The sequence below is a fragment of the Thalassospira profundimaris genome (genome assembly GCF_003326675.1).
In the GTDB taxonomy this organism is placed as follows: Bacteria; Pseudomonadota; Alphaproteobacteria; order Rhodospirillales; family Thalassospiraceae; genus Thalassospira; species Thalassospira aquimaris.
The window spans coordinates 1-115,343 of the sequence record NZ_JPWF01000008.1; the positions used below are offsets into that span (position 1 = coordinate 1).

The following is a 115,343-nucleotide window of genomic DNA, read 5'->3' on the forward strand; positions in this document are numbered from 1 at the left end:
TGACAACGTATTTCAGGACGAGACACAAAAACAATAAAGGGCGCCGGAAATGGCGCCCTTTATTGTTTTTAGCCGGATCGGAAGTAACGAACGGCCTCGTCACGTTCAAACAGATACAGCAACAACCGCAATGCTTCCCCGCGGTTTTTTTGAAGATCCGGGTCGCGATCAACGATCAAACGTGAATCATCGCGTGCTATTGCCAACAGTTCGCCATGGAGTTCAAGATTGGCCAACCGGTATTCCTGAAGGCCGCTTTGCCGGGTGCCCAGAACTTCACCTGCACCACGCAGTTTCAAGTCTTCCTCGGCAATTACAAAACCGTCTTCAGTTTCACGCATGATCTTAAGGCGGGCCTTGGATACCTGTCCAAGCGGGCTGCCATACAGCAACAAACAAGTGGATGCTGCATCACCACGACCAATGCGACCACGCAACTGATGAAGTTGCGCCAAGCCAAACCGTTCGGAATGCTCGATCACCATGATGGTGGCTTCTGGCACGTTAACGCCGACTTCGATCACAGTTGTGGCGACAAGAATAGACGTATCACCATGGGCAAAGCGTTCCATGACTTCGTCTTTTTCCTTGCCCTTCATCTTGCCGTGAACAAGCCCGACACGGGCTTTTCCAAACAGTTCGACCAGAACCCGGTAACGTTCTTCTGCCGCCTGAAGGTCAAGAACTTCGGAATCCTCTACCAGCGGACAGACCCAATAAATCTTGGTGCCGGTGCGCATGGCGCGACCGATACCGGAAATCACATCATCAACCTTGTCGATGGGCAACACGCGGGTATCAACGGGTTTGCGCCCGGGCGGCTTTTCATCAAGCCGAGAAACTTCCATATCCCCAAACGCCGTCAGGGTCAGGGTGCGCGGAATTGGTGTCGCCGTCATCACCAGAACATCAACAGCCTGACCCTTACCCGCCAGCATCAAACGTTGATGCACACCAAACCGGTGCTGTTCATCAACCACGGCAAAGGCAAGGTCCTTAAACACGACGTCATCCTGAAACAGGGCGTGCGTTCCAACCGCGATCTGGACTTCACCATTGGCAAATCCTTCGAGTGATGCCTTGCGCGATTTGCCCTTGTCTCGTCCGGTCAGGATGGCACAGGTCACCCCGATCTTTTCAAGCAACGGGCCGATCGTTTCAAAATGTTGCCGTGCCAGGATTTCGGTTGGTGCCATCAGGGCCGCCTGACGTCCACATTCAACCGCATTAAGCATCGCCATCAGGGCAACAACCGTTTTGCCCGAACCCACATCCCCTTGCAAAAGCCGCAACATGCGGCCTTCACCCGACATATCGGCATAGATATCCTTCAATGCGCGTTGCTGTGCGCCTGTCATGGCAAAGGGCAGGTGCGACGCCAATCCGTTGCGAAGCTTGCCGTCGCCCTGCGTCACCCGACCACCAAGCTTGCGCATCTTGGCTCGGATAAGGGCAAGGGCAAGCTGGTTGGCCAACAATTCGTCATAGGCCAGCCGTTTACGCGCCGGATGATCTGGCGAAAGATCGGCCTCGTCCTGGGGATTGTGCACCGTATGAAGGGCGGATTTGATATCCGGCCATTTATGGCGCGCAACCAATGCCGGATCATGCCATTCCGGCAAGTCGGGCAGGGTCGCCAGCGCCGCACGAGCCGCCTTGGTCAAGGTCTTGCCGGTGACACCAGCCGACATTGGATAGACCGGCTCAACAGTTTGAATTTCAGCACGTTCAGCCTCGGTCCCGATCCGGTCCGGATGGGTGATCTGATACTCGCCGCGATAATGATCAATCTTGCCTGAAACAATGCGCTTTTCACCAATCGGCAATACATCATTCAGATACTTTGCCCGCGCATTGAAAAAGGCAAGAACAAGGGTTCCGCTTTGGGTCTTGCAGATCACACGATAGGGGCGCCGGCGGTTCGGTGACGGATCATGCCGTTCGACCCAGACATCCATCGTCACAACCGAACCATCAATGGTTTCCGACAGATCCGGGGAAAAACGTCGATCAATAATCCCGGACGGCAGGTGCCAAAGTAAATCCGCAACATGTTCCCCACCAATCAATCGCGCAACCAACGGCTTTAACCGCGGGCCAATGCCAGTCAGCGTGTCAATTTCAGCAAAAAGAGGGAACAGAATTTCCGGGCGCATGTCGGTTTTGGTTGCAACTTTGAATGAGAACGTTAATAGAACAAGTGCGTTTATGGCATGGGTATACAACAAAATTATCGCGGGACAACATGCAAGTCACCAATTGATGCAAATTCGTCCCATCACAGCATGGACCAAAACGGCATTTTAACGTACAAACCAAGCCACAGAATTGCAGGCAGATGCCCACCCGCCGGGCGCTGCAAAGAGTAAAATTCAGGAGATCGATCATGACTGACACCATTTCGGAACTCGAAATGCGTCGCAAAAAGCTGTTGTTCCGCGGGGGCCATCGCGGCACCAAGGAAAACGATATCCTGATGGGCCGGTTCATGGACAAGCATCTTGCCACCCTGACCGAAGAACAGCTTGATACGTTCGAAGCATTGATCAATGAGGTCCCGGATGCGGATTTCTTCAAATGGGCAACGGGCAAGGAACAGGCACCGGCACAGTATGATACTGACGTTCTGCGTATGATCCGCGAACTTAGCAACGCCTGATAAAGCATTGAGCAAAATCAAAGAAATCATATCGACCAAAGGTCGGAAGCGGGTTGGCGGCGTTCCGGAAGGAGCCGACGCGCTGATCTTGCGCGAATTGCTAGAAACCGCCGGAACCAACCAGACGGTCTTGCATATCGCGCGCGATGACAAGCGCATGTCACAGCTTGCCGAAGCACTGCGCTTCTTTGCCGGTGAAGTGGAGGTTCTGACACTTCCGGCATGGGATTGCTTGCCCTACGACCGCGTTTCGCCGATTGCCGAAGTCACGGCACGCCGGATCGAAACCCTGACGACATTGTCAGAAGGAAAGGCACCAGATGCCGGGTTTGGACGCATTGTTCTGACAACCGCGGCGGCCGCCATTCAGCGCGTCCCGTGTGTTGATGTCATGCGCAAAGGCAAGCTCGCCTTCAAGGCCGGTACGGAATATGACCGGGCCGATCTGACCGCCTATTTCGAGCGGATGGGTTATAACCGCGCCGAACAGGTTATGGAGCCGGGTGATTACGCCGTCCGTGGCGACATTGTCGATATTTATGCACCGGGCATGAAAGAACCGGTGCGCCTTGATTTCTTTGGTGATGAGATTGAAAGCATCCGTCGATTTGACGTTGAAACGCAGCGTACGGTTGGCAAGGTCAAGGAAATCGCACTTTTGCCGGTGGGCGAGGTATTTCTGGACCCTGACAGCATTTCACGGTTCCGAAGCAACTATCGCGAACTTTTTGGCGCGGTTTCGCAAACCGATCCGCTGTATGAATCAATTTCAAACGGCTTGAAATACGGTGGCATGGAACATTGGCTTCCGCTGTTCCATGACGGGCTGGATACAATATTTGCCTATTTGCCCGACACCATCGTCACACTGGATTACCAGTATGGCGAGGTCATCGAAAACCGTCTTGAAATGATTGATGATTATTATCAAGCCCGCCTGAACATCAAGGGCGGCGGTCTTTCGGGTGATAATGTCTATAAGCCGGTTCCGACAGAACGGCTTTATCTTGATCAGGCCGAGTTTGACCGCATGCTGGCCGATCGCGTTGTTCTGGAATATTCACCATATTACGACGATGAAAACCCGGAACGCGGAATCTTTGATCTTGGCGCACGGGCAGGGCGCGACTTTGGTGATGTGCGCGCGCGGGCAGACACCAATCTTTATGACGAATTGCGTGATTTCATCACAACCCAGCGCGGTAAGGAAAATCAGGTTGTTATCGCAGCCTATTCCGATGGTTCACGTGATCGCATGGTGTCACTTCTGCGCGAACATGGTGTGGGCAAGGTCGTCACATGTGAATGCTGGGAAGATGTCACGGACGATCTGACCCACGAACATGTGGCGGTTGTCATCCTTGATATCGAACGCGGTTTCCGTCGTCAGGGCCTGTGGTTTGTCACTGAACAGGATATCTTGGGCGACCGTATGAGCCGTCCGGGCGGGCGTCGCCGCAAGGCAGACAACTTCCTACGCGAAGCATCCGAAATTTCCGAAGGCGATCTTGTCGTTCATCTGGAACACGGCATCGGGCGGTATCTTGGCCTTAAAACCGTGACAGCCGGCGGTGCGCCACATGATTGTCTTGAGCTTGAATATGACGGCGGCGACAAACTGTTTGTCCCGGTTGAAAATATCGAGGTCCTGTCGCGATACGGCTCGGACGAGGGGATTTCAATCCTTGATAAGCTGGGCGGTGTCGCCTGGCAGGCCCGCAAGGCCAAATTGCGCGAACGTATCCGCGATATGGCTGGCAAACTGATCAAGGTCGCCGCCGAACGTCATCTGCGCAAAGGGGCACAGTTGCAGGCACCTGAAGGCAGTTATGACGAATTCTGTGCAAGCTTCCCGTTTGCTGAAACCGAGGATCAGGCGCGCGCCATCCGCGACACTCTTGATGATCTTGCCGCAGGCAAACCGATGGATCGTCTTGTCTGTGGTGATGTCGGCTTTGGCAAGACCGAGGTCGCCATGCGCGCAGCCTTTGCAGCCGTCATGTCGGGCAAGCAGGTCGCCATTGTTGCGCCGACGACGCTGCTGTGTCGTCAGCATTACCTGAATTTCAAGCAACGCTTTGACGGACTTCCGGTCCGGGTCGAACAGCTTTCACGTCTGGTCACCGGCAAAAATGCCAAGCTGGTCAAAGACAACCTTGAAAGCGGTCATGTTGATATCGTCTGTGGCACCCATGCGCTTTTGGGCAACGGTGTGCATTTCAAAGACCTTGGACTTCTGATTATTGACGAAGAACAGCATTTCGGCGTGAAACACAAAGAACGCCTGAAAGAACTGAAATCCGACGTTCATGTGCTGACACTGACCGCAACACCGATCCCGCGAACCTTGCAACTTGCACTGACCGGGGTTAAGGAATTGTCGATCATCGCAACACCACCGGTCGACCGGTTGGCAGTACGGACCTATATCACGCCCTATGATCCGGTTGTGGTACGAGAAGCAATCTTGCGCGAACGTCACCGTGGCGGTCAGATTTTCTATGTCTGTCCGCGCGTGAACGAACTCGGCCGAGTTGCCAAGGAACTTGAAAACCTTGTTCCTGAAATCAAGTTTGATGTTGCCCACGGCCAAATGGGGGCACGTGATCTTGAACAGGTGATGACCGATTTCACCGACCGCAAGTTTGATCTGTTGCTTGCGACCAACATCATTGAATCGGGAATCGACGTTCCGAACGCCAATACCATGATTATTCACCGGGCGGATATGTTCGGCCTAGCACAGCTTTATCAGTTGCGTGGCCGTATTGGCCGTTCCAAGCAACGTGCCTATGCCTATCTTACACTTCCGAATGGCAAAAAGCTGACGGCAACGGCGCTTAAGCGTCTTGAGGTCATGCAAACTCTCGACAGTTTGGGGGCCGGTTTCAACCTTGCCAGTCATGACCTTGATATTCGCGGGGCAGGGAACCTGCTGGGCGAAGAACAATCGGGTCACATCAAGGAAGTCGGGATCGAGCTGTATCAACAGATGATCGAAGAAGCCGTGGCCGAGGCCAAAGGCGAAATTGATGCGTCCGAAGATGCAGGCTTTGTTCCGCAGATTAATATCGGCATGCCGGTTCTGATCCCGGATCGTTATGTGCCCGATCTCGGCGTGCGACTTGGATTGTATCGCCGGATTTCTGAACTGAGATCACGCGAAGAAGTCGATCAATTCGCAGCCGAGATGATTGACCGATTTGGCAAACTGCCCAAGGAAGTCGAAAACCTTCTGGACGTTGTCACCATCAAACAATGGTGCCGCGTTGCCAATATCGAAAAGCTCGATGCCGGGCCCAAGGGGGCGTTGATCACGCTGCGCAATAACGAGTTCCCGAACCCGGGCGGCCTGATCGGATTTATTCAACAACAGGTCGGCGTCGCACGCCTGCGACCGGATCACAAGATCGTCTACGCGGCGGGTTGGGACGGCCCGACAGACCGCCTGGAAGGCCTGAAACGATTGATGAAACGGCTGTCGGACATCGCAGTCGCCACATAAAGAAAAGGCGGGTAACATCATGTTATCCCGCCGTTTTTCTTTTAATCAATATCTGAACCTATGCAGGCATTTGTTCCTGGCGTGCCAGACGGATCATGCGTTGCAAAATGTCCGGTTCCTGTGCGCCCGATAGTGCATGACGGCTGTTAAACAGGAAGCACGGAACACCGGTAACACCCATTTGATGGGCGACCCTGTTTTCCTGACCGACATATTCCCGGTCCATATCACCTGTCAGGTATTCATGGATTTCCGAACGATCTTCGCCGTGACGCACTGCGATATCAATCAACAGATCAAGATCACCGATATCCTGACCTTCAAGGAAATAGGCGACGAACAAGTCTTCAACCAGATCATTACCGACGGCAGGGCGTTCTGCGCAGACCTTGTAAATCAGGCGGTGAGAATCAGTTGAATCCGGTGTGACCTTGATCTGGTCAAACTTGAAATCAATACCAACCGCGGCCCCGGCATCCTCGATGGCCTTATAGACCCGCGACGCACTTTCAGATCCGCCGAATTTTGCCGACAGATAAAGTTTGCGGTCAATGCCACCACTAGGCATATCCGGGTTAAGCAGGAATGGGCGCCAGTGAATGATCAGATTATCAAGCTTTTCGCGCGCCAGCGCCTTTTCCAGGCGCTTCTTGCCGATATAGCACCACGGACAAATCGTATCGACAATCGCCTCGATCCGGATCGGCGACATCGATGGTTCACTTTGTCCGACTTGCCAGTTCATAACGTCATCCATTCAAAAATGATGTACCGGTCGCAAGTGGTGCAATCCCAAGATGATCCGCCACTGTTTGTCCGATATCGGCAAATGTATCACGCATTCCAAATGGACCGGGTGCGATGGCCGGGCCAAAGGCCATTATCGGCACAAATTCACGTGTATGGTCGTTGCCGCGCCAGGTTGGATCACATCCATGATCGGCCGTGATAATCACCAGATCACCGGGCTTAAGTGCCGCACGCAATTCGGGAATTCGTTTATCGAATTCTTCAAGTGCATTGGCATAGCCCGGAACATCACGACGGTGACCGAATTCCATGTCGAAGTCCACCAGGTTGGTGAACACAATGCTGTTATCAGGCGCCTCGGCAATCTCGGTCATCATGGCATCGAAAAGCGCCATGTTGCCGGATGCCTTGACCTTCTTGGCAATGCCGCGATGGGCATAGATATCAGCAATCTTGCCAACCGAAATCACCTTACCACCGGTTGAACTGAACTGATCGAGCAAGGTTGGTTTATGCGGGGGAACGGCAATGTCGCGACGGTTTGACGTCCGTTTGAAATCTGCCGGACTTTCACCGACAAACGGGCGGGCAATCACGCGACCAATGTTATAGGGCTCGACCAGCTTGAAGGCGATTTCGCAAACTTCGTACAAACGATCAAGGCCGAAATGTTCCTCGTGGGCGGCAATCTGAAACACGCTGTCGGCCGATGTATAGCAAATCGGCTTTCCGGTCTTGATATGTTCTTCGCCAAGTTCGGCAATGATGGTCGTTCCCGATGCGTGACAGTTACCAAGAATACCCGGCAGTTTTGCCTGTTCAATCAGAGCATCCGTCAACTCGGCCGGGAAGGTCGGAACGGTCAGCGGAAAGTAGCCCCAGTCAAAGTCAACAGGCACGCCGGCAATTTCCCAATGACCACTTGGGGTATCCTTGCCGCGCGATAGTTCCTTGGCATGCCCGAACGCACCAATCATGGCGCCACCATGATCAAGTCCCGGTGGCACACGACCAGTTGCATCGCGTGCCGCTTCGCCAAGACCCAGGGCGACCATATTTGGCACATTTAGCAGACCACTGCGCTGATCATTATCTGCCAGCCCCTTGGCGCAATATTCGGCGATATGACCAAGGGTATCAGAGCCCTGATCACCGAACTTGGCTGCATCGGGTGCCGCGCCAATTCCAAAACTGTCTGCCACGATGATGATGGCACGTGCCATTGATCTATTCCTTCAAACCGGATCGAACGGGATATCTGTCTCGCAGATAGTCACATATCTTAGTAGTTGCCAGTCGCAGCGGGCGCATCCGACGTTTTTGCCCCGCAAGTTTCCAGCAAGGCCGTCAAAACGCCACTGGCCCCAAAACGGAACGTTTCCGGTTTTGCCCAGCCATCCCCCATGATGAGATCGGCGATTGCAATGTAAAGGGCTGCATCCTCGGTGGTTTTAACCCCACCAGACGCCTTGAAACCTGCGTCAAGACCATCTTCTTCTTTTGCATCTCGAATGGCGGTCAACATGGCCACTGCGGCTTCGGGCGTTGCACCAACCGGGACTTTACCGGTCGAGGTTTTGACGAAATTCGCACCGTGTTTGATCGCCAGACGCGCCGCGTCATACACCTTGCCAAGATCATCAAATTCGCCGCTTTCCAAGATGACCTTCATGGTGGTCATGGAACCGCAGGCCATGCGCGTGGCATCGACCACATCCTTGGCAATTTCAAGGTCGCCATCAATGAAGGCCTTATACGGAAACACCAGATCGACCTCGTCGGCACCCTTGGCGACGCAATCGGCTGTTTCATCGCCAATGCGCTGGGCATTGGTGCCACCGGCCGGGAAGTTGACGACGGTCGCTGTCTTGACACCGGACTGACCAAGTGCCCGCCAGGACGTTTCGATAAATGGCGCATAGACGCAAACCGCTGCTGTGTTGCCCACAGGCGTTTGCGCACGTTGGCAAAGAGCCTTGATCACCTCGGGCGTGTCATCGTCATTCAGACTGGTCAAATCCAGAACAGAAATGGCGCGACGTGCAGTATCGGCATCAGCAACGGCCTTTGCCTTGGCAGCGGCAATCACGTCAGAAACGGTTTTCGGGTCAAACATCAGAACATCCTTGCAACGCGCCAAGCGCGGTTGGTCATTTCCGGCATTGCACCGTGTCCTTGTTGTAACCGGTGCGGCTGCCTGATCAGGTCTTAAAGATAAAGACGGATCAATCAATCGCCAACAAAGTACCCAACCTTGATTTGGCAATCAATCGATCCGTCTTGAAACACAGTTTCAATCAGAACCGGGGAAACAGTTCCGATATGTTGTGAAGGCGGTTATTTGGAAAGCAAAAGCTGTCCTTCGCGACCCGGCAACGGTTCTGCACCTGCCACAGAACACAGATAACCACCCGGCACCACAAGACGGGTGCCCAGACGCGAATAAAGAACACCATCAGTTCGACTGGAGAACGGCGTCTTTTCACCTGTCTCACAATCAAGAACATAGCCAAGTTCTTGGCCAGCCTTGACCATGGCACCAGCTTCAACCCCGAACACAACCATCCCGCCATGAAGCGCGGAAACGCGGTCAACACCCGAAAGCGGGGTTGCATCGCATTTTGCTTCGGGAAGCGGGCCGGGATCGCCGGCAATCATTCCACGACGCTGTAGGAATTTGAACATATTCAAGGCATCAGGAATGGCGAAGGTGTCATAAACGTCACGGTCACCGCGCAGCTCAATGGTGGTTGCAAGCGTTGCCATCGGGATCGGGAACTTGTCGCCATATGTCCGGCGCAGTTCGACCCATGGGCGGCTAAACGCTTCATCAAACGGGTTGTCGCCGCTGATTTCGGCAATCAGGGAACACTCCGAACCGATTTGCGCGGAAAGGTCGGCTGCATCGGGCCAGTTATGGTCACTGATGTAAAGATGCATCGGAGCTTCCCAGTCGCAATGCAGATCAAGAACATAGTCTGCATCAATGGCCAGTTCCGCCAGTGTAAGGCGCAAGTCCTGCAAATCGGTCAGCGGACTGATATCCTTGCGATGCTGTACAATCAGACGGCGCAACTCGGCCCGGATCAGTTTGACGTTTTCATCGGCATCCTGACCCAATTTTCCATCGACGGCGGCGATTAACGCCGCGCTCAGATCCGGGTAATAACGATTGAAGTTCTGGCCACTGCGCAGTTCAAACCGGCCAAGCGGCTTCATATCAACATATTGGGTGAAGCCAATCGGGTTAGCGAACGGAACGACAACAATCTCGCCGGTAATTTCGCCCTTTGCGTCAGCTTCTTTCAGAAGCGTTTCCAGATGATGCAGCGTCAGGACACCGGGCAGTTCATCGGCATGTAAAGCCGCCTGGAAATAGGCCTTTGGCCCGTTGCCCGGTTTGCCATATCGGCGAACTGTCAGGGCGCGGGACGTTCCCATTTGCGGGCGCACGAGTGCAATGCGTTCTTCTTGCATTTTGATTTCCTGGAATATGGTGGCGTGGGGCAAAACAGCCCGGTGAAATTATGATCATCCGGGCTGTATATGGGTATTCTTCAGATAGAAGCTGTTTTGGGCCCGACCGGTTGCTTGTCTTTGCGACGTTCATTGCGGCGCAAATAGCGTTCAACACCCTTAAAGCCGAATGTCAGCACATAAACAATGATCAGATAGACCACACCGGCCGAAATAAACGCCTCATAGGGAAGGGCGGTTCGTGCCACGATCTTTCGTGCTGCACCGGTCAATTCCATCATGGTTACAGTCGATGCCAGCGACGTTGCCTTAAGCGTAAAGACCACGTCGTTGGTGTAGGCAGGCCAGATCATCTGCCACATGCGCGGGAAAATGATACGGCGATAGGTCGTCCAGGGTGTCATCCCGCACGCGCGTGCGGCTTCCAGCTCGCCACTTGGCACGTTTTGAATGCCACCGCGCATAATTTCCGCGACATAAGCCGATGTGTTCAGAACAAAGGTCAGCAGGCAGTACCAGTAGGGATTGCGCAGATACGTCCAGCTCCAGTGATCTTGAATGCCATCGATGTTGGAAATTAACTGCCCGACGCCATAATACATCATGAACAATTGCCCGATCAGTGGCGTTCCACGAAATACATAGATAAAGGCAAAGGGCAGGGCCTGGACCCAGACCTTTTTGGAAACACGCGCCACCGCCAGCGGAATGGCAAGGAGCGTTCCAAAGGTAACTGAGATCACCAACAGCTCCATCGTCAGCAAAAAGCCGCGCCAAAGCCAGGTATCGTATTTGCCAAGAACGTAAATCAGATCTTCAAACATACCCTATGCCCTCGCGATACCGCGGGCAGCCCGCTTTTCAAGATAGTTGAAGGCAACAAGCGAAACCGTTGTAAATGAAAGAAACATCAGCATCGCAACAAGGTAAAACGTAAAGGGTGCCTTGTCGGTTCCAGCACCAATCGCCGCCTTGCGCATAATCTCTTCAACACCGACAACCGAAATAAGGGCGGTATCCTTGATCAGCACCTGAAACAGGTTATTCAAGCCGGGAAGGGCGAAACGCCACAGTTGCGGCAGTTTGATGCGCAGGAAAATCTGTTTAGGTGTCATACCGCATGCGGTCGCAGCCTCAATCTGTCCGACCGGAATGGACTGCATGGCCGCACGAAACACTTCGGAGGCGAATGCTCCCTGAACAAGTGCAAGCGCAGCAACACCAGACCAGAAAGCCGGAATATCAACACGCGTTTCTTCGCCTGAAATCATTTCGGCGATGTTCTGGACGGCGATCGTGCCGCCGAAATAAATCAATAAAATAACAAGAAGCTCGGGAATGCCGCGAATAAGGACCGTATAGCTTTCCCCGATAATACGAAGAGAACGATAACGCGACAGTTTCGCAGATGCGCCCAGCAAACCGATAATGATCATGAAAGGCAGAACGGTAAGGCAAAGCTGAACTGTAACCAGTCCCCCTTCAAGCATCTGCCAACCGCGGCCGTATAAATCGAGCATGGTTTCTCCAGCTTTCCTTGATGCCGAATGTGCTCCATTCCCCTTCAATGAAACACGAAACAACAATAAGGGCGGGGCGGCAAATGAATGCCGCCCCGGAACAGTGTGCAGATCAATTCGGGTGCAGGTTGATCGCTGGGAAATACTTTTTGTTCAGTTCAGCATAGGAACCGTTTGCAAGCATTTCATCCATCGCCTTGTTCAGGATTTCTTTCAGATCCTGGTCTTCCTGACGGATGCCGATACCAGCGCCGTCACCGAACCATTCGCGCGGTGCGAACTGGTTGGAAACAAAGCCGTAACCTTTGCCTGCGTCGGATTTCAGCCAGTCTTCCAGCGTACCGGAATCAGCAAGGGTTGCGTCAACGCGACCTGCGGTCAGGTCAAGCAAAGCTTCGTCTTGGCTGCCATACATACGAATTTCGATGCTCGGGAAGTTGTCTTCCAGGAAGTTTGCATGGGTGGTCGAGCGCTGTACGCCGATAACCAGACCATCAAGCGCGTCTTCCATGACTTCGCCGTCTTTGTAGGCTTCGATCTTCATACCGTCTTTGCCAACGAAGACAGCAGGGGTGCTGCTGTAATAATTGGTGAAGTCGATGGAACGTTTGCGTTCTTCGGTGATCGACATCTGTGCGATGATCGCATCATATTTCTTGGCCAGAAGACCCGGGATCATGCCATCCCAGTCCTGGGCAACGATTTCACATTCGATTTTCGCGGTTTCGCAAAGCTTGTTCGCGAAATCAACGTCAAAACCAATGAGTTTGCCATTCTCGTCAACCATGTTGAACGGAGGGTAGGCACCCTCGGTTGCGACAACAACCTTCTCCCACGCCGCATTTGCTGCCGATGCGCTAAGAGCAATTGCAATAGCGGTAGCCGAAGCAACCTTGATCCAGTTTTTCATTCAAATTCTCCCTTGTAAATTGGAATGGCGTACAATCCCTTGCACCCATTCACGCGACTGCCGCCTCTTCTGCGACAGTCTGCCAAATCAGAAATCACGCTGAAGGAATTGCTTCATGCGTTCCGATTTGGGATTCTCAAACACATCAGTCGGATTGCCAAATTCCTCAACCCGACCCTGGTGCAAATACATCACGTGGCTGGAAACCCCTTTTGCAAACCCCATTTCATGGGTCACAACCAGCATCGTGCGGCCTTCTTCGGCCAAATCCGTCATGACTTTCAGCACTTCCCCGACCAGTTCCGGGTCAAGGGCCGATGTCGGCTCGTCAAACAGAAGAACTTCCGGCTCAATCGCCAATGCGCGTGCAATCGCAGCGCGCTGTTGCTGACCACCGGAAACATGTCCCGGATAATAGTCGCGCCGCTCATACATCCCGACCTTCTGCAAAAGGGCATCGGCACGTTCGATGGCTTCCTTTTTCGGAACGCCAAGAACGTGAACCGGTGCTTCGATCACATTTTCAAGAATGGTCAGGTGGCTCCACAGGTTGAAGCTTTGAAACACCATCGCAAGCTTGGTACGGATACGTTGGAGTTGCCTTTTGTCTGCAGCTTCCTGCGAACCGTCCTTCAATGTCTTCATGCGAATAAGTTCGCCGTGGACATGGACTTTGCCCGCATTCGGGGTTTCAAGCAGATTGATGCACCGCAGGAACGTACTTTTGCCCGAACCAGAGGAACCGACAATCGAAATCACGTCCCCGGTATGCGCCGTCAGGTCAATTCCTTTAAGGACTTCGTGATCCCCAAAGTTTTTGATCATCCCTTCGACCTGTAGGGCGGGTATGTTTTTGCTCATAGCGCCTGAAAAGCTTCCCTGTTGAGAGTCTGAATTTTGTTTGTCTTAGCATCCTTGCCCGGATGCTCCCCCACAAGACACGCCTTTGATGCGCCTCTCATGGCACCAATAATTGCCTATGGCCGCTGCGTATTTCCACTGATTTTTTGCATTTTTATGAATAAACCATAAGTTTCAAATGGTTATCGATATCACCTCGCAATCGTGACGCAAAAATATGCCAAGTCTACGTACTGTCACGCAATTAAACGCCAAGCGATTTTTGGAAAAACGACGACATCGACAGACTCTTGTGCAAAAACCACGCAGCAAACCATCATTGCACCGATAAGGTGCAATGATGGTTATGAAAACAAGGGCAGGGGTGAAAATGGTGTATTTTCAGTCGTTCTCGCGGACCGACTTCAGGAAGCCCAGAACCTCTTCACGCAGTTGCTGGGCAAGTTGACGCATTTCACGTGATGACACCAAAAGAGAATTGGCTTCTTCACTAACCATATTCGATGCATCCGAAACGGCCGAAACGTTCTGCGATACATCCTGTGTACCGGACGCAGCACGCTGAACACTGTCGGCGATTTCACGTGTCGCTGCACCTTGTTGCTCGACCGCCGCTGCAATGGCATTGCAGAACTCGTTGATCCGTTCGATGGTACTCGAAATGGATCCGATTTCTGAAACGGACCTGTTGGAAGACCCCTGAATACCATCAATCTGCGTCTGAATATCGCCAGTGGCCTTGTCAGTCTGGTTGGCCAATGATTTGACTTCGCCAGCAACCACAGCAAATCCTTTACCGGCATCGCCGGCACGCGCGGCCTCAATGGTGGCATTAAGAGCCAGAAGATTTGTTTGTCCGGCAATGTCCTGAATAAGCCCGACCACTTGTCCGATCCGTTCTGCTGCCGCGGCCAGCTCGGTCACAGTCGCCGTTGTGCTGTTGATACCATTGACCGCTTCTGTCGCCACATCAATGGACTGGGTAACCTGGGCACCGATTTCCCGAATGGCCGCCGACAGTTCCTCGGTCGCGGATGCCACGGCCTGAACGTTTTCAGTTGTGATGTTCGCGGCATTTGAAACGGCGGCCGCCCGGGCAGTTGATTCCTCGGCATTGGCCGAAAGCTGGGTTGCGACCGATTGGGTTCGTTCTGCCGCGTCTGCGACTGTTTCAACAATCGAAAGGACGCTCCTTTCAAAATTGTCCGCCATCTTATCCAGCGTTCTTTTGCGTTCTTGGGCTGCACGCTGGGTTGCCTGTTCGTTTTCGCGCGCCAACCGGTCAACTTCGGCTGCGTTATTCTTAAAGACAAGAACCGCGGCTGCCATTGCACCGATTTCGTCCTTAAGTTCGGTGCCCGGTACTTCAATGTCTTTGTCCCCGCGGGCCAGCCGGGTCATTACGGACGTCATGCCAAGAACCGGACGCGAAACCCAACTGCGGACCAGAATGCCCATCAACCCCATGATCGCAAGCACAGCAATGATCGCAGTTATGACTGCTGTAAAACGAAACTCTGTCAAAGACGCATATGCCGCATCGCGATCAATCGCGAAGCCAAGATACCAGTTAACCGAAGGCAATCCATTAACCTTGAAGAAGGTGAAAAGCATGTCCCCCTGATCATCCACGATGCTTTGCATGCCTTCTGCCACCGTCGGAGTATTTTCCGGGAAGACTTCTGAAATTGGCTTTAAGGTAAATCCGGCATCAGGATGAATAAGGACGGTTCCCTGATCATTAACCAGAAAACCGTAACCAATCCCGCCAAGATCAATACTGCGGACCAGATCGCCAAGGATGGTGATGTTTATGTCACCGCCAACAACACCAAGCAGTTTCGATCCGTCAAAAACCGGGGTTGTTGCCGTCACAATTAACTGGCCGGTTGAGGCATCTGTGTAGGGTTCGGTAAGGGTACTATCACCAATCGCAACAGCATCTCCGTACCAAGGACGCTTGCGCGGATCATAGTCCGGCGGCAGGTCATCTGGCGGATACATGGTCATCACGCCGTCCGCACTTCCGAAATAGGAATAAATGAACGATTCAACCAGCGCCTGACCACTGGCAATCTTGCTGACAGCAGCAGGGGAGCTGTCTCGCGCAATGTTGTTTGCAAGGCTTTCGACCAATAACCTTCTGCCATCAAGCCAGTTTGAAATCCCGGCAGTCGCCAAAGACCCGCTTTCGCTAAGCTTTGATTGCAAAGCGCTCTGGATGGATGTTCGCTGTTGATAATCAAAATACAGGATAAAGGCGGCAAATGTCGCGACAACGATCATTGCTGCCGCAAGAAGAATCCTACTGCCGATATTCAAAGACATTGCGCCGCACTCCGAATAAGGAAAACCTTTTATGACGTTGTAACGTTCCCGTGCGATTACAAGCGCTTGAAGCAAGTGTTCGTGCGTTACATCAATAAAAAATGATTTAGAGGTGCACTGCAGCCTTCACCGCAAGGTTCGACCAAAGTCGCATATGACGTGAGACCAACATCACTTTCCAAATCCCTTGTTTTAGTGATTGATTATGGAACGCGTTGTCTTCAACCTTTAGCTTCCCCATATGTGGAACTGTCTTGGAGCGCCTTGGGGGCAACGTCAGATAAACACCGATTAAAACGGAGGAAATAGATGAAGCGCGCATTTATTGCAGGGATGGCGGTCGCGTTTGCGTTTGGGAGTACCGCAGCCGTGGCACAGGACCGCACCGGCTGGCCGGAAAGCTTTACTGTCGGAACGGCATCACAGGGTGGTACGTTCTTTGCCTATGGTTCAGGCTGGGCAAACCTTGTTGCTGAAGAACTTGGCATTTCCGGTGGCGGCGAAGTTACCGGTGGCCCGATGCAGAACATGGCACTGGTTCATACCGGCGAAGCAGCATTTGGCATGACCACCATGGGACCGGCAGCGGAATCGCTTGCTGGTACCAACCCGATTGCCCCGGGCGTTCAGATGACCAACGCCTGTGCAATGTTCCCGATGTATCAGACGCCGTTCTCTATCACGGCTTTGTCTTCGTCGGGCATCTCATCGGTTGCCGATATCCCGGAAGGTGCGAAAATCGGTTTTGGTCCGGCTGGTTCAACCTCCGACACCTATTTCCCGCGGATGCTGGAAGAACTTGGTGTCAAGTTTGAACGCCGCAACGGTGGCTGGGCCGACCTTGGTGGTCAGCTTCAGGACGGACTGCTTGACGTTATCGCATTCGCCGCTGGCGTTCCGGTTCCGGCTGTTAGCCAGCTCGAAGTTCAGACTAAAGTGAACATTATCGAGTTCACCGAAGCAGAACAGAAACAGATCATGGATGCCTTCCCGGTATCCGAATTCAATATCGCCGCAGACACTTACACGACACTGACGGCACCGGCACGCTCGGTATCGATGTGGAACTTTGCGATTGCCAATTGTGATCTTCCGGAAAGCTTTGTCTATGCCGCAACTGACGTTGTGATGTCGGATAACGCCCGCATGGTTTCGATCCACCGTGCAGCACGTTCGACCGTTCCGGAAAACTGGGACAAGAACAAAGTCATGAAATGGCATCCGGGTGCCGCCAAATGGTTCAATGAACATGGCGCGTCCATTCCGGCTGACATGATCCACTAAGTCAGTCACATATGATCTCGCAGGGCGGGCCACCAGACAAGGTGGCCCGCCTTTGCTCAATCGCCGCCAAGAAGCTTGCCAAAAACAATTGCCCAAAGAGTGTGGGGAAACCAATGACCGAACCAAACAATCAGGACAACGAACATCTTATTGCTGATGGTGTGGACGAAGAGCCGATTGAACATAACCGACGCCTTTTTGAAGGGCGCGGGCTCAGTTTCATTACCATTGCTGCTGCGATTTACGCTGCCTTCCATATGCTAGCGCTCAATGGCGTATCGCTGTCGGCGATGACTGGCGGGTTGGTCAATCTGGATTTCCTGCCTGCTTTTCCGCTGGAAACCTGGAATTTCCGCATCGTTCACGTTGCCGGCGCGTTGGCTATCGGTTTTCTTTGGTACTCTGCCAACAAATTTGTAGATGAGCCAACCGGCCAGACACCATTGCTCGGCTATCTGTCCTATGTCCTCCTTGTTCCTGCCTTTGTTGCTGTTGGTACTGCAATCAGCTTTGCCTTCGAAATCAGTAACGGCGCGATGTGGAACGGCATTGATGCACGGATCAAATTCAATGAAACATGGGTCTTTGGTGCGCCGCTTATGGCTGCGACCGTTGGCGGTATTGTTCTTTCCTGGTTTAACAAAACCGGCAGAAACCGTTATTCGCCACCTGATTTTGTCCTGACTGTCTGTGGTCTTGCCGTTGCGATCTATCTGATCACGATTTACGGAACCCTGATGCGCAACTCGACCGGGACGCCATTTGCACCGATCGGGATTTCCATTGCCGCGATTTCCGGTACGCTTTTGATCATGGAACTCACACGTCGCGTTGCTGGTCTTGCGCTTGTGATCATTGCGACGATCTTCCTTGTTTATGTCTTTGTCGGCGAGTTTCTGCCGGGCTTCCTGCAGTCACCGGCCATCACCTGGCAGCGCTTCTTTAGCCAGGTTTATACCGATGCCGGTATCCTTGGTCCGACGACGGCTGTTTCTTCGACCTACATCATCCTGTTTATCATCTTCGCAGCCTTCCTTCAGGCTTCCAAAGTTGGCGATTACTTCGTGAACTTTGCGTTCTCGGTCGCAGGTCGTGCACGTGGTGGCCCTGCCAAGGTGGCAATCTTTGCATCCGGCCTGATGGGGATGATCAACGGTACGTCTGCGGGTAACGTTGTGGCAACCGGTTCCCTGACCATTCCATTGATGAAGAAGGTCGGCTATCACAAAAAGACTGCTGGTGCGATTGAAGCAGCTGCGTCAACCGGCGGGCAGATCATGCCGCCAATCATGGGGGCAGGTGCCTTCATCATGGCCGAGATTACCGGTATTCCTTATACCGATATTGCCATTGCGGCGGTTATTCCGGCGATCCTGTACTTCGTATCGATCTATTTCATGGTCGATTTCGAAGCCGCCAAACTTGGCATGCGCGGCATGAAGGAAGATGAACTGCCGCGCTTTAACACGATGGTCAAACAGGTTTACCTGTTCTTGCCGATCATCATTCTGATTGTGGCACTGTTCCTTGGTTATTCGGTTATCCGTGCCGGAACGCTGGCAACGGTTGCTGCTGTGGTCGTAAGCTGGTTAACACCGAACCGGGTTGGCGTTCGATCCGTTGCCAAGGCCTTCGAGCTTGCTGGCGGCATGTCGATCCAGATCATTGCCGTTTGTGCCTGTGCTGGCATCATTGTCGGGGTAATTGCCCTTACCGGGGTTGGTGCACGTTTCTCCAACCTGCTGCTTGGTCTGGCAGAAGCATCGCAGCTTCTTGCACTGATCTTTGCAATGTTGATCGCCATCCTGCTTGGAATGGGGATGCCTACAACCGCGGCATATGCTGTGGCGGCTTCTGTCGTTGCACCAGGCCTGATCGAACTTGGTATTGAACCGCTGACCGCGCACTTTTTTGTGTTCTACTTTGCCGTGGTTTCCGCGATCACGCCGCCGGTTGCCTTGGCATCCTATGCGGCGGCTGGTATTTCGGGGGCCAACCCGATGGAAACATCCGTTGCCTCGTTCAAGATCGGCATTGCGGCGTTTATCGTGCCGTTCATGTTCTTCTATAACTCGGCCATCCTGATGGATGGGACATATCTGCAAATCGCACAGGCACTGGTTACGGCGGTTGCCGGTGTGTTCCTGTTGTCTGCGGGCGTTCAGGGCTGGTTCCTTGGCCGCAATGCGGTTTGGTTCCTGCGCATTGCCTTGGTCATAGCAGCGCTCTTTATGATTTCAGGTGGCATTGTGACGGACCTTATCGGGGTCGGCATGGCCGCGGCGATCTGGTTTGTTCAACGCGTGCTTAAACCGAAACCGGGCGCAACATTCCGGACCGGCAGCGCCGACTAACCTTATATCTCAGGCTTATTGAAATAGAAAAGCGCACCAGAATATGGTGCGCTTTTCTTTTGGGATCATTGGGCCGGAAAATCAGTCGGCGACTTTTTTCACAAATTCCGATTTCAACCCCATCTGGCCGATACCGGGAATTTTGCAATCAATGTCATGATCGCCATCAACAAGGCGAATGCCTTTGACTTTGGTTCCGACTTTGACAACAGCAGATGAACCTTTAACCTTAAGGTCCTTGATAACGCTGACTGTATCACCGTCAGCAAGCGGCGTTCCGTTGGAATCTCTGACAACCTTGTCAGAAGACGCATCACCTGATGCGGACCATTCATGCGCGCATTCCGGACAAATCAAAAGCTCACCATCTTCATAGGTGTAGGGCGATTGACATTTGGGGCAGGGCGCTAACTCACTCATATCAAGGACTTTCTTTACAACGTTTTCAGTGTACTTCAGACGTAGGCAACATTTCGCAGAACAGGGTTAGCTGCGTCAAGACAAACAGTAGCTGTGCAATCGTGATTTGCTGGCGAAGAATACGAAACGCTTGTTGAAATCCACAAATATCAATTCCAACGGGGCACTTTAAGATAAATACCAAATTCGGACGCACTGTTATGTGTGCTGCTGCTTGTAGCGTCGAACGCTGGTAAAACCGTTTAGCATATCCTTTCTGAGTTGCCTTCGCCAAACCCAACGATGTCTACCAATACACTACCAGTTTTAGTTACATATCTGCGTTGCAGAATAAGAACTGTGCGTGTGGCTATGGATCAAGCCATAACGCATAAAGCCAATGCACAAGAGAGTCTTTAATATGGATTGGGTCCCAATAGTTTTTGGTACTTTCAAGGTTGTCGCACTGATCACCGCCATGTTCTTCGCCATCAAGTGGCATTACGATCAAGGCGAGAAGGGAGACCGGCAAGCGCTATTGCGCTCTGGCGCGAAGGTCGCCACAGGTTTCGCAATCGCCTTATTTGGCGTCGGTCTTCTGGCCTTCACGCTTAGCAGAATGCTTGGCTTGGAACTGAGCTACTAATCACCTCGCAAGAGCGGCGCACCGAAAAGACACCAGTGATCTTCATCGCCGCTCGTTTGCACAGTCGATTTACCAAGTGTTGTGTCCAAACAGGCGCGACAACACGGAAATTCGACTGCGTTCTATAGAAAAATGATGTCTGGGGAAATGGCGGAGAGGGTGGGATTCGAACCCACGGTACCCGTAAAGGCACGACGGTTTTCAAGACCGTTGCATTCAACCACTCTGCCACCTCTCCGCAAAAATGGTCGGAGCATTTCGCTCTGGGCGCTTTCAATAAATTGGGTGTGCCGCCCTGTCAATAGGCCAATCATCGATTGTCGCCAATACTGGCGAAATAATGTGTTTTCAGGGTGCTATGGCAACCAAAGAGTGAAGCAGTCTCAGATCATGTTTCATGCGATCTGAATTGCAGACCAAAGCCCAGACATGCGTGCAATCCTGATGAATAAACTTGCCAAATTCCGGGCTGGTGCTGGTTTCAAACATCGGTAAAAGGTTGCCAGACACGAGTGGCGATTCGCACTGTCCGGCACAAACCAATCTCCGTCGCACACATGAACAACACATATTCAGAAGACGCTAATTTAGAACGGGACCGCTTCCGTGGGCGCTTAACGACATGATAAAAACATCTTTATTTCAGAATAATACGCCAATTACCTGATGTCGGGCTTTCAAACATTTCGCCCTGATGCTCAAGCTGTCGCTTCATTCCCGGCAGGTGTTTCACATCTGCGACTATCCATTTAGCAAGTCTTAACGTCTGAGGCGGTATCAAATTCCTAAGCCGTGGTTTGCGCAAACAGGATCGTGAGGTCCAATGTCGCAACAAAATGGCGATCGAATGACTGGATGCACGGCCCGACGGTGGCCTGATCCGATAATCACGACCCTGAATGAGGCCTTTGATGAAATTCTGGAAATTGCTGACCGCCGCCTCTGTGCTTTCTGTTTTGGTTGCAAATGCACCTGCCTATGCACAGACCGATGAAAAACTTCCAGAATTCACGACCGAGGGGTTCGATGAATGGCTTGTCGACTTTAAAAAAGAAGCAGTGACCAAGGGCATTTCCCAGTCAACGCTTGATGTAGCCTTTGCCAATACCAAGCCGATCCCCAAAGTGATTGAGTATGATCGCAGCCAACCCGAATTCAAGCTGACCTTTGAACAGTATATTCAGCGTGTTGTGCCGCAATCGCGCGTCAATGAAGGCCGCAAGAAATATGCTGAAAACCGCGCTGTCATTGATGCTGCTGCGAAGAAATACGGCGTTCCGGGTCAATATCTGACAGCATTCTGGGGTATCGAAACCGGCTTTGGACGTCATACTGGCGGATATTCGGTTGTTGATTCACTTGCGACCTTGGCATTCGAAGGCCGTCGCGCCGAGTATTTCCGCAAGGAACTGCTGAATGCGCTGACCATCATCGATGCTGGTCATATTGCACCGGAAAACATGTCGGGTTCCTGGGCCGGCGCAATGGGGCAGGCACAGTTTATGCCTTCCACCTTCCTGAATTATGCCCGCGATGGGAATGGGGATGGCAAGATCGACCTTTGGGGCGCCAAGGAAGACGTTTTTGCCTCGGCTGCGAACTATCTTTCCACGGTCGGCTGGAAAGGGGATGAACGCTGGGGCCGTAAAGTCAGTATTCCGGAAACCCTTGATAAATCACTGATCGGTCGTGACATTCGCAAACCGATTGCCGAATGGCAGAAGCTCGGTGTCCGGATGCCGAATGGTACCGACCTTCCCAAAGCAGATATGGAAGCATCGATTGTTACCGTAAATGACGGTGAAGGTCCGGCATATATGGTTTATAACAACTTCCACACCATCATGCATTGGAACCGGTCGACCTATTTCGCAATCGCCGTGGGCACACTGGCAGATGCAATCGCAGGCCAATAACGTTTCAATGTCTGAAGACAGGGAATTTTCCCCGTCACTGACAAGACCAGAGCATCTTAAAGCGGGGACACCTTGATGCCCAAACCAACAAAAAGTGCATTTGCACGTCTGCGAACGAATGGCCGCCTCGGATTGTCAGTGGTTGCCCTCGGGATGCTTTTGGCTGGATGTGCAGAGACACAGCTTGCGGTTCATGGTGTTAAACGCCTTGGGGGCGTGCAATCACAACCAACCCAGGTCGGCAACTACAAGATCGGCAATCCCTATGAGATTGCCGGACAATGGTATTATCCGGCCGTCGATTACGAATATAGCGAAACCGGTATCGCGTCCTGGTATGGTCCGAAATTCCACGGCAAGAAAACCGCCAATGGCGAAGTTTTTGATCAGTATGAAATTTCTGCAGCCCACCGGACATTGCCTTTGCCAAGCATTGTCCGGGTTACCAACCTTGAAAACGGCAAATCGCTGAAAGTGCGCGTTAACGATCGTGGTCCCTTTGCCCATGGGCGTATCATTGATATGTCGCGCCGGGCGGCACAGTTGCTTGGCTTTGAAAAGCAGGGTACGGCAAAGGTCATGGTCGAAGTCATTGAAAGCGACAGCCGTCAAATTGCCGCTATTGCGCAGGGCAAAGCAGCCCCGACCGTAACCGTTGCCGAACAGAATACCGTCACAGCAGCCCCTCGGGATGTGGTCGAAACGGTACGTCTTGACGATGGTCCCATTACCGAAACGGGCCAGCCGACCACGTCAAAGATCAAACTGACACCGCCCGAAACGCAGACCACTGTGTCGTCATCTCCGCTAGAAGGCACGGTTGAGGAAGCCGCGATCGTCAATGTCGAACCGATTACAAGTTCAGCCATTTATGTTCAGGCGGGTGCCTTTTCGATCTATGACAATGCGCTAAACCTTCGTAACCGGCTTTATGATCTTGCCCCAAGCAAGATCGAACCGATTGATGTTAAAGGCACAACCTTTTACCGGGTGCGTCTTGGTCCGTTAAACACTGTGCCAGAGGCAGATATCCTTCTGGAACGTGTTATCGCAACCGGCCAGAACGGTGCAAAAGTAGTTGTTGAATGTGCAGATGGCGGCGCGGCCAAGTCGGGATGTTGATTGCTGAAACTGGCTATGCTACCGCTTTTTCTAATATCGGCTTTGCCGTTTTCTCTTAACTTCGCTTAATTTGTAAGAGAATACGCTTGGTGTTGCACATTTTTGCCGAATTTGCGACGTAAGCAGCAAGGCCAACGTACCGGAACACCGGTCAAACAGATTTTATTATACAGGGTTAAGACGCTATGACTTTCATGCCGCCAGTTCCGTTCAAAAACAGTCTGAACCGGGTAGTGGCCGGGGCCGCGATATTGGGCTCCGTCATGGCAATGTCGATGACCAGTGCGCGGGCAATCGAGACGACCGCGCGCGAAGCCTATATCATGGATTTTGACACCGGCACGGTGCTGCTGAACAAGGATGGCGACACGCTGACCGAACCGGCATCCATGACCAAGATGATGACTGTCCATATGTTGTTCAAGCATATCAAGGACGGCAGCGTGTCTATGGATGATACCTTCCACGTAAGTGAAAAGGCCTGGCGCAAAGGCGGGTCCAAGATGTTCGTCGAGGTAAATTCCGACGTATCTGTTTCCGATCTTTTGCACGGCATCATCGTTCAATCGGGTAACGATGCAGCAATCGTTGTGGCCGAAGGTCTTTCTGGCACAGAAGAAGCCTTCGCCGACGAAATGACCCAGGAAGCCCGCAATATCGGCATGACCCAGTCGGTCTTTAAAAATGCGACCGGTTGGCCTGCAGAAGGGCATCTTGTGACCGTTCACGACCTTGCCACACTTGCCCGTGATACCATTCGCAATTTCCCGGACCTTTATGAGCTCTATTCCGTCAAGGAATTCACCTATAACGGCATTCGTCAGCCGAACCGCAACCCGCTTTTGGGTACCAGCGCGGGCGTTGATGGCCTTAAAACCGGTCACACAGAAACAGCTGGTTATGGCTTGACGGCTTCGGCAGAGCGTGATGGCCGTCGCTTGATTATCGTTGTGAACGGGCTGAATTCGGTACGTGAACGCCGCACGGAATCCCAAAAGCTTCTGGATTGGGGCTTCCGTGAATTTGACAATTACGACCTGTTTTCAAAGGACGAGGCGGTTAGTTCCGCCAATGTCTGGCTTGGTGCGGAAACCAAAGTCGATCTGGTTGCAGACCAGGACATTCTTCTGACCCTGCCGCGCAGTGCAAGTCGCGATATGAAAGTGTCAGTCGTCTATGAAGGTCCGATTCCGGCACCGATCAGCAAAGGCGACCAGATCGCGACCCTGAAGGTCGAAGTTCCGGATCAGGAAGCACGCGAGTTCCCGCTTTACGCTGCACATGACGTTGGACGTCTTGGCTTCCTTGGCCGCATTGGCGCAGCCTTCAAGTATCTCCTTTGGGGGGCAAACGGGTGATCGAAAAGCCCGGTTTGTTCATCAGCTTCGAAGGCGGTGAGGGCAGCGGCAAATCAACTCAAATTCGCCGTCTCGAAGAATGGTTTCGCAATCAGGGGCGCGACATTGTTGTCACTCGCGAACCCGGTGGATCATCGGGTGCAGAAGAAATCCGCACTCTATTGCTGACCGGTGATCCCGGTCGCTGGGATGCGGTGACCGAAGCCCTTTTGATGTTTGCATCCCGCCGCGATCATGTTGAACGCACCATCCGCCCGGCGCTTGCAGACGGAAAAGTTGTTCTTTGTGACCGCTTTGCCGACTCATCTGTTGCCTATCAGGGTTATGGTCACGGTCTTGGACCGGACTACATCCGCAATCTTTGGGAACTGGCAATTGACGGTTTCAAACCTGATCTGACCTTGATGTTTGATTTGCCGGTTGAAGTTGGCCTTGCGCGTGCCGGGGCACGCTTTGCCAATGTCAGCGCCGCCGAAGACCGGTTCGAGCGGATGGGACTTGAATTCCATCAGCGTCTGCGTAACGGCTTTCGCGAAATTGCCGATGCTGAACCGCAGAGATGTCGCATCATTGATGCCGATGGCGATATTGAAACGGTTTCGGAACGCGTGATTTCGACGGTCGAGGCGTTTATTGCCGGGCAGGGGGCTTGATCGCGAATGGCTGGCAGCATTGACCTTCCGGACGAAGAAAACCCTTTTGCGCCGCGCCGCAACGATGCCCTGCTTGGGCATGAAGAGGCCGAGAAAACCATTCTAGAAGCCTGGAACAGCAAACGTATGCATCATGCGTGGCTTTTGTGCGGGCCACGCGGCATTGGCAAAGCAACGCTTGCCTATCGCATTGCACGTTTCATCCTTTCCGGTGGAGGCGAAAATGGCGGTGCTGGTTTGTTCGGGGATCAATCCGATGGTCTCTATGTCGATCCGGAAGACCCGGTTGCGCGTCGTATTGCCGGCGGCGGGCACGGTGACCTTAAAATCATCGAACGCCAGTATGATGAAAAGAAAAAGCGGCTTCAGGGCGAAATCACCGTTGCCAATGTTCGTACTGTCGGCAACTTCATGTCAAAGACATCGGCCGAAGGTGGATGGCGGATTGTCATTGTTGACGCAGCTGACGAGTTAAACCGCAATGCAGCCAACGCCATTCTGAAGGTTCTGGAAGAACCACCGGCAAATGCGATGATGATTTTGATCGCCCATCACCCGGGACGTTTGCTTCCAACCATTCGATCACGGTGCCGTCGTTTAAATCTTGGTGCACTGGAAGACCATCAGGTTGTCGATCTTTTGGGGCGCTATTGTCCCGAAATGGATCTTGGTGATCGTGATGCGCTGTCCGGTTTGGCCGAGGGCAGCATTGGTCGCGCGCTTCAGCTTCATGAAGTCGGCGGGCTTGAGCTTTATACCGAGATGGTCAGTCTGATCGCCTCGTTGCCCGATGCCGATGTCGCGGCCCAGCACAAATTTGCCGAACGTTTTTCCCCGGTGGACAAGGACGCGGCCTTTGCCACAGTGACCGAACTTTTGCATTGGTGGCTGGCGCGCATGATCCGTTTTGCAGCCACCGGCCAGCCCCCTCGTGAAGTCGTAGAGGGCGAATTGCCGGCCATGCAACGCATGGCTGCTGCGCAACCGCTTGATCAATGGCTGGAGGTATGGGAAAAGATCAACGAATTGATGGGCGCGACCCGTGGTTTGCATCTTGATCGCAAGCAGGCCTTGCTGAATGCATTCTTCATGCTTGAAGAAACCATGCGAACCTGACATCACTGCCCAGTAACCGAAATTTTGACCATCACGGCCCATTTCGGGCCGTTTTGTTTCACGACTTGCGCGAAGGATTTGCGACCATGACCGGGCACAAACAGCCCTATTACATCACAACCCCGATCTATTACGTCAACGACAAGCCCCATATTGGCCATGCCTATACGACGCTTGCCTGTGACGTTCTGGCACGCTTCAAGCGCCTGGACGGGTATGACGTGATGTTCCTGACGGGAACCGACGAACATGGTCAGAAAGTCGACAAGTCGGCTGCTGCCAAGGGTATCGACCCGCAAACCTTTACCGATCAGGTCTCGCAGAACTTCCGCGATCTGGCCGTGCATATGAACTATTCAAACGATGACTTCATTCGCACAACCGAAGAACGCCATAAAAAGGCCTGTCAGGCGCTTTGGAATACGCTGCTTGAAAAGGGCGAGATTTATCTCGGTTCCTATGATGGCTGGTACTCAGTTCGCGACGAAGCATTCTATGCGGAAAAAGAACTGATCACCAAAGACGGTGAGAAACTGGCACCAACCGGCGCGCCGGTTGAATGGGTGTCTGAGCCCAGCTATTTCTTCAAGCTGTCGGCTTGGGGCGATCGTCTGCTTGAGTTCTATGAACAGAACCCGGACTTCATCGCACCGCAGTCGCGCCGTAACGAAGTCCTCAGCTTTGTGAAGGGCGGGATGCATGACCTTTCGGTATCGCGCACCAGCTTCAAATGGGGTGTACCGGTTCCGGGCGATGAAGATCATGTCATGTATGTCTGGCTTGACGCACTAACCAACTATCTGACCGCTGTCGGCTACCCGGATGCCGATCCGGCCAAGCTTGAGAAATACTGGCCGGCAGACCTGCACATGGTCGGCAAGGATATCCTGCGTTTCCATGCTGTTTACTGGCCCGCATTCCTGCTTGCTGCTGGTATCACGCCGCCCAAGCGCGTTTTTGCCCATGGCTGGTGGACCAATGAAGGTCAGAAGATTTCAAAATCGATCGGTAATGTCATTGATCCGTATGATCTGACCCAGAAATATGGCCTTGATCAGACCCGCTATTTCCTGATGCGTGAAGTACCGTTCGGCAATGATGGTGATTTTTCCCATCGTTCCATGGTCAACCGCATGAACAGCGAACTGGCAAACGATCTTGGCAATATGTGCCAGCGTGTTCTGTCGATGATTCACAAGAACTGTAACGCTGCAATCCCGACACCGGGTGCATTGACCGATGCCGACAATGCCATTCTCGGCAAGGCCCATGGTATGCTTGAAACCGTACGCGCCCTCTTTGACGAGCAGGCATTTAACAAGGGGCTTGAGGCAATCTGGAGCCTGGTTGGCGATGCCAACCGCTATGTCGATGAAATGGCGCCTTGGGGCCTGAAAAAGACCGATCCGGAACGTATGGAAACGGTTCTTTATGTTCTGGCCGAAATCATTCGCCATGTCGGCATTCTGGTACAGCCGATCATGCCGGATTCCGCATCGAAGATCCTCGATCTTCTGGTTCTTGGCGACGACAACCGCGGCTTTGAGATGCTCGGCGCTGAGCATGCGCTTGTTCCGGGAACTGAGATCCCGAAACCGGCCGGTGTGTTCCCGCGCTATGTCGAAGAAGACGAAGGAGAGAAGGCATGAATGTCGCCCTTGTCGACAGCCACTGCCATCTGGATTATCCGCAGTTTTCCGAAGACTTTGCCGGAACCATCGCACGCGCCAAGAATGCCGGCGTTGGTATGATGGTCAGCATCGGCGTGAAACTGACGACATTCGATCAGGTGCGCGCCATTGCCGAGAAGTCCGATCATATCTATTGCACGATCGGCGTTCATCCGCACGAAGCAGGCGAAGAGGGGCTTGCAAGCCCCGAACCGCTGCTGGCCAGGACATCCGACCCTAAAATCATCGGGATCGGTGAAAGCGGGCTGGACTATTTCTATGACAATGCCCCGCGTGAAGCCCAGCAACAAAGCTTTCGTGCACATATTGCCGCATGTCGTGAAACCGGACTGCCTTTGATCGTTCATACCCGCGATGCGGATGATGATACGATGGACATTCTTGAAGAAGAATACGAGAAGGGGCCGTTTACCGGCGTAATTCACTGCTTTTCTAGTTCGGCAGCTCTTGCACAGCGGGCTTTGAAAATCGGTTTTTATATCTCGTGTTCGGGGATTATTACCTTTAATTCGGCCAAGGAAATCCGCGCAGCCCTTGAAGATGTGCCGCTTGATCGTCTGCTTGTTGAAACCGATGCGCCGTATCTGGCCCCGGTTCCCAAACGTGGCAAACCGAACGAACCATCCTATGTTGCGCATACGGCGGCAAAGCTTGCCGAAATCAAAGATGTAAGCCTCGAAGAAATCACCCGCATCACCACGGACAATTTCTTCCGGTTGTTTACCCGGGCTGACCGTAAGAACCTTTTGCTGTCCGGAGAAGCCGCGCAGTGACAAAAGTAACCATCCTTGGCTGTGGATCATCAAATGGTGTGCCATCTGTTGGCCTTGGATGGGGAAAGTGCGACCCGAGCAACCCGAAAAACCGGCGTTTACGCAGCTCTATCCTTATTGAAGAAGCGGGCAAGAAGATTCTTGTCGATGTAACGCCGGATTTTCGCGAACAGGCCCTAAGCCATAATATCGATCATCTTGATGCGATCCTGTTTACGCATTCCCATGCCGATCACGTGCACGGGATTGATGATTTGCGCTGGCTGAACGTCGCAATGAACAGTCCAATTGATATCTATGCCAACGCGCAAACGATTTCTGACATCGATCAGCGGTTCAACTATGTCTTTACACCGCTGCCTGATGGCGTTGAGTATTATTTCAAACCGGTTCTGGTGCCGCATGTGATCACAGGGGCACTGAATGCAGCAGGGGTCCCGATAACCGTTTTTTCGCAAGATCACGGCTACGGGGAAAGTTTGGGCTTCAAGATTGGCAAGTTTGCCTATTGCACGGATGTCGTCGAGTTCCCAGAGGAATCTAAGCAACATCTGTATGACCTGGATGTCTGGATTGTTGATTGCCTGCGTCACAGACCACACAACACACACGCACATCTTGAAAAAGTTCTTGGCTGGGTTGAAGAATTCAAACCCAAGCAGGTTTACATGACCCATATGAGCATCAAGTTCGATTACGCACAGGCGATGGCCGATACACCGGATCATGTCGAACCGGCGTATGACGGGCTGGTGATCGAGGTAAACTAGATACAGGACGCCTTAAGAACAGCTAAATTCCAGACGTGGGGCAACCTGATACCCGCGTCATTTCTCCACATCAATAAGTTCTATAATATATATTATGACAAAACCAACTCATTTATATCTGTTGCGTTTATCTGGACATTCCAGCGCTACGCCCCACATGTGAGGCTTGTGTAGCGTAGCGGAACAAGGCTCACATGTGGGGCGCGTCCGCCTTCCGGAGAAGGTTTACTGAACGATGCCGACTATCGTTATCAATAGCCCACATCTCCCGAACCACTTACTTGGCGCATTATCAGCTGATACCGATGGTGTGCCTAGATACTGGATAATTGTTTGGCTCGACAGTTTAAAACCCAAATTGGCAAAAAGTACCCGCAGACGATATTGTCGCCATCTCAATACTTTCTACGACTACAGCGAAGAACTTTACGGTAGACGCACGTTCGATCGGGCAATCTCCGATTTAGACTTTGATCAGATTGAAACGATACTAAGTGGGTATCTCTACCGCCTCAGAAACCTTCAAAAGCACGAATCTTCTGGCAACCATGCTCATGACATTTGGAACACCTGCACTGCTTTCTTATTTGATTTGTTGAACTATCTCGTACCGCAGTCATATGACAATAAGGTTGGTGAGTTGTTTGAGAGACTCAAGCATCGGGTAAATCTATATGATCAGTTGACCCTCAGCGCCCATGCACGACCTACTTCAGCAAAGGTGCTTCCTGCCGCCGTCCTGACCGAGTTGTGTGAGATATTCAACCCGAACTCCTCCTCAAACCCTTTCCGTACGGAGAAGCAAAGGTGGAGAAACTATCTTATTTTTCATCTTCTGACTTCACTAGGTGTACGCCGAAGCGAACTTTTACTACTCACCACCACTTCGGTTAAACAAGATACCTTTTATGGCAGCAATGGCTGTCAAACAAAGACATGGATTTCCATAGAACCACCAAATGTCAAAATTCGTGACCCTCGACATACTGAACCGTCACTAAAAACTTCTTTCTCCGCTCGTAACATTCCAGTCAATTCCGAGCTAACAGCTATCCACGATACTTATTTGCGCAACTTCCGAACAAGGTCACCCTACCCCTACCTTCTAACATCTCGAAATGGACTTCCATTATCCACAGCTCGGGTAAATAGTGTTTTCGCTAGGGCAAAAGAGAACCTCTCTAACAATGCGCTTAACTGTATTGCGAACGGGACACCTCTCTCTCCCCACGCCCTACGCCATACCGCAGCAGTCTACAGAATTCGAAAACACATCGATCAAGGCGATTCTTTGGAAATTGCTGTTGAAAAATTGCGTGTTTTTTTTGGTTGGGCACCGACCTCACAAATGCCACGGCTGTATGCCAGGGCCTATTTTGAATCTTCGCATCAGGACGTTTGGTCGGAGAACTTTGATCGATTTATTCACGGACTTAGGTTGACTTTGGGAGGCCGTTCCCATGAGCAAACCAGAGTATGATTTTGACGGTTTGATTGCATTCATCCAGCAGAACATTAACCGCTGGCCACCTCTTCCTGTACTAGCGCGTTATTATGACGACTACGCGGAATGTTATAACACACTAATTAATATCCGGACCGAAGATCGATGGCGCACTGAAATAGATGGAAGAGTTGAATACTTTGATTTTCGGCGGATTCCCGAAGGAGCCCGCGATTTATTCAAGCACTGGGTTATAAGTAAGATAACCACCGGTTTGAAATGTCGAGTGGTTCATGCTTATTTGCAGCGAGTTGTGCTTTGGTGCTCACGTTACTCAATTAATAAATTATTATTAGTGATAATTTCGGGACCTGACGAAATACAACATTCTTGGCAGAGTTTAGTAATATCCACAGACATCAAAAAAGATACAGCAACGGCTATCAAAAGCTTATTAAGCTTCATCTGCGAGAAAAATTTAGGTGCATGGCACCCATCTTATATGCAGAGAATTTCTGCTCTACCCACCCCAAAACTGGATTTGTACAAACGCATTAAATCAGGTGACTGCTTTATCTCTAGCAAAGATCAAACTTCTTTCGTGGAAAGGATAGATGCTACGGTTAAGGTTCTGAACAACAATAGCTCTAAAGAATCTCTATTTGAGATACAGTCGTATTGCATGCTCGTGCTCTGCTTTCAATATGGTTTGAGAGCAGGGCAAATAGCTCGCATATCTGTAAGTGATGTACGCTGTTTTGACACTGGTGCTGTTCATATATCTTTCCCTCGTACAAAGCAGAGAAAGTCACATTTACGTGCTATGCGGCGCATCAAGCGTGAATGGTGCCCACTTTTTACAAGCTACCTTCAAACAAGAAAGCCCTCTTCTGACAAACTCTTTCACCTCAAACCTAATGAAGTAACAAAGCGTATCAAAGATTTCACAGAGGATATATGTGGCACGCCATATACGCCGGGACATTTTCGGCATACAGCCAGTCAAAGATTGGTGGATGCTGGGGCATCATCTGTGTCCGTAGCGGAGTTCTTGGAGCATTCAACGCTGAATGCGGGGACTGTGTATTACGATACATCAGCTAATCAGGCCGAATTGATTAACCAAGCGCTATCCATTTCCCCAATTTATTCAAGGATCGCCGAAGTCGCTCGTACAAAAACAATCACGAAGAGAGCACTTGGCGAGGCCCCCAGTGACACCATAGTAGCAGGTATGCCACATGGTATTCCTGTATCTGGAATTGGAAAATGCACTGTTGGTCAACCAAACTGCCAAAAACACCCCGTATTTTCTTGTTATAATTGTCGTCACTTTCTCGCGCTGAAGGACGAAGAAATACACAAACGGACGCTGACAGATTTTCGGCAGGTCGCACGTGAGTTTTACAACGCTGAACGCATCAGTGAAGTTTCTCCAGCATTTCTCCAGTTAAAAGATACAATTGCGGCTGTGCAACGAACTCTCCAAGGCATTCAGGAGATGGATCGAGAGGGTTAAACCAATGGGAATCTCTGAATGTAAAACTCTAATTGCCAATGCTCAGCAACTGGCACGACAACGTGAGCTTAAATGGGACACGCCTATCGACGAAGAAGGAAACATTTTTAAGGAACACAGATGGAATTTAAACGCACTCATCGGAACTCCACCTCCTCCTCTAATTTGGTTAGGGACCACTAGAATTACGGCAAATGCCGAAAAATCACTAAGGGAGATGTGTCTACAAAGAGATGTCCCCTGCCCTCAGCGATTATTCTTGGACGGGCACTGGTTAGACTTTTACAAAGCCATCATTATCAATGAGCTATTAGTAAAGAAGAACAAGCTTAGCCACGTAAATTCGAATATTGCCAAAATCATCCGGATCATTGGTGTCGTAAATCAAGCGCATCAACCTTGGGAAATCACCGCCGACGATGTTCGGCATTCTTACAACGTCGCACTTGGCGTAGGCAGTTCGGGCAAGATTGCCGCGAATTTTGAAATGGTAGTGCGCCTTGTTTTTGACGGAATGCAAATAGCGGATACTCGTCCCCTTGCACAGTATTGCTTACCCTACCGAGATCGACAGAATGCTCAGAATAAAGTAGATGAACGGCGCATTCATGAACGTACATTTCGTCAAACAGAAGGTGTTCGGACCAAACTGTCGGAGCGCAAATCGAGTAAATCTTTGCCGGACAAGCGGGCTTTCTGGGAGCTCGTTGAAATCATCTTTACAGAACCACCCAAAACTTTTGCCGACTTCATTCGCTTTAGAATACTCCAGCTATGTATTATTACAGGACTTAGAATAGGTGAAGTCGTTTCGTTACCGGCCGATTGTTTGAGATGGCGGAGTTACGCAACAAAGGATGGACAACCTGCAGAGAAGGAACACGGGATTTCGCAATCCCTTACATTGAAGTATTTCGCCGAAAAGACTCTTACTCAGCACCATAAATCTTCTGTGATACTTTCAGAAAACATCCAGCATGTCCCTCCCCTATACGCAGAAGTTGTTGAAGATCTAGTGCAAAGTACGTTGGCAGCTACGTCCGTTATGCGCAGTAATCTCGAACAGCAAATCAAACGAAATAGCCTGTTTCCAGATATTGACCAGTCGGCATTAATTCCCGCTTATGAGGCTTATGCCAGAGTTACAGGAAACATTACGGTTAGTTCTCGACCTGTTAACCAGGAACTTATTGCTTTATATCGCGCGCATTATCAAGAAAGCGCACTACGGGACATCTATCGCGAGCAAGAAGATAACATCGCCGCCCGCGGCATAGACGTCACTCCCCAAATTCGTTCATTGCACACTCGCTGGCGAGAACACGTGGATGTATTTGACTGTCACGGAGTAAAAGTTGAGGGGAGAGTGTCTTGGTCAAATGCCTACTTTAAGGTCTATCAAATTGAAGCCTTTCTCAGAAAATACCGGCGAGACAAAATGCCTGATTGGATACCCGGCACACTGCATAATGGCTCTCCGATCTATCCATATCAGCATCTATTCCTAATGCCTGTTCGAGCGTTAGGTGAAGGCCGAAATGGTGGGATAACTGACCTTCTCCACTATTACGCAATAGGAAAATCCTCAGCGTCCGACATCATGCTAATGCTGGACGGAAAACGTAAAGACAGCATATTTGCGCGATATCGCCCAAGCATTGCTGAGGATCTAGCAATTAAAACGCACTCATTTCGACATTTGCAAAATACCGAACTCATGCGCCTTGGCGTCGCTGACACGGTCATATCCAAGCGCTTCAGAAAAGATGTACGTCATTCTGCTTCATATGACCATCGGAGTCTTTTTGAGGAACTACAACATATTGAAATCGAAGACGAACTTGTAAACGAGCTTAGTGAGCGCAGTCAGATCCTGTTTAAGATGATCAAGGAAAAGCAAATTGCTGGCCCAATAGTAAGCGAATTCTATAAACTTCAGGATACCGTGGGGTTCGATGACGCAATTACCTATCTGCAAACCGAGGCAGATGGCTTCCATGTTACCCCCTACGGGGTGTGCTTGAATGCTTTTACAGTTGATACATGCCCAAACCACCTTGAGTGCTTCAATAACTGTAAACACCTAGCCCGGACGAAAGTTAAGTCGGAAGAAGACAACCTTAGAAAACTCAAAAGACGGTTATCCAGTTGGATTGATCAAATTGAGAGACAACCTATCGATGTTCGGCCACTCGGTTGGGAAAACCAGTTAACGCACGCTCAAACGCGATTAGACGCAGTGCAGAGAGCTCTCGATACCAAGCCGGGACAAAAAGTCTCACCAAATGGGGATGACCTATATGATGGTGGCTCCCTCTCTAACGCTTCCATCTTAGATGGCTGATGTAGTTCTTTAACGCAAAGAACCTGCAGAGAGAAAAGACAATGACCCTATCTCAGCAAGACTTGTTGGCGTTCGAAAGGCAGCTGAAGCAAATGTTAGCTGAAGATATCGACCTTTCTGCTCGTTCATGTGTTCGGCGTGGTTTAGTCAAAAACCCTTCAGATATTACTCGCATACCGGCTCGCCGAGATATTCTTGAAAAATATAGAAACTTTCAGAGAGAACGGCGAAGCAAAAATGATGACCGGCGTAAAGTCAAACAGCTAAAGAAAGAACTGGAGGGTGCGAGAAAAGAGATAAAAGAACTAGGTGAGCAACAACAAATGCTAATTGCATCCCACCGAGCGATGATTGCGATAATTGGAGAATACGGCGGGATGGCAGCTTGGAGAAGCTTCTTCGGTGAGTATGAAAAAGCGCTAACCTTCTTGGAAACCGCCTCCGGCCTTAGGCATGCTTCTGATCCAGCAAAAAGAAAGAGCGCGACAAAAGTCCAACGTCTTTCTGCGGAGCATGACTAAACGAGTTAAATGTCTAATATTTAAGGATTTATTTTCACCCTAAACAACTGAAAACCGCCGGTTGAACGATCTAACCGCGACAAAAGTCCACTATCAAAGGTTCTTTTCATCCGATCAATTGGATCGACGATCTACTCCCTTGGATCATCGACATCCAATCCTGATTTCCTCTCGGAAACTGGTATTGAGGTAGCCGTGACGCACCCTTTACTTCCGCCAATCAGACAAGCGCGAACCTCGCCCGGTAACCATTTGGCGGAGCGTCAGTTTCACAGCCTGAGGCAACTTGTCGAAACAAAAACTTGCTACCAACTCATGTCGCGGTTTGGCCGATGATATTGAAGAGAGGAGGCTTGTTTTCAGTGCGGTCGTGGTGGAAGCGCCAAAATGCGATCTGAGCAGTTGTTCATCATCCAAAAGTCAAGACCATCAATTCTTACGAATTGGGTGTTGACCTCGTATGGGGGGAAGCGCATCCACCAATAAATTTCTTTGCTTATGTACAATTCGTCAATGGATATCTGCCTAGTGGTAGGCGCTGGCCATTTCAGAAGCTCACGCAACCGCTCCATGTTTGTTGAGAGAAAAGCCCTGCGCCTCTCGATCTTGGCAAACTGCCCCCTGTCAGGGGAAATCCCAAAAATCCGCTCGCGCAATCGTCTTGCATCCTTTGGGCAAAAGGGAGGTTGGTTGTACTTACATTCGCCAACTAGCCACTTTCCCTCTTGCGGCCAGTAAGCGAGGACGTCGAAGTCACCAACATCGTCAAATTTTTCCTCCGGAAAACGGCGATTAAAGTCGATGCCTTTAACGGAGAACGAGGTGTAACTCGAGACGATTTCGAAAGCCAAGTGCTCTAGCCCCTTTTCATGAGCTTGCTTAATCGTCCGGACCTGCTTCTGGATCGATGGCCAATCATAGTCAGCCGGTAGGTAGCCACTCATGACGTTTCCCGCCCAAATTTTTTGTGCGTTCTGCGCAGATGCTGCGCCCCAAATTAGGATATCTTGGTCTAGGGGAACTAGTGGCTTGATTGTATATCGTCCGCCGCGTTTTTTATGCTCCCAAATGGGGACATCCCCTTCGTCGACATCCTTCCCGATCAGCCTCCGAATCTCGGTCGGGCGCAGGCTAAGGAATTGAACGATGCTATCCGCCTCATCTGCGCTTATTCCGTCAATGAACGAGCAGAGCGCCTGCACAATGTTGCTCTTTGTTTCACGGTAGGAAAGTTGGAAACTCGATCTCCCATGAAGTGTTTCCCACTGCATCAAGACTGACAGAGCGTCCATCATGTGGCTGAAGCTGAACTGAGTATCTCTGAGGAAAGCTGCATCAAAATCCTCTTTGTATCCATTATCGGCATTCTGCGGCATTGTATCAGCGCTGGAATCGAGGTCGATACCTAGGCTGTAGCTCGCCTGTTCTCGTTTGAACGCCTCTTCCTGGGCCACCTGTTGGTCGGAATAAAAGACGTTCGGCACCAATTCCTCGCTGATTTCGATCCCTCCGGTAGCGATTCCGTTGTGAAGCGCGTCGCTGGCGCTGTAAAGGACCAGAAGCCAGTCGACATGCGCTAGAAGTTGTAGGATGTCGTCATCAGACGGCATAACGTCCTGTGTCGACGGCAGGCTGAGGGAGCTCTCCAACAGAAAGCGGAGATTGCGACTTTCTGTTACGAGGTCGTGAAGGGCATCAGCAAAAGCTTGTTCTCGATCATAACTGACTTCGTGCCTAAGACTTTGTTCCAGGCGATCTCGTGTTCGCTGAAATTTTACAGACCACGCGTCATGTTGGGCGACGCAGTACGACAGCACCCGATTCTTGTTGAAGCGACCAATTTGCTTGTGAAGTTGATCACGAAAGGCATTGCGTGCCAAATCGATCAACCTTTTTGCCTCATCGAGCTCAAATCGGCCGGGCTTGATACCGTGCTCTTTAAAGATGATCGCAATGGCTTTACGAGCAAGCTTGAACATATCTGGTCGTGGTTTTTGCGGATCAACGAAGTCTGGGACATCGACGATTCGCGAGGATCGTGAGAGCATGAACCGTGGTTTGCCCGGCGCCACCGACCGCACCTTCTGCATCAGCATTGCGTCCATGGGCTCTCCGAGAAATGCTGCCATTCCTTCCAAGATGGAACAGGCGCAACTGACCTCGAAGCTGTTGTCGACCGGATCTTCAAAGTGGGCCAGAGCAGATGAAAGATTTATGGAAACACCGACTCTTATGGATGTGTCGTCGCTACCGTCGTCGATCTGCTCCCATCCTTGAAGTAAGGGTATATCGTCACCTTCAACCTGTGGTCCAGACGCAAGCATTTCCGCGTTAGCCCTGAGTTCGACAATGATCCGATGCCGGTGAAACATCTCGGCGGCCTCGAAATCACCCCGCATGCGGTAAATGGCGTCGGCAACACAGTGCGTGAAGAGTTCTAATACTCTGATGTCCAAGTTATCAAGCTCAAGTTGAATGTGGTGGACGAGAAGCAATGTGCATCCTGACACCGTCATTGCCCAAGCCTGCGTGGGCTGTGCCTTCGAGGTCATATCCAGAATTCCATCCTCGCCAGGCTCAATGACCCAACTCCTTGGCTCATCGTTTGGGAAACATGCCGGTGCTATGCTCCAGAATTTGGTTAACTCCTCGTATCGCCAGTTCGATCCACTGTGCGGATCGATCATGACGAGGTTCGGTTCAATCGCTCCATCTATCAGGACGCCATGGGAATAGCGAAACGCTGCAAATTTGTCCGTGAGGCTAAGGAGGCCCAGGTGGAGGGCGCCTTGATTTGCCTTGATATAAGCCCAAAACCGATCGAACTCAGACAGGTCCTTAATTGAGTCGAAAATCGACACCAAATCAGCAATTGGAAGAATCTGAGCAGATTTCGTTTCGGGAGGTATAAAGTTGCTTCCCTCAGTAGATTCCTGCGGTAAGGCGGCCAGAATCACGATCTCGTCCGGCTTTATGGCGTTGCCATCGACGCCCGAAAATTGGAGACCTTGGCTTGTGCCGTCAATCTGGATCCCCCAGTCCTGGCGAGTTACCAGATCTAGAAGCTCGGCCTCGATCGCGGGAAGGCGCTCTAAATCGCCCTTGCTCAAGATGACGACGAAATAAAAGCAGCTATCACCCCGTAAGAAAGCGGCGAAAAGCGTCGGTATAATTCTATTCTCGTCACGAACCCAGAATGGTCCCCTGATAATCGTACCGTCAGCTATTCTGCTAGCGAGAAATTCGCTGACCTGTTGCGTGAAATTGTAATGCCCCCTGAAAGGTAAGGCTTCCGCCCGATGCCCCCAAAAGTCGACGATGTTGGTTACAGCGCATCTTGGTGCTACCGGGAATAGAAGCTCACCGATCTTAACAAAAAGAGCTGGGAGCAGTTTGCCGGTCATCAAGGCATCCCCAAAGCCGAAGAAGCTCTTTGGAAAGTCCGATTTTCCAAGCTCCACAACCAATTCCGAGCTGAATTGCCCGGGTCTTGTGAAACTGGTTCCAACAGAAAGAAGTGTCGCCCGGCACACTTGCCAAAATGGTTCCGGGGGAATCTCGATATGCCCCGGAGAAATGCCGTCTATGTCACCGACGAGCGATTTATCGATGGAAGTTAAAATGCTATCTTGCAGAAGGACCCCGGCAAACATGTCGTCCAAAGCGGCCTGCTTATCTGCATTCGTGAGGCGAAAGGCTTCGATGTAATCCGGAACGCGCTCAAGCGAGGTGCCATAAAACAGGCGCAGTGCTCGCCCCTGCCAGTAACTCTTGACTTCGCCCCAATCTGCTTCGGGAACATAGTCCTCAAGCATAGGAAACGACGGAAGCAGTTCGTGGATGTGTGTTAAAGCCTCACAAAATGTTTTATAGTCCTTCACTCTGGATTCAGACTTAAATCGATTTGGTGAAATTGCAGCAAAAATGCCGAACGCAAACAGGTGTTTGATCTGGCTTGAAATATTCGGAAGCCAAAGATCTGAAACGCCGAGTGTCAGAATGACGTCTTCAGCGGAATACGCTGTGAATAGCGCCTCCAACGAGGACCGCACTTTATTAAATTGCAGGTCGTGAGGATCGTCGGCGGGCGAAGACGAGCCTATCATGCCAAGAACCTGGTGGAGATTAGGAGGCGTCGGTTCCTCAAAACCGGACCGTAAGCAGCATTTTTTATATTTCTTGCCGCTCCCACAGGGGCACGGATCATTCCGACCAATTTTGCTCACACTGTTCCTCCGGTCATTAGTAGTTATGATTGTACGCTCATCAAGCCTAGAGCATTGGTCGGCATCCTCCTAAAGCGGTGTTACTGATTTTGTTCATTAAAGTTCCTTAACGGACAAATTCACAGCCGAAACAATTGCTGTAATCTCGGTAATATAGCCAGCATGCACTTTCACGAACCAATATAGGGTTTGGTCCCGTTGTTTAGCGCGGCAAGGGCTTTCTGCTCTTCCGCTACTTTGTCTGATGCATAGATCAGAAACTGTTGGATGTCCGGCCAAACATCGCCGATCCCCTGCCCAATGGATTTGATCACGGCACTAAAACGCGCGCGGCTCTCAGGATGGGCCAAGACAAAGATCACCCCAACCAACAGCAACAGCTTCATCCAGTCAGGCATTCGTGCGGCCATATCGCGAAAAAACAGCATGACTTTTCTCAGGACCGAAAGGCTTATGTTGGAAATAACAACACCGCCAACTTTGATCGAAACTGAATAGCTTGCTGACCGGGCATAGGCGCGGATTGTCATCACCAGTTTTCGTTCAAGCCTAGTACCACCAAGCGCATCAATATCTTTATCGTTGCTTAAAATGCCTAGCGCGGATATGGCGTTTTGTAGTTGCACATAAGGTGCATACTTGGGGTCCAAACTCTTTGTCGTGACCTCCTGCGCTTGATCAAATCGCGCGTCAAATATGATAGCCGCCTTATAGCTTTTCCAACTGGATCGCAAAGCCTCCTGCGATATTTTCTTTTTTTGCGATACCTGCGGAATGGTGCTTGTAAGCATCTCAGTTTCAAGCCAGCTCGGCGCGCAAAGCCTTACGACACCTGATTTAACGACCTCCTGAAGGGCGGTTTGTTCGAGGTGAGGGTTTTGATGCTTGTGCAGCAAGTCGCCAATAGCGATGTTTGCATCAAGCACGATATCGAACCTTGGTAGCTGCCCTGTCGCTTGCTCAAGAGCAGGATGTAAATCAATAAGCTGGCGCAAAGAACTCAGAATGGCTGAGTCGAGATAATTCGCCGGTTGATATGATTGCGAATCAAGCATTGCGCCGCTCCCTTTCTATCCACTGGCCCATAGTGCATCCTGAAAGCACTAGGTATCCGTCAAGTGTAAAACGCCAAAAAGCCTAACAGCACATTTCGATATTTTCTTTGGGTTTTCTGATGCTTGGGCCTGCTCTCGATGAATTCATGTCCCTGACATTACCACAATCACATCTGAATTATAGGTTGTATCTCCCTGGGTATGCCTCTCTTTTTGCTTTCATGGAGGGCATTCAATGCAGAACCAAATTGATCTGGAGACACTTCTCAAGTAGGCGCTTAAACAGGCCATGAGAGATCGCAGATACTTCTATGTTTCGTGCTATCTCAAACCTGCTATTGAAACACTCCAAGAGTAAAAAGAAGTGAAAAAAGCGTTCTGATATCAAGTTGTAACATTGAGCAAACACAGACTGCCCGGCACGTTGCCGGGTAGGTTCTTGAGAGGGTGATATCGTCAAACACTAACGCATCAATTTTGACGTATTAACCGGTATTTTCGACGTTAACGTATCATTTTTGCGACATTATCTCAGGCACCTAATAGCAGTCATTATCAGTAGCGCACCTGTTTGGCTGATTCGCGAACACCCTCAGCACTCAGACTCGGCTTACTAGCATTTAGTCATCATCGAATACCGGCGCAGTATCATCGAAACCTGTCCAAACTGGCACCTCACTTTTGCTCCGAACACGCTGGCGATCTGCAATTGGCCGAGCACGACGTGGCGCAAACGGGCTGTCACGTGGTTCCGGAATATAGGCGGCCATTGCCTCGACCAGGTTCATCGCTTTGAGAACGCGCAGGAATGTATCGAGTGTGGCGCCCTTGCCATTGAGCAAGCGGCTGAGAGTTGGAACAGATATACCGGCTTCATCGGCGAGTTCCTGCTGGGTAAGTTCAAGATGAATCCGGTATCGATTCAGTCGCTGCGCAATATCCTGATGGATCTGGTGGGTGGAAGCGATCTGATAGTCGAGTTTAGACATGATCCGGTTTCCTGCGACAGTTTGCATCAGGCCGAGCTGAGCTTGCAGAGCTGCTCACTGTGGTTGTTCTAATTCAATTGATGAGTTTCTTTCACGTTGAATTGGTTATCAAAACTCACCAAATCCGTTCCGTGACCAGCCATAAGTAAACGCTGCTCCCGCCCCACTAGTGCGGCGGGAACCGTGGTTACCATATTAATGGCGCTTGCCATGGGCACACCAACTTTTTGAACCATAAACTTCAACCCAGCCTGTATGCTAGAGTTCGCTCCACCTATCGTTCCTGTTTTCGTAACTAGTGAGTCTGTTTTATCCAGCATGACGTCTTCCAAACAATCGATGCCATCCGTGACTATCGCGTCTGACGGCATAATATCACTTACGAGAAATACTTGATCGGGCCAGCAAGCCCGCTTGAGGACTTGGATTGTTTCACGTTGGAGGTGGCGTCCATCTGCTATTATCGAGGCCATTCGCGATCGATTGCCAATCAACCAACCAAGCGCATGAGGCATCCTTGATGAAAGCGGAGGCATTCCATTGAATAAGTGGGTGCAACCGTGTATTGCGGGCGGAGATGACTTTACCCAAGAACAATCTGTGTGGCCTGCTAAAACAGTCACATTGGACATCGATAACAAATCCTGCAACTCGTTGTATGGTATAATCTCCGGTGCCACGGTTGCGATTACAGGGCAGTATAAAGAAACCGCCCGCACGAACTCCACATGAGCTTCACTAGAAGCCTTGATACGTTCGCTTGGGTGGCCCCCCTTAAAGTCCGGATTTATCCACGGACCTTCAACATGAACACCGCTAAATCCAAATTTCCCCACTGTCGTTTGAACTACATGCTTGATTTGGTTGAATTTTGTTGATGGAACCGATGTCAAAGCTCCAAACCAACTAGTAGTTCCTTGTTGTCGAAGGAGCGTTCCGATCTCTTCGATACCGTCTCCGTTCGTGACATTTTCAAACAATGTGTTGCCGATCCCATTGACCTGTAGGTCCATCCAGCCTGCTGAAAGGTTATGGTTTGTGATGTCGATCAGTTCCTCATGATCGGATAAATCGACCTGATCCATCCTACCAATCGTTTCGATCTTGCCATTCACGGTATCAATGTATCCGTGAGGGATTACTTGTTCGTGCGTGTAAATATCTGCATTGATGAAAATCTTGCGCAATTAAGTTCTCCCTACCAATTCTCTTCGTCATTCCATCCTTCTAAGGGATTCCGTTCAATCTTTTGAATCGGACGGCAGGGACTGCCAAATGCCAGAACGCCAGATGGCACGCTATGAAACACCAATGATCCGGCTCCAATGAATGCCTTATCACCGATACTAACTCCCGCCGTAACCACGCAAGCTGCACTAATGATAACTCCAGATCCAATGATAACCTCTTTGAACTCTTCTCCAGTATTTCGGAGTGGCCCTTGGTCAGAGCGAATGTGCTCTTGACTTCCGACAAATGTAAGAGGTCCGATTGCCGTAGATTCACCAATATTCACGTCGCCATGACCATATATGACTGTATTTTCGCCAATACTCACACGGTTGCCTAAAGTTATCTTCCCACCATATGATACTAACCTAACACCAGCCTTGATATTGCAGCCGTTCCCAATTTCAATAACGCCAGTGCGCCCCGCGTTAAGTGAAGCCCGACCGCTTATTTGGGTCGAACTGCCTATGCCAACCGAGCCTATTTTTTCAAAACCTAGTGACATGATCAGGAAATCTCTGGCGGCGGACGCTGTGTGCGCTGCTCCGTCCACGGGCAGCAAATATCGTTCCGTGTAAATTCAACCCATTCGAGATTTTCCCAAGGCCTTTCAAAATATCCACCACCAACGATGGGCTCTCTGCCTCGCAAGACATTCCACATGAGAACCAATGTAGATCGTGTTCCTACGAAAACACATTGCTCACCCTCTTGCTCAAGGTATGATAGAAAATGCTGTCCGTTTTTATAAAATTCGCTAGGTTCAGTAGCGTTAGGAATTTTAAGCATTTGAATTTCGTCCAAGCCCCTCCGCCACCGATCCATCGCCAATGCATGAGCCGGGAACCGTTCTCTTGCTTCGGTGCGGGACAGGCCATCTAGTATCCCCAAATTGTATGGAGGCAGCAGCTCGGTGACCTCAGGCTCAACATTAATATCGGCACATATAATAGACGCAGTCTCTAAACACTGAGGTTTGGGTATCACTAAAACTCGGCTAATCTTACCGAAGTAATCTCGCAAGTCTGATGCAAATGTTTTAGCTTGAGTTCGTCCTTTTTCAGTTAGTTGAGATCCACTTCCCCCATGCCGATCCTGAACATTTTTTTCAGCCTGTGCATGCCGTACTAGGACTATCCTTCTCATAATCAGATCGTGAGGTATGGGTATTTTTTTAAGTACAGGTCTGCGATAACAAACATCTTGTAGTAGTAGGGGTCTACTCGCGGGATGAAGTCTTCCGGAGAAATTTCTTTAGAAATATGGCTCCAGTCTCCAGAACGATTTTTTTCAATGCCTGTAACTTCGATAGAAGGTAACTTTCCAGTAAAGAGATCTAACCCCTTGGCGATCGGCAAAGAGATCATTCCGTCTAACTCAACTTTATCGAGAACAAGATCCTCAATTTTGGGTGCATTTGGATAGAGAAAGACATGTGCAAATTGCCTATTAATAATCTCGCCAGCTTTAGCTACATCATGCTTAACACCCAAACTAATAAGATCTTCGAACGCAACCCGAATTCCAACCTCCTCTTCGATCTCACGCACACCGTCACTGACTTTTTCGCCAGCAGAAAGATGACCCGCTGCTGAGATATCCAAGTAGTCCGGAAACAAGGCTTTGTCGGCGGCGCGTTTCTGGACTAGCATGCTTGGCTCTCCGGATAAGCTCAACATCCAACAGTGGAACGAATGGACCCATAATCCATTGGCTCGAGTCACGCTTTTTGGCGCAGTGCCAAGCGATCTATAGTTCTCGTCGAAATAGTCAAATTGTTCTTCAGCCATTTGGCACCTCACAGTTTATCAAGTAATTCGTAGGGTACAGGAGTTTCTTGGATCATTTCGTTTGCTTGGGCTTTGTATGCAACCGCGGCCTCAGGATCTTCTTTAAGCTCCGCGATCTTCGCTAATCCATTCAAATTGCGGATAATTTCGTCTCTCCGACCGACGCTCTGTGCCTCCCTAAGCCCTCTATGGAATACTGCTTCAGCCTCGCCGCGGCTCGTCGAGTCGCCGATTCTCAAAAGAATTTTGCCTCGAAGCGCGTATGATCTTACGGATCTAGTGACATCCCCGTTTTGATCACGAATATCCGCAGACTCTTGAGCAAACTTTAGAGCCTCTTCATATTTTCCTTCAAACAAGAGAGCGACGGCAGTCGCATATTTTATCCCACCTAGCATTTCGGCTTTCTGCTTATCGTCATCGATCTCATCAGCGGCTAATTCCGATTTTTGCAGAGCTTCATACACCTCCTTGAAACGCCTATCGATCGTCGCAATGCCGGCTAGATGCCGATGCGCCTTAGAGACCCAGTAGGGGCTTCCAACGCGCTCCGCGATCTTTAGTCCGAGCTCGATCTTTTCTTTAGCTAAGGTGCGTTTTTCCATAGCCACCAGCGTCCAGCCAAGATCATCAATTAAAGCCGCTATTTGCTTATGATCATCGCCCAAACGTGCGGCCGCATTTGCGGCAGCGTCACCAACCGCAATTCTTGCTCGCAATAGTCCCTCCACCCACAAATGGCGGGACAGTGTATCTCTAAGCCTAAGTACATGCCGATCACGCCCTTTTTCGGAAAGCGATGATATGTATAAAGAAATCCCTTCAATGAACGATGCTTCGGGGGACACGGGCACCATACCATTCCTTAGCTCGGTGAGTTCACTTTGTACCTGGCTGAGATTGGACCTTAATTGATCTCGCTCCGGTTCCAGCTCCAAATGAGCCCTGCGCAACACAAAAACCCACTGTGCCGAGACAAATAACAAACCGATAAAAACAACCTTTGCCAGCAAAGTGGCTCCAACATTTTCATCGAACCAAGTCCGAAAGTCATCCCAACTATAGAAAGCAAGAAAACCAAAGACGATCGGAATCAGTCTTGAAAATCCCGCAATCCAAGTGTCCGATAAAAGAAATTTGATAGCTTTCTTGACCAAACCCAACCGCCTAAGTTTCTATTGCGACATGTAAAATGCTACTTTTAGGGGAAGAAAGTCAAGCTGCGGCGAAGCCGGACCGACAATTAGGGGCAGGAATCATTAATGCCACCATATAACGATAGTGGCGATTGTTATTGCGGCAACGAAGGTGCTGGCAGACTAAGTTGAACTCTTCTCAGTTGTAAGCATCCACTCACGGCTACCTTGACAGGTTTTCAACACCCGTTTCAGGGAGATGGTCAGGCGTGGAAATCGATGTTCCAGGGTAGTAGTTCGTCGATTCAACTGATCGGATGACCGGCAATACGATCAACGACGAGACGTCGCGTTAACGGACTGTCACGTGGTTCCGGAATATAGGCGGCTATTGGTTCATCGTCGCTTTAGGAATGGATCCAGTGTGGCGCCCCTGCCATCGAGCAATCGGCTTAGGGTTAGCCCAGATATGCCTGCTTCATCAGCGAGTTCCTGTTAGGTGAGTTCAAGGTGAATGCGGTATCCTTTCAGTCGTTCTGCAATATTCAGATGAACCAACAAAAAGTGAAAACCACCATCGACAGAGAAATTCATGGTAAGATGGTCGATACTACTCAATGTAAGGCCCTTTGGTGTAGGAACCTTGGGCCAATGGGATTCTTATCAAACGAATGGGATTTCAAATGTCCCAAACAATCCCGTTAAACGCCCTAAACGCATATTCGGCATCATCCTTGGCAAGGTCGAACTGTTGGATCTGAGGCTACGAGAAATCACAACAAAAGTCATTTAGAAGCACTTTTTTTGTAAGTTGTGATTTAAAGTAAAAAACGCAGTATAGCATTGTTTTATATAATCAAAGTTTCGGCCAAAATCACAACGTAAATTTTGGTGAGACACTTTGACAAATTTTATATTGCCGGAAATATGATATACTCCAATCACTTAGCCTTCAGTGCTCGCAGATTGTGTTCAATCGGATGCTGCTGCCGTTTCAAATCGGATGCTGAAAATACAGCCGCTATGCCCTTGCGGCTCCGACAACTTGACTTTGGTTTCGTGACGCATTGCGATTTCTTTGACGATTGAAAGACCGAGACCGCAGCCGTCTTCCTGCTTGTTGTCATTGATCCGATAGAACCGTTTGAACACATCTTTATGGTGTTCAACAGGAATACCCGGTCCATTGTCCTCGACGGTTAGTCTGACGGCGTCCTGGTGATCTATTTTCTCAAGCCGTACGGTAACGGCACTGCCATCCGGGCAATAGATCAACGCGTTATGCACCAGGTTTTTAAGAAGCTCTTCGATCAGTGTTGCGTCGCCCAGGATGAATGCTGGCTCTGTCAGGCCTTCATACCCAAGATCTATGCCGCTTTCGATCGCGGCTGGTACTTTTGCACTGGTGACGGACCGTGTGATCTCGCAAAGATCAATCCTTTCAAATGGCCGTCCGGCAAGTCCTTCGGGTGCTGCACGCGCTGACGCCAGCAACTGATTGGCAAGATGCGATGTTTGCCGGGTTGATGCCGCAATTGTTGCCATGATCTGCCGCATCTTTTCGGAATCTTTTTCACGCTGACCAAGCTCTGCCTGTGTACGAAGTGCTGCCAATGGCGTGCGAAGCTGGTGTGCGGCGTCTGCTGTAAACCGCTGCATTGTTTTCAGACTGTTTTCAAGCCGTCCGAACAACTGGTTAATGGCCCCGACCAGATGCCGTACCTCGGTTGGAACGTCGTGCAAAATCGGCCGCAAATCCGTTGGTGACCGCCGATTTAAGGCTTCTTCAAGTCGCGTAAGCGGTTTAAGGCCCTGACCGATACCGAACCAGACAATGATCGCAGCCAACATGATCAAAAGAATTTGGCGCGCTGCTGCACTTGCCAGAATATCTTCGCTCAGGCTGGTGCGTGTTCCCATGGTTTCGGCAACAAGCACGTGAAAACGCGTCGCTTTGCGGACACTTGCGACATAACGGGAAATTGCGCCAATCCGAACCGGCTCCCCATTATAGACCGCATCATAAAAAACCGGTTCTTCGTGGAGTGGTAAAAACTGTTCCGGCACGGGTGGAAGGTCTTCGTAACCGGTGATGAATTCGCCCTGCCCGGTACTGACCTGATAGAAAACACGGTCTTCTGCCGCACTGGTCAACATCTCAAGCGCAACATAGGGCACATCGACTTCGATCTTGCCACCGATCAAAACAACACGGTCGGCAATTGCCAATGCAGAACTTAAAAGTGCGCGATCAAACGCCTGATTTGTCGACTTAATTGCGTTGCTTCGAACTTCAAGCAGCATCAGAGAACTGATCACCAAGAGCGGGATCAGCAACCATATGACAAGCCTGCGCCTTAGGGATCCGTTACGCCATTTCATGTCTTTTTCAACAAATAACCAAGCCCGCGAACGGTCTGGATTTTAACCCCGGCGGTTTCGACGCGTTTGCGCAACCGGCTGATATAAAGCTCAACCGCATTGGCACTGATATCATCTTCAAAACCTGCAAGTTGGTCAGAAATCTGCTCCTTGCTTAGGACATGTCCGACCCGCAGCAGCAGGATTTCAAGAATATTAAGCTCCCGGCGCGGAATTTCGATATCCTGATCCTCAATCATCACCCGCCTGGCCACGGTATCAAATGTCAGTTTTCCGCATTTGATCTGGGTGTTGTGCGTGCCTGCATGGCGGCGCATCAGCGCCCTCACCCGCGCTTCGAGCTCTACCAGCTCGAACGGCTTTGCCAGATAATCATCCGCGCCAAGATCAAGTCCCTTGACCCTGTCTTCAATATCGCTTCGTGCGGTTAAAATCAGTACCGCACTTTCAGCCCCGCGATGCCGCAAGCGTCGCAAAATTTCCAGGCCGTCAAGTTTTGGAAGGTTCAGATCAAGCACAACAAGCCCGTATTCCTGCGTGCGCAGGATATCGTCGGCTTCCTCGCCATCGGCAATCACATCAACAGCATAGCCCGATTGACGCAAGGATCGTGCAATCCCGTCGGCCAGTGCTGCGTGATCTTCGACAACCAGGACTCTCATTGTTTGTACTTCTCTTCCCTGATACACCGTTCTACGGCTTTGTTATGCTTTGCCATTTATCATGATGAACATGATATAACAGAATGCCTCGACACCCTTTGTTCATATCACAGCCACCAACTGGCCGAAGTGACATAGAGTATCCAAAATGACCCTGGGCCGTACCCTTATTCGTTTATGTGCCATCCTGATCACGATGCAAGCATCTTCTGCATTGGCAGAGATGTTTACCTTTGAACCATTACGCACAGCACAAATCCCCGACCCGGAACAGTCAATTTTGGCCCCCGAGGCACCAACTGCAGTCATTTACGGATCAGCCGATATCGGGGCCTTCAGCCCGGTGATCGAAGCTTTCCAGCAAGAAAACCCGTTTATCCAGATTGAGTATCATCAACTTCAAACCCTTGAAATGTATGATTTGACGCTGACGCAACGGGCAAATGGCGAGGCAAATGCTGATCTGATCATCAGCTCGTCCATGGATTTGCAAATGAAACTTGCAAATGATGGCTATGCAACATCCCATCAAAGCACCCAAACACAGGCATTGCCGCAATGGGCGCGCTGGCGGAACGAGGCCTTTGCCGTCACCCAGGAACCCGCCGTCATCGCCTATAACCGGGCTTTCTTCCGTGAACATGGCATTGAACCGCCGCGTACCCGAAATGACTTCTTCGAACTTCTGACCAAACATGACGACCTGTTCAATGAAAAGGTCACGACCTATGACATTGAACGAAGCGGCGTTGGTTTCCTGTTTCTTGCCCGTGATGAACGGTTCTTTCCCGGTATCTGGGATTTCGTCCGTATACTCGGTCAGTCCAAGGTAAAGCTGTACTCGAACACGTCACCGATGCTCGAAAAGATCGCCGACGGGCAGGTTGTTCTGGGCTATAATCTGCTAGGCTCCTACGCCGAAACCTTCAGCCATCGCAACCCCAACCTTGGCGTTATCCTGCCCGACGATTTCATTGTCGTGTATTCGCGTATCGCAATCATTCCGCGGGCAGCCCGACATCCGGAGCTCGGCGCACGCTTCCTTGATTTCATGTTGTCGATCAAGGGACAAAGCGTTCTGCAAAACGACGGCAATTTCAATCCGGTACGTTCGGATGTTCCGCAAAGCCCGTTCTCGTCGCTGATTTTTGATCGTTATGGTGAACGTGTACGTTCTTTCCCGGTAGGTCCGGGATTGCTGGTCTATCTTGATCAGTCAAAACGTGAACGGTTTATTCGTCGCTGGCAGGATGCGTTGCTTAATCGTCGCTAGGCACCCTGCCCGACATTTGCCCTACTCGCCTGACTGCAGTTTTGCGTCTTCGGGAACAGCACGATGTTCGGGACCGGTATAATTCCAGATCATCCGACGCGGGATCGGCCCCTTGTTGCGCCCGCCCTGTTGGGTTTGCTCCCACGCATGGGCCAAAATCCCGACCGAGCGTGACAAACAGAACAACCCGCGGGCCAGTTCAGGTGCAAATCCCAGTTCGGCATAGATCACCGCCGTCGCACCATCAATATTCATCGGTATGCGCTTGCCTTTGCGGGCCAGAAGCTCGTCTTCAATGGCGCAGGCAATCAGCCCGATACGCCCACTGACATGGCCTTGCACGGCCGCATCCTTGACCAGCTCCAACAATCTCGGCGCACGCGGGTCAAGCGGATGGAAGCGATGACCGAAGCCCGGAATATGTTTACCAAACTCGGCGATCTGATGATCAAGCCCGGCCGAGACCGCATCTGGCAATGACGCCCCCTCGTCCATGCGACGTGCGATATCGTGATAAAGGGTTACTGCCTGTTCACCCGCACCGCCATGAACATCACCAAGCACATTTACCGCACTGGCCATCGCATTGTTCAGACCAACACCACAAGTCGCCGCCATACGGGCGATGGCAATGCTTGGGGCTTGCGGACCATGATCGACGGCCGAAACCAGCGCTGCCTCAAGCAATTGTGCCTGACCGGCTGTTGGCAGTTCGCCACGGGTCATCAGCCAGATCATGGTCGGGAAACTGACATTGCCAATCAAATCCTGAATGGCATAACCAGCGTAATGAATGCGACCCGGCTCCATATCGATGATGTCCGTTGCCCACCAGTCGCAAACTTCGTTCTCGATATCCTTCGCGGTTTTCTCGCTCAAAGCACGCCCTCCTCGGCCAAGGTTGCGATATCGTCCTTTGACAGACCAAGGGACGCAAGTATGTCTGAATTGTCCTGCCCCAGCACCGGTGGTGGCATGTCAACTGATGGCGCTTCACCATCCATTTTGATACCGGTCTTAAGAATGCGGATATCGCGATCCGCCCCGGGCACATTTTCAAAGGATGCCAACATGCCGCGATCTGCAATCTGCGGCAGCGCAAGAACCTGCGGAACGGTCAATACTGCCCCGGCCGGAACACCAACTGCATTGAACTTGTCGACCCAGTGACCGGTGTTTTCGGTGGTCAAAACCCTTTCGAGCAAAGCAGTCAGAACATTACGGTTCTCAAGTCGTTCCTTGCGCGATGTGAAGCGGTCATCCTCAATCAGGGCTTCAAGGCCCAACACTCCGCACAGGGCCTCAAACTGTTCCTGTTTGTTTGCCGCGATATTGATCTGCCCGTCGGCTGTTTTGAATGCACCTGATGGTGAAGAAGTGAAATTGTCATTGCCGTTCGCAGTAGGCTCTTTGCCCGCCACAAGATAGTTCGAAACCACCCACCCCATGGTCGCAATGACGGATTCCAGCATCGAGATATCGATAAAGCATCCCTTGCCATCCTTGTTGCCAAGCGCACGTCCGGCAAGGGCGGAGCTAATGGCAAAGGCCGCTGTCATGCCCCCGATGGTATCAGCAACCGGATATCCGACCCGATAGGTTCCCTTATCTTCTTCGCCGGTGATCGTCATGATCCCCGAAAGGCCCTGGACGATTTGGTCATAGGCCGGAAGCTTTTTCATCGGGCCGGTTTGCCCAAACCCCGAAATCGCACAATAGACCAGCTTCGGATTTACAGCAGCCAAAACATCATAGCCCAGTCCAAGCCGGTCCATCACACCCGGTCGGAAATTCTCGACCAGCACATCCGCACGTTCGACCAGCTTTTTAAGAATGTCCTTACCACGCGCGTCCTTAAGGTTCAGCGTGATGGATTTCTTTCCGGCATTTTGCGCCATGAACGAGATACCCATCAGCTTTTCATTAAGCCCCATATCGGCACCCAGCTGCCGGGCAAGGTCGCCGCGTCCCGGTGCTTCCACCTTGATGACCTCGGCACCGAGATGGGCCAATTGATGGCAACAAAACGGCCCGGCCAGAACATTGGTAAGGTCAAGCACAGTGATGCCCGACAGTGATTGTGATCCAAACATGGAAACTCCATAAATTCTGTCTAGTAGAATTATGTTCTATTATATAGAATTTATGACCATCGCGAAATCATTACCAAAGGCGTCCTAGCGTCATCACATCAGGAAAGACTCGTTTTTCATGTCAGAACAAAATGTTAGTGCCGTTGAACGTGCCCTGAAAATCCTGGAAGTTTTCACCGATCAGGATGCGGATCTGTCCCTGAAAGATCTGGCCGAGCGCACAGGAATGTATAAAAGCACCCTGTCGCGACTGGCTGGCACATTGGAGTCACATGGATTTCTGATGATTTCGGGACGTGGCCGTTATCGTCTCGGCCCAGCATTATGGCGGCTTGGTTCGATGTATCGTCGATCCTATCGCATGGATGATGTGGTACGCCCGCATCTTTTGGCACTGGTCGAGGAAAGCGGCGAAACCGCCTCCTTTTACGTGCCGGAGGGTTCCAAGCGTCTTTGCCTGTTTCGTGAAAACTCGTCCCGCAGCCTGCGACACCATCTGGAAGAAGGTGCGTTATTGTCATGTGACCGCGGGGCAGCAAGTCATGTCATTCGCGCCTGGGGGGATGGTATCGATGACCGATCCATTCAGGTTCTTGACGACAGGTTTGCCGAAAGTGAAGGTGAACGAGACCCGGACATATCGGCCATTGCAGTTCCCGTTCTTGACCGTCGCGGACATTTTTTCGGTGCCTTGGCTCTATCTGGTCCGTCAAGCCGCTTCACCCAAGAAAAGCGTCGCAATGCGTTGATCTTTCTTGAAAAACACGCATCCGAATGTGGCGTAAAGCTGTCCGGCTAACGCTGTGTTTTCCACCACCTTTTCCATTGACGCAAAAATGCTGTGAAAATTTTTCACACTAATTTCCGCAATGACAGGTTGATGACAGGTTCTGCTGCTAACGTCCTCGCACTGCCGATCCGGTAACTCGTGAAGTTGCCGGGACAAACAAAAAGAATATCGGCAAGGGAGGTCTGACTTAATAACCGCATGCAGATGGACTTAGGGTATCCGCATCGCGGTTTTTGACGCTCTTCCTTGCTGAAGTTTTGTTCCTGCTGGTCGGTCCGCCACCACAATGGTGGCCTGGGAAAATGCTTTAGTGTCTGGAGGAGACCCTGATGAATAAGCTGACGATGTTCTCGCGTCGCGGATTTATTGCTGCAGCTACGGCTGTTGCTGTTTCAACTGCTGCATTTGGTGCAATCGATGCCAAAGCCGCAGAAATCAACGAAATTCACTTTGTCATTCCGGGTGGCGCAGGCGGCGGCTGGGATGGCACCGCACGTGGTACCGGTGAAGCCCTAACCAAATCGGGCCTGGTTGGCACCGCGTCTTATGAAAACATGTCTGGCGGCGGCGGCGGCAAAGCCATTGCCTATATGATCGAAGCAGCGGATCGTCTGGACAACACCCTGATGGTGAACTCCACCCCGATCATCGTTCGTTCGTTGACCGGTGTCTTCCCGCAGTCCTTCCGCGACCTGACCCCGATTGCAGCTGTTGTTGCTGAATATGCTGCATTCGCAGTACCGGCAGACAGCCCGTATCAGTCCTTCACCGACGTTGTAAACGCAGTCAAATCTGATCCGAGCTCTGTCAAGTTCGGTGGCGGCTCGGTTCGTGGCGGTATGGACCATATCGTTGCGGCCTATGCAGTTCAGAAAGGCGGCGGCGACGCGAAACAGGTTAAATACATTCCGTACGACGCCGGTGGCAAAGCAATCGCCGGTCTTCTGTCGGGTGAAACCGAAGTTCTGTCGACCGGTCTTGGTGAACTTCTCGAACTTGCCAAAGCTGGCCAGGTCCGCATTCTTGCTGTGACCTCCAAAGAACGTATCGAAGCAGCTCCGGAAGTTCCGTCGCTCGGTGAACTCGGCATTGATGCTGAATTCGTCAACTGGCGCGGTTATTTCGGCTCGCCTACTCTGTCCGCTGACAAAGCAGACGCCTATGCAGCCGTCCTCAAAGACGTTCAGGCAACCGAAGCATGGGAAACCGTCCGCAAGCGTAATGGCTGGGAAAAAATCTATAAGCCGCGCGCAGAGTTTTCCTCCTTCATGGAAAACCAGGAAAAGGTCGTTGGCGACCTGATGCGTGAACTCGGCTTCCTGAAATAAGCCATTAGAATACAAGTAAAAAGACCTCCGAAGGAAACCACGCCATGTCCATCAATCGCGACAAATTCGGCGCATTGCTATTCCTATGCCTTGCTCTGATCTATGGCTTTTATATCAGTGATATCCCGCTCCTGTTTGGGGACGAAGATGCACCGTTTAATGCCAGAACTCTCCCTACTGCCCTTGCCTGGATACTGGGCGTGGTTTCCTTCGTCCAACTGATCCTGCCGGCCAATGAAGAGGCCGGCAGTCTCTCAAATGCGTTTCGCGGCCTCAAATGGCGTCGCGTACTCATTCTTGCTGTGCTGATGGTGTTCTATGGACTGACCATCAAGAGGCTTGGTTTTCCGCTTTCGACGTCACTCTTCCTGATGGGCGGATTCTACGTCCTTGGTGAAAGACGCCTTCATGTCCTGATCCCGACGGCTGTCGGTGTTGCGTTGGCATTCTGGGGGCTGTTGCACCTGATGGGAATTTATTTGCAGCCGGGCGATCTGTTCTACTGGATTTCAAACAATGCTTGATGGAATTTTCCAAGGTCTCTCGACCGCCGTCCTGCCAATCAACCTTTTGATGGTTTCGGTTGGCTGTTTCGCGGGTACCTTCATCGGGATGCTTCCCGGTCTTGGCCCGATCACCGCAATTGCCCTGATGATCCCGATCACCTATGGATTTGATCCGTCAACCGGACTGATCCTGATGGCCGGTGTTTATTATGGCGCCATCTTTGGTGGTTCCACATCATCCATCCTGATCAACGCACCGGGTGTTGCCGGTACGGTTGCAACCGCCTTTGACGGTTACCCGATGGCCCAGAAAGGTCAGGCAGGCAAGGCCCTTGCAATTGCCGCCTACTCATCTTTCTCGGGTGGTACCATTGCGGCAATCTTCCTTCTGGTAGCAGCACCTGCATTGGCATCCGTTTCGCTTTCATTCCAGTCTGCCGATTATTTCGCCCTGATGGTTCTTGGCCTGACCGCTGTTTCGGCCTTTGCCGGCAAGGGACAGGTTCTTAAGGCGATCACCATGACGCTGTTTGGCATCATGCTCTCGACCATCGGGACTGATCCGGCCGCAGGTGTTGCACGCTTTACCTTTGGCAGCATGGACCTTGTTGATGGTATCAGCTTCCTACTGTTGGCGATGTCGACCTTTGCGCTTTCCGAAGCTTTGTTGTCGATCCTGCGTCCGACAAAGGACACGCGTAGCGACGAGGAAAAGGCCCTTAAAAGCCTAGGCTCGATGAAGCTGTCCAAGGAAGAAGTCAAAACCATGGTTCCGGTAATCGGCCGTTCGTCGATCCTTGGCTTCTTTACCGGCGTTCTGCCCGGTGCCGGTGCGACCATTGCCTCTTTCCTGGCTTATGGCATGGAGCGCAACCTGGCATCGGCCAAGGAAAAGCTGCAATTTGGCAAAGGCTCGATCCGTGGTCTGGCTGCACCCGAAACCGCAAACAATGCGGCGTGCTCCGGCTCGTTCGTTCCGCTTTTGACCCTTGGGATTCCGGGTTCGGGCACGACGGCTGTCATGATGGGGGCGCTGATTTCCTATGGCGTTCAGCCCGGTCCGCGCCTGTTTGTTGAACAGCCCGCCGTGTTCTGGTCGGTCATCATCTCGATGTATATCGGTAACGTGGTGCTTCTGATCCTGAACCTGCCGCTGATCCCTTATATCTCGCGTTTGCTTGCGCTGCCCCAGCAGCTTTTGGTGCCGTTCGTTCTGTTCTTCTCGCTGGTCGGTGTTTATCTGGTGACCTTCAACACCATGGACATCCACATGATGGTGATTGCCGCAGCAATCGCAATCGGCCTGCGTCTCCTGAACTATCCGATGGCGCCGATGCTTCTTGGCTTCATTCTGGGCAAGATGATGGAAGAAAACCTGCGTCGTGCATTGGCAATCAGCGACGGTTCGATTTCATTCCTCTGGGAACGCCCGATCACGCTTGTCATTCTTCTGATCAGCATCCTGTTCCTTGCTGCCCCGCTGATCGGTAACTTCCGTGAATGGATGCGTAACCGCAAAGCGGTTCCGAATGACGGTGAGTTCTAAGACACGACGATAATCGCCACGAAGGAATTTGGTAGATGCGTTTTATTGATAACCTGTCGATTGGTCCCAAAACCCTTTTGGTTCCTGTCTTCCTGATGGTCGTCATTGTCGCGATGGGAATTGCCACAGTTGCAACTCTGCAAAGCGAAAAAGAAACACTCACCAGCCTTCGTGTCGAAGCCTATGAACGGCGATCCGATGCCCTGACGTTAAGCAATGCCTTGAATGAAGCGCACGGATCGCTGTTTCGCATTCTGACATGGGATTCCAACGGCATTAATGCCGCTGTAGTTCCCGACCTTCGTGAAAAGGTCAGCAAACTGTCCGCCGAACTGGCACCGATCGCCGAACGACTGGCAACTGTTGGCGGTGAAGAATTTTCAGCCAACTACGCCAAATACATGGAACAGGTTGATCAGTTCCTTGTTGAAAGCGAAATGAATATCTACGGCGCGCTTGAAGTTATCGCGCAGGCCGATGAGACATTTCAGGCGCTTCAGGTCCCCCTGAATGCCATCCTGGTCCAGTCCCATGAAATTGCTACCACCTCCTTTGCCGATGCATCATCAAAGGCAGAAGCATTGCAGCGCGTATTTGTCATCGTTGCTGTGGTGGTTGTCGGGATTGCCGGGATCGTATCGATCTTTGTATCGCGACGCATCTCACGCCCGATGACCGATCTTGCCCGCCTGATCGAACAAATTTCCAATGGTGATCTGGATATCGACATCCGCGGCGGTCAGCGCCGCGACGAGATCGGAACCGTTGCCCGGTCAGTTACCGTACTGCGCGACCAATCACGCGAAGCAGAAACCCTGCGTAAGGAACGCGAACGTGTGCGCGCTGTCGAACGCCAGCGTCAGCAAGATCTGATCGAAGCAACCGAGCATTTCCAGCGCACCGTTCAGGAAGCCCTTTCCGGCTTTGACCGGGAATTCGGATCATTGAATGGTTCGGCAAGTGATATGGAACAGATCGCCACCCATGCAAGTGCGCGTTCCGCCGATGCCAGCCAGCATTCCGAACAGGTCCTTCATCATATCGAAGCGGTATCGCAAACGACCGCAAGCCTGTCCGAAGCCATCGCCGAAATCGGCCATCAGGCACAGAATTCTGCAACGGTCGCCGGTCGTGCGCGTGAAGAAAGCGAACATTCCCGCGCCTTGTTCGAGCAACTGACAACCGCAACCCAGCGCATTGGCGATATCGTTAGCCTGATCGAAGATATTGCAAGCCAAACCAATCTTCTTGCCCTGAACGCTACGATTGAGGCCGCCCGTGCGGGCGATGCCGGCAAGGGTTTTGCTGTGGTCGCTGGCGAAGTTAAAAACCTTGCCTCGCAAACAGCACGTGCCACAGATGAAATTGCAAGCCAGGTCGAAGAAATCCGCGGGTTGACGGACAATGTGGTCGCCGCCCTTCATAGTGTGGCAGATGTCATTGGCGAAGTGGATCAGTCCGCGGCGGCCATTGCCGCCGCTGTTGAAGAACAACAAGCATCAACCGCTGGCATTTCAGACAGCATTCAGGATGCGAATGGCGGCATGCGCACCGTTGCCGAGGCTGTCGGCGCACTTGATAATGAAACCGCACGGGTCCATAACGGCTCGGAAAATGTCACACGGGCAACCAACACCCTGAATACCGAAGCATCCCGTCTGCGCGACGCGATCGACGGGTTCCTCGATCAGATTGAAAAGAACAAGGCTGAAGCATAATGACCAAAACACAGAACGATCCATCGAATGACAGTTGGATCAATCGCGCTTCTCGTGTTTTGACACCGGCCTTTTTCAAAAAACTGACCATTGGTCTCGGCATTGGTTTGATCGGTGGCTTGATCGCCCATTCCATCAATATGCCGCTCGCTTGGATGATGGGCCCGATGCTTGCGACCTTTATCGCAAGCCTTATGCGGGTCCCAATGGGAATCCCCATGCAGTTTCGGTCTGCCATTCTGGCGGTGATCGGCATTTTTCTGGGGGCATCCTTTACGCCCGATACCTTTGATCAGGCCGCGCGATGGCCGATCAGCATGATTGCCGTTCTGCTGTATGTCCCGGTCATCACTGTCATCATCACCTGGTTTTACAGCAAGGTCGCCCGTCTTGATCCGGCAACGGCCCTGTTTTCCGCAACGCCGGGCGGCTTGACGCCGATGGTGGTGCTGGGTGCCGCGGCGGGCGGGAATGAACAGGAAATCGCCCTGACCCAAGGCCTGCGCGTCCTGTTGCTGGTTATGTCCGCACCCTTGATCGTTCTGGTGATTACCGGTGTGGTCGCCAATGGTCACGGCGATGCTGATGCCATCCATATGAGTCTGGGCGAAGGCACCCTGACCGCCATATGTGCCCTGATTACCATTTTTGTATTCCGCAAGATCGGCGTTCCGGCGTCCTACATGACCGGTGCCATGGCTGCCAGCATGGTCTTGCATGTCACAGGCATCGTTGAAGGCAACCTGCCCGACTGGCTTCTGGCTGGAAGCCTCCTGATCCTTGGTTCGGCCATTGGCAGCCGCTTTTCCGGCGTCAAGCTTGCCGTTCTTGGACGTTTGGCGATCTATTCAATCCTCGCAACTCTTGTTGTTCTGGCCTTTACTGGCGTGGTTGCATGGTTTGTCGCGCAATGGCTTGATCTTGATTTTATCGCTGTCCTTCTGGCCTTTGCCCCAGGCGGCGTTGCCGAGATGTCCTTGATCGCACTTGCCCTAGATGTCGAGCCAAGCTTTGTTGCCTTCCATCATATTGTACGTATTTTTGAAATCGTACTATTGGCCCCGATCATGGCGAAGTGGTTCGAACGCCATATGAAACGCAAGAATGGCGCCACGGAATAACGCACCGTTCAGCACACGTACAATTATCTGAATACTCAGAGGATTACGGGATAAATCGCACCTGACTTACCAAGAAAACACAGGCGCGTGTTAATCCCGTTTTTCAACAATGACATCGTGGTCAAGAACGGGTGCAACATCAATATCACTGGCATCCATCATGCCTGACACCCGCTGCAATGCCGCGATCAGGAATGTCTGTTCCCATTCTTCAAGATTGTTGAAGTTATCAGAAAAACGATCATGCAATGCCATTGGCGCACGATCGAGAATAGCCACGCCTTGATCAGTCAGACGGACAAATACCTTGCGCTTGTCGGTATCGCCACGTTCGCGCGATACAAATCCCATTAACTGCAATTTATCGACCAATGACGTCGTCGATGCCTGGGCAAGATTAACCTTTGCAGCAATCTGGCCGACCGTCATTTCACCGAACTCTTCCAAAGACTGCAACACCAGCAATTGCGACGTTTTCAATCCGGTAATTTTACCGAGTTTTTTTGCGTGAATGTCACTCGCGCGCAAAATTCGGCGAATTGAAATCAGAGCTTCGTGCAATTTGTCCATTTTGGCGATCCGGGCATCAATTATTGTCCTGTTGCAGGCACTGTTTTAGCCGTGAAACCCGCAGTTCGCAACGAATTACAGCATAATTCAATCGACTTTCTATGATTTAATATATCGACACTCGGTATTTTATCACGCTGCAGGTTTCACCAGCTCAATACACTTTCATCGAAATACGATTAATTATAAATTGTTTATTTTCACTAAGTTAACTTGTTTAACAAGATTTTCACAGTCAAACCCTTGATCATTTTATATCGATATTCTATACATCTGACGCGACATGAATGATCGTATATCGAAATAACAGAACAGGCAGACCGATGAAAATTGCCACCACAAAGGGCAATACCGGCCAGAAAGCCAACCTGATTATCCGAAAACCCAAGGCCACAGACGGCGCAACAGTGAACAACCTGATCGCCGAGTGTAAGCCATTGGATGAAAACTCGATGTATTGCAATCTGCTGCAATGCTCACACTTCGCAGACACCTGCGCGATTGCAGAACTTGATGGCGAAGCCGTAGGGTTCGTATCGGGCTATATTGTGCCCAACAAAAACAGCCAGCTATTCATCTGGCAGGTCGCCGTATCACCCAAGGCACGCGGATTGCGCCTGGCAAAGCGCCTGATCCTTGACATCCTTGATCGTCCGGCATGCCACAACGTGACCGAACTGAACACGACGATTACGTCAACCAACGCCCCGTCTCAGGGCGTCTTCCGTTCAGTCGCACGCGAGCTTGGCGCCGACGTCAAACGCAAAGTCCAGTTCGAACGTGAAACCCATTTCGAGGGTGCCGCCGCGAGCGAGATTTTGTGGCAGATCGGCCCGTTTGAACGTGAAGATGTCGAACGCGTTGCCGCCTGATCTAGCCCAACCAATTCGGCCAAACTAATCTGGCCAACTGATTTTCACCCATTTCATGCTGTGAACCGATCACATCCTTTTTGGAACAACCCGACCGCCGGGACGTTTGGCATGACATGTGGATTTGATTTTCCCAATCTGAAAGAGGGAACCATGACTGTATTTGATCGCCTTGAATCGGAAGTTCAGAGCTATGCACGCTCCTTCCCCGTCACCTTTGAAAAAGCAGAAGGCGCCTGGCTCACCGACGACAACGGTAACCGCTATCTTGATTTTCTTGCTGGCGCAGGCAGCCTGAATTACGGGCACAACCATCCGGTCTTGCAGGAAAAGCTGATTGATTACATCAAATCAAACGGCATTACCCACGGCCTGGATATGCACACCAAGGCCAAGGCAGCCTTCCTTGAAGCGCTTGAAGGCAAAATCCTCAAACCGCGTGATATGGAATACAAGGTCCAGTTTACCGGCCCGACCGGCACCAATGCCGTCGAAGCCGCCCTGAAGCTGGCACGCCGCGTCAAAGGCCGTGAAACCGTCATTTCGTTCACCAACGGCTTCCACGGCTGCACCTTGGGCTCGCTTGCCATCACCGGCAACGAACACCATCGTGGTGCAGCTGGCGTGTCGCTTGATAATGCCGTTGCGGTCCCGTTTGATGGCTATATGGGCGATGGTGCCGATACGACTGAGTACCTTGACCGGGTCCTGTCCGACAATTCCAGTGGCGTGGCCCTGCCCGCTGCCGTGATTGCAGAAACCCTTCAGGGCGAAGGTGGCTTGAATGCTGCTGATTTCGGCTGGCTCAAAAACCTCGAAACGGTTTGCCGCAAACACGACATCCTTCTGATTATCGATGACATTCAGGCAGGCTGCGGTCGTACCGGCACCTTTTTCAGCTTTGAGCCCGCAGGTATCAAACCCGACATGATCACGCTGTCGAAATCTCTTTCGGCCTATGGCCTTCCGCTTGCGGTGGTTCTGATCAAGCCGGAACATGACATCTGGCATCCGGGCGAACATAACGGCACCTTCCGTGGCAACAACCACGCGTTTGTGACTGCTGCTGCTGCACTTGATCATTTCTGGTCGGATGACAAATTCGCATCCGATGTTCGCGACAAGGCCGAATTCCTTGGCGCACGCCTTGAAGAAATCGCGCAGCGTTATGGTGATGGTAAATTGTATCGCAAGGGCCGTGGCCTGATGCAGGGCATCTGCTTTGAAAGCGGTGAAATGGCATCCAAAGTCACCAAGGAATGCTTCAAACATAATCTGGTTATCGAAACCAGTGGGCCGGAAGACGAAGTGGTGAAATGCCTTGTGCCGTTGATCATCTCCAAGCAGGATTTGGCACATGGTCTTGATATTCTTGAACTGGCAACAGCCAAAGCCATGGGCAAGAGTGTCGCACCGGCCAAAGCTGCTGCTGAATAATGCCGACTTGGGCGGCGCGCACTTGTGCCGCCCTGCCCCACAACTTTATAAATCAAAGAGTTAAAGATGATTGTTCGCACACTGAAAGAATGTGAAGCATCCGGTCGCCGCGTTGTATCGGACAACTGGGAAAGCACCCGTTTGTCGCTTGCAGATGACGGCATGGGCTTCTCGTTCCATATCACCACCATCTATGCCGGCACCGAAACCGAGATCTGCTATGCCAACCATTTCGAGACGGTTTATTGCATCTCGGGCAATGGTGAAGTCGAAACCATCGAAGATGGCAAGAAATACAAGATTGAACCGGGCACGGTTTACATCCTGAACAAACATGATCGCCACTATCTGCGTGGCGGCACCGAGGACATGGTTGTGGCCTGCGCCTTCAACCCGCCTCTTAACGGTCGCGAAGTTCATGATGAAAACGGGGTTTACCCGCTCGATGGTGACGCACTCGCCAGCTAGGACTCTTGATTGGGGCGGCCGGTAACGACCGCCTCAAACTTTCTTACACCAATAAACTTCCAAGGAAACGCCCCCAAAGGAGGCAACATGCTTTCAGCCCAGAAAAAAACGGACGCTGGGCATAGCGTTCACAAGATCGGCGGTACGTCGATGACCCAGGTTGATGCGGTCATGGACAATATTCTGGTCGGCAATCGTAGCGAACAAGAGCTGTATAACCGGGTCTTTGTCGTTTCTGCATATGGCGGTTTCACCGACCTTTTGCTGGAAAACAAGAAAACCGGTGAAGCAGGCGTCTATCAGCTTTATGCCGGGTCGGAAACCGATTGGGCCTGGGGTGATGCCCTGACCGGGGTTTCCGAAAAGATGTGCGAAATCAACGAGAAGATCTTTGGTGATGCGCCGGAACTGAAACTGGCCAATGCCTTTGTGCAGGAACGCATCGAGGGCACGCGCAGTTGCCTGATGGACCTCCATCGCCTGTGCAGCTTTGGGCATTTCAAACTTGAAAAGCACCTTCTGACTGTTCGTGAAATGCTGTCGGCGATTGGCGAGGCACATAGCGCGCACAACACCATGCTGCTGCTACGCGCCAAGGGCGTAAACGCGGTATTTGCCGACCTTTCCGGCTGGCGTGAACCCGAAGCATCCACACTTGATGGTCGCATCAAGAAAGTCTTCGAAGATATCGACCTTACCAGTCAGCTTGCGATTGCAACCGGCTACGCCCAGTGCAGCGAAGGTTTGATGAGCATCTATGGCCGCGGCTATAGCGAAGTGACCTTCTCGCGCATTGCCTGCCTGACCCGGGCCAGCGAAGCGATCATTCACAAGGAATTCCATCTTTCCAGTGCCGATCCGCGCATTGTGGGCGAAGATGCTGTACGCCCGATTGGCCGGACAAGCTATGACGTGGCTGATCAGCTTTCCAACATGGGAATGGAAGCCATTCACCCGCGTGCGGCCAAGGGCCTGCGCCAGAATGATATTCCGCTTCGGATTGCCAATACGTTTGAACCGGAACATCCGGGCACAGTGATTGATGATCACTGGAACCCTGAAAACAGCCGCGTTGAAATCGTCACCGGCGTTCCGACCGCGTTTGAGATCGAAGTATTCAATCAGGACATGGTTGGCGTTCCGGGCGGCGAGGAATCAATTCTGAGCGTCCTGAAACGTTATAAGGTTCCCACCGTCACCAAGAACCTGAATGCCAATACGATCACGCATTACGTGGCCGCACCGCTTAAGCAAATCCGTCGTTGCGTTGACGAGATCGAGGCAAAGCACCCCGAAGCAACCGTTCAGACCCGCAAGGTCGCGATTGTTTCGGTTATCGGTGCCAATATTGCCCAACCGGGTCTGTTTGCACGCGCTGTATCAATCCTTGATGATGCCGGTGTTGAACTGGTGGCATCACATTATCCGAGCCGTCGGGTTGACCTTCAGTTCGTTGTTGCCGAAGGCGACTTCAACAAAGCCGTCATCGCCCTTCACCGCGGACTGGTCGAAGGCAAAAAGGCTGAACGCGCAAACACCGCAGATTCCGGCGATGATAGCGCTAACAAACAGGAAAAGCTTAAAGCCGCTTAATGCGCAAAGGCATCCTGACATCAGATCAAAACCCGCAAGTGCGCACTTTGCCTTGCGGGTTTTGTTTTGCCCCGATCATAGACTTGTCAGCAATGATGCACCGCGATAGGACTAGGTAATTGTTCCAGTCCGGTTTGAAGGAAATCCATATGAGCATGCATAATAGCAAAGCCATTAACGACCTGCTTGATGTCATGGCGCGCTTGCGTGATCCAAATGGCGGTTGCCCGTGGGATTTGGAACAGGATTTCTCGACTATTGCCCCATACACCATCGAAGAAGCATACGAAGTTGCTGACGCCATTGCAGATAACGACATGCCGGAACTCTGCAACGAGCTTGGCGATCTGCTTCTTCAGGTCGTTTTTCATGCCCAGATGGCCAAAGAAGCCGGTCACTTTGAATTTGAAGATGTTGCCAACAGCATCGTTGCCAAAATGATCAGCCGCCACCCCCATGTCTTTGGTGACGGGGATGCCACCACGACCGAAGGCGTCAATCAGACTTGGGAAAAAATCAAGGCGACCGAACGCGCCCAAAAGGCCGAAAGCAAAGGACATGAACGCCATAGCGCCCTTGATGGTGTGGCAAGTGCTCTTCCGGCCCTTATGCGTGCGGAAAAACTGACCAAGCGTGCGGCCCGTGTCGGATTTGACTGGCCAAGTACCGATGAAGTGTTTGACAAACTGCACGAAGAAATCGACGAGCTTAAAGCCGAGATGACCGACAATCCTGATCCCGCCCGCTTGCAGGACGAACTGGGCGACATGCTGTTTGTTATGGCCAATCTTGCACGCAAAATCGGTGTTGATCCCGAAGTAGCACTACGTGGCGCCAACCACAAATTCACCAAACGGTTCCATTTTATCGAGGACGAACTGGCCCGCGACGGTCGAAATGCGGCGCAATCCGATCTTGAAGAAATGGACACACTCTGGAATTTGGCCAAGAAAGTCGAACGGGGCCAAGCATAAATACCCGACCCCATTCGTATCTTGATACGCGCAACACTAGCCTTCCAGCGGCATGTATATTTCCGTAAGCAGTTCGGTCGGCGCAACTTCACGTGGATTATTCAGGTATTCTTCAAACACCGGTCCATCACGTACTTCTTCACCTGATTGCGGCAACCATTTGCCAAATAACCATAAATACGCGGACTTCATGTCCGCATATGGTCCCTTGTAGCGCAAACAGGCATAGCGTCCTGCGGCAACGGTTGTTCGCACAACCGGCAACTCGACATCGATTGCATCACTGTCCTTTAGAAGCGCGCCCGCCTTTGAAAACAGGTCATCTTCCCGATAGGCATCCGGATCGGTATGATAAACTCCGATTAACCTGATATCCGGGCCGACCAGTCCGCGAATAGCCAACCATCCGAACAGCCGGTCAAAGGCTTCACCGATCTCCATAAACGCCCCATGGTGATGTATGCTTAAAAGTGATATTTCCGGAACATTACGGACTTCGACATGCCAAGGGCCGTTGGCAGACACACCATGTTCGTCCAGCGCATCGTGGAATTTACGGTGGCTGCCTTCCTTGCGGTAACGCGCTGGCGGCATGCCGTAACTATCCGAAAAGATACGGGTAAAGGATTGCAGGTTGGGATAACCGCACCGTTTGGCAATTTCCTCAATTGCAATTGCGCTGTTGGCCAACATTCCGGCCGCCGTATGCAACCGGACGCGCTTAACCGTTGCGGCCACAGTTTCCCCAAACACACCATGATAGATACGGTGCCAATGGGTCGGCGACATACAGGCAATTTCGGCAAGCTTGTTCAGATCAAGTTCATCTGCCAGATGATCATGAATATGGGCCTGCACCCGGGCTAGACGATCCTGATAGGAACGTTGGGCATGTAATTTGTTCATCGTTCTCTCGTGCATTTGTTGTGCAGTTCGAAAACGCTAACACGCGTCTATTTGACAAATCTTGCGGTCTTGTCTTGCCTTGCCGTCCAATGATCAGGGGAACAAGGGCAGCAGGATTTCGTTGATTTCGTGCCACAAGTCTTCCGAGCTTGCGCAAAGAAGGCCCGGTGCAGTTGCATTGGCGTTATATTCGTTGCCCTTTCCGGTCACGATATAACGGGCTAATCCGCCGGCTTCACGTACAAGCAATGTGCCCGGTGCGTGATCCCATGGCTTAAGCGTCCGATACGCACAGAAATCATATGCGCCACGTGCCACTTCTTCATATTCCGCACCACAGCAGGAATAATGTGCAACATCATCAAAGAAATCGAGATGACCGTAATGCTTGCGAATACGGTCACGGGCATAGGAAATCAAAAAGCCCTTAGCATCGCTTGCCTTGGCAATATGCGACCGGACTGAAACCGGTTTATCCTGGAACCTGGTTCCCGATCCTTTTTCCGCAACGGTTGCCGTTCCTTCAATCGGATCGACAATCCAGGCTGCAACGGTTTCACCCTGATGATAGAGACCAACCATGCAACGGAATGGCTGACGGTGATGGGCAAAGTTTTTGGTGCCATCAACCGGATCAATAATCCAGAACGGGTCCGAACCGGCGAAAACGCGGTCCTGCAACTTGGCATCGGCATGGGCGGCCTCTTCACCAAGGGCAAGACTGCCGGGCAGAAGATCGGTCAAACGAGCCGTCAGGACACGCTCGGCCTCGGTATCTGCGATGGTTACCAAATCCAGCGCATGGGATTTGGTATCGATATCTGCGTCATCAAGTTGACCGAAACGGGGGGCGATTTCCGTGGCCGATACCTCGCGGATAATTTCGGTAACTTTATCCATGTCGACTTTAATCGCCACACTACTTCTCCCGTTGGGTCAACTCGATTACGTATTATATCAGATGGATTTCAAGACCGGCTTTCGCACACCAGTCTTCAAATCGCCCAAGCCGTGTGGTGTCCACACGGACCTGAATGGTTATGCCGTCCGCACCTTCACTGCGTTGCAGAACTTCACCCTGCTCGTAAAGCCGGGCCAGTGATTTGCCGTCTGAATAAGGAACGCGCAGTTCGAACACTGGCATATCCTCGGTCAGACGATCTTCAATCAGTGCAAGCAGGCCGTCGCAATTCGTACCTTTGACAGCAGAAATCGCGATGGTGTTATCGTGACGGGCTGCATATTCCGTAACAGCCTGGAAGTCTTCGCCTTCCATCTGGTCGATCTTGTTCAGGGCCTCGACCAGTTCCTCGCCGTCAATGGCCTTTTGCAGACCAAGTTCTTTTAGAACCTCAAGCACGTCCATTTTCTGTGCTTCGGTCTCGTGCGAGGACGCATCACGAACATGGACAATCAGATCTGCTTCGAGCACTTCTTCAAGAGTTGCCCGGAATGCGGCAACAAGATCGTGCGGAAGATCAGATACAAAGCCCACAGTGTCAGACAGAATGACCTTGCGACCACTTGGCAAAATCAGACCACGCATGGTCGGATCCAGCGTCGCAAACAGCATGTCTTCGGCAAAGACATCGGAAACCGTCAACTGGTTGAACAGCGTCGATTTACCGGCGTTGGTATAACCGACAAGTGCAACAATCGGATATGGCACCCGACGACGGGCTTCGCGATGAAGTTCGCGCGTACGTTTGACTTCTTCAAGTTCACGGCGAAGCTTGGCCAGCTTGTCACCAATCAAACGACGGTCGATCTCGATCTGGCGTTCACCAGGACCGGCAAGGAAGCCACGACCACCACGCTGACGTTCAAGGTGGGTCCAGGTTCTGACAAGCCGGGACCGCTGATAGCTCAGCAATGCCAGTTGAACCTGCAAACGCCCTTCACGGGTGCGTGCGCGATCAGCAAAGATTTCAAGAATCAAGCCGGTCCGGTCGATGACCTTGCATTTCCATTCCCGTTCCAGGTTACGTTGCTGGATCGGGGAAAGCTGCCCATTGATCATGACGATATCGGCTTCTTCGGCTTTGATTTGCAAACCAAGCCGTTCAACAACACCGGTCCCAAACAGGGTCGCCGGACGTGTTTTTGCAATGGGCACAATATCTGCGCCCACCACTTCAAATTCCAATGCACCAGTCAAACTGACTGCTTCATCCAGACGTGAAGATGCATCGCGCCAGGACGCCGTTGGGTCCGCACGTTTTAGTTCCGGATGGAAAACCAGGACCCGGGGGGCGTCAGGCGTTACGCCTCCCCCCGAAGTCAGAGATTCGTCAGCTATTTTCTTCGTCCGTCGCAGGCTGGCTCGGATCAAACAGTTTAATCGGTGTCGTCGGCATTACCGTCGAAATCGCGTGTTTGTACACGAGCTGGGTGTGAGCATCGCGCCGCAGCAAAACAGAGAAATTGTCAAACCAGGTGATAATACCCTGCAATTTGACTCCGTTGACCAGAAACACGGTAACCGGCGTTTTGTTTTTACGGCAATAATTCAGGAATACGTCCTGAACATTTTGTGATTTTTCCGCCATTGGTTAGACCTAGCCTTCTTTTATGAGCGTTTTTTTGGTTTCGGGCGGCCAAGGAAAATGTGGGACCGTCGACTTTCAGGTCAGTCACGACCCCTGCCCCATTTTTAATGACCAGTCTGAACTATAAGACTTTCGGGAAGCTTTTTACAACCCTTACAAGCGCCTCGCAATCAGCGAAATGCCAATCAGGGCTAAGAGTCGCAGAATTCTGCGTATCACTGTGACCGGTTAATTCATCACCGATCAGGATTGCCGTGGCCCCGACATTGCGCGCGCATTGAATATCGACCACACTATCCCCTACAAACCAGAGATTCTCATATTGCGACGCCGAAGAGTCGCCCATCGCCATATGGACCGGATCGGGTGCCGGTTTGTCATTCTTGGCATCGGTTGCACCAACGATCTTTCCAAAAAATGACGACCATTCAAGGTGCTCTGCTTCTTTGCGCAGGAAGTCACCATTCTTGTTACTGACGACCCCGATATAGGTGCCGTTGTCACGCAGTGCACACAAAAGATCATACGCCCCGGCAAGTGGTGTCAGTGTTTCCAGATGAATGGACCGAAAATGGGCATAGAAGCTGTCTTTGGCAGCTTCCCAGCGATCTTCGCCAAACAGAACCGGAAAACTGTCGCGCAAAGAACGCGCGACGCGTTGCTTGGTTTCTTCGAGTGTCCAGCGTTCTTTGCCGAAATCGTCAAAGGTCATGTTCAGGGCGGCCTGAATGGTCCCCCAGCTATCGACGAGGGTATTATCCCAGTCAAAAATGACGGCCTTTGGCGGATGGGGCAATTTGTCAGACATTTGAACTTCCGGTGGCGTTGGTGGAGATTATTGGTATGAGGATTGTTTAATCCGCTGACCGATCAGAAATATTCCAACCGGACAGCGAACATTTTCTCGACCTTTTTGATCTGCTCGGAACCGGCAAAGACAACAATGCGGTCATTGGCCTCGATCACAGTGTTGGCACGCGGCATGACGACTTCGCCGTCACGCAAGATAGCCCCGAACACTACGCTGGCCGGCATAGCGATATCCTTGATTGCCTTGCCAACGATTGGTGCAGTTTCAAGTGCCTCTGCTTCAAGAACCTCGCCAAAGCCTTCTGACAGGCTATGTACCGCACGGATACGGCCACGGCGCACGTGATGCAGGATCGTTGACACCGTCGTCATGCGCGGACTGATCACAACGTCAACGCCAAGTTCGGACACCAGCGAGTTATAGGTGCTTTTGTTGATCAGGGTCAGTGCGCGTGGACAGCCATACCGCTTCGCCAACAGCGATGACAGAATATTGGTTTCATCATCATTGGTCAGGGCAACAACAGCCTCGGCATTCCCGACATTGGCTTCTTCAAGCAATTCCGGATCAAGCACGTCACCACGCAGAACCACGCTTTTCTTCGGAAGTTTCTGCGCGACGTAACGGGCACGTTCCGGATCCGCTTCGACCAGGCGGGTCGTAACGCCAGGGAAGTTCTTGTTGATTTCTTCGGCCAGGAACAGGGCAATGTTACCGCCGCCGAAAATCACGATGCGGCGCGCCTCGGGGTCTTCATGACCAAAGGCCGACATCGCACGGGATACCTGATCGCTTGAAACCGCCAGATAAACCAGGTCCCCAGCCAGCATCTGATCATCGCCCTTGGGATAGACCGGTTTGTCATCGCGGATCATACCAAGGATCGAGATGTTCAAATCCGGGAACAGCTGATGAAGCTGCCGCAAAGGCGTGTTGATAACCGGGCAATCCTCGTTGCAGCGCAGACCAAGGATTTTGACCTTGTCATCGGCAAACGGGATCATATCAAACGCGCCGGGTGCCTGAAGACGGCGGGCAACAGCACGTGCTACTTCCATTTCAGGTGAAATCACCACATCAATCGGAAGCTTATCGCGACCAAACAAACTTGCCCATTCAGGCTGCAGGTATGTCTGGCTACGGATGCGGGCGATCTTGGTCGGCACATTAAACAGGGAATGTGCGACCTGACAGGCCGTCATATTGACTTCATCGGCAAAGGTGACAGCAATCAGCATATCGGCTTCGTCAGCCCCTGCCTGCTGTAACACATCCGGATGCGACCCGAACCCGATGATGCCTTTGACTTCCAGCGTGTCTGAAATCTTGCGAACCAGTTCTTCCGACTGGTCGATCACGGTAACATCATTGTTTTCCGCAGCCAGATACTTGGCAATGTGGAACCCCACCTGCCCTGCGCCGCAAATGATGACCTTCATCTTGTTATCTCCCGTTCACAACAGTCCAGGACATGAATGGCTTTATCAGCTATTCACACCAAGGCTTTTCAGCTTGCGATGCAAGGCTGAACGTTCCATTCCGACAAAACTTGCCGTCTTGGAAATATTCCCCCCAAACCGGTCAATCTGGGTTTGAAGATATTCTTTTTCAAACATCTCGCGTGCTTCACGCAGCGGCAATGCCATGATTTCACTGGTTTTGTCAAAACTAAGCGACGTCGGCACATCCGAAAACAGTTCGGATGGCAACATTTTACCGGTAATCAGATCCGTTGTTTCGTCATCCGGCGCCATGATCATCAACCGTTCGATGACGTTACGCAACTGACGGACATTTCCCGGCCATTCATAGGCATGAAGCGATGCCATTGCTTCAGGCGAAAGCTTGCGCTTTGGCAGGCCCGTCGCATCGGCATAGCGTTCAAGGAAACGTTCGGCCAGTTCCGGGATGTCGTCACGGCGTTGCTGCAATGACGGCACCTCAAGCGGAACCACATTCAATCGATAATAAAGATCCTGACGGAATGTCTGCTCGGAAATACGTTGTTCAAGATCGCGCGCAGTCGTCGCAATCACGCGTACATCGACGCTGACAGGTAATGCACCACCGACACGTTCAAATGTCTGCTCCTGCAAGACACGAACAATTTTGCCCTGGGTTTCAAGCGGCATGTCAGCGACTTCATCCAGCAACAAAGTCCCGCCATGGGCCAATTCAAGAACCCCGGTTCGCGCTTCGCGATCGGCACTGGCAACCGCACCAAAAAGCGATTCCTCCATGGTTTCCGGCGAAATATTCGCACAATTCAGCACCACAAACGGCGCCTCAGCACGGGCGGATTTCTGATGAATAAGCCGCGCAACAACTTCCTTGCCCGATCCTGCCGGACCATGGATCAGGATACGGCTTCCGGTCCGCGCCACGCGTTCAGCGGATTGGCGCAGGTTATTGATGACCGAAGACTTTCCCACAAGTTCGGTGTCTCCACCCGCCCGCAAGGTCAGTTCGCGGTTTTCGCGACGCAGACGCGCGTCATCAATAGCACGTTCGACCACCATCAAAAGACGGTCGGTGTTGAACGGCTTTTCAATAAAGTCGTAAGCACCGATCCGTGATGCTTCGAGTGCGGTTTCAATGTTGCCGTGACCGGAAATCATGACAACCGGAACTTCGCTATGTTCGCGTTTGATCAGTTTGAGCGTCTCGATACCGTCGTGATCACTTTCGTCCATCCAGATATCAAGAACCACCAGACTTGGACGGCGTGCAGAGACCTCGGACAGGGCCTCCTGGCTCGATCCTGCCTGACGGGTGGTATAGCCTTCGTCTTCCAGAATACCGGAAATCAACGCTCGAATGTCTTGTTCATCATCGACAATCAGAATGTCGTGCGCCATGTCGGAACCAAATCAATCTTATTCTTGTTACGATTTTGGCAACTTAATCAATTGCCTGAGGATTGAGCGCGCAGCGCCCCTTTTTCAATATCGGCGTCTGTCGCTTGCGGGAAAGATAGCGTAATGGTCGCCCCGCTTTCAACGCCGTCAGAGAGTATAAGCTCTCCGCCATGGTCTTCCATGATTTTCTTGACGATCGCCAAACCAAGTCCCGTTCCCTTGGATCTGGTGGTGACATAGGGCTCGGTCAATCTTTCACGATGTTCGGCCGGAAGACCTTTGCCGTTATCAGAAACAGCAACAAACACACGCTGATTATTTGGTGAAATCGTAATCGAAATTTCGATCCGCCCCCGCGGTAATTCACCCTCTTCCGGCTTTTCCCGCCCTTCGATGGCCTCGGCCGCATTTTTCAAGGTGTTGATCAGGCATTGATTGACCTGATGGGCATCACATGAAATCTGCAAATCTTCGATGCCGGTTCGATCAAAATCATAGGTAACGTTGCTATGTGCCTGCTTTTGCAGGAACACCGCACTTTTCACCAGCTCGCTGATATTTTCCATACGCATCTTGGGCGATGGCATTCGGGCAAAGCTTGAAAACTCGTCAACCATGCGCCCGATATCGGACACCTGACGAATAATCGTATCCGTACAGGTCTTGAAGACATCCTGATCGTCTTCGATCTGCTTAAGGTAGCGCCGTTTCAGACGTTCGGCAGAAAGCTGGATCGGAGTGAGCGGGTTTTTGATTTCATGGGCAATACGACGCGCCACATCGGCCCAGGCAGCCATACGTTGTGCGGTTTGCAGTTCGGTCACGTCATCAAACGTCACGACATATCCAAACACCGTCCCGTCATCGGCCCATTCCGCCGTCACACGTGCCAGCAATGTCAAATTGACGCCATCGCGGCGAATTTCGATCTGGCGCGGTTTGCTGCGATCACCATCCCGGTTGAAGTCGTCAAAGAGCGGCGCAAATTCCGGAATAACAGACGTCAGTTCCTGCCCCAGATAACCATCAAGATCCACTGCAAGCAGATCAGATGCACTGCGGTTTGGCAGATCAATATTACGATCCGGGTCAAGACCGATCACCCCGGCGGTCACCCCGCCCAGAATGGCCTCGGTAAAGCGGCGGCGTTCATCAATCAGACGGTTGGCAGCAATCAGTTCGCTACGCTGCGTTTCAAGCTGCGCAGTCATACGGTTAAAGGCACGACTTAGTGCTTCAAGCTCGTCACCCTGCCCGTCAAGCGGCACGCGAAACGACAAATCACCATCGCGGACGCGCTCGGCCCCGGTGATCAGTTCGGAAACCGGCTGAACCAGGCGCGTCGCCACCATCAAGCCAAGCGTCACGGCTGCCAGCAACAAGACAACCGAAATCAGGACAAAGATCATGACAAAAGTGATGACAATGCCTGAACGCTCGCCTTCCAGGCTTTCATAGGCATCCACAGCACGGCGAGCCTTGTCGATACGATCCAGAACATTGGGATCAACAAACCGCCCGACCAGCAGGAAGGCATCAATGAAACTTGGAATCTTTGCCAGTGCGCGAATGCGGTTGTCACTGTTGCCGATCATCAGAACGACGTCTTTTTCCCGCGCTTCATCAAATACTTCTGGCGGAATTGACGCCTGATCGGTGTCATAGGAAAAACTGTATTCCGATTGGGCAATGATTTGGCCCGATCCATCGATCATCATGACTTCCGGCAGTCCACGTGCCAGTGCCTGATCGGTCAACATGTTCGAAATACGTTCCGGATTGGTCGAAAAGTTTACCCCGAACCGTTGAAGGTCGGCGGTTGTTGCCAAAACGTCGGCCCGGATCAGTTCCTGATGCTCTTTCAAATAGGCATCGGCAATGACCATACTTTCTTCAACTGCGGTACGGATACGGTCGCTAAACCAGCCCTGAATGCCGAAATGAAGGAAGAGTGCTGAAAACACCGCCACAACAATAGCCGGCGTCACTGCCACCAGCGAGAACATCAGGACCATACGGGTATGAAGCTTCGCACCGGCAACACCGCGGCGACGCTCGACCCAGATCTGGACCAGCTTGCGGGCAACCAGCGTTGCCAAAAGCAACACCAGCACCAGATCAATATTCAGCAGCAGCAGAATCAAGCGCGGATCAGGACGGAACGGCGCTGTCCCGGTCATCGCGAGATAGGTCGCGGTTACAGAAACAAGTGCCGCCGCAACCAAACCAAACGCAAATCGACGCGATTGCCCCAGCCGTCCAAGAAACCGTACGAGGCCCGATCTCAGTAACCTGTTGGAGATCGAGCCGTCCGTGTTGTTCATTTCGTGCCCCTGACGACTTCCAGCCCAAGATCACGGATCTTTTTGCGGAGCGTATTCCGGTTCAGACCAAGAACTTCGGCCGCCTTGACCTGATTTCCGCGGGTTGCTTCAAGTGTCACATTCAAAAGCGGACGTTCCATTTCACGCAATATGCGGTCATAGAGGCCATTGGATGGCAAGTCTTCTTCGTGCGCGTCAAAATATTCGCGGACATGGCGCTCAATCGATTCCGACAAGGATTGCGGTTCGGCACTGGGTGCTGCCTCGCTGACATTGTTTTCAGAAAACTCTGTCTCGATAACATCAACGCCAATCACATCGTGCGAATAAAGTGCCGTCAGGCGGCGCACCATGTTTTCAAGTTCCCGGATGTTACCCGGCCAACGGTGCGCCTTAAGCCGCGCCATCGCCTCGGATGACAGTGTTTTACGCGGAAGACCTTCCTCACTTGCCTGCATCAGGAAGTGATTGACCAGTTCCGGGATATCTTCAAGACGTTCGCGCAAGGACGGTAAACGGATCGGCACGACATTTAGGCGATAGAACAAATCTTCGCGGAATGTGCCTTCGCGGATCAGTTTGCGCAGGTCACGGTGCGTTGCCGCGACGATACGCACATTGACGCGGATCGGCGTACGACCACCAACGCGGGTATATTCCCCTTCCTGAAGAACACGCAGCAATCGTGTCTGCGCCTCAAGCGGCATATCGCCGATTTCATCGAGAAACAGCGTCCCGCCTTCGGCCTGCTCAAAGCGACCGACCTTACGTTCGTTCGCACCGGTAAAGGCCCCTTTTTCGTGACCGAACAGCTCGCTTTCGATCAATTCGCGCGGGATTGCGGCCATGTTGATCGCAACAAACGGACCATGGCGCCGTCCGCCATATTCGTGCAATGCACGCGCAACCAGCTCTTTACCGGTTCCACTTTCACCAGTGACCATAACAGTCAGATCGGTGTTCATCAGGCGCGCCAAGGCACGATAGATTTCCTGCATCGCTGCCGAACGACCAATCAGCGGAAGACGATCATCGCCCTCTTCATCGCCAGTTTTGCCAGACTGGCTTTCCTGCGGCGTTTCAAGTGCACGGTCAACAATCGCCATCAACTCGTTAAGATCAAACGGCTTTGGAAGATATTCGAACGCACCGCGCTGTGCTGCCTTGACCGCAGTCATCAGAGTGTTTTGCGCACTCATGACAATCACGCGCAGGTCCGGACGCAATTTGCGAATACGCGGTACCATATCAAGCCCGTTTTCATCGGGCATCATGACATCGGTAATCACCAGATCGCCATCCCCATCGGCAATCCAGTCCCAAAGGGTACGGCCATGACCGGTGCTGCGAACTTCATGTCCCTGACGCGACAATGCCTGCGTCAGAACAGTCCGAATGGCGCGGTCATCGTCGGCGACCAGAATTCGTGCAGGGCTCGTGCTCATGCGGTGTGTTCCCTGTTATTGATTATTATCGGTTGTTCACTGGCCCCCTCGGCCAGCGCACGATTATAGATCGGCAACATGATCTGAAATTCTGCACCGCCCCCCGGCACATCTTTCACTTCGATCACGCCACCATGGTCATTAATGATTTTCGCGACCAGAGCCAGTCCAAGACCAGACCCAGTCGGCTTCGTCGTAACAAACGGATCAAACAGGCTTTCACGCATATCCTGCGGAATGCCCGGACCATTATCACGCACCGACACGACAAGCGGCAAATGAACACGGGCATCCCCACCGGCAACGGCCAAACGGATACCATGCTGATAACGTGTCGATATGGTGATTTTCCCGTCCTGTGGATCGACGGCCTCGCCAGCGTTTTTAACCAGATTGAGAAACACCTGGATCAGCTGATCACGGTTGCCAAATACCGGCGGCAATGACGGGTCATAGATTTCCTCAAAGACAAGGTTCTTGGCAAAACCGTTTTCAGCAAGACGGCGGACATGTTCCAGCACTGTATGGATATTAACCGCGCCACGTTCCATCGGCTTGTCGGAGAAAATCTCCATCCGGTCGACAAGCTCGACAATCCGGTCAGCCTCGTCACAGATCAGGCGGGTCAGAACCCGGTCATCTTCATTACTTGTCTGTTCAAGCAATTGTGCCGCACCGCGAATACCCGAAAGCGGGTTTTTGATTTCATGTGCCAGGATCGCAGCCATAGCACTGACCGAACGGGCCGAATTACGGCTTAGAAGCTGATTGTCAATTTTCTGGGCAATCGAGCGCGGCTCAAAAGTCAGTACGGCACAGTCACTGTCATCAGGCATGGAGCCAACGGTCAGGTTGACCGTATGCTTGCCAATTTTCGGGCTTTCAATCAGCAGATTGTGGTCGGCAACAAGCGTTGCCTCGTCAATGGCCTGCTTGATCAGGGAAAAAACCGGGCTGTCAGACGGTATAAAGTCACTCAGATCACTGCGGCACAGGACACTGGCGCTGGTGTTGAACAACTGTTCTGTCGCCTGATTGACGAACCTGATTTTTCCATCCCGATTGGCCACGACAACTGCACTTGCAATTGCGTTCAGCACACCGGTCGGATCAACCCCGTTGCCTTTTCCAAATCCCAGTCTCATTCAATTTTCCCCGACGACTTAAGTTTTGTATCGTCAAATTATTGTTATTGAAGTGATCAGGCAGCTTCCTGATCACATTTGATTTTGTTTTCGATTAACGGATCATAGAATGCCCGAATTTGATCTTTCACTTCATTCGGATCATCCAGAACATTGATAACACGACGAAATTCAGTCGCATTGCGCATGCTATTGCAGTACCAGGCAAGATGCTTGCGGGCAATCCGAACGCCCTGACGGCCGTGATGCTCAATCATCGCATCATAATGGCGCAGGATCGTCTGCAATTGAATATCAAGGCTTGGTGCCGCAATCTTCTCGCCGGTCTTCAAGTAATGGGAGACCTGCGCCAAAAACCACGGCCGCCCATAGGCACCGCGACCAACCATGACGCCATCCGCACCAGAACGGCGCAGTAGCTCTTTGGCGTCCTCTTCGCTGGTTACGTCACCATTGCCGATAACCGGAATAGAAACAGCTTCCTTGACCAGGGAAATCGCATCCCAATCCGCATCGCCCTTATAGAATTGGCAGCGGGTGCGACCATGAATGGTCAACATCTGAATACCGAGCTCTTCGGCAATTTTGGCAAGGGTTGGCGCATTACGATTATCATCGTCCCAGCCAAGGCGCATTTTCAGTGTCACAGGAACTGAAACGGCATCCACGGTTGCCTTGATGATATCCGCGGCCAGCTTTTCATCGCGCATCAAAGCCGAACCGGCATAGCCCTTTGTCACCTTTTTGGCAGGACAGCCCATATTGATGTCGATGATCATCGCACCGCGGGCTTCGTTCATACGGGCGGCTTCGGCCATTTCTTCGGGTTCGGTCCCGGCAAGCTGAACAGAAAGCGGGCTTTCGGCTGTGCAATCGCCATGCATCTTGCGGACTTCTTTTTCATGCCGCTGGATGCGGGTCATCGCATCTGACGCAATCATTTCAGACACAACAAGATGACCGCCAAACTGGCGCACCTGTTGACGAAATGGAAGGTCAGTCACACCTGACATTGGTGCCAGAATGACATTCTCTGGCACATGTACAGAACCGATCTGCAATGACATGAAGATAATCCGGTTGCCTAAAACTTGGGCAGATTAATAAAACTGGCCCCGCGTTGCAACAACTCTAAGCGCATTGAGCAAAATATCATGGTGCTTTTGGTTCGACTACGCGGCAAATATGCTGTGTTATACGGCCAAATGCTCCCAAAGCACTATCTGGCTACGCTATTTCGCACAACGAAGTGACTAGCATTTATGCATCACAGGTTCAGAAAATGATGTTCCGGACCGTTTCAGCTGCACCTAGCCGATAATATATCCCGACACCAGTCGAACACCCGGGAATGCCAGAGTCAAAAGCAACCAGGCCCCCAAGACGAACCGAACGGCCATGCGGCCGCGCAATGTCGATCTTTCATGAATATAGATCAGAACACAAATTGTCGCAAAACCAAGCAGGGTCAGCAGCATCTTGTGATCAATGGCCCACAGACTGTTGCCTTCGACATAACGCAGGGCAAATCCCGATACGATCCCGATGATCAAAACCCATGCCGACCATTTCAGGAACCCGACCAGCATATATTCACTGTCACGCAATGGCGGCAAACGGCGGCTCCAACGGGTGGGTTTGCGGTTTTTAAGGGCATGTTCCTGTACGACATAGGCCATCGCAGCGATGGCCGCCAGCGTCACCAGCGCATAGGTTACAAGTGAACTGCCGATATGCGCCCACAACCAGCCGGAATAAAGCGCTGGTCCCGTAACCGTTGGCGGGACATGGCGCCCGAAAAATCCAAAAACAGCCGCCAAAACAGCAAACAAAAGCAGATAGCCACCAATATATCCGGCAAGGCGCCAAACTTGATGGGGGCCCTTGCAAATGACAAGACCACCAAAAATCATGATCACAGTCAGTTCCGACCAGTGCAATGCCGCAGTAAAGCCGCGCGACTGGACTTCTTCGCCGGTCAGACCAAGCACGATCATCGTGCCGATCGCAGCAAGGCAAATTGCCCCATATAACCAGATGTCACGCTTTGGCTCGGCACGCATGATCTGCGCGGTAAGCGGTAACAAAGCCAGAATATGAATATATGCAGCAAGCATGTGATGGTCCGTTTCTGTCGTAAGACGCAGATAAACCCGTAAAAGCCAAATGGCGACTTGGCAAAGGCCTCGCAGAAAGATAGCCTGCGGCGCAATTCAGACAAGCCATGGCATCATGTTTATGACCAAAAAAATCGGGGTTGTCATCGTTGCTGCGGGCAGCGGTAGCAGATTTGGCGACCCAATACCAAAACAATATCACACGCTTGGCAGCAAAACCCTGTTGGGGCACTGTATTGAATGCTTTGCACGTCACACTTCGCCCCACCTTGTGCAGGTGGTCTACAATCCCGATCATCAGGCCTGGTATAATAATGCCATCACAGAAATTGGCATACATTCCCTGCCCGCACCGGTTTGCGGTGGCGTCACCCGTCAGCAGTCTGTATTGAACGGTTTACGCGCACTGGAAGCGCAGCAACCAGATATTGTTCTGATCCATGATGCCGCGCGCCCAGGAATCTCCGACGAGGTTATCGCACACGTTCTTGGCGCGCTTGAAAGCCATTCCGGTGCAATTCCAACCTTGCCGGTGACCGACACCATCAAACAAACCACAGATGCCGGTATCATCACAAAAACCGTTCCGCGCGAAACATTGCAGCGGGCGCAAACGCCACAGGGCTTCGTATTTAAAACGATCCTGAAGGCGCATCTGAAATATGAAGGCCAGGAATTCACGGATGATGCCGCCCTGCTTGAAGCCATGGGCATTGATGTCATCTGTGTTGAAGGCACCACATCAAACGACAAGATTACGCGGCGCGACGATATCGGACGCGCCCAGGACTGGGTTAACTGCACAAACAAGGATGTTTCCCCGATGCAGCAGGAAGAATACCGTGCCGGAACCGGCTTTGACGTTCACCGGTTTGCACCGGGCGATCACTGCATTCTTTGCGGGGTAAAAGTACCGCATTCAGCTCGACTTGAAGGCCATTCAGATGCCGATGTCGGCCTGCACACCCTGACCGATGCCATTCTGGGCGCTATCGGGGCTGGCGATATCGGGCAGCATTTCCCGCCAAGCGACATGCAATGGAAAGGTGCGGCATCCGACATCTTCCTGAAACATGCGGCGGACCTGGTGCGCAAGCGTGGTGGCCGCATTGTTAATGCCGATGTGACGCTGATTTGCGAACGCCCGAAAATCGGCCCGCACACGCAGGCAATGCGTGAAAAAGTCGCCGAGATCCTCGAGATCGAAGTTGATCGCGTTAACGTCAAGGCAACCACGACCGAGCGTCTTGGCTTTACCGGCCGTGAAGAAGGCATTGCCGCACAGGCGGCCGTAAGTGTGGCGCTGCCAATCAGCTAAGAAGCGGCGGTTTTGCCAGAAAACTCAAAGGGCAGGAATTTAATCCTGCCCTTTGTCATTTGTGCATTTCAAAACCGTAACCGGATCAGGAGGCTGTTGAACCGCCCTCTTCTTCCGGAAGCTGGTGTTTCATCAGAACCGGAACCTGGGCCATACCAAACACCATGGTAATCGGCATGATGCCCCAGACTTTGAAGGCCACCCATGTGTCGGTCGAGAAATTGCGCCAGACAATTTCATTCACAACCGCCAGGAACACAAAGAAGAACGCCCAGCGCCAGGTCAAAATGCGCCAGCCTTCGTCTGTTGCCTTGAATGCACTTTCGAGAACCAGCTTCAGAAACAGCTTCCCGGCCATCAATCCACCAAACAGAATGGCAGCAAACAACAGGTTAACAATGGTCGGCTTGATTTTGATGAACAGTTCATCATCGAGATACAGCGTCAACCCGCCAAACACGATGACGAAGACGCCACCAATCAACGGCATGACCGGAATGGTCCGGGCAATGACATAGGACGTGATCAGGGCGACTATCGTGGCTGCCACAAAGACAGCGGTTGCCGTCATCAGGTTTGTTGTTGCATTAACCGCAAAAAACAGGACCAACGGCCCCATTTCAAGGGCCATTTTTGTAAGCTGGTTCATTAAGACACTTCACTCAATGGATCAAAATTTGCGCCATCCTAGGGGTCAATGGCGTGCGATGCAATCACATCAACCGTGATCACGATCCCAACTGGCCTTGCAACCAGGATACATAGGGCTGATTTCCCCGCCCCAAGGGAAGCTCAAGGATGCAGGGCACGTCATATGGATGATGATCTTCGACCCACTTTGCCAAAACACTGGCAGATTTCGTTGCGGTTTTAAGGATCACGATCAGTTCGTTCTGTTCCTCGACATCCCCGTTCCATTCGTAAATGGCCGTCATTGGCGGAAGGACATTTGCGCAAGCAGCCAGCTTTTCACGGATTGCCCCACCTGCGATCACCCGCGCGATTTCCATATCCGGAACAGTGACATAAAGAAACGACATTTCACTGTTCTGAAATCCGTTATCCGTCATTGCGATTGCTCCATGCTTGATAATCCGTCACACTGAAACCCGACAATGTTTATGACACCAATCATATCATAACGGTGCGGGGAGTACCGATGACGGGGAAAAAACATTTGAAACCCACTGATGTTCAGCTCGAATGGCTACGTCGCGGCCTTAGTCAGCCAGGGGGTAAGTTGCCGTTATTTGATGGCAACGGCAAACAAATCAGTGAAAAAACGGTTCGCAGCTGTATCGAACACGGCTGGGCCGCGCCGTGGTTTGACAACCCGGTCAAACCGGACTGGCTGATCTGCAAACTGACAGATGAAGGCCGCAGAGTAGCCGCAAGCATGTCAGACAAATAGGCCCGATCATTTTTCACGGTAATACCAGCAAGTACATCACAATGCGACATTGCACCGATGTTCACGACATCAGTGTAAAAGCATCATCTGCAAATTTATCAGGGAAGATATTGGTCGGAGCGAGAGGATTCGAACCTCCGACCCCCTGCACCCCATGCAGGTGCGCTACCAGGCTGCGCCACGCTCCGACCGTATATTTGCGCTCTTTGGCGCGGCTCGATAAATAGCGGCGCAACGCCAAAGACGCAAATGATTTTTACGGATTTTTTTTGACTTCTTGCAGGCTCACCCGAAGGATGCCTTGAAGCTCCTGCAATTCATCCAGAACGCTTTTCAAAGCTGATTTATCGAAGGATACAGGATGCCCTTCGGCAACCATCTTGCTTGAAGAGTCGGAGGCAAATGCGGCCTGATCAACCTCAGCAGCACTGACAGAGATTTCTGACGGCAACTTGCCCTTGTTCTGATCAAGAAGCTTTTGCACGCCTTTAATCGTGAAGCCCTGATCATGCAGCAAGGAGCGAATGTTGGACAGGAAATCAATATCTTCCGGGCGGTAGTAACGGCGCCCGCCTGCCCGTTTCATCGGCTGGATCTGCGGAAATTTGGATTCCCAGAACCGCAGCACGTGCTGCTGAAGACCAAGTTCCTTTGCCGCTTCGCTGATTGTGCGAAAAGCAGAGTCAGACTTTGCTGAACGGCGGGATGTGCCCGCCTCAGCCCCCAAGTTCGTTTTCATGAGTTCTTTTCTTAAGCGTTAATTCGAGCTTTCAGAACCTGTGACGGCCGGAAAACAAGCACCTTACGCGGAAGAATAGGTACTTCTTCACCCGTTTTCGGGTTCCGTCCAATCCGCTGGCCTTTCTGACGTACAGAGAAGCTTCCAAACGAGGAAATCTTCACCACTTCGTCCTTGATCAGCGCGGTCGAAATTTCATCAAGAACAGTTTCCAGCAGCTGGGCGGACTCATTCCGCGACAGACCTACTTCCTGGTAAACGGCTTCTGCGAGATCCGCACGGGTAATCGTTGTTTCCGACATATCAGGCCGCCTCCTTATTTCGGGACTTTATACACAAGGCTATATCTGGTGGCGAAATCAGTCAATATCAACAGGATACACTGCTTTAAGGCGGAATGTTGTGATTTTTACGGAATTGCCGTGTTTTTCTCGCCCAAAGCAGTCATCGTAACGCAGATTTTACCAGCGGACGAGCGACGCGCCCCAGGTAAACCCACCCCCCATTGCCTCGAGGATCACGATATCGCCGCGCTGAATACGGCCATCATGAACTGCCTCGGACAAGGCCAGCGGAATGGATGCAGCTGACGTATTGGCGTGACGATCAACCGTCACAACTACCTTGTCAGGCGAAATACCAAATTTCTTCGCCGTGCTATCAAGAATACGGCGGTTGGCCTGGTGGGGTACAAGCCAGTCAATTTCAGACGCGTCAATGCCTGTATCCGCCAGAACTTCGCGAATCACACTTGCAAGATTTGTAACGGCATGACGGAAGACTTCCTGGCCTTCCATACGCAGATGTCCCACCGTCTGGGTCTGGGACGGACCGCCATCGACATACAGCAATTCATATTTGCTGCCATCTGAATGCAGGCGGCTTGCGAGAATGCCCTGATCGTCAATCGTACCCTTGCCTTCGACGGCCTGAACAACAACCGCGCCAGCCCCGTCACCGAAAAGAACGCAGGTACGGCGATCTTCCCAATCCAGAATACGTGAAAATGTCTCTGCACCAATCACCAGTGCGGTTTTGGCCTGACCATTGCGGATATACATATCTGCAGTCGTAAGGGCGTAAACAAAGCCCGAGCAAACGGCCTGAACGTCAAAGGCAAATCCTTTTACGCTCAAACGGTTCTGAACCTTGGTTGCCGTTGCCGGAAAGGTATTGTCCGGCGTTGCCGTGGCAACGATGATCAGATCAATATCCTCGGCAGTCACGCCGGCATGTTCCATCGCCTTGACGGCAGCTTCATAGGCAAGATCACTGGTCGTTTCGTCATCTGCTGCAATGTGACGCTGACGAATACCGGTACGTGCCACGATCCACTCATCAGACGTATCGACGCGTTTGGCCAGATCATCATTGGTTACAACATTTGCAGGAAGGTATGAGCCGCAACCAATAATGCGAGAACGAACTGTCATGATTTGGGGACCGCCAGTTATCTTGATGTTTTGGTGAATTTACTCAGTCTGCCCGACCGATGGAAACCGCGACTTCAGTGTCGGGAATATCTATTCCGGTCATGGCCTGCTCGAAAGCAGCGAGTTCATTTTTGATGCTGTCATTGAGTTTGTTCACGATCAGATCATGGCAAACCCCGATGGCGTTGGAAAAACCGAGCGCATCTGTTCCGCCGTGACTTTTGACGGCAATGCCGTTCAGGCCCAGCAACATCGCGCCGTTATAACGGCGCGGATCCATGCGATCACGGAAACGCTGAAGCGAACGACGGGCCAAAAGATAGCCAACCTTGGCAAAGAACGAACTTTTGAAAGTTTCGCGCAGAAAATGCACTAGAAGACGCGCAGTCCCCTCGGCCGTTTTAAGTGCGACATTACCGGTAAAGCCGTCGGTGACGATGACGTCAACGGTTCCTTTGGCAAGGTCGTCGCCTTCAACAAACCCTTCGAAACGGATCGGAAGATCGATCTCGCGCAGGATCGCAGCGGCCTTTTTAACAGATTCGTTGCCCTTAAGTTCCTCAATGCCGACATTGAGCAACCCAACAGACGGTCTTTCCAGCCCGAACAGAATACGGGTGAAAACCTCGCCCATCAGAGCAAACTGCACCAGATTGTTCTCATCGCATTCGATATTCGCACCGAGATCAAGCATGACCGTTTCGCCGCGCTGCGTCGGCATATAGGTCGCAATCGCCGGACGGTCGATACCACGAACGGTTTTCAATACAAATTTGGCCATGGCCATCAGCGCACCGGTATTCCCGGCAGAGACGACGCCCTGTGCGTCCCCTTCTTTCACAGCATTGATGGCAAGGCGCATGCTCGAATCACGGCGCTGACGCAGCGCGACGGAAGGTTTGTCTTCCATCGAGACTTCCTGCGTGGCGTGACGAACCTCGCTTACGGCTTCCAATGCAGGATATTTCGCAAGCAGCGGCGTAAGCCGCGCCTGATCACCAAACATCAGAAACTTGAGATGGGGAAGCCTTTTAAGTGCAATTTCAGCACCTGCAACGACCATCTCTGGCGCGTGGTCTCCTCCCATCGCGTCTAGTGATATGCAAACCTGTTCAGGCAACGTATTCTCTTATGGTTGTTCTAAAACTTCTGAACCGGATATCCGGCGGCCTAGCCATCAGGCCAAGCTTTGTCTTTTTTATGGCCGGAACGCCCGTAATTACCGGAATTCTCGACCAGTTACAAGGTAAAGCCGAGCCTCATATACGGCGCGTTCCCTATGCTGCCATAGGTATAGTGCCTGTTAAAAGTGAAATGCCGGTAAAAACCGGCATATTCATTTACCCTAATTTTCAAGCAGTTAGCCATCAGAGATGGTTACTTTTTCTTTTCGAGCTGCTCTTTCAAACCGGCGAGCTGCGCAAACGGATTTGGACGTTTTTCTTCCGCAGCTTCTTCTTCGGTTTTAACCGCAGCCGAAAGCTCCGCACCGTCTTTGCGCGGATACGGATTCATCGCAACGGCCAAAAACTGCGCAACAACTTCACCCAAATCGATTTTGCCATCGACAAGCGGCTCGGGCTGATCAAGCAACGCCATCAATTCTTCTTCTGACAAATCTTCAAGATCGTCCGGGCTCGACGGAAGGTCGTCTTCTGATACATGGGGTGAGAACAGAACTTCAACAGTGTCCTCTACCACTTCCGGCACAGGTTCGAGTGTCGCGACGCAATTCTGTACGATTTCGGCATTCATCGGACCGCGTACAGTCACTTCGCCATTTGACGCCGTGCTGATGGTGAGTTCTGCCGTAAGGCTGTCGATAGAAACCAGCTCGAAGCGCTTGGCCAATGCCGCGCGTTCGCTTTCGGTCGCTTCGATGACCAGCTTTTCTTTCGCACTTACCTGTTCATCGGTTTTGACGATGCGCGAAAATTCGGGAGTGAAGGTATCAGACATCAGGTCTTTCTTTCTATTGCGGGGCAGCAACGGCCAATTTGGGGGCATTGGGAAAATGCACCTTGCCATTCTGCAAATCTAAAATAGCCTGTTTTGACAGAACTGCCAGTGCATCATTTACATAGCCGACCATCGCCATAAGCTGTTCATCGGTTGCCGTCGTGTCGGCAAAAAGGTTGCGGTTCAACGCCGCAGCAAGTTCTGCGGCCCCCGACTGGACACCCTCTTCGTACGCAACAATGCGACCGTGATAGGATTCAGACATTTTGCGGATCCTTTTGAGGATTCCCACATCGCCAATCCCCATTTCGCGCATGTTCTGATCAAGGTCGGCGAACATCACATCAAAGATGGCCTGCGCCAAATCCTTGTCCCCATTTTCCGCCTTAAGACGGCGGAACAGAACGAACGCATGGACCAAAATAAGGTCGAAACGCCCCTCCAAAGTGTCGGGAACACCCAGTTTTGCGTAAAAGTCCGGTTGGCGTGCCTGGGTTACCATTGCGGTGTAAAGTTCAAAGGCAGCAGTTTGCTTGCGGTCTTTTTTCTTAAGCCATCCAAACAACAGTAACACTCCTTCGTTGACATTCCTGTCATGGCACGCAGAATGCCGTAAATCTTATTCGGGGCGGTTCTGCCCCGGTCATTGCCCGGCAATATCATGCGCCTAGCGCAGAAACTCAAGGCAATTCCGGTTTGATTACAACAAGAGGGTCGCTCTGGTGAGCTTCATGCATAACAAAATTACCCGCATTCCCCTGATCATGCTGGCTGGATTGGCTGTTATTTATGTGTCGGCATGTAGTCCTCGGATTGCAACGCGTGGCAATGCGCCAGAGCCAGAACAGCTTGAACAGATCACGGTCGGAGAATCGACAAAGGGTGATGTCACCGACATTCTCGGTTCGCCTTCAACGGTTGCAGCTTTTGATGAAAATGTCTGGCTATATATTTCAAAAACAACCGAAACTGTGGCTTTCTTTGAACCTGAAACGGTCCAGCAGAAAGTTGTTTTGATCAGCTTTGATGCAGCCAACCGCGTCGAAATTCTGAGCCAATATGACCTTGAAGACGGCAAACCGGTAATCCCGACAGATCGCGTCACCCCGACCGCCGGTCGTGAAATGACGATCCTGCAACAGCTGTTTGGCAACCTTGGCCGCTTCAGCGAAGGCAAATAGACCGCCTTGTCGTACTAGCTGATTATTCCTTGAAATGGTCGAACCCGCCAGACGCGAGTTCGGCCATTTTACCATCCAGACCCCGGATCAACACTTCACCGATGCGCTCAGTAACTTCGCCAATTACAGTTACCCGATTGCCAAGTGCGGCGATATCATCCTTGCTCCCGGCAATCAGCAGTTCGTAATCGTCACCGCCCCCCAAAATCTGAGTCCAACGGCTGGAATTTTGGGCAAGAACTGCGTTCGCAGCGTCCGAAACCGGCATCTGATCCTGATAGAAAATCATCCCGACCTGTGACGCGTCGCAAATCTTGCGGCAATCTCCAGCAAGGCCATCGGACAAATCCATGGCGGCAATCCGCGATCCTGTCGCCATGCAAGCCTGGCTAACCTCGAAGCGCGGTTGTGGCACCCAGTAGCGATCCTGAAGGAACGCACGGTGCGCGGCATCAAGCGTTTGCAATTCCCCGGCAAGAACCGACAAGCCAAGTGCCGCATCGCCCAGAGTCCCGGTCACGGCGAGAACATCCCCCGGACGTGCGAAATCACGCCGAAGGGCCCTGCCCGCCGGTACATAGCCAAATGCTGTCAGGCTGAAAAATGTTGGGCCCGGCGTGCCGACGGTATCACCACCAAGCAAAGAGACATCAAAGGCCTCGCAATCCTTGCCGAAGCTTTTGGCAAAGCACGCAATCCAGTCTTCTGAAAGATCACGGTTATAGCCGGTGGTCAGGACCACACCGCCGGGAACAGCCCCCATTGCCGCCAAATCGGACAGGTTTACGCGCAGAACCTTTTGCGCAACAGTTTCCGGGCTATCAACATTTCGGAAATGGACGTCAGCCACCAGTGCATCGGTGGTGACAACAATTTCGGAACCTGGTGGAGATGAAAAAACAGCCGCATCGTCCTTTAGGGATAATGCGGCCGGATTCCGTTGCGCAATGGGCGCAAAGTGGCGCGCGATCAGATCAAATTCTCCCGATCGCGCTGCCATATCAGTTCTGCCCGGCTTCACCAGCGCGCAGGTTCTTGCCAATGCGGTCAAGCACCGCGTTAACAAGCTTGGGTTCATTCTCGTCAAAGAACGAGTGAGCTGCGTCGACATATTCGGTGATGACCACACGCATCGGCACGTCTTCACGTGCCATCAACTCATATGTGCCTGCACGCAGGATGCTGCGCAGTACCGTTTCAAGACGTTTGGTGGTCCAGCCTTTTTCAAGCGCACCATCGATCAATACGTCAAGATCGGTCATGCGCGCAGCAACGCCCTGCACAAGATCAGCAAAGAAACCGCGATCCGGATCGATCAGGTCTTCATTACTGACATCAAGGTCGCGTCCACCGTCGCCATCAAGGCGGAAATCGGAATATTCGCGCACGATATCACTTGCCGGAAGCTGGGACAGCTCGGCCTGATAAAGCGCCTGAATGGCGGCAAAGCGCGCTGCGCTACGCCGCTGGGCGGCTGATGCCTTTGGTTTATCGGTCATTACTTGTGATGTATTCCAAAATGGTTTTGAACTTCGATCTGACGCAGAACAGCATTGGCAGCTTCGCCACCCTTGTTCTTTTCGTCCGCCTTGGCCCGTGCCAGCGCCTGTGCTTCATTCTCGACGGTCAGAATACCGTTACCAATCGCAAGATTGTAATCAAGGCAAAGCTGCATCAGGGCACGGTTGGCTTCTTCGCAGATGTGATCATAGTGTGTGGTCTCGCCACGGATAACGCAACCAAGTGCAAGATATCCGTCATAGCGCGGCCCCGTTGCCAGTTCTTCCATCGATTTGACGGCATAACGGATGGCAATCGGCACCTCAAAGGCACCAGACACCGAAATGCGGTCCCACGTTGCACCACCGGCTTCCAGAGTCGCTGCTGCACCTTTGACAAGGTCTTCAACGATATGCGTGTAATATGGTGCATCCACAATCAGAATGTGGGGGGCATTGGTCATGGTTTTATTCCTCCGAGACGACAAGCGGACGCTGATCAACCAGATTTAGGCCGAAGCCGTCAAGTCCTACAATGTGGCGTTTGGTATTTGAAAGCAGAATCATGTCGCGAATGCCCAGATCATGCAAGATTTGTGCGCCGACACCATAGTCGCGCAAATCCGCATCGCCGGTTGCTTGTGCAATTTCCTGACGCAAGGATTCGCCATCCCCGCCATTAAGTTCGATCAGCTTGGCGATAGCGGACGACAATGTATTGGGCCGGGGTTCACGGATCAGAACAACCACACCACGCCCCTCCTCACCAATTTGGCGCATAGCAGCTGCCAATTGTCCCTGATGCCCGATCTGCGTATCGCCCAGCACGTCTTCAAGAACATTCAGGGCATGAACACGGGTCAGGACCGGTGCAGCATCACTGATGTCGCCTTTTACAAGGGCGATATGTTCGGCATAGGTGATGTTGTTGACATATAAATGCATGTCAAACTCGCCACCATTCACACTTTGGATTTTCGTCGTCGCCTTACGCTGCACGACCTTTTCGTGCTTGCGACGATACCGGATCAGGTCCGCGATTTGTGCAATCTTCAGGTTATGCTTCTTGGCGAACTCCACCAGTTCCGGCAGCCGCGCCATTTCACCATTTTCGCTCATGATTTCGCAAATCACACCGGACGGATTCAAACCGGCAAGGCGTGCAATATCCACCGATGCCTCGGTATGACCAGCACGCACCAGAACACCACCCGCACGCGCACGCAGCGGAAATACGTGGCCTGGCGTCACGATATCATGACGACCGGCAGTCGGATCGATGGCAACCGCAACTGTGCGGGCACGATCCGGGGCCGAAATGCCGGTGGTAACACCCGTTTTTGCCTCGATCGAGACCGTAAAGGCGGTCTCGTGACGGGTACCGTTATGGGCACTCATCATGGTCAGGCCAAGTTCGTCACACCGCTCGGATTCCAGCGTCAGGCATATCAAGCCACGGCCATGGGTTGCCATGAAGTTGATGGCATCCGGTGTTGCCATCTGGGCCGGAATGACAAGATCGCCTTCATTTTCGCGATCTTCATCATCGACCAGAATGAACATCCGGCCATTACGGGCCTCTTCGATGACTTCTTCAATCGGTGACAGATATTGATTTGGCATCTTTGATCAATCCTTACCCAGCATCCGCGCAACATAACGCGCCAGCATATCGATTTCGAAATTGATGCGGTCGCCCGGCTGTTTCGCGCCAAGGGTGGTATGCGTTTGCGTATGTGGTATCAGATTGATACCGAAACTGTTTCCGTCAACCTCGTTAACAGTCAGAGACACGCCTTCAAGCGTCACTGAACCCTTTGATGCGATATATTTTGCGAAAGCTTCGGGTACTTCAAAGGTCAGACGAAGCGAGTCACCTTCGGGAATGCGCTTGGTCAGGGTCGCAACCCCGTCAACATGGCCAGATACGATGTGGCCCCCAAGCTCGTCACCCACACGGGTTGCCTGTTCGAGATTGACCTTGGCACCCACCGACAGATCACCCAAGGTCGTGCGATCAAGGCTTTCGGCAGATGCCTCGATGGCAAACCAGTCTGTACCGGTTTCGATTACCGTCATGCAGGCACCGTTACATGCAATCGACGCCCCCAGAACGATCTTTGACGTATCAAAAGATGTCGTGAACTCGAACCGGGTATCACCGGTTTTCTCAATGGCGCGAACAGTTGCAATATCGGTAATGATGCCAGTAAACATGCCGTTATTCCGTTTTAAAATCATAAGTTACCGCGATATCTTCACCGACTGAACGAACAGACGTTCGGGTAAATCGCGGCATATCTGAAAGCTTTTCGATGCCAAGTTCTGCGACCATTGCCTTGCCCTCCGCCCCCAGAACGGACGGGGCAACGAAATGAATGATCCGGTCAACCAGTTGCGCATTCAGCAGTCCGGCAGCAAGGTTACCACCCGTCTCCACCAGCACCCTGGTCAGTCCAGCATCGCCAAGCTTTTGCATGACGTCATGTAGGTCCAAATGATCGCCCGCGCATCTGGCAGCGATCACTTTTACCGAAGTTTTTTCAAATTTTTCCGATAGTTCGATGAGTTTGCTATCTGCGGTGACAAGCCAGGTCGGAACATCATCCGCACTTAGGATCAGTTTTGCGGACGGTGAAACATCACCAATACGATCAAGAATAACCCGCACCGGCGAATGATGCCCGCGACCAGGCAAACGACAGGTCAAGGTCGGATCATCCGCCAAAACGGTCTTAGCCCCCACCAGAATGGCGTCATGGCTGGCCCGCAAAAGATGGCCTTCTTCGCGCGCAGCAGAACCGGTGATCCATTGGCTTTCGCCCGATTTGGTGGCAGATCGCGCATCCATGGTCGAAGCAAGTTTCAAAGCTACGAATGGACGTCCCTTTTCAATGCGGGACAGGAAACCTTCGTTAATCTTGCGGGCTTCATCAGAAAACAGGCCAACATCAACCTTGATACCGGCATCGGAAAGCATCTTGTGCCCGCGCCCGGAGACGCGATTATCCGGGTCGGTCAAGGCACTGACAACGCGTGCGACACCTGCTTCAATCAGGCCCGCGGCACAGGGCGGTGATTTTCCGAAATGACTGCAAGGTTCAAGGGTAACATAGGCAGTTGCGCCACGCGCCTGTTCGCCGGCCATATCAAGGGCAACACGTTCAGCATGGGGACGACCACCGGGACGGGTATTACCACGACCAACGATGACGCCTTCCGGGGATACCAGGACACAGCCAACTGACGGGTTTGGCCAGACATTTCCCAAACCGCGTTTTGACAGGCTCAATGCGACCCGCATGAAATGCCGGTCGTCTTCGCTAAACGCGGGGGGTGCCATTACTCTGCGTCCGCCTCTTCTTCCCCGTCATGCATTTTTTCCACGAATTGCTCAAAATCGCGTGCTTCGCGGAAATTCTTGTAAACCGAAGCGTATCGCACATAGGCGACCTGATCGAGGGCATTGAGCGCCTCCATCACCATTTCGCCAATGGTATCGGTTGAAATGTCGCTTTCGCCACTGCTTTCAAGACGACGCTGAATGCCATTCAGGGCCTTTTCAACGCGCTCATCTTCAATCGGGCGCTTGCGACAGGCAAGAAAGATCGACCGCGCCAACTTGTCGCGGTCGAACAATTCGCGTTGCCCGTCCGTTTTGACCACCATCAGTTCACGCAACTGCACACGTTCAAACGTCGTGAAGCGCGATCCGCAAGCCGGGCAGAACCGCCGACGACGAATGGCATGATGCTCTTCGGTCGGTCGGGAATCTTTGACTTGCGTGTCAGTATGTCCGCAAAACGGGCAACGCATTATCTATGCCTCAGCTCTGACGATCAGGAATAGATCGGGAAGCGTTTGCAAAGGTCTTCGACCTTCGCACGAACAGCTGCCTCGACCTCGGCATTGCCTTCCGGGCTGTCAACCATGGCATCAAGAACGTCACCGATCAGTTCACCGATCTGTTTGAATTCTTCAACACCAAAGCCACGGGTCGTACCAGCCGGCGTACCAAGGCGAATGCCCGAGGTAATGGTCGGCTTTTCGGTATCGAACGGAATGCCGTTCTTGTTGCAAGTGATGCCTGCACGTTCCAGTGCCACTTCTGCGGTGTTGCCTTTGAGGCCTTTCGGGCGCAGGTCAACCAGCATCAGATGGGTGTCGGTGCCACCGGTAACGATGTCAAAGCCGCGCTTGACCAGAACTTCGGCCAGTGCCTTGGCATTGTCGACAACCTGCTGTGCATATTCCTTGAATTCCGGACGCAGTGCTTCGCCAAAGGCAACAGCCTTCGCTGCAATCACATGCATCAGCGGACCACCCTGCAAGCCCGGGAAGACCGCAGAGTTGATCTTCTTGCCGATCTCGAGGTTGTTCGAAAGGATCATGCCGCCGCGCGGCCCACGAAGGGTTTTGTGCGTGGTGGTGGTAACGACATCAGCATACGGAAGCGGGCTCGGATGAACGCCACCGGCAACCAGACCGGCAAAGTGCGCCATATCAACCATCAGAAGCGCACCGACCTTATCAGCGATTTCACGGAAACGCTTGAAATCGATCTGACGCGGAATGGCCGAACCACCAGCAATAATCAAAGCCGGTTTGTGTTCAACAGCCAGTGCTTCAACCTGATCGTAATCAAGGGTCAGGTCGTCTTCACGTACACCATACTGGATCGCATTGAACCATTTACCCGACAATGCCGGACGCGCACCATGGGTCAGGTGACCACCGGCATCAAGCGACATACCAAGGATGGTATCGCCCGGCTTGCACAGAGCCAGCATGACCGCACCATTTGCCTGTGCACCGGAATGCGGCTGCACGTTGACAAATTCACAACCAAAGATTTCCTTGGCGCGTTCGATTGCCAGTGCCTCGGCAACGTCAACATACTCACAACCACCATAATAACGACGCGACGGATAACCTTCGGCGTATTTGTTGGTCAGAACAGTACCCTGCGCTTCGATAACAGCCTTGGAAACGATGTTTTCCGAAGCGATCATTTCGATCTGGTTCTGCTGACGGGCAAGTTCATCGGTGACGGATTTGAACAATGCCGGATCGGCGTCGGACAAGCTGGTAGAGAAAAAGCCTTTGAACGACATGCTGGGGCCTCTTTCGATGCGATGTGACGGGGCAAAGTGACAGGCGGGCAATTATCGTTGCACCCTGCCCGTTCTGGTTAATGCCAGATGGCGGTGAAATAATTCGGATCAGGACATCTTCGCAATGCGACCTTCATGACGACCGCCTTCAAATTCGGTCAAAATGAAAGCTTCAACGCAATCAAGTGCCGTCGCTTCGCCAAGAAGACGTGCGCCAAGGCACAGGACATTTGCGTTATTGTGCTGACGGCAAAGTTCAGTCGACAGACGATCATGAACCAGTGCGGCGCGAACCTGCGGGAAACGGTTGGCAGCGATGCTCATACCGATGCCTGAACCACAAACCAGAATGCCTGCCTCGGCCGAACCATCAATAATCGACTTTGCAACAGCCTGCGCGAAATCCGGGTAATCGACCGAAGCCGAACCATCAGTGCCGAGATCGGCAACTTCGATCCCGCGATCTTTCAGCAGCCCGATAATGGCAGATTTCAGCTCTACGCCACCATGATCAGAAGCAATGGCAAGGGTTTTGACGGTCATGTGCGCGCCTTCATTTGAAAGTCAAAGAATAAAATTGAGCGCCTTGTAGCATATAGCTGTGCCTCTGCCAACGCAGAGCTCGGCCCAAACAACAAGTTTTCCCCAAACGCGGCAACACGGTTTTCCTGGCCAGAAATTACATGGGCACTACCGCACCAAGAAAACAACACGCAATGGTATTCCCATGGAAAATTGCAGCACCCTAAAATGGCAAATATGAACTTCAGGAATAATAATTCTGGATTTAACCTGAATTGAAATACTATCCATTTGGTCAATATATGCGATATTCATCAATCAATAATCAAGGCACTTATTGTTCGGGTAAACTTATACGCTGCCATATATACTTGTTTTATGCACAAAGCAGATAACTGACCCTTGTTATTTTCTGTTGTTTGACTATCTCTTTAGAATAGTGCATTAGGTTTAATGTGAATTTTCAAATGAAGGATTACTTCAACCATGGCCGAAACTGAGAACAGCGTGCTTGACCGCGACGAACTCTTGCAGATGACCGTTGATATTGTATCTGCCTATGTCAGCAACAATGCGCTTGCTGCTGCGCAGATCCCGGAACTGATTTCTACTGTCTTTTCTTCGCTTGATGAAATTCGCGAAGTCGAGAAAGAACCTGAACAAGAGCCGATCAAACCCGCCGTTCCGGTCCGCAAATCCATCGGCGATGACTACATCATCTGCCTTGAAGACGGCAAAAAGCTCAAGATGTTGAAACGCCACCTGCGGACGACCTACAACCTGACGCCGGAAGAATACCGCGCGAAATGGGGGCTGCCGGCCGATTACCCGATGGTCGCACCGAACTACGCCAAACAGCGTTCCCAGTTTGCCAAGAAAATCGGCTTGGGCCGCAAGGCGAAATAAAGCCTAGAAATTTCAATACGACGCCTTAAACAAAAAACGCCACCCATTTGGGTGGCGTTTTTGCTGTCTTGTGAAAGACAAGGTGGTCAGTTTGACCAAGGACCAAACTGACCAGGATTTTCAACTTACGGATTCTGGATAGCACCTTCGAGGTACTGACCGTCTTTCCAGTTGTAGACCCAGTAACCCGGAGCATCGACGTCGCCTTTGGCGTCAAAGGTGATCGCGCCAAGAACGGTGTCAAAGGTCGCACCGCTGTGAAGCGCTTCGATGACAGCTTCAGAGTCAGTGGTGCCGGCTTTGGCAGCAGCCTGCGCCCAAGACTGGATCGCACCGTAGGTGAACAGGGTGTAACCTTCCGGCTTGTAGCCGATATCATCGAAATACTTGACCAGTTCCGCGTTGCGCGGATCCGTTTCAATGGCCGGAGAAGCGGTGAAGATCGTACCTGCGCCTGCATCGCCGGTGATTGCCCAATACTCAAGAGTATTGATCGCATCACCAGACATGACTTTGGTGTCCATGCCCTGCGCACGCATCTGACGAACGATCAGACCGAGTTCGGTGTGGTAGCCACCATAATACAGAACATCAATACCAGCTGCTTTCAGCTTGGTCACCAGTGCCGAGTAGTCTTTCTCGGCCGGGGTGATTGCTTCGTAAAGCGCTTCGGTAACGCCAGCAGCATTCAGGTTCTTCTTGGTTTCGTCAGCCAGACCTTTGGAGTAAGCCTGTTTGTCGTGAACAATGGCGATTTTCTTGTCGCCGAAGTTTGCAGCCAGGTATTTACCTGCAACTTCGCCCTGCTGGTCATCACGACCGCAAACACGGAACACGTTGTCCATGTCACGTTCGGTCAGCTGCGGGTTGGTCGAAGCCGGGGAAATCTGGACGATGCCTTCTTCGAAGTAAACTTCAGAAGCCGGGATCGAGGAACCCGAGCAGAAGTGACCAGCAACAAGAGCAACGTTCTTGCTTACGAGCTGGTTGGCAACTGCAACGGCCTGTTTCGGATCGCAAGCGTCATCGCCAATTTCGAGGACGAGCTTTTCACCGTTCACGCCGCCAGCAGCGTTGATATCTTCAACAGCTTTTTTCGCACCCTGCGTCATCTGTTCACCGAACGCAGCATAAGGACCGGTCATCGGACCAACAGTCGCGACAACGATGTCAGCTTTGGCTGCACCCATTGAAAGAACAAGCGCGGAAGCAGTGGCAAGAAGGCCGAGCTTGGTTTTCGACATTAGAGAAGTCTCCCTGTTCCAAAGGTTGGTCCCGTCACCATGACAGAACCATCTTTTCGGACCCGAAACCGGCTCATATTATTCGCCGATTACCGGTTTCAGCTCCCAAGTACTTTAGCACCCCAGAATTGACGCGCAATAGTACAAACCGGTTTATTGCCAATTATTTAGCAATAGAGTGGTGACGCAAAACGTCACCACAAAAATCAACGCACATCAGCACCTTCGCGGGCGCGAAATGCAAACGGCCCTACCCGTTCATACAGCCACGGATATTGCGACAGCATCTTGTTAACCTGCGTCAAGCGGAATGCCGCAAAGAGGATAGCAAACAAGATAACGGTGTCGAAAATGTAGCCTGTAAGCGAGAGAAGCTCGCCTTTGAACAGAGCATAGACCAGAAAACGGTCCACCAGCCCCAGCAACAAACCATAAGGCACGAGCTGATAGGATGGACGCCAGGTATTGGCGATGGCCTGCCCGGTCATGAACGAACAGAACCCCATCAAAATGATGGTGATGCCGATCGTCACACCGATGCTGGTACCAGTAATCGATTCCATATCAGATCTCCCTAGTGGCCGCCTTCGAGGTAAGCAGCACGGACTTCCGGATTTGCCAGAAGTTCCGCACCCGTCCCCGAGAGCGTAATGTTGCCATTGACCATCACATAACCGCGATGTGCAAGCTTGAGCGCATGGAATGCGTTCTGCTCGACAAGGAAGACAGTCACCTTGTTCTCACGGTTAATTTTCGCAACAGTCTCGAAAATCTGCTTTACGACAAGCGGTGCAAGACCAAGTGACGGTTCATCAAGCAAAAGAAGACGCGGACGGCCCATCAGGGCGCGACCGATTGCCAACATTTGCTGTTCACCGCCAGACATCGTGCCTGCACGCTGGCTGATACGTTCCTTAAGGCGCGGGAACAGATCAAACACCATTTCAAGATCCGAATTGAAATGTTTCGGGTCCTGGGTGATTGCCCCCATCTGAAGGTTTTCGAATACCGACATACGCGGGAAGATACGACGCCCTTCCGGCGATTGCTGAATGCCAAGATTACAAATCTCGTGCATCGGCATACGGCTGATATCCTGGCCTTCAAACAGAATGCGGCCTTTGCTTGCCTGTGGTGAACCACAGCAGGTCATAAGCAGCGTGGTCTTACCGGCACCGTTGGCACCGATAAGGGTGACGATCTCACCTTCGTTGACTTCCATATCAATGCCCTTGAGGGCTTCGATATTGCCATAGAAGGTATGAACACCTTCGATCTTAAGCATGGACATATCGATGAACTCCCTCAGTGCGCATTCGGATCAACATTAAGGTCGGCAGCAACTTCCGGCGGAAGCTCGTCATCCTCTTCTTCGCCAAGATAGGCGCGGATAACGGCCGGATCATTCTTGACGGCTTCCGGATTGCCATCGGCAATCTTTCTTCCGTAATCAAGAACAATCACATGGTCGGAAATCTGCATCACGACGCTCATGTCATGTTCGATCAGAAGACAGCCAACGCCCTGATCATCACGGATACTCTGCAACAGGATGTTAAGTTCTGCCGACTCACGCGGGTTAAGGCCCGCCGCCGGCTCATCCAGGCACAGAAGTGACGGATCAGTACACATTGCACGTGCGATTTCCAGACGACGCTGGGAACCGTATGGCAAGTTACCGGCACTCCAGTCAGCCTGATCATACAGGCCAACCTTGTTCAGCCAGAACTTCGCCTTTTCGATCGCTTCCTTTTCCGCCCTGGCATAACGGCCAAGGTTGAACAAGCCCGCAATAGAGAAAGCAGATGCTTCCATCAGGCGGTTATGCTGGGCAACGATCAGGTTTTCCAGAACAGTCATCCCGGTAAACAGGCGAATGTTCTGGAAAGTACGTGCAACACCGTTATTGCGTGGAATACGGAAACCTTCGGTCCGTTCCAGCAAACGGGGGCCGTCATTGGCATGAAGGGTAAGACGCCCTTCGGTCGGGACATAGAACCCGGTCAGGCAGTTAAACACAGTGGTTTTACCTGCACCGTTCGGGCCGATGATTGCCGTGATTTCACGCGTGTTCGCCGTGAAAGACAGATCATCAATCGCGACCAGACCACCAAATCGCATGGTCAGGTGTTCGACTTCGAGCAGTTTGTTGTCGGTCATTTCAACTCTCCGGCAACTTTTTCTTTCTGGCTCATATTGAGCAGAATGGTCGGGTCACGGAAGGACAACAGACCGCGCGGACGCCACAGCATGATGGCAACAATACCGGCACCAAAGATCAGCATGCGGTATTCGGCAAGTTCACGGAACATTTCCGGGAAACCGATCATCACGATTGCCGCCAAAACGACCCCGATCTGACTGCCCATGCCCCCCAGAACCACAATCGCAAGAATCACAGCCGATTCAAGGAAGGTGAAACTTTCCGGGCTGATAAAGCCCTGACGGGTGGCAAAGAATGCACCGGCAAAACCACCGAACATTGCACCGATAGCAAAAGCTGAAAGCTTGGTGTTGGTCGGGTTGATCCCCAGCGAACGACAAGCGATCTCATCTTCACGAAGAGCTTCCCATGCACGCCCGATCGGAAGTTTGCGCAGACGCATGGTGACAAAGCTCGTCACCAGTGCCAATGCAAGGATCAGGTAGTACAGGAAGATCAGTCGGTGCATGGAAGAATATTCCATCCCGAACAGTTCGTTGAAGCCGATAGCCCCATCCGGTACACGGCGCGAGAAATCAGCCAGACCAAAGAAGCTCGGACGTTCGATTGAAGAAATACCATCTGGACCACCCGTAAAATCATACCAGTTGATCAGAACAACGCGGATGATTTCACCAAAGCCCAGCGTCACGATGGCCAGATAGTCACCACGAAGACGCAGAACCGGGAAGCCAAGGATAATACCAAAGCTTGCAGCAAAAATACCGGCAAGCGGCAGGCAGAGCCAGAAGCTCAGATCAAAGTTCTGCGACAGCAACGCATAGGAATAAGCACCAACTGCGTAGAATGCCACATAACCAAGATCCAAAAGACCCGCCAGACCGACCACGATATTCAGACCCCACCCCAGCATGATGTAGATCATCACAAGGGTTGCAAGGTCGATGGCAGACCGGTTTTCACCAAACAGGAACGGGAAGATGATGAAGAATATAATCCCCACCAGACCGATCTTTTTGGTGTTGGAACGATAAGCCAGCTGAATTTTCGACGACAGCTTTGTGCTTTCATCGACTTCGGCAACGCCATGCTCTTTCATCGAGAAATAGGCAATGGCAAAGACGATAGCAACAAAGGCAATGGCAAGAACAATGCTAAGAGCACTGCCGAAAGCCATATCGAAAACAACCGGTGACGCCCAGCGGTCATCCATATCGCGGAAGCGGACAAACATCTCGAAGACCGCAACAGCCGTTGCAGTAATCAAAAGTGCCTGAACCAGACGCGAGATCGCCTCGCGGCGAATGATCAAGGCCAAACGTCCAACGACAGTTGAACCGATGGCAATCAGAACGAGATCCCAACGCACAGCCAGTTCCAGGCCTGTCGGACGGTCAACCGTCTCGACACCCAAAATCATGACTGACATCAGCAGCGCGATAACTGCAAAGAACGCGAGTTCCTTAACAATTTCCGAGCCGTTGGTACGAGAAGAAGCAAATGCAGAAGACATCAGACTTTCTCAACCTCCGGCTTGCCAAGCAGACCCCACGGACGGAAGATCAGCACGAGAACGAGAATACCGAACGTCGCAACGTCCTTGTATTCAATCGTGAGATACCCCGACCAGAACGCTTCGATCAGACCAATCAGCAAACCACCAAGCATTGCGCCCGGCAGAGAGCCGATACCACCAAGAACAGCCGCGGTGAACGCCTTAACACCGGCCAGGAAGCCGATATAGAAGTCGATCACACCATAATACAATGTCACCATCATACCTGCGACCGATGCCAGGGCTGCACCCATGACAAAGGTGGTGGAAATCGTGCGGTCAACGTTAACGCCCAAAAGGCCAGCCATGGTGCGGTCCTGTTCACAGGCACGCTGAGCGCGACCCAAAGAGGTCTTGGCAATCAGCAGCGAGAAGACAACCATCAGAACGAATGTCAGAACGATAATCACGATCTGCATATAGCTGAGCTGGACGTCGAAATTCGCGCTTTTCATAAGGGTAATACCGCCCTCAACAAGCGGCTGCATCGGTTTCACGCGCGCACCCTGCGAAATCTGTACAAAGTTTTGCAGGAAGATCGACATGCCGATGGCAGAAATAAGCGCTGCCAGACGGAACGATCCGCGCAGTGGCCGATATGCGACCCGCTCCACGCCCCAACCGTAAATCGAGGTCAGAACCATTGAAACGAACAGCATAAGAAGAAGTGTAAGCGGAAGTATTCCGCTGATCCCTGCGGCCTGACAGATCAGGAAGGTAATCAGGGAATGAAACGCACCGAGCATGTAAATCTCGCCGTGCGCGAAGTTGATCATGCCAATAATGCCATACACCATCGTATAACCGATGGCGATCAAACCATAAATGGCTCCCAGCGTCAGACCGTTGATCAATTGTTGTAGGAAATAAGCCCAATCCATTGCACAACCTTAGATTTGGCACAGACAAACAAGGTCCTCGCCAGCTCGGCAGAAGGCATCAAGCCACATATATATGTATTGATTGGATGAGACATAGTCTCCCCATTGCCCCCTTGCAAACCCGCGAAGCCTCCGTCTTATTGTTATCGGGTATGACCCGGTTATAACTTTCGGAGCCGACCATTCTGGTTGTGGTTCTTACTACCGAAAGCACGATTAGAGCGAGAACCTTAGACACATGTGTTCAAAGGCTGCAAGCGGCTTTCGGATTTTAGTGAAAATCACCAAATCAGGTTTTGATATTGGAATAAAACACTGATCCAAGAAGCCACCCACTCTTTATATTGTATACATTATCCCTTTTTGAGAACGTATTCAAGTTTTTGTGCAGCGACCCGCTTTAATTGTTCAGGATTCCGACTCACAGGTCCTGCCACAGTTACCTCGACACCCGTTTTCCCATCAATGGCCGTACAGCGCAGATAAGAACCCACCTGCCGAAGTTCAAAATAAATCTCGTTCGAGGTGTTGTGTCGTGCGGTCATACTTGCCCTGATGGTCCTGTTATAGCGTTTCCTCCATTGTGCGCCCATTCTCGCACAACGCAATAGCTAACAAAAACGGGCCCGGAAATCCGGGCCCGTCACATCATGCATCCACTGACGAAATCACTTTTCACCATCCAGCATTTTCACAATGGCCGAGAAATCCATACCGCCATTGCCACTATTTGAATAAAGCGCATACAGGCTTTCGGCCAATGCCCCCATCGGCGTAGTTGCGCCGGAAGATGCTGCTGCCTGCTGGGCAAGCTTAAGGTCCTTAAGCATCATATCAACCGCAAATCCCGGTTGATAATCACGATTTGCCGGGGATGTCGGAACAGGTCCCGGCACCGGGCAATAGCTTGTCAGTGACCAGCACTGGCCGGATGCCTTGGAGGAAATATCAAACAGCTTCTGCGCATCAAGCCCAAGACGCTTGGCCAGCATAAAGGCCTCGGATACAGCAATCATACTGACACCCAGCACCATGTTATTGCAAATCTTCACCGCCTGCCCTGCGCCGCTGTCGCCGGCATGAATGATATTGCTGCCCATACCTTCAAGGATTGGCTTGGCACTGGCGAAATCGGCATCAGACCCGCCAACCATAAAGGTCAGCGTACCGGCCGCGGCCCCCGCCGTTCCACCCGAAATCGGGGCATCCACAGCACCAAGACCAGCCGCACGGGCCAGTTCGGATGCCTTACGTGCGGCGTCAACTTCAATGGTGGAGCTATCAATCAGCACCGTACCCGGTTTCGCATTGGCGATCACACCATCTGCACCTTCATATACAGACAGCACATGCTTGCCAGCAGGAAGCACTGTTACAACAAAATCAACACCACTTGCTGCCTCGGCAATCGTTGCGGCCTTTCCGGCCCCGGCTTCGATTGCCTTTGCCACCGCATCTGCGGAAAGATCAAACACTTTGACTGCGTGGCCCGCCTTGACAAGATTGGCAGCCATTGGGCCGCCCATATTGCCCAGACCAATAAAACCGATATTCGCCATTTGAAGTCTCCTCTGCCATCCCCTGCGGGACCTTTGTTTTAATTTCAAGAACCGCTTTGCGGCCCAATGCATTCTAAAGATTAAGTTCTTTGTCTGATGGAAGCAGTTCGAAATACTCCGAAACTTCGCGCGGATTAACCTGCCCAATATCGCCATGCTGCCATTTCGGCGCATGGTCCTTATCCACGATCACCGCACGCACACCTTCAAACAGATCGGGCTTGCACACCATACGTTGCGACAGGCGGAATTCCATGTTCAGAACTTCTGCCAGGGTCAATTCGCCACCCTGGCGGATTTGCTCAAAACTGATGCACAATGCCATTGGGGATTTGCCCGACAGAACATCCAGCGTGTGCTTGCCAAACTCAGTACCTTCGTCCGCCAAAGCCTCGAAAATCGCAACAACGCTATTACCGGCAAAGGCAAGATCAATCGCCTCGCGGTTTTCCGCCAGAGGCGCGTTGTCAAAGGCCATCTGATGCCGCCCCAGAATATCCGCAACCGTTTCAGCCGCATGATCATCATAGGACGCCACCGCCAGTTCAGCCTTAAGACGATCAAGATCAGAAGACACCATTCCGTGCGTTGCAAGACCGGTATACAGGCAATCGGCGGCCTTGATCCTTGCCCCCGTCAGGCCAAGATACATTCCGATCTTGCCTGGACAACGGGGCAGGAAATAGCCACCGCCAACATCCGGAAAGAACCCGATCCCGGTTTCTGGCATGGCAAACAAGGTGCGCTCCGTCACAACCCGGAACTGCCCATGAATGGACACGCCAACGCCACCGCCCATGGTGATCCCGTCCATCAACGCAATGTAGGGTTTCGGATAATTGGCGATGTAATGATTAAGGTGATATTCGCGACGATAAAAAGCATCGAGCATGTCTTCATCATCGATTTTACGGGCATCATAAAGACCGCGAATATCGCCACCGGCACAAAACGCCTTTTCACCTGCCCCTTCGATTACAATTACCTTGATCGACGGATCGGCTTCCCACGATTTCAGTTGTCCCATCATCATGTCGACCATCACAAGATCAAGCGCATTCAGCGCACGTGGCCGATTTAGGACAATCTGGCCAACGGCCCCCTGCTGAGAAAACAGGACCGGGGCTTCGGCAACTTTGGTTTCCGATGTGTTTGACGTATCATTCATGATCTAGTCTTTCAGGGCTGCACGCGAGATGATCAGCCGCATGATTTCGTTGGTACCTTCAAGAATCTGATGCACGCGCAGATCGCGCAACAGGCGCTCAATCGGATATTCGCGGATATAGCCATAACCGCCATGAAGCTGAAGCGCCTGGTTGCAAACATCAAACCCGATATCGGTCGCGAACCGTTTGGCCATGGCACAGAACTGGGTGGCATCACCGGCTTTGTGATCAAGCTTCCATGCGCCTTTATGAAGCATCAGGCGCGCTGCTTCGAGTTCGGTCACCATATCGGCAAATTTGAATTGCAAGGCCTGGAACTGATCAAGGCTTTTGCCAAACTGTTTGCGCACCTTCATATGGTCACGTGCATGTTCCATTGCTGCGCGCGCCCCGCCGATAGAACAGGCTGCAATATTCAAACGACCACCATCCAAGCCCTTCATGGCGAACTTGAAACCTTCGCCCTCCTCGCCCAAACGGTTTTCAACCGGGACCTTGCAGTTACTAAAGATCACGGCCGAGGTCGGCTGACTGTTCCAGCCCATCTTTTCTTCAAGCTTGCCAAAAGACAAACCCTCGGCGTCCTTTGGAATGATAAAGGTTGAAATGCCGCTTGGACTATCATCGCCGGTGCGCGCCATCACCACATAGATGTCGCTGCGCGATCCGCCCGAAATAAACGCTTTTTCACCATTAAGGACATAATGATCACCATCACGGACTGCACGGGTGCGCAGTGATCCGGCATCTGACCCCGCCCCCGGCTCTGTCAGGCAATAGCTTGCAAAATGTTCCATCGTGACAAGCTTGGGCAGATATGTTTCGCGCTGGGCGTCCGTACCAAATGTATCGATCATCCAGCACGCCATATTATGGATAGAGATATAGGCAGCCGTTGACGGACAAGCCGCAGCCAGTTCTTCAAAAATCACAGCCGCATCAAGACGACCAAGCCCTGTGCCCCCGAATTCCTCGCGGGTATAGATTGCCGCAAAGCCAAGTTCAGCCGCCTTGCGCAACGTTTCTTCGGGGAAAATGTGTTTTGCATCCCATTCACCCGCATACGGGGCCATTTCATTCTGGGCAAAATCACGCGCAGCTTGGGCAAATGCCTGCTGATCGTCAGACAGGTTGAATTCCATTGGATCGCCGCCTCTGAAGTTTATCTGTTTTCCCTTTACGTAAACGTGAAAACACCCCTTTGTCAATTCATTCGGTATAACAGTACCGAATTATCACAATATTGGTAAATCACACTATTTGCGTGCATTCACGTAGAGGTTTTCACCAATTGCTTCTTGCTGAGCACATCCTTGTCAGCTTACCTTGTCGGCGTCAGGAATAACGATAATTCAGGGAAACACATAATGTCCTCCACGAAACCGGAAACCATTGTCCTTCATGCAGGCTATCGCGCCGACCCGACCACGGGATCCGTTGCCGTGCCGCTTTATCAGACCACCAGCTATCAGTTCCGCGATACCCAGCATGCTGCTGATCTTTTCGCCCTTAAGGAACTTGGCAATATCTATACCCGCCTGATGAACCCGACCAATGACGTGCTTGAACAGCGCATTGCCGCCCTTGAAGGTGGCGTTGCCGCAGTTGCACTTGGCTCCGGGCAGGCAGCATCGACTTTCTCGATCCTGAACATCGCACAGGCTGGCGACAATATTGTCAGCTCGACCGACCTTTATGGCGGCACATGGAACCTGTTTGCCAATACTTTCAAACAGATGGGCATTGAAGTTCGCTTTGCCGATCCGGCCGATCCGGAAAGCTTCCGCCGACTGGCAGATGACAAGACCCGTGCGTTCTATGCCGAAACCCTTCCGAACCCGAAATTGCAGGTCTTCCCGATCCGAGAAGTCGCCAATATTGGTCACGAACTTGGCATTCCGCTGATTGTTGATAACACCGCAGCACCTGTGATCTGCAAACCGATCGAACATGGCGCAAGTATTGTCATGTATTCGACAACCAAATTCATCGCCGGTCATGGCACATCCGTTGGCGGCATCGTGGTCGATTCCGGCAAGTTTGACTGGGAAAAACATGCCAAGCGCTTCCCGCTTCTGAACGAACCGGATCCAAGCTATCACGGTGCAGTTTGGACACAGGCCGTCAAGCCGATTGGCCCGGTTGCCTATGCGATCAAACTGCGTTGCACGCTTTTGCGCGATATTGGCGCGGCCGCATCGCCCTTTAACTCGTTCCAGACCATTCAGGGCATGGAAACATTGCCGCTGCGTATGGAACGTCATTGCGAAAACGCCAACAAGGTTGCGGATTTCCTGGCATCGCACCCGAAAGTCACCAAGGTCATTCACCCAAGCAAACAGGATGGCGAGAGCCGCCGTCGCGCTGACAGCTACCTTAAGGGTGGATACGGATCACTGATGGGCTTTGAACTGGCTGGCGGCAAGGACGCAGGCGAGAAATTCATCAACGCGCTTGAGCTGTTTTATCATGTCGCAAATATCGGCGACACGCGGTCCCTTGCCATTCACCCGGCGACGACGACTCACAGCCAGCTTTCCGAAGAAGACCGCCTTTCTTCCGGTGTTACCGATGGCTATGTCCGTCTGTCCATCGGCATCGAACATATTGACGACATTCTTGCCGACCTGACACAGGCCCTTGATAAAGCCTGATCATCTTAAACGTCATGACGTGATGCGAAACCGGCCGGACAATCGTTCGGCCGGTTTTTCATTGACCGCCCCTTAAACTCGGCATAAGAAAATCATGCACAACCGGCAAAACATGCAAAACAGGCAACCCCGATGTCGAGCGTCATCACCCGTCAGGACGAAATTGTAAAACTGCTGCGCAATATGGGCACTGTCCATATCCATGATCTTGCCGCCCTGTTTCACACATCCCTTGACACAATCCGTCGCGATTTACGCCAGCTTGAAGATGACGGCCATCTAAGGCGTATCCACGGTGGCGCTGTATTGCCCAACAAGGCATCCGAAACATATGAAGAACGCGCCCGTGACCTTCAGCCTGAACGCACTGCCATCGCCCAAAAAACCGCACGTGATCTGATTGCCGATGACGCCGTCGCCTTCTTTGACAGCGGCACGACGATCTGCGAAGTCGCACGCCACCTGAAACCGTCATTTCGCGGCACCGTCATTACGGTTAATCCGATGATTGCCGTAGAACTTGCCCGGCACCCCAATGCAGAAATCATCATGCTTGGTGGTACAATGATCAAGAATGACATGGTGGTTTGCGGCCCAACGACGATTGATGAAATCCGCAAATACAATGCCGACATAGCTTTGCTTGGCACCTGCGCCCTTCACCCGGAAGCAGGTCTTTCCACCAGTCATCAGCAAGAACGTGCAAGCAAGGCCGCAATGATCGCGCAATCGGCCGAAATCATCGCCGTCACCACTGCTGACAAACTTGAAACAAGCCTGCCACACCGGGTTTGCGACCTTGATGCCATTTCCCATCTTGTGACCGGGCGCAAGCTTTCTGCCGGATATCTCGAAAACTATGCCCGACGCGGAATAAATGTCGTTTTAGCCTAACCGCGCATGTTCGACGCCTGATATTACGCCCCTGTTGCCGGAGCCACCTTTGAATGCAAAACTATACCCGCGCCCATAACCATGTCCGCGCCATCTTCTTTTTGCATGGTGCTGCATTTTCAAGCTGGGTGCCACATATCCCGCTGGTTCAGGAACGGCTTGGCCTTGCCCATGACGAACTGGGTGGCATTTTGCTGGCCGCAGCTATTGGCGTCTTGGCCGTCATGCCGATTGCCGGTCGATTGGCCGACAAATTTGGCAGCGAGATAATCGTGCGTTATTCCGGGCTGATATATTTCGTGGCGGTCGGCATCCCCGTCTTCATGCCATCCTATCTCAGCATTTCGATTGCGATGTTTGCCCTGGGATTCTCGGGGGCCTTCCTTGACGTCGCGATGAATGCCAACGGCCTGAATGTCGAACGTCTTAAAGGGCGCAGCATCATGTCCGGCCTTCACGGGTTCTGGAGTTTGGGCGGCTTCACCGGCGCTGGCCTTGCCGCGGCGTGGTTTGCCCTGCCCTTTGACGACACCTATCACCTGCCAGTTATTCTGACGATCTTCCTGATTGCCCATATGTTCATGCAGGCGAAACTTCTACCCGATTATCAGGCACGCCAGGATCAAGCCGCCCGGCAATCAGAACAAACATCCAGCACCAGCGGCACGAAAAAGGAACGCCCGATGTTCCTTATGCTCCTGCCGTTCGGTATTTGCGCCTTTATCGGACAATTCGGCGAAGGTGTGATTACCGACTGGGCTACCGTTTTTATGAATTCGGAACTGTCGTCCGGGCCAACAATGGCGGCCGTCGGCTTTGCAATATATTCCTGCGCGATGGCAACAACCAGATTATCGGGTGACGCCCTGGTGATGAAATTCGGGCGTGCGCCGGTGCTTTTGACAAGTTCGGTTCTGGCCTCGGTCGGGACGTTCGTAATCGCCCTTTCTCCACATTATATTGTTGCATGGATTGGTTGTGGCATTGCAGGCACCGGGTTGGCCGTAATTCTGCCGCTGTTATTATCAGCTGCATCGCAGGCAACCGGCAAAGGTGGCGGTACCGTCGTATCGATCATCGCGGCGACCGGTTATTCCGCCATCATGGCCGGACCACCAATTATCGGGGCAATCGGACAGGTCGCGGGGCTTGTCAGTGCCTTTGCCATCACAGCAAGTTTCCTTGCTCTGATCATCCCTGTTTATCTGCTAACCATGCGGGCGCGCTTACAAATTGCCAGCAATGGTTGATTGCGCGTGAAATCTGTCCCATAAATTGGCTGTCCACCTTTGGGGCCACCCTTTGGGGTTGCCCGCCTCACACAACAGAGAACAGATCATGGCCAATAAATTCGCCTATGGCACTTTCCCCAGCACCCGCCAACGTCGCAATCGCATGACCGACTGGTCGCGCCGGATGGTTGCGGAAACCCGATTGACTGCCCATGATCTGATCCTTCCGGTCTTTGTGATTGATGGCAAAAACCAGCGTACACCGATTCCATCGATGCCCGGCGTTGACCGCCAGTCGGTGGATGTTCTGGTGGAAACCGCAAAGCATGCAGAAAAGCTTGGCATTCCGGCACTCGCCCTGTTCCCCTATATCGATGCCAGTCTTAAGACCAAAGACGCCCGTGAGGCATATAACCCCGATAACATAGTCTGCCGCGCGACCAAGGCGATCAAGGATGCCTGCCCCAATATTGGCGTCATCACCGACGTGGCCCTTGATCCGTTCAATGCTGACGGTCAGGACGGGATCGTTGTCGATGGACAGATTCTGAATGACGAAACAACCGAGGCACTGGTGCGTCAGGCACTGGTCCAGGCACAGGCTGGCTGCGATGTTGTTGCGCCCTCTGACATGATGGATGGTCGCATCCGTGCGATCCGTCAAACGCTTGAGGCCGAAAGCCTCAAGAATGTGCAGATCATGGCGTATTCCGCGAAATATGCATCCTCGTTCTATGGTCCGTTCCGGGATGCCATTGGTTCGGCAAGTGCACTGGGCAAAGCAGATAAAAAAACCTATCAGCTTGATCCGGCCAACAGTGACGAAGCCATGCGTGAAGTTGCCTATGACCTTGATGAAGGTGCTGATTCCGTCATCGTCAAACCGGGCCTGCCTTATCTTGATGTTCTTTATCGTGTCCGTCAGGAATTCGGCGTTCCGGTCTTTGCCTATCAGGTATCAGGTGAATACGCGATGTTGCGTGCCGCCGGACAGAATGGCTGGCTTGACTATATCGGCTGCGCGATTGAAACTCTGTCATGCTTCAAGCGTGCCGGTGCATCGGGTGTCCTGACCTACAGCGCGATTGAAGTCGCCGAGGCGCTTGAAGGTTAAGTCAAAAGCCATTCTTTGATCTCGAAACACAAAAAAAAAGGCCTCGCAAGAGGCCCTTTTGCATGATCGGCTTTGTTTAATGGCAATTACGCGCAGCATGCCGGCTCGGCCACCTCGTCGGCAACACCATGCCCAATTGCGCGGGCACAGAAATGCGGGCGCAGGCCCGATTTTGCAAAGACGCCCTCGATATCCTGACCATCAAGGAAGCCGCCCTGATGGACCAAAAGCGTCTTGATGCCCGATGCCAAACCACCAAGAACATCGGTATGGACAGTATCGCCCACCATCAATACCCGTTCGCGATCAATGCCGGGGTGACGGCGCAAGACTTCCTCAAAAACGTGATGATACGGCTTTCCGACGCATTGCGGCATCACACCACAAGCATCAGCCGCCAGATGGGCAAAGTAGCCCGATTCCACAGACAGGAAATCGCCCATTGGCGCACAGATATCGGGATTACCGACCAAAATCGGGCGCGGATTGGCAGCAAGACTTTGTTGCAGCATATTCTGCTGTTCGTCGGACCAATTTTCCGAATCAATCAACAGGAAGCCACCAACACGATCATACAGGTCGCGATCAGCCCCAAGGGGCTCTACCTGATCGGGCAGTACATGGAACGGCCAATCTGCCGGCGCCATCGCCCCCCAATGAGTAATATCGGCATGTTCGTTCATCATGGGGGCAACGAATTGCTGGCTGCTGATCAAGTTGCCATTGTCAAAATCAAAGCCACGCTTGCGGTGACGTGCAAGGATCGCTTCGGCCGAGCTTGACGCATCATTGGTCACAACCGCAATTTTCTTACCCATATTCTGAAGGGTCGCGACAGTCTTGACCGCACCGGGAATGGCTGTCGGGCCACTATTGAGAACACCGAACGCATCGAACACGATCAGATCGAATTGATCGGCAATCGCCAGAAGGTTATCGACATATTCTGTCTGGGCGGGAACAGCATCAGCCTGGACCTGCGGCAAACGCGGCGCGTAATGCAAATATGCGTTGATTGCCTGCGCGAAATTCAGCCGTGGCCGATTGATGCTCATTCTCAGTTCTCCTGTTCGTGCATTTGGTAGCGCAAATTACGGTCTATTCAACCCGATTGCGACCCTTAATCCATGGCGTTTTAAATGCGCAATGTATTTTCGGTAAAATCAACCCGAAGACAGCACGTAATTTCATTAGCCATGCACCATTAGCATAGCAATAAAAGTTTCGAAAGCGTCATGATGTGACGGAGATATAGCCAATTCATTGCAATTTGGTGACTTTCTGCGCTTTCCAAGCCACTGCCATGCAAAAAATGCATTGGATAAGCCGCGATATCGGGCGTAGATTGCCCTCACGAAATGAATAGGACGTATCGACTGGTAAATGCGCCACCAAGCAGCTGATCATTCGATACATTCAAAACAAACCGACACGTCAAACCAGACAACTATTCCGACACGGAATACAGCGGTGAGAACATGCCGGTTATCTGAATAGACGCCGAACAATCGGCCGGTTTGAAATAGGTGATGAAATGATCGTAACTAAAATTTTTGCTTTCCTTCGTGCTCTTCGCATTCAGTACCAGACCCAGATCGCGCTGCGCAAACTTGATGCGCGCGAACTGGCTGACATCGGTCTGAACCGCGACATGATCGACGATGTAGCACACCGTGTTGCTTTCGGTCGCTAAGCCACGACCGTAGCGTCCTTGAGAAAAACCCCTGCAGATCATCTGCAGGGGTTTTTCTTTGTCCCGATTTTGCCATGGGCAGCAAAAACACCTGTCTGCCACCAGCCTCGGCAAGACTGGCAGGATCAAAATCTAGTTGGCAAACAACGCCTTGTATTCGTCGCGCAGGACGTTCTTCTGAACTTTGCCCATCGCATTGCGCGGCAGATCATCCTTGAAGAAGACCCGTTTGGGCACTTTGAAATTGGCAAGCTGTGATTTGATTGCACTGATCACGCCATCTTCGGACAGGGCATCTTTCGCCGCTGGAACAATCACTGCCACGACCGCCTCGCCAAAGTCGGGATGCTGAACACCGATCACGGCACTTTCAACAACTCCCTCCATCTTGTCGATCAGAGTTTCGATTTCTTTCGGATACACATTAAACCCGCCAGAAATCACCAGATCCTTGGCCCGACCGACAATATGGACATAGCCCTTGGCATCGATCTTGGCGATATCGCCGGTCACAAAGAAACCATCCTCGCGGAATTCCTCGGCGGTTTTTTCAGGCATCTGCCAGTATCCGGCAAAGACATTCGGTCCGCGCGCTTCAAGCACACCAATTTCATCCGTCTCCAGCACATTGCCATCGGCATCACAAACACGAACATCAACATCGGGCAATGCCGGACCAACCGTGTGAACGATCCTTTCGCCATCAAGCGGATTGGATGTCGCCATTCCCATTTCGGTCATCCCGTAACGTTCCAGCAAGGCCTTGCCGGTTCGCTCCTTGAACGCCGTAAAGGTTTCCGGCAACAGCGGCGCCGAACCGGAAATGAACAGGCGCATGTTCTTCGTTACATCAGCCGTAAAATCATCCCCCGACAACAGACGCACATAGAATGTCGGAACGCCCATCATCACCGTACTGCGCGACAACAAAGCCATTACCTGATCCCGATCAAATTTCGGCAGGAAGAACATCTTCGAACCCGAAAGCATCACGCAGTGGCAAGCAATGAAAAGCCCGTGCGTGTGGAAAATCGGCAAAGCGTGCAAAAGGGTATCATCCCCGCTAAACCCCCAAAGATTTTCAAGCGTCGCCGCGTTGGACCACAGGTTCATCTGGGTCATCATAGCGCCTTTGGGTTTCCCGGTGGTCCCGGACGTATAAAGGATTGCCGCCAGATCATCATCCGCGCATGAAACCGGATCGAATGTGTCGGATTGCGCGTTGGCCCCGTCGATCAGGCTACCTTCCCCTTCCATACCCAGCGTCAGGACATGCTTGACACCCTGCTCGCTGGCGATGGCCGTGACTTCATCCTGGCGATGCGGCTGACAGACGAAGATCACAGGCGAAGCGTTATCCATGAAATAGGCAAGTTCACCGGCCTGATAAGCCGTATTAAGCGGCAGGTAAACAAGACCCGCGCGGATGCAACCAAGATACAGGAAAAGCGCTTCGGGGGATTTATCAACCTGAACCGCAACACGGTCACCTTTTTGGGCCCCAAGTGACGTCAACAACCCTGCAATCTGCGCCGATGCGGCATCCGCGTGCCCATAGCTATAAGTCTTGCCAGTTGGCGTTTCGATCAGAACCGATGAAAGTTCGGTCGGAAACCGGTCACGGATACGCGTAAAAAGGCTGTTGGTCACGATATTGCTTCCCCGATGAATTATCGCTCACCCGGCAGATCACCTGTCAGGCCTGATAGAGGACCGTATAGTGCAACCAACAGATATATGCAAACAAGTACCTTTTTACCGGTATCGGAAGTTTTATACATGATCCACAAACAAAACGGGCAAGCAGGTTATCGCCTGCTTGCCCGTAATTTCAGCTGGCCCGGATTAAGCCACGTAGGGGAATTCGCCATCCACGAACGGGAAAGCTTCGCCTACTGTGACCTGCATTTCCGGGAAGAACCCGTTGAAATGGGTGGCCAATGCGTTGCTATAGGCACCGATATGACCGAACTCGATCCAGTCGCCTTCGCGAATATCCGCCGGAAGAGATACCGCCGCTGGCAACACATCCATATTGTCACAGGTCGGACCGTAAATCGTGAAGTCCAGGGTTTCATCCTGAATGAATTCACCATTGATCCGCATCGGACGCACCGGATAACGCAACTGTCCCGTCACTGTTTCCGACAAGCTACCGTAAACGCCATCATTGATGAAAAGCGTATCTTCCTTGCGAAGATGAACCTGCGTGATCAGGGAAACCCCACTTGAAACCAGCGCCCTGCCCGGTTCACACATAAAGGTGGTTTCGGGCATATCAAGCCAACGGATGCAGTCCTTGATTTCATCCATGAATTCTTCAAGGCTGGCACCGCGTTGGTTCATATATTGCCCGGGGAAACCACCCCCAACGTCGATATGCTTTACCGCAACACCAGAGAAATCGACGACCTGACGGATCAGTTCGACCGCAATCCGGTAACCATTTGGCGTGGTACATTGTGACCCGACATGGAAACACAGACCGGCCTCATAACCGTATTCATCAACCTTTTTCAGAAGTTCGGCCGCGACCATTGGGCGCGCACCAAATTTCGCCGACAGGTTATAAGTCGCCCCGGCTGGCGGCGTTGCAAGACGCACATGGATGACAAGTTTCTTGTCGCCCTCGGTCTCTTCGCGGATTTTTTCAAGTTCTTCAATCGTATCGATAACATAGTGATCAATACCGAACACCCGATGGGCATTGCGGATGGCATCGCGGCTTTTGACCGGATGCATAAAATAAGCCTTCATTCCCGGGAATTGTCGGCGCACCAGCGAAATCTCTTCGGGGGATGCTGTATCAAAATGACGCACCCCGCCTTCGTGCAGATATCGCATGACTTCCGGATGCGGGTTACATTTCACCGCATAAAGAACGTCGCCCGGGAACATTTCGACAAAGCGCTGCGCTGTTTCTCGAAGGATATTCGGTCTCAGACAATAAACCGGATAGGAAGGCTTGAGTTCCTTAACAACATCGAACGTCGTATCGAAATGACGTGGCATAAATACTCCATCGTTTGCGAAATTCAGACGCCCAGACACGTACCGCCGCCGGGCTGGTCTTTTTAGCAGTTCAAGGTTAGCAGCCCTTTGGGATGCTGTCATGTAGGTAAAGACGAATTGATCTTGATATTGATGACTGCTGTCGATAATTTGGTAAACCAATACCAAATAACCTATATAGTGTGCCCGACGCAAAAATGCGCAACCGCACGCCAACCCACAGGGAGCCTGAAATGCCTTTCGAACCGAACCTTGA

Annotated in this window: 105 protein-coding genes and 2 tRNA genes (1 of these 107 running past the window's edge); 39 read left to right on the forward strand and 68 right to left on the reverse strand. The window is 51.9% G+C overall.

Features of this window, described 5'->3' with window-relative positions:
- Positions 1-68: 68 nt before the first annotated feature.
- The gene (recG, locus tag TH19_RS12760; protein ID WP_114102933.1) at positions 69-2,156 is read right to left on the reverse strand and encodes an ATP-dependent DNA helicase RecG; all 2,088 of its coding nucleotides are present in this window, start codon (positions 2,154-2,156) and stop codon (positions 69-71) included.
- 230 nt (positions 2,157-2,386) lie between these two features.
- Here recG and TH19_RS12765 point away from each other — a divergent pair, with 230 nt between their 5' ends.
- Together TH19_RS12765 and mfd are read left to right on the forward strand one after the other, a co-directional pair.
- Positions 2,387-2,659: an FAD assembly factor SdhE gene (locus TH19_RS12765; RefSeq protein ID WP_114102754.1), complete on the forward strand. Its 273-nt coding sequence runs from the start codon at positions 2,387-2,389 to the stop codon at positions 2,657-2,659.
- Positions 2,660-2,666: 7 nt separating this feature from the next.
- The gene (gene mfd / locus TH19_RS12770) at positions 2,667-6,164 is read left to right on the forward strand and encodes a transcription-repair coupling factor (RefSeq protein WP_114102755.1); all 3,498 of its coding nucleotides are present in this window, start codon (positions 2,667-2,669) and stop codon (positions 6,162-6,164) included.
- A gap of 58 nt (positions 6,165-6,222) precedes the next feature.
- Here the strand turns inward: mfd and TH19_RS12775 are convergent, their stop codons facing one another.
- The 9 genes from TH19_RS12775 to TH19_RS12815 all read right to left on the reverse strand — a co-directional run bounded on the left by TH19_RS12775 (position 6,223) and on the right by TH19_RS12815 (position 16,010).
- Positions 6,223-6,909 carry a DsbA family oxidoreductase gene (locus TH19_RS12775; RefSeq protein ID WP_114102934.1) on the reverse strand — a complete coding sequence of 229 codons (687 nt, stop codon included), beginning with the start codon at positions 6,907-6,909 and terminating at the stop codon, positions 6,223-6,225.
- A 4-nt stretch (positions 6,910-6,913) separates the two neighbouring features.
- Positions 6,914-8,137: a phosphopentomutase gene (locus tag TH19_RS12780; RefSeq protein WP_114102756.1), complete on the reverse strand. Its 1,224-nt coding sequence runs from the start codon at positions 8,135-8,137 to the stop codon at positions 6,914-6,916.
- A gap of 59 nt (positions 8,138-8,196) precedes the next feature.
- Complete coding sequence (gene deoC, locus TH19_RS12785; protein WP_114102757.1) at positions 8,197-9,030, reverse strand: deoxyribose-phosphate aldolase; 834 nt, start codon at positions 9,028-9,030, stop codon at positions 8,197-8,199.
- A 221-nt stretch (positions 9,031-9,251) separates the two neighbouring features.
- Positions 9,252-10,391 carry a succinylglutamate desuccinylase/aspartoacylase family protein gene (locus TH19_RS12790; protein ID WP_114102758.1) on the reverse strand — a complete coding sequence of 380 codons (1,140 nt, stop codon included), beginning with the start codon at positions 10,389-10,391 and terminating at the stop codon, positions 9,252-9,254.
- Between the two features lie 80 nt (positions 10,392-10,471).
- The gene (locus TH19_RS12795; RefSeq protein WP_114102759.1) at positions 10,472-11,215 is read right to left on the reverse strand and encodes an ABC transporter permease; all 744 of its coding nucleotides are present in this window, start codon (positions 11,213-11,215) and stop codon (positions 10,472-10,474) included.
- Positions 11,216-11,218: 3 nt separating this feature from the next.
- A complete protein-coding gene (locus tag TH19_RS12800; protein ID WP_114102760.1) occupies positions 11,219-11,911 on the reverse strand; it encodes an ABC transporter permease in 693 nt (230 codons plus the stop codon).
- A 112-nt stretch (positions 11,912-12,023) separates the two neighbouring features.
- Entirely contained in the window at positions 12,024-12,821 is a 798-nt protein-coding gene (locus TH19_RS12805; protein WP_114102761.1) for a transporter substrate-binding domain-containing protein, read from the reverse strand.
- An 87-nt stretch (positions 12,822-12,908) separates the two neighbouring features.
- Positions 12,909-13,682, reverse strand: a complete 774-nt coding sequence (locus TH19_RS12810) for an ABC transporter ATP-binding protein (RefSeq protein WP_114102762.1) — start codon at positions 13,680-13,682, stop codon at positions 12,909-12,911.
- Between the two features lie 381 nt (positions 13,683-14,063).
- Positions 14,064-16,010, reverse strand: a complete 1,947-nt coding sequence (locus TH19_RS12815; RefSeq protein WP_114102763.1) for a methyl-accepting chemotaxis protein — start codon at positions 16,008-16,010, stop codon at positions 14,064-14,066.
- A 309-nt stretch (positions 16,011-16,319) separates the two neighbouring features.
- Here TH19_RS12815 and TH19_RS12820 point away from each other — a divergent pair, with 309 nt between their 5' ends.
- Positions 16,320-17,294, forward strand: a complete 975-nt coding sequence (locus TH19_RS12820; RefSeq protein WP_114102764.1) for a TAXI family TRAP transporter solute-binding subunit — start codon at positions 16,320-16,322, stop codon at positions 17,292-17,294.
- Positions 17,295-17,407: 113 nt separating this feature from the next.
- Positions 17,408-19,648 (forward strand): TRAP transporter permease, encoded by a 2,241-nt coding sequence (locus tag TH19_RS12825; RefSeq protein WP_114102935.1) that lies wholly within the window; start codon positions 17,408-17,410, stop codon positions 19,646-19,648.
- An 81-nt stretch (positions 19,649-19,729) separates the two neighbouring features.
- Here the strand turns inward: TH19_RS12825 and TH19_RS12830 are convergent, their stop codons facing one another.
- Positions 19,730-20,068, reverse strand: a complete 339-nt coding sequence (locus TH19_RS12830; RefSeq protein ID WP_114102765.1) for a zinc ribbon domain-containing protein YjdM — start codon at positions 20,066-20,068, stop codon at positions 19,730-19,732.
- 400 nt (positions 20,069-20,468) lie between these two features.
- Here TH19_RS12830 and TH19_RS12835 point away from each other — a divergent pair, with 400 nt between their 5' ends.
- Complete coding sequence (locus TH19_RS12835; RefSeq protein WP_114102936.1) at positions 20,469-20,693, forward strand: hypothetical protein; 225 nt, start codon at positions 20,469-20,471, stop codon at positions 20,691-20,693.
- A gap of 148 nt (positions 20,694-20,841) precedes the next feature.
- Here TH19_RS12835 and TH19_RS12840 read toward each other — a convergent pair.
- Positions 20,842-20,931: transfer RNA gene (locus TH19_RS12840), tRNA-Ser, on the reverse strand.
- Between the two features lie 673 nt (positions 20,932-21,604).
- Between TH19_RS12840 and TH19_RS12845 the strand changes: the two genes are divergently transcribed.
- The 12 genes from TH19_RS12845 (at position 21,605) to TH19_RS12900 (ending at position 35,920) form a co-directional block, all read left to right on the forward strand.
- The gene (locus tag TH19_RS12845) at positions 21,605-22,609 is read left to right on the forward strand and encodes a lytic murein transglycosylase (RefSeq protein WP_114102766.1); all 1,005 of its coding nucleotides are present in this window, start codon (positions 21,605-21,607) and stop codon (positions 22,607-22,609) included.
- 75 nt (positions 22,610-22,684) lie between these two features.
- A complete protein-coding gene (locus TH19_RS12850) occupies positions 22,685-23,731 on the forward strand; it encodes a septal ring lytic transglycosylase RlpA family protein (protein ID WP_114102767.1) in 1,047 nt (348 codons plus the stop codon).
- 185 nt (positions 23,732-23,916) lie between these two features.
- Positions 23,917-25,089: a D-alanyl-D-alanine carboxypeptidase family protein gene (locus TH19_RS12855; RefSeq protein WP_114102768.1), complete on the forward strand. Its 1,173-nt coding sequence runs from the start codon at positions 23,917-23,919 to the stop codon at positions 25,087-25,089.
- Positions 25,086-25,742 carry a dTMP kinase gene (tmk, locus tag TH19_RS12860; protein ID WP_114102937.1) on the forward strand — a complete coding sequence of 219 codons (657 nt, stop codon included), beginning with the start codon at positions 25,086-25,088 and terminating at the stop codon, positions 25,740-25,742. The genes TH19_RS12855 and tmk overlap by 4 nt, the downstream gene beginning before the upstream one ends.
- A 6-nt stretch (positions 25,743-25,748) precedes the next feature.
- Complete coding sequence (locus tag TH19_RS12865; protein ID WP_114102769.1) at positions 25,749-26,858, forward strand: DNA polymerase III subunit delta'; 1,110 nt, start codon at positions 25,749-25,751, stop codon at positions 26,856-26,858.
- 86 nt (positions 26,859-26,944) lie between these two features.
- A complete protein-coding gene (metG, locus tag TH19_RS12870; RefSeq protein ID WP_114102938.1) occupies positions 26,945-28,507 on the forward strand; it encodes a methionine--tRNA ligase in 1,563 nt (520 codons plus the stop codon).
- The gene (locus TH19_RS12875) at positions 28,504-29,322 is read left to right on the forward strand and encodes a TatD family hydrolase (RefSeq protein WP_114102770.1); all 819 of its coding nucleotides are present in this window, start codon (positions 28,504-28,506) and stop codon (positions 29,320-29,322) included. Before metG ends, TH19_RS12875 begins: the two co-directional genes overlap by 4 nt.
- Positions 29,319-30,092, forward strand: coding sequence for an MBL fold metallo-hydrolase (locus tag TH19_RS12880; RefSeq protein ID WP_114102771.1), 774 nt, complete (start codon positions 29,319-29,321; stop codon positions 30,090-30,092). Before TH19_RS12875 ends, TH19_RS12880 begins: the two co-directional genes overlap by 4 nt.
- 235 nt (positions 30,093-30,327) lie before the next feature.
- Positions 30,328-31,572, forward strand: coding sequence for a site-specific integrase (locus TH19_RS12885; RefSeq protein ID WP_114102772.1), 1,245 nt, complete (start codon positions 30,328-30,330; stop codon positions 31,570-31,572).
- Complete coding sequence (locus tag TH19_RS12890; protein ID WP_114102773.1) at positions 31,553-33,055, forward strand: tyrosine-type recombinase/integrase; 1,503 nt, start codon at positions 31,553-31,555, stop codon at positions 33,053-33,055. Before TH19_RS12885 ends, TH19_RS12890 begins: the two co-directional genes overlap by 20 nt.
- A gap of 4 nt (positions 33,056-33,059) precedes the next feature.
- The gene (locus TH19_RS12895; RefSeq protein ID WP_114102774.1) at positions 33,060-35,399 is read left to right on the forward strand and encodes a hypothetical protein; all 2,340 of its coding nucleotides are present in this window, start codon (positions 33,060-33,062) and stop codon (positions 35,397-35,399) included.
- A gap of 41 nt (positions 35,400-35,440) precedes the next feature.
- Positions 35,441-35,920: a hypothetical protein gene (locus TH19_RS12900; RefSeq protein WP_114102775.1), complete on the forward strand. Its 480-nt coding sequence runs from the start codon at positions 35,441-35,443 to the stop codon at positions 35,918-35,920.
- Between the two features lie 359 nt (positions 35,921-36,279).
- Here TH19_RS12900 and TH19_RS23080 read toward each other — a convergent pair whose 3' ends face one another.
- From TH19_RS23080 to TH19_RS12950, 10 genes are all read right to left on the reverse strand, one after another.
- Positions 36,280-40,146: a YecA family protein gene (locus TH19_RS23080; RefSeq protein ID WP_258547951.1), complete on the reverse strand. Its 3,867-nt coding sequence runs from the start codon at positions 40,144-40,146 to the stop codon at positions 36,280-36,282.
- A 170-nt stretch (positions 40,147-40,316) separates the two neighbouring features.
- The gene (locus TH19_RS12910) at positions 40,317-41,201 is read right to left on the reverse strand and encodes a hypothetical protein (protein WP_114102776.1); all 885 of its coding nucleotides are present in this window, start codon (positions 41,199-41,201) and stop codon (positions 40,317-40,319) included.
- Between the two features lie 620 nt (positions 41,202-41,821).
- On the reverse strand, positions 41,822-42,190 hold the full coding sequence (locus TH19_RS12915) for a helix-turn-helix domain-containing protein (RefSeq protein WP_181846407.1): 369 nt from the start codon (positions 42,188-42,190) through the stop codon (positions 41,822-41,824).
- Positions 42,191-42,258: 68 nt separating this feature from the next.
- Positions 42,259-43,377 (reverse strand): hypothetical protein, encoded by a 1,119-nt coding sequence (locus TH19_RS12920; protein WP_114102778.1) that lies wholly within the window; start codon positions 43,375-43,377, stop codon positions 42,259-42,261.
- Between the two features lie 11 nt (positions 43,378-43,388).
- On the reverse strand, positions 43,389-43,925 hold the full coding sequence (locus tag TH19_RS12925) for an acyltransferase (RefSeq protein WP_114102779.1): 537 nt from the start codon (positions 43,923-43,925) through the stop codon (positions 43,389-43,391).
- A gap of 2 nt (positions 43,926-43,927) precedes the next feature.
- On the reverse strand, positions 43,928-44,566 hold the full coding sequence (locus tag TH19_RS23255) for a histidine phosphatase family protein (protein ID WP_114102780.1): 639 nt from the start codon (positions 44,564-44,566) through the stop codon (positions 43,928-43,930).
- Between the two features lie 2 nt (positions 44,567-44,568).
- A complete protein-coding gene (locus tag TH19_RS12935) occupies positions 44,569-45,210 on the reverse strand; it encodes an NUDIX hydrolase (protein ID WP_114102781.1) in 642 nt (213 codons plus the stop codon).
- 8 nt (positions 45,211-45,218) lie between these two features.
- The gene (locus TH19_RS12940) at positions 45,219-46,367 is read right to left on the reverse strand and encodes a tetratricopeptide repeat protein (RefSeq protein ID WP_147250764.1); all 1,149 of its coding nucleotides are present in this window, start codon (positions 46,365-46,367) and stop codon (positions 45,219-45,221) included.
- A 951-nt stretch (positions 46,368-47,318) separates the two neighbouring features.
- Positions 47,319-48,665, reverse strand: coding sequence for a sensor histidine kinase (locus TH19_RS12945; protein WP_258547952.1), 1,347 nt, complete (start codon positions 48,663-48,665; stop codon positions 47,319-47,321).
- 59 nt (positions 48,666-48,724) lie between these two features.
- On the reverse strand, positions 48,725-49,390 hold the full coding sequence (locus tag TH19_RS12950) for a response regulator transcription factor (protein WP_114102784.1): 666 nt from the start codon (positions 49,388-49,390) through the stop codon (positions 48,725-48,727).
- A gap of 148 nt (positions 49,391-49,538) precedes the next feature.
- Here TH19_RS12950 and TH19_RS12955 point away from each other — a divergent pair, with 148 nt between their 5' ends.
- Positions 49,539-50,663 carry an ABC transporter substrate-binding protein gene (locus TH19_RS12955; RefSeq protein WP_114102785.1) on the forward strand — a complete coding sequence of 375 codons (1,125 nt, stop codon included), beginning with the start codon at positions 49,539-49,541 and terminating at the stop codon, positions 50,661-50,663.
- A 21-nt stretch (positions 50,664-50,684) separates the two neighbouring features.
- On the opposite strand, the gene TH19_RS12960 is transcribed toward TH19_RS12955, so the two are convergent.
- Positions 50,685-51,542: a citryl-CoA lyase gene (locus TH19_RS12960; protein WP_114102786.1), complete on the reverse strand. Its 858-nt coding sequence runs from the start codon at positions 51,540-51,542 to the stop codon at positions 50,685-50,687.
- Complete coding sequence (locus TH19_RS12965; RefSeq protein WP_114102787.1) at positions 51,539-52,756, reverse strand: CaiB/BaiF CoA transferase family protein; 1,218 nt, start codon at positions 52,754-52,756, stop codon at positions 51,539-51,541. Before TH19_RS12965 ends, TH19_RS12960 begins: the two co-directional genes overlap by 4 nt.
- 118 nt (positions 52,757-52,874) lie before the next feature.
- Here TH19_RS12965 and TH19_RS12970 point away from each other — a divergent pair, with 118 nt between their 5' ends.
- The 6 genes from TH19_RS12970 to TH19_RS12995 all read left to right on the forward strand — a co-directional run bounded on the left by TH19_RS12970 (position 52,875) and on the right by TH19_RS12995 (position 59,765).
- A complete protein-coding gene (locus tag TH19_RS12970) occupies positions 52,875-53,555 on the forward strand; it encodes an IclR family transcriptional regulator (protein WP_114102788.1) in 681 nt (226 codons plus the stop codon).
- 320 nt (positions 53,556-53,875) lie between these two features.
- Positions 53,876-54,874 carry a tripartite tricarboxylate transporter substrate binding protein gene (locus TH19_RS12975; protein WP_181846408.1) on the forward strand — a complete coding sequence of 333 codons (999 nt, stop codon included), beginning with the start codon at positions 53,876-53,878 and terminating at the stop codon, positions 54,872-54,874.
- A 44-nt stretch (positions 54,875-54,918) separates the two neighbouring features.
- Positions 54,919-55,398 carry a tripartite tricarboxylate transporter TctB family protein gene (locus TH19_RS12980; protein WP_114102790.1) on the forward strand — a complete coding sequence of 160 codons (480 nt, stop codon included), beginning with the start codon at positions 54,919-54,921 and terminating at the stop codon, positions 55,396-55,398.
- Positions 55,391-56,926, forward strand: coding sequence for a tripartite tricarboxylate transporter permease (locus TH19_RS12985; RefSeq protein WP_114102791.1), 1,536 nt, complete (start codon positions 55,391-55,393; stop codon positions 56,924-56,926). Before TH19_RS12980 ends, TH19_RS12985 begins: the two co-directional genes overlap by 8 nt.
- 35 nt (positions 56,927-56,961) lie before the next feature.
- A complete protein-coding gene (locus TH19_RS12990) occupies positions 56,962-58,644 on the forward strand; it encodes a methyl-accepting chemotaxis protein (protein WP_114102792.1) in 1,683 nt (560 codons plus the stop codon).
- On the forward strand, positions 58,644-59,765 hold the full coding sequence (locus TH19_RS12995) for an AbrB family transcriptional regulator (RefSeq protein ID WP_114102793.1): 1,122 nt from the start codon (positions 58,644-58,646) through the stop codon (positions 59,763-59,765). Before TH19_RS12990 ends, TH19_RS12995 begins: the two co-directional genes overlap by 1 nt.
- Positions 59,766-59,855: 90 nt before the next feature.
- Here TH19_RS12995 and TH19_RS13000 read toward each other — a convergent pair whose 3' ends face one another.
- Complete coding sequence (locus TH19_RS13000) at positions 59,856-60,335, reverse strand: MarR family winged helix-turn-helix transcriptional regulator (protein ID WP_114102794.1); 480 nt, start codon at positions 60,333-60,335, stop codon at positions 59,856-59,858.
- A 323-nt stretch (positions 60,336-60,658) separates the two neighbouring features.
- Here TH19_RS13000 and ectA point away from each other — a divergent pair, with 323 nt between their 5' ends.
- The 5 genes from ectA (at position 60,659) to mazG (ending at position 65,679) form a co-directional block, all read left to right on the forward strand.
- Positions 60,659-61,207: a diaminobutyrate acetyltransferase gene (gene ectA / locus TH19_RS13005; RefSeq protein WP_114102795.1), complete on the forward strand. Its 549-nt coding sequence runs from the start codon at positions 60,659-60,661 to the stop codon at positions 61,205-61,207.
- A gap of 153 nt (positions 61,208-61,360) precedes the next feature.
- A complete protein-coding gene (gene ectB, locus TH19_RS13010; protein WP_114102939.1) occupies positions 61,361-62,644 on the forward strand; it encodes a diaminobutyrate--2-oxoglutarate transaminase in 1,284 nt (427 codons plus the stop codon).
- Between the two features lie 66 nt (positions 62,645-62,710).
- Positions 62,711-63,112 carry an ectoine synthase gene (locus tag TH19_RS13015; RefSeq protein WP_068519046.1) on the forward strand — a complete coding sequence of 134 codons (402 nt, stop codon included), beginning with the start codon at positions 62,711-62,713 and terminating at the stop codon, positions 63,110-63,112.
- 87 nt (positions 63,113-63,199) lie between these two features.
- Complete coding sequence (locus tag TH19_RS13020) at positions 63,200-64,705, forward strand: aspartate kinase (protein ID WP_114102796.1); 1,506 nt, start codon at positions 63,200-63,202, stop codon at positions 64,703-64,705.
- Positions 64,706-64,854: 149 nt separating this feature from the next.
- Complete coding sequence (mazG, locus tag TH19_RS13025; RefSeq protein WP_114102797.1) at positions 64,855-65,679, forward strand: nucleoside triphosphate pyrophosphohydrolase; 825 nt, start codon at positions 64,855-64,857, stop codon at positions 65,677-65,679.
- Positions 65,680-65,715: 36 nt separating this feature from the next.
- Here mazG and TH19_RS13030 read toward each other — a convergent pair whose 3' ends face one another.
- The 12 genes from TH19_RS13030 to ccsA all read right to left on the reverse strand — a co-directional run bounded on the left by TH19_RS13030 (position 65,716) and on the right by ccsA (position 79,834).
- Positions 65,716-66,585, reverse strand: coding sequence for an AraC family transcriptional regulator (locus TH19_RS13030; protein ID WP_114102798.1), 870 nt, complete (start codon positions 66,583-66,585; stop codon positions 65,716-65,718).
- 93 nt (positions 66,586-66,678) lie between these two features.
- Positions 66,679-67,503 carry an inositol monophosphatase family protein gene (locus TH19_RS13035; protein WP_258547953.1) on the reverse strand — a complete coding sequence of 275 codons (825 nt, stop codon included), beginning with the start codon at positions 67,501-67,503 and terminating at the stop codon, positions 66,679-66,681.
- 34 nt (positions 67,504-67,537) lie between these two features.
- The gene (gene hflX, locus TH19_RS13040) at positions 67,538-68,869 is read right to left on the reverse strand and encodes a GTPase HflX (RefSeq protein ID WP_404969487.1); all 1,332 of its coding nucleotides are present in this window, start codon (positions 68,867-68,869) and stop codon (positions 67,538-67,540) included.
- 7 nt (positions 68,870-68,876) lie between these two features.
- Positions 68,877-69,134: an RNA chaperone Hfq gene (gene hfq, locus TH19_RS13045; RefSeq protein WP_007089557.1), complete on the reverse strand. Its 258-nt coding sequence runs from the start codon at positions 69,132-69,134 to the stop codon at positions 68,877-68,879.
- 121 nt (positions 69,135-69,255) lie between these two features.
- A complete protein-coding gene (locus TH19_RS13050; protein WP_114102801.1) occupies positions 69,256-69,942 on the reverse strand; it encodes an HAD family hydrolase in 687 nt (228 codons plus the stop codon).
- 62 nt (positions 69,943-70,004) lie between these two features.
- Complete coding sequence (gene trkA / locus TH19_RS13055) at positions 70,005-71,384, reverse strand: Trk system potassium transporter TrkA (RefSeq protein WP_114102802.1); 1,380 nt, start codon at positions 71,382-71,384, stop codon at positions 70,005-70,007.
- A gap of 45 nt (positions 71,385-71,429) precedes the next feature.
- Positions 71,430-72,803 (reverse strand): nitrogen assimilation response regulator NtrX, encoded by a 1,374-nt coding sequence (ntrX, locus tag TH19_RS13060; protein ID WP_114102803.1) that lies wholly within the window; start codon positions 72,801-72,803, stop codon positions 71,430-71,432.
- Between the two features lie 47 nt (positions 72,804-72,850).
- Positions 72,851-75,127 (reverse strand): sensor histidine kinase NtrY-like, encoded by a 2,277-nt coding sequence (locus TH19_RS13065; RefSeq protein WP_114102804.1) that lies wholly within the window; start codon positions 75,125-75,127, stop codon positions 72,851-72,853.
- On the reverse strand, positions 75,124-76,572 hold the full coding sequence (gene ntrC, locus TH19_RS13070) for a nitrogen regulation protein NR(I) (RefSeq protein WP_114102805.1): 1,449 nt from the start codon (positions 76,570-76,572) through the stop codon (positions 75,124-75,126). Before ntrC ends, TH19_RS13065 begins: the two co-directional genes overlap by 4 nt.
- Positions 76,569-77,717 carry a two-component system sensor histidine kinase NtrB gene (locus TH19_RS13075; RefSeq protein ID WP_114102806.1) on the reverse strand — a complete coding sequence of 383 codons (1,149 nt, stop codon included), beginning with the start codon at positions 77,715-77,717 and terminating at the stop codon, positions 76,569-76,571. The genes ntrC and TH19_RS13075 overlap by 4 nt, the downstream gene beginning before the upstream one ends.
- A 56-nt stretch (positions 77,718-77,773) precedes the next feature.
- Positions 77,774-78,784: a tRNA dihydrouridine synthase DusB gene (gene dusB / locus TH19_RS13080; protein ID WP_114102807.1), complete on the reverse strand. Its 1,011-nt coding sequence runs from the start codon at positions 78,782-78,784 to the stop codon at positions 77,774-77,776.
- Positions 78,785-79,027: 243 nt separating this feature from the next.
- The gene (gene ccsA, locus TH19_RS13085; RefSeq protein ID WP_114102808.1) at positions 79,028-79,834 is read right to left on the reverse strand and encodes a cytochrome c biogenesis protein CcsA; all 807 of its coding nucleotides are present in this window, start codon (positions 79,832-79,834) and stop codon (positions 79,028-79,030) included.
- Positions 79,835-79,955: 121 nt separating this feature from the next.
- On the opposite strand from ccsA, the gene TH19_RS13090 reads away from it, so the two are divergent.
- Positions 79,956-81,152 carry a bifunctional 2-C-methyl-D-erythritol 4-phosphate cytidylyltransferase/2-C-methyl-D-erythritol 2,4-cyclodiphosphate synthase gene (locus tag TH19_RS13090; protein ID WP_181846409.1) on the forward strand — a complete coding sequence of 399 codons (1,197 nt, stop codon included), beginning with the start codon at positions 79,956-79,958 and terminating at the stop codon, positions 81,150-81,152.
- Positions 81,153-81,237: 85 nt separating this feature from the next.
- Here TH19_RS13090 and TH19_RS13095 read toward each other — a convergent pair whose 3' ends face one another.
- Positions 81,238-81,801, reverse strand: a complete 564-nt coding sequence (locus TH19_RS13095) for a septation protein A (protein ID WP_114102810.1) — start codon at positions 81,799-81,801, stop codon at positions 81,238-81,240.
- Positions 81,802-81,880: 79 nt separating this feature from the next.
- A complete protein-coding gene (cutA, locus tag TH19_RS13100) occupies positions 81,881-82,222 on the reverse strand; it encodes a divalent-cation tolerance protein CutA (RefSeq protein WP_114102811.1) in 342 nt (113 codons plus the stop codon).
- An 89-nt stretch (positions 82,223-82,311) separates the two neighbouring features.
- On the opposite strand from cutA, the gene TH19_RS13105 reads away from it, so the two are divergent.
- The gene (locus TH19_RS13105; protein WP_114102812.1) at positions 82,312-82,563 is read left to right on the forward strand and encodes a hypothetical protein; all 252 of its coding nucleotides are present in this window, start codon (positions 82,312-82,314) and stop codon (positions 82,561-82,563) included.
- A 111-nt stretch (positions 82,564-82,674) separates the two neighbouring features.
- Here the strand turns inward: TH19_RS13105 and TH19_RS13110 are convergent.
- The 7 genes from TH19_RS13110 to TH19_RS13140 all read right to left on the reverse strand — a co-directional run bounded on the left by TH19_RS13110 (position 82,675) and on the right by TH19_RS13140 (position 87,268).
- Positions 82,675-82,751 (reverse strand) — tRNA-Pro (locus TH19_RS13110).
- Between the two features lie 68 nt (positions 82,752-82,819).
- On the reverse strand, positions 82,820-83,302 hold the full coding sequence (locus TH19_RS13115) for a MerR family transcriptional regulator (protein ID WP_114102813.1): 483 nt from the start codon (positions 83,300-83,302) through the stop codon (positions 82,820-82,822).
- A gap of 11 nt (positions 83,303-83,313) precedes the next feature.
- Positions 83,314-83,604 carry an integration host factor subunit alpha gene (locus tag TH19_RS13120; protein ID WP_033069712.1) on the reverse strand — a complete coding sequence of 97 codons (291 nt, stop codon included), beginning with the start codon at positions 83,602-83,604 and terminating at the stop codon, positions 83,314-83,316.
- 159 nt (positions 83,605-83,763) lie between these two features.
- Positions 83,764-84,735 carry a beta-ketoacyl-ACP synthase III gene (locus TH19_RS13125; protein WP_114102814.1) on the reverse strand — a complete coding sequence of 324 codons (972 nt, stop codon included), beginning with the start codon at positions 84,733-84,735 and terminating at the stop codon, positions 83,764-83,766.
- Positions 84,736-84,778: 43 nt separating this feature from the next.
- Positions 84,779-85,855 carry a phosphate acyltransferase PlsX gene (gene plsX, locus TH19_RS13130; protein ID WP_114102815.1) on the reverse strand — a complete coding sequence of 359 codons (1,077 nt, stop codon included), beginning with the start codon at positions 85,853-85,855 and terminating at the stop codon, positions 84,779-84,781.
- A 257-nt stretch (positions 85,856-86,112) separates the two neighbouring features.
- Positions 86,113-86,694 (reverse strand): YceD family protein, encoded by a 582-nt coding sequence (locus TH19_RS13135; RefSeq protein WP_114102816.1) that lies wholly within the window; start codon positions 86,692-86,694, stop codon positions 86,113-86,115.
- A gap of 13 nt (positions 86,695-86,707) precedes the next feature.
- A complete protein-coding gene (locus tag TH19_RS13140) occupies positions 86,708-87,268 on the reverse strand; it encodes a ubiquinol-cytochrome C chaperone family protein (RefSeq protein ID WP_258547954.1) in 561 nt (186 codons plus the stop codon).
- A 157-nt stretch (positions 87,269-87,425) separates the two neighbouring features.
- On the opposite strand from TH19_RS13140, the gene TH19_RS13145 reads away from it, so the two are divergent.
- Complete coding sequence (locus TH19_RS13145; RefSeq protein WP_114102817.1) at positions 87,426-87,875, forward strand: outer membrane protein assembly factor BamE; 450 nt, start codon at positions 87,426-87,428, stop codon at positions 87,873-87,875.
- A 22-nt stretch (positions 87,876-87,897) separates the two neighbouring features.
- On the opposite strand, the gene thiL is transcribed toward TH19_RS13145, so the two are convergent.
- The 9 genes from thiL to rpiB form a co-directional block, all read right to left on the reverse strand.
- Positions 87,898-88,875 (reverse strand): thiamine-phosphate kinase, encoded by a 978-nt coding sequence (gene thiL / locus TH19_RS13150; RefSeq protein ID WP_114102818.1) that lies wholly within the window; start codon positions 88,873-88,875, stop codon positions 87,898-87,900.
- 1 nt (position 88,876) lies between these two features.
- Positions 88,877-89,374, reverse strand: coding sequence for a transcription antitermination factor NusB (gene nusB / locus TH19_RS13155; RefSeq protein ID WP_114102819.1), 498 nt, complete (start codon positions 89,372-89,374; stop codon positions 88,877-88,879).
- Positions 89,374-89,838, reverse strand: a complete 465-nt coding sequence (gene ribH, locus TH19_RS13160; RefSeq protein ID WP_114102820.1) for a 6,7-dimethyl-8-ribityllumazine synthase — start codon at positions 89,836-89,838, stop codon at positions 89,374-89,376. Before ribH ends, nusB begins: the two co-directional genes overlap by 1 nt.
- A 4-nt stretch (positions 89,839-89,842) precedes the next feature.
- Positions 89,843-90,997 carry a 3,4-dihydroxy-2-butanone-4-phosphate synthase gene (ribB, locus tag TH19_RS13165; RefSeq protein ID WP_114102821.1) on the reverse strand — a complete coding sequence of 385 codons (1,155 nt, stop codon included), beginning with the start codon at positions 90,995-90,997 and terminating at the stop codon, positions 89,843-89,845.
- Between the two features lie 6 nt (positions 90,998-91,003).
- Entirely contained in the window at positions 91,004-91,591 is a 588-nt protein-coding gene (locus tag TH19_RS13170; RefSeq protein ID WP_114102822.1) for a riboflavin synthase, read from the reverse strand.
- A gap of 4 nt (positions 91,592-91,595) precedes the next feature.
- A complete protein-coding gene (gene ribD, locus TH19_RS13175; protein ID WP_114102823.1) occupies positions 91,596-92,717 on the reverse strand; it encodes a bifunctional diaminohydroxyphosphoribosylaminopyrimidine deaminase/5-amino-6-(5-phosphoribosylamino)uracil reductase RibD in 1,122 nt (373 codons plus the stop codon).
- Positions 92,717-93,190: a transcriptional regulator NrdR gene (nrdR, locus tag TH19_RS13180; RefSeq protein ID WP_008891109.1), complete on the reverse strand. Its 474-nt coding sequence runs from the start codon at positions 93,188-93,190 to the stop codon at positions 92,717-92,719. Before nrdR ends, ribD begins: the two co-directional genes overlap by 1 nt.
- Before the next feature lie 23 nt (positions 93,191-93,213).
- Positions 93,214-94,488, reverse strand: a complete 1,275-nt coding sequence (gene glyA, locus TH19_RS13185) for a serine hydroxymethyltransferase (protein WP_114102824.1) — start codon at positions 94,486-94,488, stop codon at positions 93,214-93,216.
- Between the two features lie 108 nt (positions 94,489-94,596).
- Positions 94,597-95,031 carry a ribose 5-phosphate isomerase B gene (gene rpiB, locus TH19_RS13190; RefSeq protein WP_114102825.1) on the reverse strand — a complete coding sequence of 145 codons (435 nt, stop codon included), beginning with the start codon at positions 95,029-95,031 and terminating at the stop codon, positions 94,597-94,599.
- A 465-nt stretch (positions 95,032-95,496) separates the two neighbouring features.
- Between rpiB and TH19_RS13195 the strand changes: the two genes are divergently transcribed.
- Positions 95,497-95,916, forward strand: a complete 420-nt coding sequence (locus TH19_RS13195) for a Ros/MucR family transcriptional regulator (protein WP_114102826.1) — start codon at positions 95,497-95,499, stop codon at positions 95,914-95,916.
- Positions 95,917-96,041: 125 nt separating this feature from the next.
- Here TH19_RS13195 and TH19_RS13200 read toward each other — a convergent pair whose 3' ends face one another.
- The 10 genes from TH19_RS13200 to TH19_RS13245 form a co-directional block, all read right to left on the reverse strand.
- Complete coding sequence (locus TH19_RS13200) at positions 96,042-97,160, reverse strand: branched-chain amino acid ABC transporter substrate-binding protein (protein WP_114102827.1); 1,119 nt, start codon at positions 97,158-97,160, stop codon at positions 96,042-96,044.
- 206 nt (positions 97,161-97,366) lie between these two features.
- Complete coding sequence (locus TH19_RS13205; RefSeq protein ID WP_114102828.1) at positions 97,367-97,723, reverse strand: DUF6867 family protein; 357 nt, start codon at positions 97,721-97,723, stop codon at positions 97,367-97,369.
- Between the two features lie 11 nt (positions 97,724-97,734).
- Entirely contained in the window at positions 97,735-98,445 is a 711-nt protein-coding gene (locus TH19_RS13210) for an ABC transporter ATP-binding protein (RefSeq protein ID WP_114102941.1), read from the reverse strand.
- A gap of 20 nt (positions 98,446-98,465) precedes the next feature.
- Positions 98,466-99,320, reverse strand: coding sequence for an ABC transporter ATP-binding protein (locus tag TH19_RS13215; RefSeq protein WP_114102829.1), 855 nt, complete (start codon positions 99,318-99,320; stop codon positions 98,466-98,468).
- The gene (livM, locus tag TH19_RS13220) at positions 99,317-100,837 is read right to left on the reverse strand and encodes a high-affinity branched-chain amino acid ABC transporter permease LivM (protein ID WP_114102830.1); all 1,521 of its coding nucleotides are present in this window, start codon (positions 100,835-100,837) and stop codon (positions 99,317-99,319) included. The genes TH19_RS13215 and livM overlap by 4 nt, the downstream gene beginning before the upstream one ends.
- Positions 100,837-101,760: an ABC transporter permease subunit gene (locus TH19_RS13225; protein ID WP_114102831.1), complete on the reverse strand. Its 924-nt coding sequence runs from the start codon at positions 101,758-101,760 to the stop codon at positions 100,837-100,839. Before TH19_RS13225 ends, livM begins: the two co-directional genes overlap by 1 nt.
- Positions 101,761-102,113: 353 nt before the next feature.
- Positions 102,114-102,353 carry a DUF6898 family protein gene (locus TH19_RS23260; RefSeq protein WP_404969484.1) on the reverse strand — a complete coding sequence of 80 codons (240 nt, stop codon included), beginning with the start codon at positions 102,351-102,353 and terminating at the stop codon, positions 102,114-102,116.
- Positions 102,354-102,428: 75 nt separating this feature from the next.
- Positions 102,429-103,493: a 3-hydroxyisobutyrate dehydrogenase gene (gene mmsB / locus TH19_RS13235; protein ID WP_404969485.1), complete on the reverse strand. Its 1,065-nt coding sequence runs from the start codon at positions 103,491-103,493 to the stop codon at positions 102,429-102,431.
- On the reverse strand, positions 103,393-104,487 hold the full coding sequence (locus TH19_RS13240) for an enoyl-CoA hydratase/isomerase family protein (RefSeq protein ID WP_114102833.1): 1,095 nt from the start codon (positions 104,485-104,487) through the stop codon (positions 103,393-103,395). The genes mmsB and TH19_RS13240 overlap by 101 nt, the downstream gene beginning before the upstream one ends.
- A 3-nt stretch (positions 104,488-104,490) precedes the next feature.
- Positions 104,491-105,630 (reverse strand): acyl-CoA dehydrogenase family protein, encoded by a 1,140-nt coding sequence (locus TH19_RS13245; protein ID WP_114102834.1) that lies wholly within the window; start codon positions 105,628-105,630, stop codon positions 104,491-104,493.
- Between the two features lie 225 nt (positions 105,631-105,855).
- Between TH19_RS13245 and TH19_RS13250 the strand changes: the two genes are divergently transcribed.
- From TH19_RS13250 to hemB, 4 genes are all read left to right on the forward strand, one after another.
- Positions 105,856-107,142 carry an O-acetylhomoserine aminocarboxypropyltransferase/cysteine synthase family protein gene (locus tag TH19_RS13250; RefSeq protein ID WP_114102835.1) on the forward strand — a complete coding sequence of 429 codons (1,287 nt, stop codon included), beginning with the start codon at positions 105,856-105,858 and terminating at the stop codon, positions 107,140-107,142.
- A gap of 132 nt (positions 107,143-107,274) precedes the next feature.
- Positions 107,275-108,036 carry a DeoR/GlpR family DNA-binding transcription regulator gene (locus tag TH19_RS13255; protein ID WP_114102836.1) on the forward strand — a complete coding sequence of 254 codons (762 nt, stop codon included), beginning with the start codon at positions 107,275-107,277 and terminating at the stop codon, positions 108,034-108,036.
- 53 nt (positions 108,037-108,089) lie between these two features.
- Positions 108,090-109,286, forward strand: a complete 1,197-nt coding sequence (locus TH19_RS13260) for an MFS transporter (protein WP_114102837.1) — start codon at positions 108,090-108,092, stop codon at positions 109,284-109,286.
- Between the two features lie 88 nt (positions 109,287-109,374).
- Positions 109,375-110,382 carry a porphobilinogen synthase gene (gene hemB / locus TH19_RS13265; RefSeq protein ID WP_114102838.1) on the forward strand — a complete coding sequence of 336 codons (1,008 nt, stop codon included), beginning with the start codon at positions 109,375-109,377 and terminating at the stop codon, positions 110,380-110,382.
- 86 nt (positions 110,383-110,468) lie between these two features.
- Here hemB and TH19_RS13270 read toward each other — a convergent pair whose 3' ends face one another.
- On the reverse strand, positions 110,469-111,437 hold the full coding sequence (locus TH19_RS13270; RefSeq protein ID WP_114102839.1) for an HAD-IIA family hydrolase: 969 nt from the start codon (positions 111,435-111,437) through the stop codon (positions 110,469-110,471).
- A 479-nt stretch (positions 111,438-111,916) separates the two neighbouring features.
- On the opposite strand from TH19_RS13270, the gene TH19_RS13275 reads away from it, so the two are divergent.
- A complete protein-coding gene (locus TH19_RS13275; RefSeq protein WP_114102840.1) occupies positions 111,917-112,075 on the forward strand; it encodes a DUF1127 domain-containing protein in 159 nt (52 codons plus the stop codon).
- Positions 112,076-112,207: 132 nt separating this feature from the next.
- Here the strand turns inward: TH19_RS13275 and TH19_RS13280 are convergent, their stop codons facing one another.
- Both TH19_RS13280 and TH19_RS13285 read right to left on the reverse strand, forming a co-directional pair.
- The gene (locus TH19_RS13280) at positions 112,208-113,725 is read right to left on the reverse strand and encodes a malonate--CoA ligase (RefSeq protein WP_114102841.1); all 1,518 of its coding nucleotides are present in this window, start codon (positions 113,723-113,725) and stop codon (positions 112,208-112,210) included.
- A gap of 195 nt (positions 113,726-113,920) precedes the next feature.
- Positions 113,921-115,087: a type III PLP-dependent enzyme gene (locus tag TH19_RS13285; protein ID WP_114102842.1), complete on the reverse strand. Its 1,167-nt coding sequence runs from the start codon at positions 115,085-115,087 to the stop codon at positions 113,921-113,923.
- Positions 115,088-115,320: 233 nt separating this feature from the next.
- Between TH19_RS13285 and TH19_RS13290 the strand changes: the two genes are divergently transcribed.
- Positions 115,321-115,343, forward strand: the 5' end (the start) of a protein-coding gene (locus tag TH19_RS13290) for an aldehyde dehydrogenase family protein (protein ID WP_114102843.1). 1,465 nt of this gene lie beyond the right edge of the window; 23 of the gene's 1,488 nt are visible here — the first part of the coding sequence; the start codon lies at positions 115,321-115,323; the stop codon falls past the right edge of the window.

Bases quoted from the DNA above. Each gene is read 5' to 3' on its own strand.
- TH19_RS12925 (WP_114102779.1), bottom strand. From the start codon at position 43,925: ATGTCACTAGGTTTTGAAAAAATAGGCTCGGTTGGCATAGGCAGTTCG.
- mmsB (WP_404969485.1), bottom strand. From the start codon at position 103,493: ATGCGCCGAAATGGCAGCATGGCGATATTGGGCAGGTTAATCCGCGCG.
- TH19_RS12815 (WP_114102763.1), bottom strand. From the start codon at position 16,010: ATGTCTTTGAATATCGGCAGTAGGATTCTTCTTGCGGCAGCAATGATC.
- recG (WP_114102933.1), bottom strand. From the start codon at position 2,156: ATGCGCCCGGAAATTCTGTTCCCTCTTTTTGCTGAAATTGACACGCTG.
- TH19_RS13105 (WP_114102812.1), top strand. From the start codon at position 82,312: ATGACGGGGAAAAAACATTTGAAACCCACTGATGTTCAGCTCGAATGG.
- nrdR (WP_008891109.1), bottom strand. From the start codon at position 93,190: ATGCGTTGCCCGTTTTGCGGACATACTGACACGCAAGTCAAAGATTCC.
- hemB (WP_114102838.1), top strand. From the start codon at position 109,375: ATGGCCAATAAATTCGCCTATGGCACTTTCCCCAGCACCCGCCAACGT.
- dusB (WP_114102807.1), bottom strand. From the start codon at position 78,784: ATGTCATTGCAGATCGGTTCTGTACATGTGCCAGAGAATGTCATTCTG.
- mazG (WP_114102797.1), top strand. From the start codon at position 64,855: ATGAGCATGCATAATAGCAAAGCCATTAACGACCTGCTTGATGTCATG.
- trkA (WP_114102802.1), bottom strand. From the start codon at position 71,384: ATGAAGGTCATCATTTGCGGCGCAGGGCAGGTGGGGTTCCACATTGCC.
- TH19_RS12875 (WP_114102770.1), top strand. From the start codon at position 28,504: ATGAATGTCGCCCTTGTCGACAGCCACTGCCATCTGGATTATCCGCAG.
- TH19_RS13145 (WP_114102817.1), top strand. From the start codon at position 87,426: ATGCATAACAAAATTACCCGCATTCCCCTGATCATGCTGGCTGGATTG.
- ribH (WP_114102820.1), bottom strand. From the start codon at position 89,838: ATGACCAATGCCCCCCACATTCTGATTGTGGATGCACCATATTACACG.
- TH19_RS13120 (WP_033069712.1), bottom strand. From the start codon at position 83,604: ATGTCGGAAACAACGATTACCCGTGCGGATCTCGCAGAAGCCGTTTAC.
- livM (WP_114102830.1), bottom strand. From the start codon at position 100,837: ATGTCTTCTGCATTTGCTTCTTCTCGTACCAACGGCTCGGAAATTGTT.
- TH19_RS12830 (WP_114102765.1), bottom strand. From the start codon at position 20,068: ATGAGTGAGTTAGCGCCCTGCCCCAAATGTCAATCGCCCTACACCTAT.
- TH19_RS13030 (WP_114102798.1), bottom strand. From the start codon at position 66,585: ATGAACAAATTACATGCCCAACGTTCCTATCAGGATCGTCTAGCCCGG.
- TH19_RS12985 (WP_114102791.1), top strand. From the start codon at position 55,391: ATGCTTGATGGAATTTTCCAAGGTCTCTCGACCGCCGTCCTGCCAATC.
- TH19_RS12820 (WP_114102764.1), top strand. From the start codon at position 16,320: ATGAAGCGCGCATTTATTGCAGGGATGGCGGTCGCGTTTGCGTTTGGG.
- TH19_RS13215 (WP_114102829.1), bottom strand. From the start codon at position 99,320: ATGACCGACAACAAACTGCTCGAAGTCGAACACCTGACCATGCGATTT.
- TH19_RS12865 (WP_114102769.1), top strand. From the start codon at position 25,749: ATGGCTGGCAGCATTGACCTTCCGGACGAAGAAAACCCTTTTGCGCCG.
- ectB (WP_114102939.1), top strand. From the start codon at position 61,361: ATGACTGTATTTGATCGCCTTGAATCGGAAGTTCAGAGCTATGCACGC.
- TH19_RS13270 (WP_114102839.1), bottom strand. From the start codon at position 111,437: ATGAGCATCAATCGGCCACGGCTGAATTTCGCGCAGGCAATCAACGCA.
- TH19_RS13250 (WP_114102835.1), top strand. From the start codon at position 105,856: ATGTCCTCCACGAAACCGGAAACCATTGTCCTTCATGCAGGCTATCGC.
- TH19_RS12835 (WP_114102936.1), top strand. From the start codon at position 20,469: ATGGATTGGGTCCCAATAGTTTTTGGTACTTTCAAGGTTGTCGCACTG.
- TH19_RS12965 (WP_114102787.1), bottom strand. From the start codon at position 52,756: ATGTTTGGATCACAATCACTGTCGGGCATCACTGTGCTTGACCTTACC.
- TH19_RS13240 (WP_114102833.1), bottom strand. From the start codon at position 104,487: ATGAATGATACGTCAAACACATCGGAAACCAAAGTTGCCGAAGCCCCG.
- ntrX (WP_114102803.1), bottom strand. From the start codon at position 72,803: ATGGCGCACGACATTCTGATTGTCGATGATGAACAAGACATTCGAGCG.
- TH19_RS23260 (WP_404969484.1), bottom strand. From the start codon at position 102,353: ATGGGCGCACAATGGAGGAAACGCTATAACAGGACCATCAGGGCAAGT.
- TH19_RS13065 (WP_114102804.1), bottom strand. From the start codon at position 75,127: ATGAACAACACGGACGGCTCGATCTCCAACAGGTTACTGAGATCGGGC.
- ribB (WP_114102821.1), bottom strand. From the start codon at position 90,997: ATGCCAAATCAATATCTGTCACCGATTGAAGAAGTCATCGAAGAGGCC.
- TH19_RS23255 (WP_114102780.1), bottom strand. From the start codon at position 44,566: ATGAGAAGGATAGTCCTAGTACGGCATGCACAGGCTGAAAAAAATGTT.
- TH19_RS12765 (WP_114102754.1), top strand. From the start codon at position 2,387: ATGACTGACACCATTTCGGAACTCGAAATGCGTCGCAAAAAGCTGTTG.
- TH19_RS12855 (WP_114102768.1), top strand. From the start codon at position 23,917: ATGACTTTCATGCCGCCAGTTCCGTTCAAAAACAGTCTGAACCGGGTA.
- ntrC (WP_114102805.1), bottom strand. From the start codon at position 76,572: ATGAGCACGAGCCCTGCACGAATTCTGGTCGCCGACGATGACCGCGCC.
- glyA (WP_114102824.1), bottom strand. From the start codon at position 94,488: ATGTCGTTCAAAGGCTTTTTCTCTACCAGCTTGTCCGACGCCGATCCG.
- TH19_RS13200 (WP_114102827.1), bottom strand. From the start codon at position 97,160: ATGTCGAAAACCAAGCTCGGCCTTCTTGCCACTGCTTCCGCGCTTGTT.
- TH19_RS13090 (WP_181846409.1), top strand. From the start codon at position 79,956: ATGACCAAAAAAATCGGGGTTGTCATCGTTGCTGCGGGCAGCGGTAGC.
- TH19_RS13260 (WP_114102837.1), top strand. From the start codon at position 108,090: ATGCAAAACTATACCCGCGCCCATAACCATGTCCGCGCCATCTTCTTT.
- TH19_RS12795 (WP_114102759.1), bottom strand. From the start codon at position 11,215: ATGTTTGAAGATCTGATTTACGTTCTTGGCAAATACGATACCTGGCTT.
- TH19_RS13205 (WP_114102828.1), bottom strand. From the start codon at position 97,723: ATGGAATCGATTACTGGTACCAGCATCGGTGTGACGATCGGCATCACC.
- TH19_RS12885 (WP_114102772.1), top strand. From the start codon at position 30,328: ATGCCGACTATCGTTATCAATAGCCCACATCTCCCGAACCACTTACTT.
- TH19_RS12990 (WP_114102792.1), top strand. From the start codon at position 56,962: ATGCGTTTTATTGATAACCTGTCGATTGGTCCCAAAACCCTTTTGGTT.
- TH19_RS12975 (WP_181846408.1), top strand. From the start codon at position 53,876: ATGAATAAGCTGACGATGTTCTCGCGTCGCGGATTTATTGCTGCAGCT.
- TH19_RS13255 (WP_114102836.1), top strand. From the start codon at position 107,275: ATGTCGAGCGTCATCACCCGTCAGGACGAAATTGTAAAACTGCTGCGC.
- TH19_RS12915 (WP_181846407.1), bottom strand. From the start codon at position 42,190: ATGTCTAAACTCGACTATCAGATCGCTTCCACCCACCAGATCCATCAG.
- TH19_RS12775 (WP_114102934.1), bottom strand. From the start codon at position 6,909: ATGAACTGGCAAGTCGGACAAAGTGAACCATCGATGTCGCCGATCCGG.
- TH19_RS13020 (WP_114102796.1), top strand. From the start codon at position 63,200: ATGCTTTCAGCCCAGAAAAAAACGGACGCTGGGCATAGCGTTCACAAG.
- TH19_RS13115 (WP_114102813.1), bottom strand. From the start codon at position 83,302: ATGAAAACGAACTTGGGGGCTGAGGCGGGCACATCCCGCCGTTCAGCA.
- TH19_RS13285 (WP_114102842.1), bottom strand. From the start codon at position 115,087: ATGCCACGTCATTTCGATACGACGTTCGATGTTGTTAAGGAACTCAAG.
- TH19_RS13170 (WP_114102822.1), bottom strand. From the start codon at position 91,591: ATGTTTACTGGCATCATTACCGATATTGCAACTGTTCGCGCCATTGAG.
- TH19_RS12950 (WP_114102784.1), bottom strand. From the start codon at position 49,390: ATGAGAGTCCTGGTTGTCGAAGATCACGCAGCACTGGCCGACGGGATT.
- thiL (WP_114102818.1), bottom strand. From the start codon at position 88,875: ATGGCAGCGCGATCGGGAGAATTTGATCTGATCGCGCGCCACTTTGCG.
- TH19_RS12790 (WP_114102758.1), bottom strand. From the start codon at position 10,391: ATGCAAGAAGAACGCATTGCACTCGTGCGCCCGCAAATGGGAACGTCC.
- TH19_RS12955 (WP_114102785.1), top strand. From the start codon at position 49,539: ATGACCCTGGGCCGTACCCTTATTCGTTTATGTGCCATCCTGATCACG.
- ccsA (WP_114102808.1), bottom strand. From the start codon at position 79,834: ATGCTTGCTGCATATATTCATATTCTGGCTTTGTTACCGCTTACCGCG.
- rpiB (WP_114102825.1), bottom strand. From the start codon at position 95,031: ATGACCGTCAAAACCCTTGCCATTGCTTCTGATCATGGTGGCGTAGAG.
- TH19_RS12780 (WP_114102756.1), bottom strand. From the start codon at position 8,137: ATGGCACGTGCCATCATCATCGTGGCAGACAGTTTTGGAATTGGCGCG.
- TH19_RS13225 (WP_114102831.1), bottom strand. From the start codon at position 101,760: ATGGATTGGGCTTATTTCCTACAACAATTGATCAACGGTCTGACGCTG.
- metG (WP_114102938.1), top strand. From the start codon at position 26,945: ATGACCGGGCACAAACAGCCCTATTACATCACAACCCCGATCTATTAC.
- cutA (WP_114102811.1), bottom strand. From the start codon at position 82,222: ATGACGGATAACGGATTTCAGAACAGTGAAATGTCGTTTCTTTATGTC.
- TH19_RS12970 (WP_114102788.1), top strand. From the start codon at position 52,875: ATGTCAGAACAAAATGTTAGTGCCGTTGAACGTGCCCTGAAAATCCTG.
- TH19_RS12810 (WP_114102762.1), bottom strand. From the start codon at position 13,682: ATGAGCAAAAACATACCCGCCCTACAGGTCGAAGGGATGATCAAAAAC.
- deoC (WP_114102757.1), bottom strand. From the start codon at position 9,030: ATGTTTGACCCGAAAACCGTTTCTGACGTGATTGCCGCTGCCAAGGCA.
- TH19_RS12845 (WP_114102766.1), top strand. From the start codon at position 21,605: ATGAAATTCTGGAAATTGCTGACCGCCGCCTCTGTGCTTTCTGTTTTG.
- TH19_RS13075 (WP_114102806.1), bottom strand. From the start codon at position 77,717: ATGAGACTGGGATTTGGAAAAGGCAACGGGGTTGATCCGACCGGTGTG.
- nusB (WP_114102819.1), bottom strand. From the start codon at position 89,374: ATGACCGATAAACCAAAGGCATCAGCCGCCCAGCGGCGTAGCGCAGCG.
- TH19_RS12890 (WP_114102773.1), top strand. From the start codon at position 31,553: ATGAGCAAACCAGAGTATGATTTTGACGGTTTGATTGCATTCATCCAG.
- TH19_RS12980 (WP_114102790.1), top strand. From the start codon at position 54,919: ATGTCCATCAATCGCGACAAATTCGGCGCATTGCTATTCCTATGCCTT.
- TH19_RS12825 (WP_114102935.1), top strand. From the start codon at position 17,408: ATGACCGAACCAAACAATCAGGACAACGAACATCTTATTGCTGATGGT.
- TH19_RS12805 (WP_114102761.1), bottom strand. From the start codon at position 12,821: ATGAAAAACTGGATCAAGGTTGCTTCGGCTACCGCTATTGCAATTGCT.
- TH19_RS12900 (WP_114102775.1), top strand. From the start codon at position 35,441: ATGACCCTATCTCAGCAAGACTTGTTGGCGTTCGAAAGGCAGCTGAAG.
- TH19_RS12895 (WP_114102774.1), top strand. From the start codon at position 33,060: ATGGGAATCTCTGAATGTAAAACTCTAATTGCCAATGCTCAGCAACTG.
- TH19_RS13245 (WP_114102834.1), bottom strand. From the start codon at position 105,630: ATGGAATTCAACCTGTCTGACGATCAGCAGGCATTTGCCCAAGCTGCG.
- TH19_RS13275 (WP_114102840.1), top strand. From the start codon at position 111,917: ATGATCGTAACTAAAATTTTTGCTTTCCTTCGTGCTCTTCGCATTCAG.
- ribD (WP_114102823.1), bottom strand. From the start codon at position 92,717: ATGGCACCCCCCGCGTTTAGCGAAGACGACCGGCATTTCATGCGGGTC.
- ectA (WP_114102795.1), top strand. From the start codon at position 60,659: ATGAAAATTGCCACCACAAAGGGCAATACCGGCCAGAAAGCCAACCTG.
- TH19_RS12995 (WP_114102793.1), top strand. From the start codon at position 58,644: ATGACCAAAACACAGAACGATCCATCGAATGACAGTTGGATCAATCGC.
- TH19_RS12935 (WP_114102781.1), bottom strand. From the start codon at position 45,210: ATGGCTGAAGAACAATTTGACTATTTCGACGAGAACTATAGATCGCTT.
- TH19_RS12910 (WP_114102776.1), bottom strand. From the start codon at position 41,201: ATGCTTGATTCGCAATCATATCAACCGGCGAATTATCTCGACTCAGCC.
- TH19_RS13050 (WP_114102801.1), bottom strand. From the start codon at position 69,942: ATGTCTGACAAATTGCCCCATCCGCCAAAGGCCGTCATTTTTGACTGG.
- TH19_RS13135 (WP_114102816.1), bottom strand. From the start codon at position 86,694: ATGTCTGATACCTTCACTCCCGAATTTTCGCGCATCGTCAAAACCGAT.
- hfq (WP_007089557.1), bottom strand. From the start codon at position 69,134: ATGGCGGAAAAATCACAAAATGTTCAGGACGTATTCCTGAATTATTGC.
- TH19_RS13000 (WP_114102794.1), bottom strand. From the start codon at position 60,335: ATGGACAAATTGCACGAAGCTCTGATTTCAATTCGCCGAATTTTGCGC.
- TH19_RS13095 (WP_114102810.1), bottom strand. From the start codon at position 81,801: ATGAACCAGCTTACAAAAATGGCCCTTGAAATGGGGCCGTTGGTCCTG.
- TH19_RS13125 (WP_114102814.1), bottom strand. From the start codon at position 84,735: ATGACAGTTCGTTCTCGCATTATTGGTTGCGGCTCATACCTTCCTGCA.
- TH19_RS13015 (WP_068519046.1), top strand. From the start codon at position 62,711: ATGATTGTTCGCACACTGAAAGAATGTGAAGCATCCGGTCGCCGCGTT.
- TH19_RS12800 (WP_114102760.1), bottom strand. From the start codon at position 11,911: ATGCTCGATTTATACGGCCGCGGTTGGCAGATGCTTGAAGGGGGACTG.
- TH19_RS13195 (WP_114102826.1), top strand. From the start codon at position 95,497: ATGGCCGAAACTGAGAACAGCGTGCTTGACCGCGACGAACTCTTGCAG.
- TH19_RS12850 (WP_114102767.1), top strand. From the start codon at position 22,685: ATGCCCAAACCAACAAAAAGTGCATTTGCACGTCTGCGAACGAATGGC.
- TH19_RS13210 (WP_114102941.1), bottom strand. From the start codon at position 98,445: ATGCTTAAGATCGAAGGTGTTCATACCTTCTATGGCAATATCGAAGCC.